Raw genomic sequence first — 113,989 nt, 5'->3', positions numbered from 1 at the left:
CTGGTCGGGCCATCTCGCCGGCACCATGACAACGCGGGAAATGCTCAAGGACTTCATGAGCCCGCCCTGGTTCCCCGTGCCGCTGGAGATTTGCTGCGCCAAGATCGCCACGCGGGACTTCATGCCCGGCGATACGCTTACCCCGCGTCCCGGCCTCTCAATCCGAACCGGAATGCTCAATCATCCCGGCAATGCCATCGGATACAGGCTGGACTGGGAAGGAAAGTCGCTCGCCATCATCACCGATACCGAACATGAACCGGGCAGCATTGACGAAACCGTGCTCGATCTCATCAAGGATGCCGATCTTTTCCTCTACGACGCCATGTTCACCGATGACGAAATGGGCCTTTATCGCGGTTACGGCCATTCGTCCTGGCAACAGGCCATCCGCCTGGCGAAACTGGCCGACGCCAAAAATGTCGGCTTCATCCACCATGCCCCAAGCCGCAGCGACGACGAACTGGACAGTATCGAGAAACAGGCGAAAGCCCTGTTCGACGGCGCCTTCGCGGCAATGGACGGCCAGGTCATTCAACTCTGATGGCGGGAATCTCCCCGGAATCCGTGACTGTTTGACGGTACTCGCTTTCCTCATCTGACAATTCCGTGCCGCGCAAGCGGCTGAACACGTATAATTGACCGTGGCGGATCGGTTGCTCCACGATGTTGCCATGAGATGCAAGGCACTAAGACATCACGCCAGATGATGATTCCGTACCAAATGACCAGATGATGGGATTTGCATGATCCGTTTCTTTTCGGAGACCAATGTCAGACGCACCCGGATTTTATCCGGCCTCATCATATTTGCTTTCGTATTTTCCCATCTCGTCAATCACTCGCTTGCGCTCATCTCCATCGACACCGCCGAACGGGCACGAAAATGGTTCAGCCTGATCTGGCTCAACCCCGCCAGCAGCCTGCTTTTTTATGGTTCGGTTCTGGTGCATGTCTGTCTTGTTCTGCGTTCGCTTTATCTGCGCAGAACGCTGCGCATGCCGTTGCGCGAGGCGCTTCAGGTCATCTTCGGCCTGTCCATCCCGTTTCTGATCATCGGCCACGCCGTCAATATCCGCGTGTCGCATATGCTTTACGGCATCGATGTCGGTTATTATTCGGTCATCCGCAGGCTGTGGATCAACAACCCGATACAGGGCGCATGGCAGAGCCTCGCCCTAATCGTGATCTGGGTCCACGGATGCATCGGCCTTTATTTCTGGCTGCGTTACCGGGAGTGGTATCCGCGAATTGCCGGACTGTTCATGACGGTCGCAGTGATGCTGCCGCTGCTGGCGCTGCTGGGCTTCAGCGATGCAGGCCGCTGGCTGGCGGAGATCGATGAAAAATATGCGCTTCCACCAGGACTTGTCGACAATACGATTCAAAAGGACGAATTGCCGCTGCAGCGGGAAATGGAGACGCAGATCCGGTTCATCACCGGCACGGCGGAGACATTGTTTGCCGGCGCGGTGATGCTGGTTTTCGTTCTGCGTGGCGTGCGCAGCTGGCGGCAACGCCTGACGGCAATCGAAATCCGCTACGAACATGGTGCGCAGGCCCGTGTCCCGGCCGGGCTCAGCATTCTGGAAGCCAGCCGGCTTGCGGGCATACCGCACTATTCCGTTTGCGGCGGCAAAGGACGCTGCTCAACCTGTCGGGTCAAGGTTCTGAACAGCAAAGGTCCGCTTCCGCCGCCCGGAGACAGCGAACAAACCACCTTGCGACGCATCCATGCCGATTCGGACGTCAGGCTCGGCTGCCAGTTGCGCCCCACGAGCGACCTCGGCATCGCGCTTCTCGTCTCGCCACCCCAGCAAAGCGACCTGCCGCCGGATGCGCAACCGGCCCGCCCTGGCCGGGAAGAGGAAATCGCCATCCTCTTCTGCGATCTGCGCAACTTCACCACGCTTTCCGAGGCGAAGCTGCCTTATGATGTCGTTTTCCTTCTGAACCGTTATTTCACCATTGTCGGCCAGGCCGTCGAACAGGCGGGAGGCCATCTCGACAAATTCATCGGCGATGGCGCCATGGCCCTTTTTGGGCTTGGCGAAGACACGGAACATGCCTGTCGCAACGCCATGAAGGCGGCCGCCGTCATCTTGCGCGATATCGCAATCCTGAACGAGGGGCTGGAAAAACAATTCGCCGTCCGTCTGGAGGTCGTCGTCGGAATTCATTCCGGCCCCAGCATCGTCGGCATAATGGGATATGGCGCTGCAAAAACCCTGACGGCAATCGGCGATACGGTGAACGTGGCAAGCAGGCTCGAATCCAAGGCCAAGGAGTTCGGCGCCGCCATCGTCGTTTCCGAACCGGCCCTTATTCAAGCCGGGCAGGATACCGCCGATCTGCGAAGCGAACAGATCGCCATTCGCGGACGGAACTCGCAGATGAAAGTCTTCCTGCTCTCCAGAAAGGAGAGTGAACGCTATCTGTAAGCCGGCATAACCACCTGGCAGCCGCGCCGTGGAGCGTCAAATCTTGCGATAGAGAAAATAACGGTCCGTCGGAACGGTTGCCGGCACCGGCAGCGGTTTCAGCATCGGATGGTCCAGAGGCAGGCCGCTGACCGCAATCCCGCCTTTCGCCAGCATGCCGGCGGCAAGATCGGGCAACCAGGTCAGTGTAACCGCATCCTTTTCCGGATAACCCGTGCCGATATCGGCATGCACCAGCGCCGCTTCCGCGCCAATGAAAGCCGGAGCTGTCTGCGAGATTTCGCCGATCACCAGATCCTCCTCCTGCGGAACGGAGGAGGCATGGGCACCCATGGCCCTGTCAAAGGCGATGATGCGACGCTCGGGAAACAGCTCCCGCAGATGATTGAAGGTTCGCCCGTTTCCGAGCCCGATTTCCATCAGCGCACCGTCATCCGGCAGATCGAGATCGGCCTCGACATGGTTGAGAATATCACGCTGCGCGCTCAGGCGGCGAATGAAACTGTCCAGTCTGCTCATGATCCGTCCGTATCAGGCCTTGATGATGTGTCTTGCGGCAATATCCCGCCGCGCAAAAACGTTTCGCGTGTCGATGATCAACGGCGCCCATTCGCTGAGAGCGGCATAATCGACATTGTCATGGTCGGTCGCCACGAGAACGGCGTCGAAGGCGCCCACCGTCTGCCTGTCCCATGGCACCGATTTCATGCCCATCAGGTGGCTATATTCACGGGTTCGCGGAATTTCCGCCACATGCGGATCATGATAGGCCGCTTCGCCGCCCCTCTCCTGGATAAGTTCGATGAGCTTCAGCGAGGGGCTTTCGCGAATGTCGGGCACGTTCTTCTTGTAGGCAAGGCCGACGACCAGCACCTTCGAACGGCTGAGCGCCTTGCCGGAATGGATATCGAGCGCTTCGGCAACCCGCCCGACGACATGGCGCGGCATGCCGGTGTTGATTTCACCGGCAAGTTCGATGAACCGCGTCGGCAATTCATATTCGCGCGATTTCCAGGTGAGGTAGAAAGGATCGATCGGTATGCAATGTCCACCGAGACCGGGGCCTGGATAAAACGGCATGAAACCGAACGGCTTGGTTTTCGCCGCATCGATGACTTCCCATATGTCGATGCCCATGGCCTCGTAAACGACCTTGAGTTCGTTGACGAGCGCGATATTGACGGCACGGAAGACGTTTTCGGTGATTTTCACCGCCTCGGCCGTGGCGTTTGTCGAAACGGGTACGATCTTCTTGACCACCGAACCGTAAAAGGCGGCCATCAGTTTTCCGGCTGCTTCGCCGTCGCCGGCAACGACCTTCGGAATGGTCGAGGTCTCGAAATCGCGATTGCCGGGATCTTCCCGCTCCGGCGAAAAGCCGATGAAGAAATCGGTGCCGGAGACCAGTCCGCTGCTTTCCAGAATGGTCTTCACCACCCCGTCGGTCGTGCCGGGATAGGTGGTCGATTCCAGCACCACGAGCTGCCCCTTTCGCAGATAAGCGGCAATCTCCCGGCAGGTCTTTTCGACATAGGACAGGTCCGGCTCGCGATATTTCGTCAGCGGCGTCGGCACGCAGATGGCGATCACGTCACATTCGGCCAGTCGGGCAAAATCGGAGGTGGCGACGAAACCGTCATCCTGCCTCACACTCGCCAGCACCTCGTCCGAAACCGCCTCGATATAGCTGCGGCCCGCCTCGATCGCAGTAATTTTACCGGGATCGATATCGAAACCGACGACCTTGAAACCGGCCTTCGCTACCGTCATGGCCAACGGCAGGCCGACATAACCGAGACCGATCACCCCCGCCCTGGCGCTTTTGTTTTCGATGCTGGAAAGCAGGTTCCGGAAGATATCTGGGGAAGTCAAAGCGTGTCACGCTCCGCGCATGTGCAAAAGATGCCTTTCAGTTGGGCAAGAATGGCCGGGCTGTCAAGGCTCGGCCCTTTCAAATTCCGGTTGACGCCGGCGCCGCGGCCAACGCACAACCATCAGCATGAAGATCGCCTTTTATGCGCCGCTCAAATCGCCCAACCACTCCGTTCCCTCCGGAGACCGGTTGATGGCCCGCCTGCTGATGCAGGCGATGGCAATGGGCGGCCATGAGGTCTCCATCGCCTCCGAACTGCGCAGCTTCTTGAAAGAGCCGGACGACCCGGCGCAGCTTTCGCTCGCGGATGCGGCCGAACGCGAAATCGAGACGATCACGCAACGCTGGCAACGGCAGGGCGTCCCCGAACTCTGGTTCTGTTATCATCCCTATTACAAGGCGCCGGATTTGCTCGGGCCGGCATTGAGCCGCCGTTTCGGCATCCCCTATGTGACCGCCGAGGCATCCTATTCGCCCAAGCGCGACAGGACGGGTTGGCAGGCCGTTCAGAACGGGCTGCTTACCGCATTAAACGCCGCAGCCGTCAATATCTGCTTCACCGCGCGGGATCGCGACGGCCTCGTGCGAGCCTCCCCGCACTTGCGCTGGGCGATGTTGCCGCCCTTTATCAACACCGAAACCTTTCTCAAGAACGTGCCACGGCCGGTGCCTGCAAAGCTCATTACCGTCGCCATGATGCGGGCGGGCGACAAGCTCGACAGCTATCGCAGTCTTTCCGAAGCGCTCGCTTTGTTGCCGCAGGATCTCGACTGGACGCTGGACATCATCGGGAACGGGCCGGAACGCGCGGCTGTGGAAGCCATGTTCAGCGCCTTTCCCCCTCACCGCCTTGTCTGGCACGGGGAAAAGACCGCAACAGAGATCGCCACGCTTCTGGCAGAAGCCTGCCTCTATGTCTGGCCCGGCCATGGCGAGGCCTATGGTCTGGCCTATCTCGAGGCGCAGGCCGCCGGCCTGCCGGTCGTCGCCGAAAAGGTGGCCGGCGTTCCCGAAGTGGTGAAATCCGGCATCACAGGATTACTGACACCGGACAATGATACAGCCGCCTATGCCGAGGCGATTCACACCCTGCTCGGCAACAACAGACAACGCGAAGAACTGGCGCGGGCGGCACGCGCGTTCGTCAAGAATGAACGATCTTTGGAAAACGCCGCAAAAGAGCTGAATCAAATCCTGTTGCAAGCAAAGGCGGGAAGATCATGAGTCTGGAAAAACTCGTTGCGGCACTCGATGAATGCGGCCGGCGCGGCATAAAGGCCGACCTCTGGCTCCGCGACGACGATGCCGTGGAACCGACACCCGCACTCGACAGGCTGCTTGACCTTTGCCGCGGCCTTTCCGTCCCGGTCACCCTCGCGGTCATTCCCGAAATGACCGGGAACAGGCTCGTCCAGCATCTGGATGCCTCGGATATCGCCCAGGTGGCCGTACATGGCTGGTCACACGCGAACTACGCCGGCAGCGGCGAGAAAAAACAGGAACTCGGCACCCATCGGGAGCTTTCGCTCGTTCTCGACGAGCTGCAATCCGGGCTGGAGAAACTGCACGACCTGCATGGCGCCCGTTTTGTGCCGATGCTGGTGCCGCCGTGGAACCGTATAGAGGCCGCTATCGTGAAGAAATTGGCGGACCTCGGATATCGCGCTTTGTCCGTGTTCGGCCCGGAAAAAGATACCACGCCACCCTGCCTGAACACCCATGTCGATGTGATAGACTGGCATGGCAGCCGCGGCGGCCGCGACGACGATATTCTTTTTGCAGAGACGGCCACCCGTATCATGCATACCGCCGAAGAGGGCGGCACGACCGGCATCCTCACCCATCATCTGGTGCATGACGACAATGTCTGGCGCTTTCTGCGGCGGCTTTTCGAGGTGACCGCCGAACATCCTGCAGCCCGCTGGCGTTCCTCGAAAGAGCTTGTCGACGAAATCTCACCATGATTTCCAGGCGATCAGCAAACCGTTCGCCTCGGTGGCGCATTCCCGTCGGATCGCTTCCACGTCCCCGAACGGCGCACGGTCGGCAAGCGACGCGGCAACAAATGCCGCCGGCGCGAGACTGATGCTTCCTGCCCGGGCGATGACGGTGAAGATCAGCGGCCCGGTGGACCACCAGGCCGGCGCGCGTGGCATCTCCTTGATTATAGCGGGAAATGCCTCCAGCATCCTGCGAAAGACCGGATGGCCGGCCGGGGAAGCAATGAAGGAGTTGGCGAGCAGCATGCTGCCCTGCCCCGTGTCCCGCGGCGTTTTTTCATCGAATGCCGTCAGCCCCATCAAAGGCAGGAATGCATCGAAGCTCATATCGTCGCGTGCCGGATACCAGTCGCAATCGAGATAGATGCCGCCATACCGCTCCAGCACGACATAACGGGCCACATCCACCGCGCCGGGATAATCGCCCTGGTCCAGCATGGTCCTGAAGACGGCGTTCGAAAACACGCCTTCGCGCTCGAGATCGGCCTCCCGCCAGAGGCGATACTGATATCCATGCCTTGCGGCATGACCAGCCCAGGCTTCGCCGGATACCGGTGGGACTTTTTCGCCGATCCATATCTGGTGAATGAACCTCGGCACATTCTCCCTGCCTTTAAGGCCGATCGTGCGGAGCTCCTCCGGGGAAAACCGTGCATATTTCGCCAGCAGCTGCGGCGGCGGCACCAGCGTATATTGATAACCGATTTTCGCCACCATATCGCCTTCCGCCTTGGCAAGACGCAGCCGCGCCGCATGCAGCCGGCGCGGCAAGCCAAGCACCGTCGGCTCACCCATCAGGTGTCCGTCCTTTTCTACAATCAAAGATTGTATAAGCGCATGCGCTTCTGCATATCGGCCGTCATTTTGCAACTGACGGGCTGCCTGCAGCTGGGCATCGTAATATTTCTTGTCGGACATGGATCCTCATTCAAAAGCACCCGTTAACATATCACGAAACAGGAGCTGTCGGGCAAGCCGCCGTATTTCGGAAGCCGGCTTTGAATTTGCTAAACAATTCGATGTTTCAGAAGCATAGACAGACAACAAACCCTGCGATAACGTGATTTTTAAGCCCTCCTGAGCAAATTGTCACAAGGCAACGATAAAGAGACGGCAAGGAACCCTTTGGCATGAGCGCAGGCGCAGATTTGCTCCGTATCGAAAACCTGCGGGTCTCGTTTTCTCTCATGGGTGGCACGATTGATGCCGTCAGGGGCGCCAGCCTCCGCATCCTCCCGGGAAAGGTAACCGCACTGGTCGGAGAGTCCGGTTCCGGAAAATCGGTCATCGGTCAGACGATCATGGGCATCCATCCCAAGACCGCACGCGTCAACGGCCGCGTGCTGTTCACCGATCCGGAAAATACCGCCGCCGGCCCGGTTGATCTGCTGCAACTGCCGAAGGACGGCCGCGAAATACGCTCGATACGCGGCAACCGTGTCGGCCTGATTTTTCAGGAGCCGATGACCTCCTTTTCGCCGCTGCACACCATCGGCAACCAGATCGATGAGGCGCTGCGTATCCACAGCATCCTGTCGCCGGCCGAACGCGCCGAAAAAATGTATGAAACGCTCGACCTCGTAGGTTTTTCCAAACCGAAGAAGGTCGTGAACATGTATCCCTTCGAATTGTCGGGCGGCATGCGCCAGCGCGCCATGATCGCCATGGCGCTGATCTGTCGGCCTGCCCTGTTGATCGCCGACGAGCCGACGACGGCGCTGGACGTGACGATCCAGGCGCAGATCCTCAAGCTGCTGCGCGATCTGCAAAGCCGGCTGAACATGAGCATGCTACTCATCACCCATGATCTCGGTGTCGTCGCGAACATCGCTGACGAGGTTGCCGTGATCTACCAGGGTGAGATCATGGAGGCCGGCACGGTCGATGACATATTCAAGGCGCCGAGCCATCCCTATCTCAAGGGCCTGATGGCCGCCGTGCCGCATTTTGACATGAAGCCCGGTGAGAGGCTGAAAGCGCTGCGTGAAATCAAGGTCGATCATGAAAGCCTTGTCGGCAAGAAAACCGCAGCGGTGAACAAGACGCCCGGCCCGCTTCTGACCGTCGACAATATCAGCAAGACCTTCACGACCCGCAAATCCAGCTGGTTCCGCAAAGGCGACGCCAGCGCCACCAAGGCGGTCAACAGCGTCAGTTTTGAAATCCGCCGGGGAGAATGCCTCGGACTGGTTGGCGAAAGCGGCAGCGGCAAGACCACCGTCAGCAAAATCCTCATGCGCGCCGTTCGCCCGGATGAAGGCGCCGTCACTTTCCACCGTCCGCAAGGCGATATCGACGTGCTTAATGCGAGGGACGGCGATCTCAAGGAACTGCGCTCGAAGATACAGATGGTTTTCCAGGACCCGATCTCCTCGCTGTCCCCGCGCATGACCGTCGGCAACATCCTGAGCGAACCGATGGAGATTCATGGGCGCGGCGATGCGAAATACCGGGCGGAGAAAGTGCGCAACCTCCTGAGAGCCATCGGTCTTGGCGAAAGCGCGCTGAACCGTTATCCGCACAGTTTCTCGGGCGGCCAGAGGCAACGTATCGGCATTGCAAGAGCGCTGGCGCTCGGTCCCGAGCTTCTCATTTGCGACGAGCCGGTTTCCGCTCTCGATGTCTCGGTACAGGCGCAGATCCTCAACCTGCTGAAGGACCTGCAGCAGGATCTCGGCCTCACCTATCTCTTCATCTCACATAATCTGGCCGTGGTGGATTATATGGCGGACCGCGTAGCCGTGATGTGCGAGGGCCGGATTGTCGAACTTGCGCCGCGGGAAATCCTGATGCGCTCCCCGGTTCATCCCTATACGAAATCCCTGCTGGCAGCCGTGCCTTTCCCCGATCTCGACCGTCCCCTTGATTTCCGCACCATCGGCAAGATCAGCGCCACCGGCAAGTTCGACTGGGGCAAGCAGTTCCGCGACGAAGGCGACGGGGAGATGATTTCCGCCGATCTCGGCGACGGCCATTTCGTCCTTGCCAACGGCAATGCCGACATCCGGGAGCTTCGCCCTTGATCACGCGCCGTACCACTCTTGCCCTGCTGGCCTCCGTCTTCCTGCCGGCCTATGCGCGGGCCGCCTATACAGATCCGGCCTATTTCAAGGAAAGGCGGGAAAAGGGCGAGTTGCCGGACGTTACAGAACGCCTGCCGAAAAATCCCCGCGTCATCGACATGAAATCGCTTGGCCGCGAGCCGGGGAAACACGGCGGCTCGGTGCGCATGTTGATCGGCGGTCAGCGCGACATCCGGCTCATGCCGATCAGCAACTATGCCCGCCTTGTTGGTTATGACGAGAAATTCGAGCTCCATCCGGACATTCTGGAAAGCTACGATATTCAGGAAGAGCGCATTTTCACCTTCAGGCTGCGCGAGGGCCACAAATGGTCCGACGGCAGCGATTTCACGTCGGAGGATTTCCGTTATTTCTGGGAAGATGTCGCTCTCAACCGGGAAATCCACAAGGGTGGTCCACCGATCGAACTGCTGGTCAACAACAAGCCGCCCCTGATCGAAGTCATCGACCGGCTGACCGTGCGTTATACCTGGGACGGTCCGAACCCGGATTTTCTGGCAAAGCTTGCAGCGGCGTCACCGGCCCGGCTGTTCCTGCCCGCCGCCTATATGAAACAGTTCCACGTCAAATATCAGACGCCGGAAAACCTCGCCAAGCTCATCAAGAAAAACAAGGCGGATGACTGGAGCGGCCTACATATCAAGATGTCGCGCCAGGTCCGCCCGGAAAACCCGGACCTGCCAACGCTCGATGCCTGGCGCAACACCACCGCGCCGCCGGCCGAACAGTTCGTGTTCGAGCGCAACCCCTATTATCACCGCGTCGACGAAAACGGCCTGCAGCTGCCCTATCTCGACCGCTTCCTGCTCAACGTCACCTCCTCCGATATCATTTCGGCCAAGACGGCATCCGGCGACAGCGACCTGCAATATTTCGGCCTCGATTTCGCCGATTACACCTTCCTGAAGGATGCCGAAAAGCGTTTCCCCCTGAAGGTCAATCTATACAAGCGCTCTCAAGGGTCGCGTATCGCGCTTCTGCCCAATCTCAATTGCGCCGATCCGGTATGGCGCAGCTCTTTCCAGGATGTGCGCGTGCGCCGCGCCCTGTCGCTGGCGATAAACCGGCATGAGATCAACATGGTCTGCTTTTACGGGCTGGCGAAGGAGAGCGCCGATACCGTTCTGCCGGAAAGCCCGCTTTACCGGCAGGAATTTGCCGATGCGTGGAGTGCCTTCGACCGGGCGACGGCCAACCGGCTGCTCGATGAGGCCGGCCTCGACAAGCGCGACAATGCCGGCATCCGGCTTCTGCCGGACGGACGGCCGGTCTATATCATCGTCGAGACGACCGGCGAAAGCACGCTCGAAACCGATGTGATGGAACTGGTGACGGATCATTGGCGGCATATCGGCGTGGCGGTTTCCGTGCGCCCCACCCAACGAGACGTCTTCCGCAAGCGCGCCATGGGCGGCGAAGTGCTGATGTCGGTATGGATGGGCATGGACAACGGCGTGCCGACAGCGGATATGCTGCCGTCGGGCCTTGCCCCCACCGGTGACGACCAGCTGCAATGGCCGGTCTGGGGCGTGCATTATCTTTCCGGCGGCCGCGAGGGCAAGGAGCCGGACCTTGCGGAAGCGGCACATCTGCTCGACCTCCTGAAAAAATGGCGCCGAAGCGTCACCGAGGAGGAGCGCGAGGCGATCTGGCTGGAAATGCTTGGGATTTATACGCAGCAGGTATTTTCCATCGGCATCGTCAACGGCGCGCTGCAACCCGTCGTCCATGTCAAACGCATGCGAAACGTGCCGGAAAAGGCGCTTTTCGGTTACGAACCCACATCCTATCTCGGCGTCTATATGCCGGATGCCTTCTGGTACGACGGAGACGCCTGATATGCTGCGGTATATTCTCAAGCGCATCCTTGTCATGATCCCCACGTTGATCCTGATCTCGATGCTGGTCTTCACCATCATCGAACTGCCGCCGGGCGATTATTTCGAAAGTTATGTCGCCGAACTGCGTGCCATGGGCGAAACGGCAAACCTTGCCGAAATCGAGGAGCTGCGCGTCCGCTACGGTTTCGACCAGCCGGCACCGATCCGCTATTTCCGCTGGGCCACCGGCATGCTGGTGGGTGACTTCGGTTATTCCTTCGAATATCAGCTGCCGGTCAGCGATGTGGTCGGAGATCGTCTCTGGCTGACGGTTCTCGTCTCCTTCGTCACCATCATCGTGACCTGGCTTATCGCCTTCCCCATCGGCATCTATTCCGCCACACATAAATACAGCTGGGGAGATTACGGGCTGACCTTCCTCGGCCTGCTCGGCATCGCCATTCCCAACTTCATGCTGGCGCTGATCCTGATGTATTTCGCCAATATCTGGTTCGGCATATCCATCGGCCATCTGATGGATCGGGAATATCTCAACCAGGCGATGAGCTGGGCGAAGTTCAAATCGATCCTCGAACATATCTGGATACCCGTCCTCATCATTGGAACGGCCGGCACCGCCGGCATGATCCGCCGCCTGCGCGCCAATCTGCTGGACGAATTGCAGAAACAATATGTGGTGACCGCCCGCGCCAAGGGGCTGCACCCCTTCAAGGTGCTGACCAAATATCCGCTGCGCATGGCGCTGAATTTCTTCATCTCGGATATCGGCTCGATCCTGCCGGCCATCATCTCCGGCGCGGAAATCACCGCGGTCGTCCTGTCGCTCGAGACCACCGGCCCCATGCTCATCCGGGCGCTGCAGAGCCAGGACATGTATCTGGCCGGTTCGTTCCTGATGTTCCTCGCTTTCCTGACGGTGATCGGCGTTCTGGTCTCGGATATCGCCCTTGCCATACTCGACCCGAGAATCCGCTTCGGAGGTGGTAACGTCAAATGACTTCATCCATCCCCAAACCGGGCGAAGCGCTGCCCCACTACGTCTCGACCGCGCCCTTCGATCCGTCCTTGATCGAGCCCAACACCTCCGGAATGGCAGCCTTCAGCAAGGCGTCGCAGCTGCGCCTCATGTGGTGGCAGTTTCGCCAGCATAAGATCGCTGTCTGGTCCGGCGCCTTTCTGCTGGTGCTTTATCTCTCGATCCTGATCTGCGAGTTTCTCGCGCCCTATAATCTCCACACCCGCAATATCGAACATATCTACGCCCCGCCCCAGGCCATTCATTTCTTCAACGACGGCCAATTTGTCGGCCCCTTCGTTTACGGCCGGGAAATGACGCTCGACATGGACAATCTGAGGCGCGTCTACCGGGATGTGCCGACGGATATCCAGCCGCTGCGTTTCTTCTGCAAGGGCGATACCTATCGTTTCTGGGGCATGGTCGAGGGCAGGACCCATCTCGTCTGCCCCGCAGAAGGCGGTGAAATGTTCCTGCTCGGCACCGACCGGCTGGGACGCGACGTGCTGTCCCGCATCATTTACGGCGCCCGCATTTCGTTGACCATCGGCCTGCTCGGCGTCGCCATGAGCTTTGTTCTCGGCATTGTGATCGGCGGTCTTGCCGGTTATCGCGGCGGCACCTTCGATCTGATTGTCCAGCGCATCATCGAGGTGCTGCAATCCATTCCAAGCATTCCGCTGTGGCTGGCGCTTGCGGCGATCATGCCCGTGACCTGGAGCCCGATCCTCGTCTATCTCGGCATCACCGTCATTCTCGGCATGCTGGACTGGACCGGGCTGGCGCGTGCGGTGCGCTCGAAACTCCTGGCGCTTCGCGAGGAAGACTATGTTTTGGCTGCACAATTGATGGGAGCGGGTACGTCACGCATCATCGGCAGACATCTTATCCCCGGTTTCATGTCGCATCTCATCGCCTCGGCCACCTTGACGATACCCGGCATGATTCTCGGCGAAACCGCCCTGAGCTTTCTTGGCCTCGGCCTGCGCCCGCCGATCACAAGTTGGGGAATTCTGCTCACGGAGGCGCGCAGCGTCAGCGTCATTGCGCTATATCCATGGCTTCTCATCCCGACGATCCCGGTCGTTCTCGTCATTCTGGCCTTTAATTTCTTCGGTGACGGACTACGTGATGCTGCGGACCCCTTCAGATAAAATGGAATACGCCTTGATACACTGCCCTTTCGACGCCGCCTTCATCGCGATAGGCAACAGGAGGTGTGGCCGATGAGCTCCCGTTTGAACGATGCGCGCATTCTCATGTACAGCCACGATTCCTTCGGCCTCGGCCATTTGCGGCGCTGTCGCACGATTGCGCATGCGCTGGTGGAGGATTACCGCGGCCTCAACGTCCTCATCATCTCCGGCGCCACCATTGCCGGCGCCTTCGATTATCGCGCTCGCGTCGATTTCGTGAAAATCCCGAGCGTCATCAAGCTGCGCAACGGCGAATATACCTCCATGGACAGGCATATCGATCTTCAGGAAACGCTGAAGATGCGCCGCTCCATCATCTATCATACCGCCGAAAGCTTTAAGCCGGATATCTTCATCGTCGACAAGGAGCCGATGGGCCTGCGCGGCGAGGTGGAGGAAACGCTTGCCTATCTCAAGGGACAGGGGACCAAGCTCGTCATCGGCCTGCGCGACGTCATGGATGCGCCGCAACTGCTCGAGGCGGAGTGGAAGCGCAATAATGTCATGACAAAGATCGGCCAGTTCTATGACCATGTCTGGGTCTATGGCCCGCCGGATTTCCACGACCCGCTGACCGGCCTCGATGTTCCCCAGACCGTGCGCGACAAGATGGATTTCGTCGGCTTCCTGCAGCGATCCAAAACACAGGCAGAAACCGTGTCGCACCGGCCGGAAGGCGACTATCTTCTCGTCACCACCGGCGGCGGCGGCGATGGCAGCGAATTGATCGACGACGTCATCAACGCCTACCGCCATGACAGGGAACTGACACACAAGGCGCTTGTGGTGCTCGGTCCCTATATGCCGGCCGATCAGCGCCAGCGCTTCATGAGCAGCGTCGCCGATATTCCGCATTTGGAGATCATCGAATTCGACAACCGCATGGAAGATCTCGTCGCCGGCGCGCAGGCCGTTGTCTCCATGGGCGGCTATAATACCGTCTGCGAAATCCTGTCCTTCGACAAGCCCGCCCTCGTCGTGCCGCGCACGGTGCCGCGGGAAGAACAGCTTATCCGGGCCAGCCGCGCATCGGAGCTTGGTCTTTTCGACATGCTTCTGCCAGAAGATGCCGAAAATCCCGCCAAGATGGCGGCGGCTCTGAAAGCACTGCCGAACCGCGCCCCGCCCTCCGTCAATTCCCGGGATCTGAAGCTCGACGGTCTGGAAAACATATCGCGGCGGATTGCCGAATGGCTGCCGCCCGAGGGCGAAAAGGCGCCGATCACGCTGACCGCGTGACCGGTTCCCCGACCAACACCGCTTCAAAAGAGACGCGCGCAACGTGACCGACACAAAAAAAATCGTGGTGCTCCTCAAGGGCTATCCGCGCCTGTCAGAGACTTTCATCGCCCAGGAATTACTGGGGCTTGAAAAGGCCGGGCTGAAACTCGAGCTCATGTCCATGCGTCGGCCGACGGATAAGAAGCGCCACCCCGTCCATGATGAAATCCGCGCGCCCGTCACATACCTGCCGGAATATCTGCACGAGGAACCCCTGCGCGTTCTGAAGGCGTTATGGGCCTGCCGTAAAAAACCGGGTTTCAACAGGGCGCTTCGTCAGTTTTTCAGCGACCTGCCGCATGATCTCAGCCGCAATCGCTTCCGCCGTTTCGGGCAGGCCGCCGTGCTGGCGCATGAATGGCCGGCGGACGCCGAATGGCTGCATGTCCATTTCATTCACACGCCGGCCTCGGTCGCCGCCTACACCCATCTCATCACCGGCACGCCCTGGACGATTTCCGCCCACGCCAAGGATATCTGGACCTCGAACGACCGCGACCTTGCCGCCAAGCTGCAAAGCGCCCGCTGGGCCGTGACCTGCACCGCCGGCGGATTTCAGCACCTGCAAACCCTGTCCGGGGAAAAGCGGAATGTGCATCTGAGCTATCATGGGCTCGATCTCACCCGTTTTCCACATTACGACGTGCCGCGTCCGGGGCGGGACGGATCGGACAAAGATGATCCCGTCCGGATTTTGAGCGTCGGCCGGGCGGTCAAAAAAAAGGGCATCGATATTCTGCTGCGGGCGCTTGTGTCTCTTCCGCAGCATATCCATTGGCGCTTCACCCATATCGGCGGCGGCGACGAACTGACCGCGCTGAAGAAACTTGCCGATGACCTTCACATCGCCGACCGGATCGTCTGGACCGGAGCCATGGACCAGAAGCAGGTTCTGGAGAATTACCGGGAGGCGGACCTTTTTGCGCTGGCCTGCCGCATCACCAGCGATGGCGACCGCGACGGCCTTCCCAATGTGCTGGTCGAAGCGGCCAGCCAGGCGCTGACCTGCATTTCCACCAATATTTCCGGCATTCCCGAGTTCTTTGTTTCGGGCGAAAACGGATTGCTGACGGAACCGGAAAATCCCGACGCCTTTGCGGAGGCGCTGCGCAGTGCCATCACCGATCCGCAATTGCGCCAGCGTCTCGGCGCCGCCGCCGAAAACCGTGTGCGAACGGCTTTCGACCATCGCACCAGCATCGCCGAGTTGAAGGCCCTGTTCGAGACCGAGTGGGAAAAGGCACCATGACCGAGATCGAAAAACGCCCCTGCGTCTTTTTTTATGTCCAGCATCTTCTCGGCATCGGCCACATCGCCCGCGCCAGCCGCATTGCCAATGCCCTGCAGGCGGATGGTTTCGATGTCGTTCTGGTCACGGGCGGCACCCCGGTTCCGGGCTTTCCGGGCGAGGGCATCCGCCATGTCGAATTGCCGCCGATCGCGGTCAGCGACGGCAGTTTTTCCGGCCTTGTGGACAGTGCCGGCAAGCCGGTGGACGACAGCTTCAGGAAGCTCAGGACCGATATGCTGATGGGCGCCTATCACGGTGCAAAACCCGATATCGTCATTATCGAGGCTTTCCCCTTCGGTCGCAGGCAGGTGCGTTTCGAATTGCTGCCGCTTCTAGACGAGATCGAGGAGAGCGAACCCCGCCCGCTGGTCATGACGTCGCTGCGCGACATCCTCCAGGAAAAAACCAAGCCGGGCCGCGACGAAGAAACCGTGGCGCTGGTCAAGAAACATTTCGATGCGGTGCTGGTGCATGGCGATCCGGCGTTTGCCCGGCTGGAAGAAACCTTCCCCCTTGCCGGAGAAATCAGCCAGCGCATTGTCTATACGGGCCTGGTCGCAGCGCCGCCCCCACCGGAGCCGGTGGAAAAATTCGATATCGTGGTTTCCGCAGGCGGCGGGGCCGTCGGGGCCGCGCTGATCCGGGCCGCGCTTGCGGCCGCACCGCTTCTGGCTGACATCCGGAACTGGTGCCTTGTCACCGGCCCCAACATGCCGCAGGCGGATTTCGATGCAATATCGGCGAAGGCGCCGGAAAATGTCTCCGTCTTCCGCTTCCGCAAGGACTTCGCGAGCCTGCTTGCCGGAGCGCGGCTATCGGTATCACAGGCCGGTTACAACACCGTCTGCGACATTCTTCAGGCGAAATGCCGCTCGCTGCTCATCCCTTTCGCGGCCGGTGGAGAAACGGAACAGAGCGCCCGTGCCGAACGGCTGGCGCGGCTGGGGCTGGCGCAGGTATTGGAGGAGAAAGATATCTCTGCCCAATCCATGGCCGAAGCCATCAAGGCAGCCTTGGCGTTACCGGGGCCGGACAAGATCCATCTCGATCTCGATGGCGCGGCAGGCACGGCTAGAGCGCTGCGCCGCCTTTATGATGAGCGGTAAGAATCGCCTTTAACGCGCGCACCGCCACCTCGTCCGTGGCCTTGCGCCCCGCGCCGGTGAAGCCGAGTTTTGCCACCCGGCTTCCCGGATCATAAAGCGGGACGGCGGAGCAGGACGCATGGATTTCCGTGAAGGCAAAACGGTCAAGCAATGTCTGAACGCTTTGCGGGCGGATGCCGGCGCCCGGCATGATGACGATCCGGCCAGCGGCAATCTCCGAGAGGCGGGCAAGCGTCTCGACGCCCTCAAGCGCGGAACGCGCGCCGCCAGAGGTCAGAATTCTTGGAAAACCGAGCGAAATGGCGGCCTCAAGCGCCTCCTCCATGTCCGGCACGACATCGAAAGCCCGGTGCAGTGTCACATCCAGCCCCTCTGCCTGACGTCGCAATTCTTCGAGCAGGAAAATATCGAGCGAGCCGTCGGCGCGTGATGCTCCGAGCACCACGCCGGAGAGGCCTGACATGCGTGCCGTGTCGATATCGCGTTTCATCACATCCGCCTCGTCGCGCGTGAATACGAAATCGCCGGCGCGCGGTCTGATCATCACGCTCACCGGCAATCCGCAGGACATAGCCCGTTGCATGAAACCCGCCGACGGCGTCACACCGCCGCCGGACAGCGCCGCGCAAAGCTCGATCCGATCGGCCCCGCCGCTGACCGCCGCTTCCAGACCGGCCACATCGTCCACGCAAATTTCGAGAATCATCCTAACCTCTTTCATTTGAACGTGCTGCGCTCACGCGCCGGCTTATCCGAAAACCATCTCGCACTTTTCGGCCGACGCTCTATCTGCGGCGGCCCGTCCCATCAAGGGCGTACAGCATGTAAACACCGCCAAGACCCACCGCCGCTCCCAATATGGACGTTCCCGAATAGTTGGAGACCAGCGTTCCGACGGCAAAAATCAACGCACCAAGACCGGCGCCGAGGAAGATATTGACGGCGATCAGCGAGCTTCCGAGCCCCGGCCGGTCTGCAATCAGTTCCTGCAGATAAGTGATGGGAATGCTGATGATGGCCGCCGCACCCAGCGCGCTGATGACCGTCTGCGCATAGATATGCCAGGGCGCCGTGGCAAGCCCCTGAAGAATGAGATAGATGGCATAAAGGACTGCCCCTGCCGCGAGCGTCAATGTCTGCGGCACCCTCTTTTCGATCCAGCCCCACAGAAGAATGAAGACGATTTCCAGCGCGGCAACGATACCCGCGACGATGCCGATATCCGCGACGGTGCCCTTTGCCTGCCCGGTAATGATAAGCGAACGGATGGAATCATTCAGATGCAGCATGGAGCAGATCAGGGCGATGGCAATGATCCGCAAAAGCACCCGTCGCGATCCGATTTCCGCAAGCGAAGCCAGCAGGCCGAAGCGCGCTTCGTTATTCACCGCCGCCGGCGTGGCCGCCCGCGGCAGGCAGAGGGCCACGAGCAGGAAACAGATGAGCGCACAGATACCCGAGAACAGAAACGCGATCAGCATATTGCCGGAATTCACGAGAAAAATACCGACAAGACCCGGCACCAGCACCCAGGACAGCGAGATGGTGGCGCGCATGATCGAATTCACGGCGATCATGTCGCCCGTCGAAAGATTGCGCGCATCGGCACGCACATGCGCGAAGATCAGCGAGTTCATCGCCCCGAAAATTGGCAGGAGAATGAGCTTGGCGCTGACGAAGGCGGTGGCGTTGCCGACCAGATAAACCAGCAGATAACCGCTGACGCCGAAGAGCGCGATGCACAGCATGGGCTTGCGATATTCGCCCAGCCTGTCGGCGACGATGCCCATCAGCACGCTGGCGCTGACATTGATGACGGCGGCAAACAGCATCAGCAGCGAATAGACGCTGTTGCTCAGCCCGATTTCGCGAATGCCGATGACCGCCTGATAGGGCGCAGTCGCCGCATTCGAAAACCCGAAAAACAGGATGGCGAGCGCCCCGATGCGGATCGACGGATTGTTGATGACGATGGAAAGAGCCGACGGCATGGGTATTCGCCTGAGATGATCCGGCAAGGCAGGATCGCTGGGTAAAGACTACCGGACCGCCGTCATTGCCAGCGGGCCGAAAGGATGGGTTTCGGGCTATAGTCGAAATGTGGCTTCCATGGGTAAAAATCGCCGTCCCGACGATAATTGGGAAGGTTTTCGATATCCTGATTGATAACACCTTCCGTCAGCGCCATCAGATTGGGGTTGGCGATCGGCGCAAGCTCCGGCGAAAGATAACCGGATTTGACGACCAGCAGCCTGACCTCCTTCGGATCGAAACCGAGGCGGGTGAAATCCGAAATCATGTGATAGGGCCTGCGCCGCGCCGCCAGAATGACGGTGATGCCATCAATGGCGATCACCGCCTGCCGCTGATCGGCAGCGCCGGGATCGTCCAATGTCAGGACCATGGCCTCGACGGTGACAGAGGGACTTTGCGGATCGAGACTGCCGCCAATCTTCAGGGAAAGACGCACACCTTCGCCCGCCGCGAAGCAGGTTTCGACTGCAGGCCTGTCGGTAATGCCGCCCAAGAGAGCGCCCTGCCAGTTGCGCGCAATCAGCGCGGCCAGAACATTGGCACGGTCTCCCACCCCGCCACCGGTCGGATTATCACCCGAGTCGGCGAGAATGATCGGTCGGGTGGCCGTCCTTTCGGCAATAGCCAGAATGGCCTCGAGCGGCTCGGTCACGGGACCGAAGCGAAAATCCCCCCGGGCATCCCAGTAGGATTGCGCGATTTCGGCCGCAGCCGCCTGTACGGCCTCTCGGTCCGATCCCGTCACCACCGCGCAGGCCGTCGCCCTTGGCTCGTCGGCCCAGACGTAACCGATCATGAAATTTGCATCCCATATGCCGGGGCGGACATCGTAATCCGGCAGAACGGCATAAAGGCTTTTGGCGGGCTCGTCTTCCGTGGATGTCTTTTCACCCGGCAGCAGAACGGGGATCTTCGCCCATGCCACGCCCGGCCGTTCTCCCGTCTTTAAAGCCCTCAGCAGCATCGTCCAAGCCCGCACCATCGTCTCGCGCACATCGATATGCGGCGCGGTTCGGTAGCCGGCAAATATGTCCAGCTGATCGATGATGGTCTGGCTGACATTGCCGTGCAGGTCGTAGCTCGCAGAAACCACGACATCCGGCCCGACCACGGCGCGGGCACTGGAAATCCAGTCGCCTTCCGCATCATCCATGCCTTCGACATTCATCGCACCATGCATGGCGAGATAAAGCCCATCCAGCGGCAACGAGGCCTTCAGGCGTTCGAGGAACTCGTACTTGAATGCGTCATAGGCCCCGCGTGACACCGGGCCGCCCGGCACGGCGCGGGCGTGCAGAAGCGGCAAGACCTCCGCTCCGCCTTCGCCAAGGAAACTGAAATATTCGGCCCCCAGAAGTTCCGCGCCACGAAAGACGCGAAAATCCTCCTGCCCCATCAATACCGGCGAATAGGTGCTGCATTCGGTATGGATTCCACCAACGGCAATACGCATCTCACCTTCCCCTCAATACACCGGGCTCAAGGGAACGATGGCGGAAAACCGCAGCCAGTCCTTCTGCGCCTTCGGTGTCCATGCCGCCTCGGCGATGGCTGGCAGCCTTGGGAAAACCAGATGGTTGAAATAAGCGCGGTTGAGGAAGTGTTCGGACCAGATGCAGGCCTGAACGCCCTTCATCCGCTCCTTCAATTCTTCGGGAAATTCACCGACGGCCTCATAAGCATAGGTATGCGAAGGCGGTACCGTGCCGGCCCAGCTTGCGCCGGGCTCCTGCCAGGCTTCGTCCTGCACCATGTCGAGATAATAGGCCTGCCCCGGCGTCATCACCACGTCATAACCCTGCTTTGCAAGCTCAAGCCCGACGTCCGGCTTCTGCCAGGCCATCAGCAATGTTCCCGCCGGATCGACGCCGCCGCCGTGTGAAACCTCGTCCCAGCCGGCAAGCTGGCGGCCGCGCTCGTGCAGCATGGCCTGAATGCGCTTCATGAAATAGGACTGGATGCCGAAGGTGCCATCCAGCCCCTCCTTTTCCATCAGCGCCTTGGCCAGCGGCGAGGCAAGCCAGGACCCATCCGCAACCTCGTCACCGCCGATATGGATCAGCCGCGACGGGAACAGCTCCACCATTTCGTCGAATATCTTGCCGAGGAACTCATAGGTCGGTTCTATGGCCGGATTGAGCGCATTGTTCGGATATCCCTGCACCGAACGATAGCTGTCCGGCGCTTCCTGTCCGTCCGTGAATTCCGGATAGGCGACGAGAGCCGCCGTGCTGTGGCCGGGAATATCGACCTCCGGCACGATTTCGACATTCAATGCCGCCGCATGCGCCACGACAAAGCGCACATCATCCTGCGTATAATAACCCGAAACCGGCTCCGCACCATTGCCGAGCTGCGGCAGGAGCGGTGCGTCCGGGCCACGTGTCGCGCCGACGGTGGTCAGCAGCGGATAGGCCTTGATTTCCAGACGCCACGCCTCGTCATCCGTCAGATGCCAATGGAACCGGTTCATGCGCAGCCAGGCGAGAATATCGATGAGCCGCAGCACGTCGCCGGTCGGATAGAATTGCCGCGAGACATCGAGATGGCAACCGCGCCAGCTGTAACGCGGCGCATCGCTGATGCTGCCGGACGCCGGGAAACGGAATTTGGGATCGATGCGCGCGCCATGCAGCAATTGCGCCAGAACCGTGAGGCCATATTGCAGACCGGCAGCGGCCGAATATTCCACGACGACCGCGTCCTGGGAAAAGACGAGGCGATAACCTTCCGCCTCCAGACCGCTATGCTGTTTGAAATGCAGCGGTTTTCCCTCGTGAACCGGCGCAAGGCTGAAAGGCACGTGACCGACGGCAAAAAGCCTGCGGAACAGCGAAAGCACGGTTTCAACCGCCAGAACTTCTTCCGTACTTGCGTCCTCCGTCGGGAAAAGCGCGACGGGAAAGCCCGAACCCGGTTCGGCATCGATTTCGGCAGGCCAGGGCTGGATCGCGAAAGGCAGGTCGAGCTTTCCTTCCGGAAGCAATACCGGCGCCGGTTCGCTGTGTCGCCCGTCCAGCATCAGATCGCCAACATCGACGGCGCGATGCGTGCCATCGGCAAGGCTGACATAGGCGGATTTTGCGCCGTCCGTGCGATGCCGCGCCGGCCGCAGCAGGCCGTCGACGGTGAAACGCCAGGATTTTCCCGGCTCGAGCACGAAACCGGGCGGTGGCGCAAATTCGTGGAAATTGGCATTGCGGCGGAGATAAACGGCATTGCCGCACACCGGCTTGTCCACCGTCCGCGTCAGCGACGTATAGACGATACGAAAATCCGCGAGCGGCGCGCTGGAAAGATTGACGAGGGTGAAGGTGAAGCCGCCGGATGCGGACTCGGCAAGCGGATGCCATGAATTTTCAAGACGATATTGTGCGAGCGCCATGATGCTCCCCTTTATTGCGCATTGAACCCGTGCAACGCTTTGATCAGTAATGTTCGGATTGCGAAAAAGTCCGGGCCAGCGGCGCCTGCCCCGCCGTCAGCCCGCAGTCGACCGGCAGGCACACACCGCTGATGGCCGCCGCCTGCGGCCCGGCCAGAAAGGCGACGGCGCTGGCCACATCCTCGGGCCGCACGATCCGCTGCAGCGGATACCAGTGCTTTGCCTCCTCAAAGACCTGAGGATTGGCGGCAGCCCGCGCCTCCCATGCCTGCGTGCGCACGGTGCCCGGCGCAACGGCGTTGGAACGGATGCCGTATTTGCCGTATTCGACGGCGATAAGCTTCGTCAGATGGATCAACCCGGCCTTCGCCGCGCTATAGGCCGGATGACCGAACACCGCCATGCCGTTGACGGAGGTGATATTGACCACCGACCCCTGTGTCCGCTTCAGCGCCTCCTCGAAAGCCTTGAAGCAGAGAAACGGCGCTTCCAGATTGAGGGCGTTGTCCCTGCGCCAGATCTCGGCGGTCGTGTCGTGCAGGCTGACGGCCCTTGCCGCGCCGGCATTATTGACAAGGGTGGCGACATCCCCCAGTTCGGCGACCTCGACGGCCAGCCGCGCAAGGTCCTGCGGATCGGTGACATCGCAGGTCTTCGCGACGAAGCCGGGACCGGAAAGCTGAGAAAGCGCATGGGACAGGGCGTCGGCATCGATATCGACCAACACCACCCTTGCGTGGCTTTCAGAGAGCGCCGCCGCAATCGCCCGGCCAATATCCCCTGCCGCCCCGGTAACGATGGCGAGCTGGTCTTTCCTGTCCTTCATCTCCTAAACTCCCTTGAAGCTCTCCGCCCGCCACAGGACGGGGTCTCAGGCAAAGCAGCCTGTGTTTGTCATCGTTCCGCCCTCAGTCGCCGAGCAATTGCTTGTCATCCGAATCGCGATGTTCCACGAGCTGCTGCTTGATGTGACGCAACGTCACCATCGATCTCTGCCGATGATGATAGGCAGCAAGCGTCGCCAGAATGTCCACCGCCGCCAGATAGGCGTAACGCGAAGAGGTCGGGCGGAAGATATTGTTTCCTTCGGGCACATTGACCGCCACCACCATATCGGCCGCCGCGGCAAGCGGCGTATCGCTCTGGGTGAGCGCGATGGTGGCGACGCCCATGTCCCTTGCCAGCCTGAAACACTTCACCAGCTCCATGTTACGGCCGGAAAAGGACGAGCCGATGATCACATCTTCCTTGCGGGCTGCGGCCGTCATCATCAGCTGCATGCTGTGATCGGCGCTAGCGGTGACACGCAGGCCCAGGCGAAACAACCGGTTCTGGATTTCCGAGGCGATCATCGAGGAATTGCCACCCGCGCCAAAGGCATAAATCATGCCGCCATTGGCGATCTTGACCGCCGCCTTTTCGGCAAGCGCGGGGTCAAGCGTCCTATGCAGCAGGAAAAGCGCTTCCTGAGCCTTGGCAAGCACCTCTTCTGCAACATCCGACGGGCCGGTGCTGGCGGGTTCCGAGGTGAGGTAACGAATGCCCACATAAGCGGTCTTGGCGAGGCTGACCTTGAAATCCGAGAAGCTCTGGCAACCGAGGCGGCGACAGAAGCGCGTGACCGTCGGCGGAGAAACCTCGGCGCGCGCCGCCAGCTCGATGATCGATGCGTTGACCGCAAATTCAAAGTCCGAAACCAGAATATCGGCGATCCGCCGCTCCGATTGCGAGAACTGCCCCCTGTCTTCCTGTATTCTTGCGAAAATATCCATGCTCACCGGTCTCCGTTCCGCCAAAACTTAAGGCTTGGCCCCGTTTCCGATGCACCCTAATCCGGGACGCCCGTCAACCACACATATCCAGGGTTCAGCCACATCCCTCTCTTTCGACGCAACAGGAGGCTTCATCGATATGAAAATAATTTTCTCTGTTGATTGGGAGATGAGCATATGCCAACAATATTTGCCAGATAAATTTCCAAATCCTGAAAATAATTTCAACATCGGACCCAGCTCATGCGCGATCCCTTCAAAAACCCCTTTCCCGAAACAGACATCGCCCGCCATTCCATCTGGGAGATGTTGGTGACACGGGACATCGATGCCTTCCTTGCCGCGGACTGGTCGAAGGTTGCGGGCGATTTCGTCGAGGACGGCTTTCTCGGCATCAACGCCAACCGGGACGCGAACCCGGACAATTGGCGCCTGTCTTTTCCCTCGCTCACTGCCTATCGCGACGAATGGCTGAAACAGGCGAAGGATTTTCAGACCCAGCAATTCGCCGAAGACCCGCGCAATGCGATCTTTACCACCACCACGCTGGAGGAGATCGAAGTGGAAGGCGAGACTGCGCTGGTGCGCAAGAAATTCGATGGCGGGCTTCGCAAGGCCGACGGCGGCTTCGACGTCATGAAATGGCAAACGCTCTATTATTGCCGGCTGCACCAGGGCCGCTGGAAGATCAGCGGTTTCACCGGCTATATGCCAAATCCCATGCCGTGACGGAAACGGCCGGTGCGACGCGGTTTTATGCCGCTCGCCAAGGCCGATGGAGAATGGTGACGAGCCGTTTCTCCTCCGCGGCGCCATCCTCGGGCGTGACCCGAGGCTCTGCCGGCGTTCCGTAAAATCATTCGGTTGCGGATGCTCGGGGCAGGCCCGAGCACGGCGGACGAAAGGTTTTCGGACTTTCGCGGCCGGGCATGGGAAAACGGATTTCATGGCCCGGTTCCTGCCTCTTATTGGATCAGCTTGAGGACCGAAAGGTCGACACGACGTTCCAACGCAATGCCGCTTTCGTCGAACAGGTGGCAGTCCGATGCCTTGATGCCGGTGACGATGGGTTCGTCCACGATGACGGGGGCCGAGCCGGAAAGCAGCGCGCAATAGTTTTCGCCCGTCGGGGCCACGCCATAGGCAATCGTGTTCACCCCGAGCCGCTCGATCACGCTGGGCGCGACCTTGACATTGAGGTCGGCCGTTTCGAGGCCGGTATGTTCCGGGCGAATGCCAAGCGTCAACTTGCTGCCCTCAAGACCGGCCCGTGGCTGCACCGGCACCGTTATCGTCTGACCCTCATACTCCACCGTCACACCTTCGGCGCCGACGGATTTGCAGGTGACCTTCAGGAAATTCATTTTCGGGTTGCCGATAAACCCGGCCACGAACAGGTTCTCCGGCTTGTGATAAAGCTCCAGCGGCGCGCCGACCTGGGCGATTTCGCCGGCATTCAGCACCACGATGCGGTCAGCCATGGTCATGGCCTCCACCTGATCGTGGGTGACATAGATCATGGTTGCCTTCAGCGTGCGATGAAGATTGGTGAGCTCGATGCGCATGTCGGCGCGAAGTGCGGCATCCAGATTGGAAAGCGGCTCGTCAAACAGGAATATTTTCGGTTCACGAACGATCGCGCGGCCGATAGCGACGCGCTGGCGCTGGCCGCCGGACAACATGCCGGGACGCTGCTGCAGGCGCTGGTCAAGCTGGAGAATCTTCGCGACACCCTCGACCTTCTGCTTGATCTTCTCCTCCTCCATCTTTTCGACCCGAAGCGGAAAAGCGATGTTTTCAAAAACCGTCATATGCGGATAAAGCGCATAGGACTGGAACACCATGGCGATGCCGCGTTTGACGGGCGGCAATTCGTTGACCTTCACGCCGTTGATCACGACGTCGCCGCCGGAAATCTCCTCAAGGCCGGCAATCATGCGCAGCAATGTGGATTTTCCGCATCCCGAGGGGCCGACAAAAACGACGAACTCGCCATCCCTGATGTCGAGCTGAACGCCCTTGATGACTTCGAAATGTCCATAGTTCTTGCGGACGTTATTGAGATAAAGCTGACCCAAAACTTGCCTCTCCCGTCACCAGCCGACATCAGGCTGCGTTCAGAGACGTTCCGAAACGCGAGGGGAAACCGCGCCGGATCGGAACCGTTGAAAAACACGAGAGGATACGCCGACAAAGGCGAAAATCATTCTCGCGGCGGAAACATGCCGGATGCGGGCGGCCTTGCGCCCGCATCCGGCTCACAAGGGATTATTTATACTGCTCGAGCGCGGCGGATGCCTTCTTTGCGGCATCTTCCGGTGTTGCCTTGCCGGTGACGACAGACTGCACCATCTCGATCATCGTGTCCTGGAAGCCCTTGTAGTCGGTGAAGAGCGGCTCGGGACCGCCATAGGCGATACCGTCGATCAGCGGCTTCCAGAAGGGGTCCTTGGCGACGAATTCATCAACCTTGGCCGACGGGCGCAGCGGGGTGAGGCCGGCGCCGCCCTGCAGCTCATATTCGCCCTGCGGACCGGGCGAAGTGATGAACTTGGCGAACTCGGTCGCCTTTTCTTCCACGCCGGTTCCCTTGAAGATCGCGAGGCTGTCGGTGATGAGCAGCGTACCGGGACCCTTGGCCTCCGGGCCGAGCGGCAGGGTGGCGATGCCCCAGTTGATCTTGGTATCCTTGAGGCGGGTGGCGGCACCCGAGCCGGCCTGGATCATACCCACCTTGCCATCAAGGAAAATGGCGCGGATTTCGTTCTGCTCATAGGCTGTAGGCCCTTCGACGGAATAGGGGGTGATGTCCTTGTAGGCCGTCAACGCTGCGACAACCTGCGGGCTGTCGACCGTGATCTTGTCGCCGTCGATCACCTTGCCATTATTGGTGTAAACCCAATGCATGAACTGGTGCATGGTATTGTCGAAGGTCTTGGCGGGCAGGCCGTAGCCGGCGATGCCGGTCTTTTCCTTGATCTGCTTGGCGAAAGCGATTTCTTCGGCCCAGGTCTTCGGCGGTGTTTCAGGGTCAAGACCTGCCTGCTTGAAGAGGTCCTTGTTCCAGTAGAGCGCCTTTGTCGAGAAGGCGACCGGCACGCCCCATTGCGTGTCCTCAAAGGTGACCGTGTCGACGATATTCGGATAATAGCTCTTTTTTTCGTCTTCGGTCATCGGCACCGGAACGATGAGATCGTTCTGCGCGAACTGCTTCAGCGTGCGCGAGCCGACATAGGCCATGGCGACCGGCGTTCCGGCGGCAGCAAGCGTGGTGGCCTTGTCCTGGCACTGTTCCCAGCCGACGACTTCAGGAACGACCTTCCATCCTTCGTTCTTGCCTTCCCATTCCTTGATGTATTTTTCATGGATGGGATCCATCTTGTCGCCGCAATAGATCCAGCTGATTTCCTTGTCGGCGGCATGCGCCGTTACCGTGCCAAGGGCAGTGGAACCGGCAAATGCGAAAGCGCAGAGCGCCAATCCGTAATGTTTCAGTGCCATAGTCAGTCTCCCGTTTAGATGGTCGTTCCGGTTATTGCTTATTTCACCGCGCCGGCGGTCAGACCGCCGACGAGATAGCGTTGCATCAGGAAGATCGCGATCATCGCCGGCGCGATGCCCACGAAGCTTGCGGCCATAAGTTCATTCCAGACGACTTCCTGCCGGCCGAAATAGGCGAACAGCCCGACCGGCAGCGGCATGTATTCCGTCTTGGAATTGAACGTCAGCGCATAGATGAATTGCTGCGCATAGGCCTCGATGAAGGAGGAGATCGCGACAACGGCGATACCCGGTGTTGCGATCGGCAGGACCACCCTGCGAAGCGTGTAGAGCCGGCTCGCCCCGTCCACGTAAGCCGCTTCCTCGAGCTCACGCGGTATACGGCGCATATAGGTCACGAGAAGCAGGATGCCGGTGGGGATGATGAATGCGACGCCGGGAATGATCATCGCAAGATAGCTGTTCAGCACGCCGATGGACCGCATCAGGCGAAACAGCGGTATCAGCAGCACCGCCCCGGAGAACATCTTCACCGCCAGGAATATTCCCAGCAACAAACCCGCTCCCTTGAAGTCGAACCGGGCAAAGGCGTAGGACGCCGGGATCACGAGCGCAAGCACGATGAGGGTGATGGAACCCGCAATGAAGAAGGAATTGAAGATATAAAGCGCAAACCCCGGGACGCTCACCCACATCGTCCGGTAGGCCTCGAAGGAACCATTTTCCGGCCAGAATTTGTAAGGCGAGGAAAACAGCAGACTAAGCGGTTTCAGCGAAACCAGAAATCCTTCCACGAAAGGCGCCAGTACAAAAGTCAGGAACAGGGCAACACCACAATAGATCCCGACAATTTCATACCACCTGTAACGGTTGATCATCGCATGTTTGTCGGTCATCGGCTGGCCTCCCGCGAGAAACGGCTGGTGATGCGGAAATAGAAGAAGGTGAAGATCGACAGGAAGATGCAGATCAGGACCGCGCGGGCGGCGCCTTCGCCATATTTATAAGCGCCGATCGCCGTCTTATATGTGTCAATGATCATCGTCGTCGTTTCGCCGTTTGGACCGCCGCGCGTGAGAATCCAGATGATGTCGAAGGAGTTGAACGTCGAAATCAGCGACAGAACCGACATGGTGATCATGGCCGGCAGCATCAGCGGCAACGTGATGCGGCGGAAGCGGTAGAAGCGGCTTGCGCCGTCCGTCCACGCCGCCTCATAAAGATCCTGCGGAATGGACTGGATGGCGGCGAGAAGGTACAGCGTCACCATCGGCACGCCGATCCAGACATCGGTAACGACAGTCGCCCAGAAGGCCGTGTTGCCATAGGCAAGGAACGCCACCGGACCGTTCACCAGCCCGAGATTTTGAAGCACGCCGGAAATCATGCCGAACTGGCCATTATACATCCATCCCCACATGAAGATGCCGATGGCCATCGGCACGATCCATGGCGGCATGGTCAGGATGCGAAACAGCGCCCGGCCAGGCACGGCCGAATTCAACAGGACGGCGCCAAATGTGCCGATGATCATCTTTATCGAGACGGAAAAGAACGTCCAGATAAAGGTCCGCGTGATGACCCCGGCAAAAGTCTCGTTGAAAATCTTCTCGTAATTGATGAAGCCGACCCAATTCGTCACTTTTTTGAGCGACGCGTCGGTGAACGACAGGATGAATGTATCCACGAGCGGATAGGCGACGATCAGCGTGATATATAAAAGCGCCGGCAGAAGAAGGAGCCAGGCAAAGACGACTGCGCTGCGTTTTGCATCCATCGCGCAGCCCTCCTCAAGCCGATTTCACGGCGGGGGATTTCGGCTCGCCGTGGAGCGCCAGGTCATAGTCTTCCCACACCGGTTTGAGATCGACCACCTTGCGACCATGGCGCGCTTCATCCATGGCAAACGCCAGAATGCCGGCCTCGATCGCATCGAGAGCGGAAACCGGCAGGGCTGCGCCCTTGACGACATGGGCGATCACGTCCTCGGCCATCTGCTCGTCGGCGCCATAGTGCTGCGAAAGGGCAGTGGCCGCCGAATAGGTCTTGGCCACGGTCTTTTCATTGGTGCGGGCATTGTGCACGTTCAAGAAGCCGCGCACGAAATCGCCCTCCGCCATACCCTTGGCACCGATCACGCAGAAACGGCGGAAATCGTCGGGAACGTTGAGATTGGTATGGAAGGCGAGCGACGCGCCGTTTTCATATTCGACGATCGCCGTCTGGTAATCGATGATGTCGCCGTCGCTGTCGAAGACCTTTTCAGCCCCCATCCAGCCGCTCGGCTTGCGATGGTAGACCTCCATGTCGTTGATGCCGTCATTCTGCGGGGCATTCGCCGGCGTGAAGCTCTTGCGCCCGCCGAAACTGGATACGAAACGCGGCCTTGCACCGACCACGCCATTGTAGAGATCGAGGTCGTGGCAGCATTTTTCCAGCATGAAGGAGCCGGAATAGTGCTCGTAACGCCGCCAGTCGCGCATGAAGAATGCGCCATGATAGGGCGGAATATGCTCGGACGCCTCGATGGAAACGACGTCGCCTAGCTTGCCTTCGGCCTGCGCGGTGCGCAGGTCGCGGTAAAGCGGCGAATAACGCAGCACCAGGCCGACCAGCAGCCGCTCATGGCCGTGCTTGTTTAGCAGCCGCGCGAGCTCCAGGCTTTCCTCTATGCTGACGACGATGGGTTTTTCGCTGAAGATGGTGCAGCCGGCCTCAAGCCCGATGCGGATATGTTCCAGATGCATGTGGTTTGGAGAACCGATCATCAGGAGATCGAAGGTCTCTGCGGCGATCAACGCCTCAGGCGTATCATAAGCCTTGCCGACCGAAATGCCCTTTTCCTGCAGTCCCGGCAGACCGGCCGGCGCGGGATCGACATAACCGACGATCTCGAAATCCCTGTCGATTTCATGAAAAACGTAGCCCAGATAACCAAGACGGAATCCGAGTCCGATAATTCCCACCTTCATGAACTTTGTTCCCTGTTCATTCGTAATTCATTTTCGCAGAAGCAACCATTTCTGTGCTGGCCGTTAAGTTATCTGCGATAATTTACCGTCACGATGAAATTAATTTTCACAACGGTCAAGTTAAATTCGATTTCCCACGCCAAGCCGCGGATAGGAAACCGATTTTTCCGTGGTAACGCGGATGCACGACAGCGCGCCGCCGATCACCGATACAAAAACAATACCAAAAAAATGCCAATCGTCTAGAGCAATAACCGCCGACGGAAATTTTTTTTGGTTAATGCGAAAATATCAAGCACATGGCCTTATTATTCGGCAAAATGTCGAATAAAACACCGATTAATCGTACAAATTCGTTAATGGTTCTATTTTGGTATTGCTGATTGCGGCCCTTATGGTATAGCCAGATTTGGCCACATCTATTGTGACAGAGGTAAGAATGAACGGCGCAGCGCTTAATCTGGATGACCTGCAATCGGGAGGTGGCGGCCCGCTTTACCTGAAATTGCGTCAGACGATTGAAGACGCCATCAATGGCGGCCGCCTGAAGCATGGCGACGCCCTGCCGCCCGAGCGCGACATTGCCGAAAGTGCCGGCGTCAGCCGGGTCACCGTGCGCAAGGCGGTGGATGACCTGGTCCGTGATGGTCTCCTGGTGCGCAGGCACGGTTCCGGCACCTTCGTCGTCAAGCCCATCACCCGTATGCAGCAGCCGCTGACCAAGCTTACCTCGTTTACGGAAGACATGCGCCGGCGCGGGATGACGGCAAGCACGCGCTGGCTGGACCGGGGATTGTTTTACCCGACCGGCGACGAGATGATGGCGCTCGGCCTTTCCCAATCCGCCATGGTGGCGCGGCTTACCCGTCTGCGCCTTGCCAACGAGCAGCCGATTGCACTCGAAGTGACGAGCCTGCCAGGTGATCTCCTGCCCGACCCGCATCTGGTCGAAAACTCGCTTTATCTCGAGCTTGCGAAAAACGGCATCCGCCCCGTCCGCGCCATTCAGCGCATCTCCGCCCGCAACCTGACGGATGAGGAAACGCTGCTGCTCGGTGTCCCGCCGGGGTCTGCGGCGCTGTCCGTCCAGCGCATGGCCTATCTGGAAAGCGGACGCCTGATGGAAATATCGCGCGCCCTTTACCGCAGCGACGCCTACGATCTCGTCGCCGAACTGACGATGACCTCCGAGTGAAACACACCGACCAAGGACATGAAACGATGACAACCCTGATGCGCCAGGAAATCAACGAGATTCCCGATGCCGTCGCCCGTCTGCTGGACAATGCGAAAAATGATTTTCGGGAGGCCGGCAGCCAGCTGAAGGCCCGCGATCCGGCCGTCATCGTCACCATCGCGCGCGGATCTTCAGATCACGCCGCGCATTTCCTGAAATATGCGATCGAATTGCAGACCGGGCTTCCGGTGGCCTCGCTCGGCCCCTCGCTCGCATCGATCTACCAGACCAGACTGCGGCTGGAACGGGCGGCAGCCATTGCCGTTTCCCAATCCGGCAAGAGCCCGGATATCGTCGCTTTGGCGCAAAGCGCCCGCAAGGGCGGCGCGCTCACCTTCTCTCTCGTCAACACTTTGCCCTCTCCGCTTGGCGATGCGGCCAATCAGGCCATCGATATTCAGGCCGGGCCGGAAAAGGCGGTTGCCGCCACCAAGTCCTTCGTCAATTCCATCGTCGCCGGCCTCGCGATCCTTGCCGAATGGACGGAAGACACGCTGCTCGCCAAGGCCGTCGGCGCCCTGCCGCAAAATTTCGCCAGAGCCATCGCGCTGGACTGGAGCCATATTAGCGAGGCCGTCAGAGGCGAAGAATCGCTGTACATGCTGGGCCGCGGCCCGGCCCTTGCCATTGCTGCGGAAGCCGCGCTGAAATGCAAGGAAACCTGTGAGCTACATGCCGAAGCCTATTCGTCGGCGGAAGTCATGCACGGCCCGGTCTCCCTCGTCGCACCCAGATTTCCGGTCATCGCCTTCGCCGCGCGCGACCGCGCCGAAACCTCAGTGACGGATATTGCCGCAGGTCTTGCCCATAAGGGTGCCAATGTTTTTGTCACATCCGCCAAAGGCAGTCCGGCCAAGCCTTTGCCCTTCGTGGAAACCAACCATCCTTTGACCGATGCCCTGTTGCTGATTGCACCGTTTTACGGCTTCATCGAGCAATTGTCGCGCGCAAGGGGCTTCAACCCGGATGCACCCGCAGCGCTGAAGAAGGTTACGGAAACCCAATGAGCGGCATCAAGGCATTTGTCGGCGCCCGCATTTTCGACGGCGCCCTCTGGCACGATGGCAAGGTGCTCGTAACCGGTGGTGGTCATGTTGACGGCATCACCGATCCCACATCCGTACCCGCCGAAGCCGAGATTATCGATACGAACGGATTGCTGATCGCGCCCGGCTTCATCGACCTTCAGGTCAATGGCGGCGGCGGGGTGATGTTCAACAACCAGCCGGATGTGCAAGGCATTCGCCGCATCTGTACCACCCATGCGCAATTCGGCACCACGGCGCTAATGGTCACGCTCATCACCGACCGGCCGGATGTCACCTCCAGAGCCGCCGAAGCCGGCATCGCCGCCGGCAAGGCGCGGGTGCCGGGTTTCCTCGGCCTGCATTTCGAGGGTCCGCATCTTTCCGTCACGCGCAAAGGCACCCACGATCCGGCGCTGATCCGGACGATGGAAACGACCGACCTCGAGGTCCTGACCGCCTGCAAGGCCGCACTTCCTTTCGTGTTGACGACCATCGCCCCGGAAAGCGTGACCGTGGAACAGGTCGCCGCGCTCCGGCAGGCCGGTATCGTCGTTAGCCTTGGCCATACCGACACGGGCTTCGATCTGGTGACAGCCTATGCCGGGGCCGGCGTCTCCATGGTGACACATCTCTTCAACGCCATGAGCCCGCTCGGCCACCGCGAGCCGGGGCTGGTCGGGGCGGCCCTGTCAAATGGCGAGTTCAATTGCGGGCTGATCGCCGACGGTTTCCATGTCGATCCGGCCGCGATCGGCATTGCCCTGCGCGCCAAGAACGGCCCCGGCCGCATCTTCCTCGTCACCGACGCCATGTCCACCATCGGCACGGAAGATGACGGTTTCGAGCTGAACGGCCGGCGCGTCTATCGCAATGGCGGCCGCCTGACGCTTGCCGACGGCACGCTGGCGGGAGCGGATATCGACATGCTCTCCTGCATTCGTTTCATGCATGAGAAGATGAGCGTGCCGCTGGAAGAGGCCCTGAAAATGGCATCCGCCTATCCCGCCGAAGCGATTGGCGCGACGGATAAGGGAAAACTGCTGCCCGGCGCCGATGCGGATTTCGTGCTGCTGACGGCAGGCCTTCAAATGCATTCGACATGGATCGGCGGAGAAAAAATCCACGATACCGCCCATTCCGGAGCCTGAATCATGATCGTTTGTTTCGATATCGGCGGAACGACCATCAAGGGCGCGATTGCCTACGCACCGGACGATATTCGCCCCGTGCCGCGCATACCCACGCCGCAAACCAGCTTCGAGGACTTTGCCGCCAGCCTGAAATCCGTCATTGACGAAAGCGGCGGCACACCGGGCTGCGTCTCGCTGTCCATTGCCGGCGTGATCGACCCCGACACCGGCAAGGCCACGGTCGCCAATATTCAGAGCATTCATGGCCGGATGTTGAAGGAAGAGCTGGAAAAAGCCCTCAACCTTCCCGTCATCGTCTCCAATGATGCGGATTGTTTCGTGATCGCCGAATCGGAAATCGGCTCGGGACAGGGTCATCGCGTGGTCTTCGGCGTCATTCTGGGAACAGGTGTCGGTGGCGGACTGGTGATCGACGGCAAGCTCATCAACAGCGATGGCGGTTTCGCCGGCGAATGGGGGCACGGGCCGGTGGCCGCGACATTGGCCGGCAACCCGCCGGTGGCGCTGCCGCGCTTCGAATGCGGTTGTGGTCTCACCGGTTGCGTGGATGCCATCGGCAGCGCCCGTGGCATGGAAAAGCTGCATCTGCATCTTCATCGGCAGGAGATGACGAGCGAGGACATCATCGCCGCCTGGCAGGCGGGCGATGGCCAGGCCGCGAGAACGATCGATATTCTTGTCGATATTCTCGCCTCTCCGCTGGCCATGGTGATCAATGTTACCGGCGCGACCATCGTTCCGGTCGGCGGCGGACTTTCAAATTCAAGGGAACTGCTCGCTGCTCTGGACGAGGCGATGCGGGCGCGCATTCTCCGACGCTTCACCCGACCGCTGGTCGTGCCGGCCATCTGCAGGATCGAGCCGGGGCTCATCGGCTCGGCGGTGCTCGGGCTGAAACATGCGCGTAAAATTGCGCTTGTTTCCTGACCGGCCTATGTCTCGATCTTTTCCCGCCTGAAGCCAAGTCCCACCACCCGGCCGGTCACATGCGCAAGCAATGGAAACCGCATAATCGCCCGCACGATGGCCGGCGGTCTTTTCGGCTTTTCAGAATCCGCAGGGACGTTTCTGCCGTCGTCCTTCTTCCTGCCGATACGCATCATCCGCTGCAGAAATTGCGTGGCCCTTGTCGGGAAGGAACGCCGCGTCTCGATTGCGGCAAGATCGTCATCGGCAATGGCCCGGCCGGACAGAAGCACCGGGATCAAGATATTAGCCGCCGCAACCGCGTCCTGAATGGCGAGATTGATGCCGACGCCGCCGACAGGCGACATGGCATGGGCCGCATCGCCGATGCAGATCAAACCGGGTTTCCACCAGCGCTTCAGCCGGTCGATCCGAACGGTCAGGAGATGCACATCGTCCCAGCTTGCGAGTTCGTCCAGCCTCCGGCGCGGGAAAGGGCAGATTTCCGCAACCCGGTCCCTGAAAGCCTCCAGCCCTTGACGTTTTATGTCCTCAAAAAAACCCTTGCGCACCACATAACCGCATTGCCAATAGTCGCCGCGGTTGATCATGACGAAGCCCTGCCGCGAGCCGGCATGTCCCATGGTTTCGGTCGAATCACCCGGCTGTTTCGAAAGGCGCATCCACAGCACCTCGGTCGGAACGCCGAAGCGCTGGACTTCGAGCCCCGCCGTCTCTCTGACGATGGAATTGCGCCCATCCGCGCCCACCACCAGATCGGCGGCGATCTCAATGGCGCCGCCGGGCGTTTCGACGATGAGCCCGCCAACGCGCCCGTCATGTTCGATGAGCCCGGTCACCGGCGCAGTCATCAGCAGCCGGAAATTCTCATATTGCCCTGCCTTGCCGACGATGAAATTGAGAAAATCCCATTGCGGCATGAAGGCGATGAAGCGGTGACGGACCGGCAGCCGGGAAAAATCCGCAATCGTAATCCGCTCGCCGCCGATAACCGCATTCAGCCGCGGCGCACGTGTATGCGGCAGGTTGAGGAATTCCTCGATGAAACCCAGCTGCTCCATCAGCTCGAGCGTCGAGGGATGGATGGTATCGCCGCGAAAATCGCGCAGGAAGTCCCCATGTTTCTCGACCACGATCACATCGATACCACTGCGGGCAAGCAGCAGGCCAAGCATGAGCCCCGCCGGCCCGCCACCGGCCACCGCGACGGACGTGCGGATATGCTGAACGGCCCTGCCGCTGCCTTCCGGCGCGATTGTCGCTTCTTCCATCACCCTCTCCCGTCTTCGTCCCGCTGAAGGCTGCTATTGCCGTCCTTCGACAGGGAGCTTTGCATTCTTCGGCTGCGGCCACCCCTGTGCATCAAACCGAAACAGCATTTCGGACCGGGCAAAGATAAAGGCGAAGGCCATGGCCGTCCACATGCCAAGTAGCAAACCGGCGGCCACATCGCTCGGATAATGCGCGCCGACGATCACGCGCGACACGCCGATGACGAGCGCAAGCAGAAGGAAGGCCCAACGAAAGCGCGGCATCAGCATGGCGAAAACACCGAAAAATGCGCCGGCGGCGGTCGAATGGCCGGAGGGAAAGCTTTCATAGAGATTGTCGCCGGTAAAGGGCGTGAGGCTATAGGCACCCATTTCCAGAAAAAGCTCCGGTCGCGCCCGACCGATCAGGAATTTGAGCGTATGGACGAGAATGCTCGCCGTTCCGATGGTCAGGAAGAAATAGGCGAAAAGCCGCCACGCCGTTCTCAGCCGGCCGGCATAGGTCTGTGCCTGCAGCACCCGCGCGGCGATGTAGACAAGAATGGCGAGAGCGCCGGTTGAATAAAGCATCCAGCTGAAGGTTCCGAAATCGGTGATGGCACGATTGAAGGAAACGACCCCGCCGGGCAGAGCCTGCGCGCTTTCGGAAAGACGCGGATCAAAAGGAATGAAGGCAAGGACCAGCACAAGGCTGGCCGCAAAAATCCACCCGCTGGAAACTAGAAATCGTCGCATCAAGGTCCTCTCATCGTTTTCTTGCATATGGCTTTGCCGTCCGCAAAAACAATAGCCCGGGGTTTGTCCTTGTTATGGCTGGTTTTCACGAGTAGAGGCTAATGCATGTCGCCCGAAAATGTGCTGCGGTTTCGAAAGAAACGCATGCCGCAATGGTGCGAAGCGCAACCGACCGACGGACTGAAAATGACGAATGCCAGTGAAATGCCGCGCAAGCTGACCATATTGGGTTCGACGGGGTCGATCGGCACCAATACGCTGGATGTCGTGCATCAGCTAGGCGGCCGCGGCGCATTCGAGATCGTGGCTTTGACCGGCGCGGGAAATATCGCGCTTCTGGCGCAACAGGCGCGTGAATTTGGCGCGCAGCTGGCAGTCACCGCCGACGATGACAAATATGAAGCGCTGAGATCCGCCCTTGCCGGCACCGGCATCACGGTTGCCGCCGGCAAATCCGGGCTCGAAGAGGCGGCTTCGATGGAGGCCGGCTGGGTGATGGCGGCGATTGCCGGAACGCCCGGCCTTGCCCCGACATTGACAGCCGCCAGGCGCGGGGCGGATATCGCCCTTGCCAACAAGGAGTGCCTGGTTTCGGCGGGCGATGTTTTTCTGCGCACGGTCAGACAGGGCGGCGGCAGGCTGATCCCGGTCGACAGCGAACACAGCGCCATATTCCAGTGCCTGACCGGCGATCACAGAAAGGCCGTGGAGCGCATCGTGCTGACGGCCTCCGGCGGGCCGTTCCGTACCTGGTCGCGGGACCAGATGGCCAATGTCACCGCGGAAGTCGCCCGTGCCCATCCCAACTGGTCGATGGGGCTGAAGGTCTCCATCGGCAGCGCTTCCATGTTCAACAAGGGGCTGGAAATGATCGAGGCGAAATATCTCTTCGATCTCCGGCCCGACCAGGTGGAAGTAATCGTCCACCCGCAATCGATCGTGCATTCGATGGTGGGTTACAGCGACGGCTCCTATATCGCCCAGCTCGGCTCGCCCGATATGCGCACCGCCATTTCCTATGCGCTCACCTATCCCCAACGCGGCAATCTGACCGTCGAGAGGCTGGATTTCGCGAAACTGGCACGGCTCGATTTCGAGGCACCGGACGAAGCCCGCTTCCCCGCGCTGCGGCTCGCCCGCAAGGCGCTAGAGCGTGGCGGTTTGCAGGGTGCAGCCCTGAACGCAGCCGAAGAAACCGCGTTTCACGCCTTCGTCGCGGGCAGCATCGGTTTCCTCGATATGGCCGAAATCGTCGAAACGGTGATGGACCGCATGCATGACGGCCGCTCTGCCGCCACGATTGACGATGTGTTTGCGGCGGATGAGGAAGCCCGCCGCCACGCCCGCGATATCATCGCCAGCAAAGAAAAGGCCGCGTAAACGCGGCCCCACTCTTCTTTTATCTGAATTGCAGCCTCACGCCACCGCGCGCGCCAGTGCGCAATGCGACCAGAGCTGATGCAGCGCGCCGACAAGATGCTCGATATCGGCATCGCTGTGCAGCGGCGTCGGCGTGATGCGCAGACGCTCGGTCTTGCGCGGCACGGTCGGATAATTGATCGGCTGCACATAGACGCCGTGACTGTCGAGCAGGATATCCGAAATCCACTTGCATTTGGCGGCATCGCCCACCATCACCGGCACGATGTGGCTCGGATTGTCCATATGCGGAATGCCGCGCGCATCGAGAAGCCCGCGCAGCTTGCGCACCCGATCCTGATGGCGGGCGCGCTCGAAGGGGCTTGCCTTCAGATGCTGGATCGAGGCGATGGCGCCGGCGGCAAGCGATGGCGGCAGGGCCGTCGTGAAGATGAAGCCGGATGCGAAAGAACGGATGAAGTCGCACACCGCAGTGGAACCGGTAATATAACCGCCCATCACACCGAAGGCCTTGCCGAGCGTGCCTTCGATGATCGTCAGGCGATCCATCAGGCCTTCGCGCTCGGCGATGCCGCCGCCGCGCGGACCGTACATGCCGACGGCGTGAACCTCGTCGAGGTAGGTCATGGCGCCATAACGATCCGCCAGATCGCAGATTTCCCTGATCGGCGCGATATCGCCATCCATCGAATAAACGGATTCGAAAGCGATCAGCTTCGGCGCGTCCGGGTCGGCAGCCTTGAGCTTCGCCTCGAGATCGTCAAGATCGTTGTGTTTCCAGATCACCCGCTCGCAACGGCCATAACGGATGCCCTCGATCATCGATGCGTGGTTGAGCGCATCCGAGAAAATGATCAGCCCTGGAATTTTCTGGCCGAGCGTACCAAGGGTTGCCCAGTTGGACACATAACCCGAGGTGAAGATCAGCGCCGATTCCTTGCCGTGCAGATCGGCAAGTTCGCGCTCAAGCAGGACGTGGTAATGGTTGGTGCCAGAAATATTCCGGGTGCCTCCCGCACCCGCGCCACAGTGGTCGATGGCGGCTTTCATGGCTTCGATGACTTTCGGATTCTGGCCCATGCCGAGATAATCATTGGAGCACCAGACCGTGACATCCTTGCGCTCGCCATTGGCGCCATACCGTGTCGCACGCGGAAAATTGCCCTGCTGGCGTTCGATATCCGCAAAAACGCGATAGCGTCCCTCAGAATGCAGGCTTTGCAGTTCCGCCGTGAAAAATGCCTCGAAGTCCATGCCATGCTCCAGAATTGACCAGATCGTTTTCTGCCCCGGCGCCGGGACCGTCAACCCTTGCGGGTCACTTTAACCGCGTCTGCGTCAATTCGCCGTTGTTTTGAACCATTCCAATAAACCGTTTATAGGAGCCGATTGAAAGTACAAAATTGATTCACATCAAAAAACCCGGATTTTTGGAACCTTTTTTACGCCGCGCCGTTGTTTGGGACGCAATCGATTTACGCTCGGAGGAATGCCTGAAACAGGAGGCTTCCCTAAACGACATCGAATTGTTAGTTATCTGTGGCGGTCGGAGGTAGCAGTCGCCGCAGATAAATATGGGACGCCTACCGAGCCGAAGAGCTCATTGTAACGTTGGAGAGAGTTTCATGAAAAAGGCAATCATATTTGCGCTGGTCGGCCTGTCGCTCGCAAGCTGCACGCAGACCGAAAAGGGAGCTTCGATCGGTGCCGTTTCCGGTGCGGTCCTCGGCGGCGCTATCACGGGCAACGTTCGTGGCGCAGCTGTTGGCGCGGCAATTGGCGGCGTCGGCGGCGCTCTGATCGGCAATGCTTCCGAGCCGGGCTATTGCTATTATCGCGACCAGTACGGTCAGCGTTACACGGCGCGTTGCCGTTAATCGCTTCGCGAAATACCGTTGCACAGAAGCCCCGGTCACCCGGGGCTTTTTGCGTTTAGGACGGCAAAACACCAGTCGAAGGGTCCTCAAAGCCGTTTATTTATGATTAAATTGCAATGTTAACGGACAGGAAACGGGTTAGAGCGACAATAAATGCTCAACCATAAAGCAGCTTATGCGAAGAACACGAACTAACCCGAAGACAGGTATTGCGTATCGGAAAGCTGGCACCGCGCTCGCGGTTGCTTTCACGTTCGCCCTGTATCCGGCGTTTACCCGTGATGCCTTTGCTTTCAAACTGTTCGGCGTGCGCCTCTGGGGTTCCGAAGAACCGGAGGTCGAGGTTATCAATCCGGTCAAATACGCCGTCACGCTCGATGCGGGCGAAGCAGACAAGGCGCTGAAGGGCAGCCTCGAAAACAGCTCACTGCTTCTGGCCGACAAGGACAAGCCTGCCTCCGGCGATCTCGGCCTTCTGATAAAGGCGAGAGATGACAGGGACAGGCTGATTGCGGCGCTTTATGAAAACGCCCGTTATGGCGGTATCGTCAAGGTCACCGTCGCCGGCAGGGATGTGGACGCTCTGCCGCCCAATCCGGTGTTCGATCACAGCAGCCCCGTACCGGTGGTCATCACGGTGACGCCAGGCCCGAAATTCACGCTCGGCAGCGTCCGCCTCGAAGGCGATGTGGCGGGCCGCAACCTTGAAGACTATGGCCTCACCACCGGCGGCGATGCCGGTTCTCTGGCGATCATCCGCGCCGGCAACAAGCTGATCGATGATCTGAAGGCCGAAGGCCGGCCGCTTGCCAAGCTGACGAAACGCGAGGCGGTCGCGAACCATGCGACAAACACCGTCGATATCACCATGGCCGCCGAAGGCGGACCCGTCGCCCCTCTCGGCACGGTCACCGTCACCGGCGAAAAAACCGTCGACGGCGACTTTATCCGCCGTTATTCCCGCCTGAATGGCGGCGAGCCCTATTCGCCGGAAAAACTGCGCAAGGCGGCGGACAGATTGCGCCAGCTGGGTGTCTTTTCCAGCCTGACGATCAAGGAAGCGGGAACGCTCGCCCGCGACGGCACGATTCCGCTGACCATCGAGGTATCCGAAGGCAAGCACCGCTATTTCGGCGTCGGCGCACAATATTCCACCACGGAAGGCATTGGCCTCCAGGGATATTGGGGCCACCGGAACCTGTTCGGACAGGCGGAATCCCTGCGTATCGAAGGCTCGGTGTCGCGCATCGCCGAAGCGTCGAGCGTGGAAGGCATGGATTATTCGGCCGGCATCACCTTTACCAAGCCTGGCATGTTCAATCCGCGCACCACATTCAAGACCAGCCTGATCGCCAAGACCGAGCATCCCGATACCTATGAAGCCAAAACGCTGACGGGAACCGCCGGTTTCAGCTACGAGCTGAACGATACCGACACGGCAGCGGCCGGTCTGGAAGTGCAATGGGCCGATACCGAGGATGCGTTCGGCAAGAACGAATATCTCACCACCTCGATCCCGCTGGAATTCGTTCGCGATACCCGCGATGACAAGCTCAATCCAACCGAAGGTTTTCGTGCCTCGGTGGCCGCCAAGCCCAGCTATGAAGCGCTGAACGGCACGATCTTTTCCTCTTTCGAGGGCTCCATTTCCGGTTACAAGGGGCTGGGCGCGGAAGACCGCCTGATCATGGCCGGGAAACTGTCGGGCGGTGTGCTCGTCGGCGGCAGCGACCTGCAGGACATCCCCACAACACGCCGCTTTTATGCCGGCGGCGGCGGATCCGTGCGCGGTTACAGCTATCAGGAAATATCGCCCTACAACGCAGCCGGCGACGCGACCGGTGGCCGTTCCTATGTGGTCGGCTCCATCGAAGCCCGCATCAAGGTCACCGATACGATCGGTATCGTGCCTTTCATCGATGCCGGCGTGGTTTCGGAGGATGTGGCGCCCGATTTTTCCGATATCCGGGCGGGTGCCGGTATCGGTCTGCGTTATGCAACGCCCTTCGGACCTTTGCGTCTCGATGTTGCCATGCCGCTTGAAAAATATGATGGCGGTAACAGTTTCGGCATTTATGCTGGTATCGGCCAGTCTTTTTAAACGCCGCCATCGAACACCCTTACAACAGAGTGTAGATTACCTTTGATGAAAACGTTGATTCGATTGCTGAAATGGCTGGGCTACGTCGCCTTGTGCGGCGTGGTGCTGGTGTTGCTTGCGGTTCTGTTCGTCGGTTTTACGCCGATGGGCGCCAGAATGGCCGCAAAGCAGATTTCATCGCTCGTATCAACGCCCGATCAGACGATCGAAATCTCGCCCCCCAGCGGTCTTTTGACCGGCCGCCTGCGGCTCGACAATGTCACGATTTCGGACCGGCAGGGACCCTATGCCCGCGTGAACCAGATCGCCGTCGACTGGTCGCCGCTCTCGCTTCTGGCCGGAACCTTTCACGCCGATCACGTGTCGGCCGGATCGATCGACGTCGAGCGCAAGCCGGTCGCCTCCGGGCAGGCGACCACCAAAAGTTCCGGCAGCACCTCGTTGCCGATCGAAATCGCAATCGACAATTTCAGCTTTCCCGATATCAGTCTCGGGCAATCGCTTCTCGGCAGCCCTTTCGAACTGACGGCCGAAGGCAATCTCAAGGCCGCACGGGACGATATCAGGCTGTCGCTCACGGCCCATCGGGTGAATGCGGCGGATGCCGCCGTCAACGCCGACATTGCCTTCCTGCCGAATGAAAACGTCCTGAAACTGAAAGCGGAGATGAAGGAGCCCGAAGGCGGTCTGCTTGCCACGCTGCTGTCGCTTCCCGGCACACCCGCCGTGGCGATCGACGTGAACGGCGAAGGGCCGCTTTCCAACTGGACCGGCACGCTGCGCGGCAACGTCGCTGGCAATCCGGTAATCAATCTCAGCGGTCGCCATATTCTGGGCGATGACGGCACGCGCCGTATCGAAGTCGCCGGCGGCGGCCAGCCTGACCTGCTTCTGCCACCCGCCTTCCGCCAGCTTTTTGCCGGCGAGACCAAGCTCGACGCCACTGCCACGCTGTCGCCGCAGGGCCGCATCGATATCGGCAGCAGCACGCTGGAAACCGGCACATTATTGCTGACCGCCTCCGGCACCGTCGATCCAAATGGCCAGAACGATCTTGCCGCCAATCTCATCGGCACCGCCGGCCCGGTGGATTTCCGCTGGCCGCTGGAGAGCGGTGAAGTCCAGGCCCTCATCAACGGTCTCGATCTTTCCCTGAAGGGTGGTGCGGACGCCGCACATCTCAAGACCACGGCATCATTGCGCAGCCTTGCCCTGCCGCAGGGCCGGCTTGACGATGTCAAGCTGACGGCCGAAAGCGCCGATCTCAACATCGCCAGCCGCAGCGGCACCATCGCCACCGTTCTCTCAGTCGCGCAATCGTCCTTCGTCAGCCCCGATATCGACCGGTTGGTGCGCGCTCCTCTCACCATCAAGGCGCCGCTCAGCCTCAGCGCATCCGCCATCGGTTTTGACGGCGCGACGCTGGAAAGCGCCAGTGTCGGCGGAACGCTGAACGGCAGTTTCAATCTGTCCGCCAATCGGCTGACATCCAGCCTGCAGCTCTTCGCGCTGCCGGCTACCCTGCCTCCGGCGCTTGCGGAAAAATTCGACACCACAATTGCGCTGCAGGGCGATATCGACCTGACCATCGGTGGGCGCATCGAAGTGCAGAACCTCACCGTCAAATCCGGGACGATAGAGGCGGCGGGCAATGTCAGTCTTGAAAACGATGCGCTGAACGCCAGCCTGACGGGCAAGTTTCCCGCTCTCGAAAAGCTGACACCGCAGGCAAAGGGCGTTGCCGATTTTGCGATTGACGCCAGCGGCGCGGTTTCGGCGCCGGATTTCAACGTCACCCTGAGCTCTGAAAGCGCGATACTTGCCGGCCGCACCCTCGAAGCGCTGAAAGTCAACGCCACCGGCAAAGCCGACCCGGCTGCACCGCAGGCAAAGCTCACCGCCAGCGGCAGCCTCGACCGGCAGAAGATCGACGCCAACGCCAATGTGGTGCAGACACAAAACGGAACGGCAATCCCCGAACTGCATGTGGCGGTGGGCCGCAACCTGCTGAACGGACAGCTGCAATTTTCGCAGCAATTCCTGCCGACAGGCAATCTCTCCTTCAATTTCCCCGATCTTGCGCTGCTGGCCGCACTGGCCGCGCAGCAGGCGGACGGGGATATTGCCGGCGATATCGCCTTGAGCAATGCCAACGGCCGGATCGCCGCGACGATAAAGGCGAACGGCGGCAGCATCCGCCAGGGAACCACGGTGATCTCGAAGCTGGCCGCGGATATTTCCATCGACGACCTGCAGGCGCTTGCCATCAACGGCAAGGTCAGTGCCGACAGCGTCAATGCCGGCGCGGCCTCGATTTCCGGTCTCAATGCCACTATCGGCCATTCCGGCACAACGACCGCATTCGACGTCAACGGCCGTTATGACAATGCGCCCTTGGTGGTGAAGGGCAGCGCCGATACCGGCGGATCACCGATGACGGTGAGGCTCGATACGTTTTCCGCCGCGCCGAAGGGCATTGCGGTGCGGCTTGAAAAACCAAGCACCATTGCCATCCAGAACGGCACGGCCCGCATCTCCGGCCTGACCATCATCACTGGCGACGGGCGCGTGGAGGTCAACGGCACCGCCGGATCGACACTCGACATCAATGCCGATATCCGGGCGCTCCCCGCCAATCTCGCAAACGCCTTCGCCGCCGGGCTGGACGCCGCAGGCAGCATATCCGGCACCGTCAGCGCCAAGGGGGCGGCATCCGATCCATCCGTCGATTATAATCTCACCTGGGCGAATGCGGAGGTCGCACAGACCCGCGCCGCGGGACTTGCCGCGCTGGGCATCAAGGCAAACGGCCGCTTTGCCGGCGGCACCCTGCAGATCGACACGAATGTGACCGGTCAGGGCGGCATGTCGCTTGCGGGCGGTGGTTCGCTTGGCATCGCCGGCAATCGCCCGCTCTCCCTGGCCTTTACCGGCCGGCTGCCCTTCTCCGCCGTCGCGGCGCAGACGGCCGCCCAGGGCCTCGATGTGGATGGCACCGCCGCCATCGACGTGAAAATTTCCGGCAGCGCCACAGCACCTGTCGTGACCGGCAGCATCACCACCGATGGCACGCGCCTGACCGACGTGCGCAGAAACCTGACCGTCAATGGACTGGGCGCCACCATCACCTTCGACCGCGATCGCGCCGTCATTTCCCGATTGACGGGCAAGCTGGCGGGCGGCGGCACGATTTCAGGAACCGGCAGCGTCGGCATAGCCGGCGGCTCGGGTTTCCCCGCCGATATTTCGATCACGCTGGATCGCGCCGGTTATAATGACGGAACGCTGGTGACGACAGTGGTAAGCGGCACGCTGACACTGAAAGGTCCGCTCTTGAGTTCGCCGGTGCTGGGCGGCAATCTGACGCTCGACAGAAGCGCCATAACCATTCCGGAGAAGCTCCCGGCGTCGTTGACGGAGATCGACGTCAAGCACAAGAACGCCCCGCCGAAGGTACGGGCGCAGGCCAAGGCGCTTGGCGCCGATCAGGGCGGCAGCGGCAGTTCCTCCACCATCAATCTCGATCTGCAGGTGAATGCACCGAGCGGCATCTTTGTGCGCGGGCGCGGCGTCGATGCCGAGCTGACCGGCAATCTGACGATCCGCGGCACCGCTGCCGTTCCCGTCATCTCCGGCGGCTTTGAAATGCGCCGCGGCAGGCTTGAAATCCTCACCCGCCGTCTTGATTTCACCACCGGTAATATCAGCTTCGGCGGCGGCCTCGTCCCGGTTCTGGATATGAAGGCAGACTCGACGGCCGGTTCAACCACGATCACGGTGTCGGTGTCGGGCAATGCCAACGACCCGACCTTTGCTTTCTCCTCGTCGCCGGCCCTGCCGCAGGATGAGGTGATGGCGCAGCTGATCTTCGGTCAGTCGATGTCGAAACTCTCCGCCCTGCAGATCGCAAGGCTGGCGGATGCCGCCGCCCAGCTGGCCGGGGGACGCTCGACCTCGCTGTTCGACAAGCTCAGAAGCAATCTCGGCGTCGACGATCTCGATATCTCGACGGATTCCGAAGGACAGGCCCGCGTTTCCGCCGGCAAATATCTCAACGAGAGAACCTATCTCGAGCTGCAGCAGAGCGGCGAATCCGGTGCGAAGGCGATCATCAACCTCGATGTCGGACGCGGCGTGAAACTGCGTGGCGAAGCGGGCGGCGATGGCGAAGGCGCAGCCGGGATATTTTACGAGAAGGAATATTGAGAGCGGACCGCATTTAGGTTTGCGAAACCATCTCGTGATACGACTCTTCCATTGAAGACGGAAATATTGTTTCCGGCTGTTCAGGCACCAGGCAGAACGCCAAACCCGCATATGCAAGTGTCGGTGCACTTGCGCCGGCCTCCACAGCGAGCATTGGGAAGAATTCTGATGGCAATGATAAACTCTACCAATTTTGGCGGTGAGACGCTCGAAATCATCGCATTCCGCCTGCATGATCAGGAATTTTGCGTCAAGACGACCACGATCCGCGAAATTCGCGGCTGGGCGCCTTCCACGCCCATTCCTCACGCGCCGAAAGACGTCATCGGTGTCATGAACCTGCGCGGCTCTGTCATTCCGATCATCGATCTGGCCCACAAGCTCGGCATGAAAAGCACCGTGGCCAACGAAAGAAGCGCCATCGTGGTGGCTGAGGTGCACAATATGGTCATCGGCATGCTGGTCGACCGTGTGTCCGATATCCTGACGATCCCGGCAAACCAGGTCCAGCCCGTTCCGGAGATCTCGGCCTCCTTCGACAAGTCCTATTCCGAAGGCATCATTGCCAACGAACACGGCATGATCTGCTTCCTGAACCTTGCAAAGATGTTCAAGGGAACCGAAGCCGAAGACCTCGCCGCCTGAGCGCACATAGCGGGCCACGAAAAACGCTCGCTGCGACTATCGACAATTGCACCAGACCGCCGGGGTACTTCCCCGGCGGTCTGGTTTTTGCTTTCTACACCCAATAAATAAGAACATTTTAATATTATGAATATCTAATATTAAAAACCAAGGTTCAGCGCCGTACCGGCACGCATCCTGCTGGTCCGAACCCTGACCTGGGCTGACAAAGGAGAAGTGCCTGCATCGCCGCCTTTGGTGGCAAAACCTGTTCGTTGTTCAACATGAGACGGCGCGGACCGCATCCTCTGTGCGGCCAGCCGCGCCGTGGGCCGATATTTCGGGGGACGTCCAATGCTGGGGTTAGGGAAGAGTGCAGATAACCGGAACATGCTCGACGCGATCTCCAGATCGCAGGCGGTCATAGAATTCGATCTCAAAGGAAACATACTCAACGCAAACAAAAATTTCTGCGCGGCACTGGGTTACGACCTCGCCGAAATCGTCGGCAGGCACCACCGCATCTTCTGCGACGGAGATTTTGCCGCCTCGCGCGCCTATCAGGACTTCTGGGAGTCTCTTGCCCGTGGTGAATTTCAGGCCAAGGAATATCGCCGCATCCGCAAGGACGGATCGGTCATCTGGATAGAGGCTTCCTACAATCCCGTTTTCCGCTCCGGTAAACCCTATAAGGTGGTCAAGATCGCGACCGATATAACTGCCAAGAAAATCAGGGCCGTGGAAGACGCCGGCAAGCTGGAGGCGCTTTCCCGCTCCCAGGCCACCATCGAATTTTTTCCCGATGGAACCATCATCACCGCAAATCCGAATTTCTGCGCCACGGTTGACTACGACCTCAAGGAAATCGAGGGCAGGCATCACCGCATGTTCTGTGATCCTGCCTATGCGGCATCGCCCGCCTACGGCAATTTCTGGCCGCGGCTGGCCGCGGGGGAATTCATATCCGACGAATTTGTCCGATACGGCAAGAACGGTAAGGAAATATGGATTCAGGCCGCCTATAATCCCGTGCTGGATGAAACAGGCAAGGTGGTGAAAGTGGTGAAATTCGCCACCGACGTCACCCCGCGCATGAGCGCCATTGGCGTTCTCGCCGATGCCCTGCAGTCGCTGGCCGAGGGCGATCTCGTCCAGCGTCTCGATAACAGCTTCGTGCCCAGCATGGAGAAACTGCGGCAGGACTTCAACGAAGTCGTCGGCAAACTTCAGGCCACCATGCAGACCATCGCCCATAATGCCTCCACCATCGCCTCCGGTTCGGGTGAAATCCGCATCGCCGCCGATCAGCTTTCACAACGCACCGAACAGCAGGCCGCCTCGCTGGAAGAGACGGCGGCGGCACTGGAGGAAATCACCACCACCGTTACCGACGCCAGCCAGCGCGCCGGCGAGGCCGGCAAGCTGGTGCTGCGCACCAAAGAACACGCCGAGCATTCCGGCGATATCGTCCAGCAGGCGATTTCCGCCATGGATGCAATTTCCCGCTCTTCCGGGGAGATCACCAACATCATCGGTGTTATCGACGACATCGCCTTCCAGACCAATCTCCTGGCGTTGAATGCGGGGGTCGAAGCCGCCCGCGCCGGTGAGGCGGGCAAAGGTTTTGCCGTCGTGGCCCAGGAGGTCAGGGAGCTGGCACAGCGTTCCGCCGTTGCGGCCAAGGAAATCAAATCCCTCATCAACACCTCTCGCGAACAGGTCGCCAATGGCGTCGACCTCGTTGGCAGAACGGGCGGTGCCCTTCGCGATATTCAGTCGCAGATGGGAGAGATCGATGCCAATGTCTCGGCCATTGTCGAAGCCTCACGCGAACAGGCGAATGGCCTGAGGGAAATCAATCAGGCCGTCAACGTCATGGACCAGGCGACCCAGAAAAACGCCGCCATGGTGGAGGAAACCACCGCCGCCAGCCATGGCCTCGCCAGTGAAGCGGAAAACCTGCACGAATTGCTGCGGCAGTTCAGAATATCGCGCGAAGCGGCCTTGTCACTCGCCCACCCGGCCGACAGAAAACCGGCCATCGTCACCAGATTGCCGGCGCCGCAGCCACGATATGCCGCATCACGGTCTCAGGTAAATGCAACAGCCGAATGGGCGGAGTTCTAGCCCTGACGAGACCCGAAGGCCGCCGAAAACGGCGGCCCAAACGCTACAGAACGATGCGGTCCTGACGGGTGAAGATTTCAAAATCTTCACCCCGCACCAGAGCGACGAGGGTGACACCCGCCCTTTCGGCCGTTTCGATGGCAAGCGCCGTCGGCGCCGAGATGGCCGCCAGAACCGGGCTGCCGAGAATCGCCGTCTTCTGAACCATCTCCACCGACAGGCGGCTGGTGACGGCCACAATGCCCGCAGGCGAAGAGATGTCCGCGTTGACAACCGCACCTGCCAACTTGTCGAGGGCATTGTGGCGGCCGACATCTTCACGCACGGCAAGTAACCCCTGCTGAGCGCTATAAAAACCTGCACCGTGAACAGCCCGCGTCTCACGATTGAGGCTCTGCGCCTCGCTTAATGCTTTTATTGCCGCGACGATGTCATGGCCTTTGATCGAAAGTTCGACACCGCTCAAATCGGGGACCGTGCGCACGGCCTGTTCGATGGATTCGATACCGCAGAGACCGCAACCGACCGGGCCAGCCATATGCCGCCGCCTTGCCCGCAGGGCATCGGCATTGGCATCCTGCAAATCCACCTGGACATCATAACCTTGCGCGGCTTCGACCACCTCGATGGAGCGGATTTCCGACCGCGCCGATATGATGCCTTCCGTCAGGCTGAAACCGACGGCAAAATCGCTGAGATCGGCCGGACTGGCCATCATCACGGCATGGGTGCTGCCGCCGTAAGAAAAGGCAACCGGCACTTCTTCGGGCACCGCCCGCTCACCCTTGCTCAAGACCCCTTCTCGCAGGGCGGTTCTCGTGATCCTTCGATAACTTGCCTCGGCAGACACCGCGATCCTCCCTGCACGAAAAAAGCCCCGTTGCGCTTGCAGCCAAAAGGGCAGAATTCCTTCCCACCACCACATCTAGCCTATCGTGACAAAAACAGGAATCGGTTTTCCAGCGGGGTCCGCCGAAATGGAATGCGGGATGCGCCGTCGTGCGCTCGGTCATTTTCCACACCTGACGCCAATGCTCGATATTGCGTGGCTGAATCTGAAACAGGGCGAGCCCAACCGGCAGCGTCGCAGCGCAAGCGGACCGGTTTCATCCACCGGACCACGCCCAAAACAAAAAAGCGACCGAAACGGCCGCTTTCTGGTTCGATCTTTTGTGGGCAGTCATTCTTTCGAACCCGCCCGGTTCTTTCAAGCGGCGACGAGAACCTCATGCAGGTTCGTCAGCTCGTAAAGATGCTTCTCGAGCTTGGTCAGATGCTCGTGGTGATGATTGCCCTCTTCGATTTCGGCCTTGGCCGCATCGATGCGCTTCTGCAGCGTATCGGGAGACATGTCATCGGCCGAAACCGCAGATTCGGCGAGAAGCGTGCAGCCGGTCGGCAGAATATCGGCAAAACCACCGAAAACGACATATTTATGGGTCTCGCCCGAGGCGAACTTCACCGTCACCAGACCCGGCTTGATCGTGGTCATCGTCGGCGCGTGATTAGCCAGAACGGTCATTTCACCCAGCGTAGCCGGGATGACGACTTCCGTAACCGTTTCGGAAACGAGCAGACGCTCCGGGGAAACGAGATCGAATTTGAAACTGTCAGCCATGGCAATTCACTTCTTTTCAATTACGCGGGCGTCACGGAGTTGTTGCTTATAATGCCGGCAAAGCCGTTCCGGTTTCGCCACCATCGTCGGCAAGGCGCGCAGCAAAAACCGCGCGCCCGCCAATTCATGATCAGGCAGCCTCGGCAGCCAGCTTCTTCGCCTTTTCGATGGCTTCTTCCATCGAACCGACCATGTAGAAGGCAGCTTCCGGCAGGTTGTCGTATTCGCCGTTGACCAGACCCTTGAAGCCCTTGATCGTGTCTTCGAGCGCAACGAGCTTGCCCGGCGAACCGGTGAAGACTTCGGCGACGAAGAACGGCTGCGACAGGAAACGCTCGATCTTGCGGGCGCGGGCAACCGTCAGCTTGTCTTCTTCCGACAGTTCGTCCATGCCGAGGATGGCGATGATGTCCTGAAGCGACTTGTAGCGCTGCAGGGTCGACTGCACCTTACGAGCCACTTCGTAATGCTCTTCGCCAACGATCATCGGGTCGAGCATGCGCGAGGTGGAGTCGAGCGGGTCAACAGCCGGGTAAATACCCTTTTCAGCGATCGAACGCGACAGAACCGTCGTTGCGTCAAGATGCGCAAACGAGGTGGCCGGCGCCGGGTCGGTCAAGTCGTCGGCGGGAACGTAAATCGCCTGAACCGAGGTGATAGAACCCTTGTTCGTGGTGGTGATGCGTTCCTGCATCTGGCCCATATCGGTTGCGAGCGTCGGCTGATAGCCCACGGCCGAAGGAATACGGCCGAGCAGAGCCGACACTTCCGAACCAGCCTGCGTGAAGCGGAAGATGTTGTCCACGAAGAACAGAACGTCCTGGCCTTCGTCACGGAAGTTTTCAGCGATCGTCAGACCGGTCAGAGCGACGCGGGCGCGGGCACCCGGCGGTTCGTTCATCTGGCCGTAAACCAGCGCGGCCTTGGAGCCTTCGCCGCCGCCGAGCTTGTTGACGTTCGACTCGATCATTTCGTGATAAAGGTCGTTGCCTTCGCGGGTACGTTCACCCACACCGGCGAATACCGAATAACCACCATGCGCCTTGGCGACGTTGTTGATCAGTTCCATGATGAGAACGGTCTTGCCAACGCCGGCGCCGCCGAACAGGCCGATCTTGCCGCCCTTGGCGTAAGGTGCGAGAAGGTCGACCACCTTGATGCCGGTGACGAGGATCTGTGCTTCGGTCGACTGTTCGACGTAAGCAGGTGCGTCCTGGTGGATGGCGCGCTTGGAAGCGGTGACGATCGGACCGGCTTCATCAACCGGTTCGCCGATGACGTTCATGATACGGCCGAGCGTTTCCGGCCCAACCGGAACGGAGATCGGAGCGCCGGTGTTCGAAACGCTCTGACCGCGAACCAGACCTTCGGTCGAGTCCATGGCAATGGTGCGAACGACGTTTTCACCGAGGTGCTGCGCGACTTCCAGAACCAGGCGATTGCCGTTGTTCTCGGTTTCGAGCGCGTTCAGGATCGGAGGCAGTTCGCCTTCGAACGCCACGTCGACAACAGCGCCGATAACCTGGGTAACCTTGCCCGCGCCGTTCACCGCTGCGGTTTTCTTGGGGGTAGCTGCCTTAGCCATTATCCTTACCCTCTTTCCTTACCTCAGAGCGCTTCCGCGCCCGAAATGATTTCAATGAGTTCCTTGGTGATCTGAGCCTGACGCTGACGGTTGTAGGACAAGGTCAGCTTGTTGATCATCTCACCGGCATTGCGCGTTGCATTGTCCATCGCGCTCATCTTGGCGCCCATTTCACCGGCAACGTTTTCGAGCAGAGCCCGGAAAACCTGAACCGAAATGTTGCGCGGAATAAGGTCTTCCAGAATAGAAGCCGCATCCGGCTCGTATTCGTAGACGGCGTTCTGCGTCGCCTCATCCTCTTCCACAACGGGCGTTGCGGCCGGAATGAGCTGCAGGCCGGTCGGGATCTGGCTGATGACGGACTTGAATTCCGAATAGATCAGCGTGCAGACATCGAACTCACCCGCGTTGAAGAGCGAGATCACCTTCTTGGCGATCTGGTCGGCATTTTCGAAACCGACCTTCTTCACGTCACGCAATTCGATGCGCTCGATGATATTGGCTGCAAACTCGCGGCGAAGGCTGTCGTAACCCTTCTTGCCGACCGTGATGATCTTGACCGTCTTGCCTTCCGAAATCAGCTTGCGGGCGTGATCGCGGGCAAAACGGGCGATTTGCGAGTTGAAACCGCCGCAAAGTCCACGTTCAGCCGTGCAGACGACGAGCAGGTGCACGTCGTCCTTGCCGGTGCCGGTCATCAGCGCCGGAGCGACGTCCGCCTCGACCGCCTTGGCGATATTGGCGAGAACGGCGCTCATGCGCTGAGAATAAGGCCGGGCGGCCTCCGCAGCTTCCTGGGCGCGCCGAAGCTTCGCCGCGGCGACCATTTTCATCGCCTTGGTAATCTTCTGCGTCGCCTTCACGGAGGCAATGCGGTTTTTCAGATCCTTTAGTGAAGGCATCCGTTATCCGTCCGAGTAAAAGAGCCCTGATTACGAGAAAGACTTGGCGAAGTTATCAAGAGCGCCCTTGAGCTTGCCCTTGGTATCGTCGCTGATAGACTTTTCCGTGCGGATGGTGTCGAGGATCGCCTTGCCTTCCGAGCGGAGGTAGGAGAGCAGACCCTGCTCGAACTTGCCGACCTGTGCGACCGGGATCTTGTCGAGATAGCCGTTGACACCGGCGAAGATCACCGCGACCTGTTCTTCCGTCTTGAGCGGAGAGAACTGCGGCTGCTTCAGAAGTTCGGTCAGACGGGCACCGCGGTTGAGCAAGCGCTGCGTGGAAGCGTCAAGGTCCGAGCCGAACTGGGCGAAGGCGGCCATTTCGCGATACTGGGCGAGTTCACCCTTGATCGAACCGGCAACCTGCTTCATCGCCTTGATCTGGGCGGCGGAGCCAACGCGCGAAACCGACAGACCGACGTTAACGGCCGGGCGGATACCCTGGTAGAACAGGTCGGTTTCCAGGAAGATCTGGCCGTCGGTGATCGAGATCACGTTGGTCGGAATGAAGGCCGAAACGTCGTTACCCTGGGTTTCGATGACCGGCAGAGCCGTCAGCGAACCAGCGCCCATTTCGTCGGAGAGCTTTGCAGCACGCTCGAGAAGACGGGAATGCAGGTAGAAAACGTCGCCCGGATAGGCTTCGCGGCCCGGCGGGCGGCGCAGCAGAAGCGACATCTGACGATAGGCAACGGCCTGCTTGGAAAGGTCGTCATAACCGATGAGAGCGTGCTTGCCGTTGTCACGGAAGTACTCGCCCATGGCGCAACCGGCAAACGGAGCGAGGTACTGCATCGGAGCCGGGTCGGAAGCGGTCGCAGCAACGATGATCGAGTACTGCAGCGCGCCGCGCTCTTCCAGAACCTTCACGAACTGGGCAACGGTCGAACGCTTCTGACCGATAGCGACGTAGACGCAATAAAGCTTGTCGCCGTCAGGACCATTGTCGTGAATGGCCTTCTGGTTCAGGATCGTGTCGAGAATGATCGCGGTCTTGCCGGTCTGGCGGTCGCCGATGACGAGCTCGCGCTGGCCGCGGCCAACCGGGATGAGGGCGTCGATAGCCTTGAGACCGGTCGACATCGGCTCATGAACCGACTTGCGCGGAATGATGCCGGGAGCCTTGACGTCAACGCGCGAACGCTTGGCGGCGTTGATCGGGCCTTTGCCGTCGATCGGGTTGCCGAGCGCATCAACGACGCGGCCGAGCAGTTCCGGACCAACGGGAACGTCAACGATAGCGCCAGTCCGCTTTACGGTGTCGCCTTCCTTAATGTCACGGTCCGAACCGAAGATAACCACACCGACATTGTCGGCTTCGAGGTTGAGCGCCATGCCGCGGATGCCGCCGGGAAACTCGACCATTTCGCCGGCCTGAACATTGTCGAGGCCATAAACGCGGGCGATACCGTCACCGACGGACAGCACCTGACCGACTTCGGAGACTTCCGCCTCGTTGCCGAAATTTTTGATTTGATCTTTCAGAATTGCGGAAATTTCCGCGGCGCGGATATCCATCAGCCAACCTCTTTCAGTGCAAGCTTAAGGGTGGAAAGTTTGGTGCGAAGAGACGTATCGATCTGGCGAGAGCCGACCTTGACGATCAGGCCGCCGAGGATCGACGGATCGACGGTAACGGAAATCGTCACATCCTTGCCGGTAACGCTCTTCAGCGCCGCTTTCAGTTCAGTTTCCTGCGCCTCGTCGAGCGCATGTGCCGAGGTGACCTCGGCGGTGATTTCGCCGCGGTGGGCAGCGGCAATGGCACGGTAGGCGCGGATCATGCCGGGAACGGCAAAGAGACGGCGGTTATTCGCGACGACCTTGAGGAAATTGACAGCAAGACCGGCAATGCCGGCTTTCTCGCAGATCGCGGTGATTGCCTTAAACTGATCCTCGGCGGAAAACACCGGGCTCGCAACCAGACGCTTCAAATCGTCGCTTTCGTCGAGAAGTGCACCGAACTTGTCCAGATCGGCTCCAACCGCTTCAACCGCACCCGCTTCCAAAGCAAGCTCGAAAAGCGACGACGCATACCTTTCCGCTACACCGGATGTTCCCTGGGAGGTATCTGCCACGGGCACTTTTTCCCTGCTAATCGTCCAAGACCATCAGCGATGGGGTTCCACCGCATCAAATTCTTGAAATCGTTTCAATTTCCCCGAAAAAGACCGGAATTCCCCCCTGCCTTTTCCCAATTTCGCGGTCCGTCTAGCATAGGACGCCGGGACTCGCAACACGCGTAATAGCGGAAAGCGCCGTTTGGGCAAGGGGGAATGCGTTTAAATTTTCCGATTTCGCTCGGGATGCGGCATCTGTGCGGCACAAAAGCCAAAAAGCCCGCTTCAGACCAGCCCGAAGACGTAGCTCAACGCGAGTGCGGACAGCAGAAAGTGCACAACCAGAAGTAAGAAATTCCGCATGGTTGCGCCACCATCCGACAATATGGAGAGAATGCCGCCGAACACGCTGAGGCCGAACGCCGCACCAAAGGCAAGATAGACCATCGGCTGCGCGAGAAGCAGGGCCGCCGCACCGAGACCGAGATAGAACCCGGCAAGCGAAGAGCGTACCAGCGCGTAACCATCCTTTCGCTCGCCGGCCGGCTGAAGTCCGAAGGCGCGGAGCGTCGCGCCCGGCGCGAACATGAAAAACAGGCCCATCACGGCCGATACCGCCGCCGCGCCAAAAGCCAGCTGCTCGCCGAACTCGGCAGGAAAATAAAACTCCATCGCCTTCCCCAAATCATTCTGTTGCCTGCAGGCGTTATGACACGCCCATGACGGCGGGAAAACGCCCATTGGCAAAGTCAAAGGAAACTTTGCGGATCGATGTCGAGTTGCACATGGACGCTACCCCGCTCCTTCGGCCCGTTGGCCAGCACCGTGCGCAGGAAAGACTGCATGTCGGAATTGCGCCGCCCGTGCACGAGCAGGCGAAAACGATGGCGGCCGCGGATCAGCGCCAGCGGCGCTTCCGCCGGGCCGAGCAGCATGATGCCGGTGACCTGCGGGGCAGCGGCCCGCAATCCGCGAGCATGGGTTTCGGCCTCTCCGCGCGTATCGGCGGAGACGATGATCGAGGCGAGCCGCCCGAAAGGCGGTAGAACGGCCTTTTCCCGCTCGACAATCTCCCTCTCGTAAAAGGCCGAAGCGTCACCGGAGACGATCGCCTGCATGACGGGATGCTGCGGCTGGTAGGTCTGCAGCAGGCCATGGCTCTTCAACCCCGTTCGCCCGGCACGCCCCGTCACCTGCGAAAGCAGCTGGAAGGTTCGCTCCGCCGCGCGCGGATCGCCATTGGCAAGGCCGAGATCGGCATCGACGATGCCGACAAGGGTCATCAGGGGGAAGTTATGCCCCTTGGCGACCAGCTGCGTGCCGATGACGATATCCGCCTCGCCCTTGACGATCGCCTCCAGCTCCAGCCGCAGCCGCTTGACGCCCATGAGATCGGAGGAAAGTACGATGGTGCGGGCCTCGGGGAAATGTTTCTCCACCTCCTCGGCAATGCGCTCCACACCCGGCCCGCAAGCGACCAGATGATCGAAGGTTCCGCACTCCGGGCAATGATCCGGCGTCGGCTCGTTGTGGCCGCATTGGTGGCACTGCAGTTGATTGCGGAAACGGTGCTCCACCAGCCAGCTGGAACATTGCGGGCACTGGAAGCGGTGGCCGCAAACCCGGCAGAGCGTCAGCGGCGCATAACCGCGGCGATTGAGGAAGAGCAGTGCTTGCTCGCCCTTTTCGATGGTCTTGCCGATGCCGCGCAGCAGGACGGGTGAAAGGAACCCTCCACGTTCCGGCGGATGGCGGCGCATGTCGACGAGATGCAGGTCGGGCATTGCCGCATCGCCGAAGCGCGTATGCAGGTGAATGGTGTTGTAACGCCCCGAACTGCCGTTGACCTGGCTTTCCACCGACGGCGTGGCCGAGACCAGCACGACAGGGAATTCCGCGATCCGGGCTCTCACCACCGCCATATCACGGGCATTATAATAGACGCGGTCCTCCTGTTTATAGGCCGGGTCATGCTCTTCGTCGACAATGATCAGACCGAGATTGTCGAAGGGCAGGAAAAGCGCCGAGCGGGCGCCGGCCACCACCTTCACCTCGCCCGTCACCGCCTGCCGCCAGACCTTTTCACGCATGCGCGGCGACAGATCCGAGTGCCATTCCGCCGGTTTCGCACCAAAACGGTCTTGAAAACGCTCCAGAAACGCCGCCGTCAGCGCGATTTCCGGCAGCAGGATAAGGACCTGCCTGCCCTGTCTCAGCGTTTCGGCCACCGCCTCGAAATAAACCTCTGTCTTGCCCGACCCCGTCACACCGTCGATCAGCGAAACCGAAAACCCGCCCTTGCGCACATCGTCGAGTATCTCCGAAGCGGCCTGTTTCTGAGGACCTTCCAGTCGCGGCTCCACATAGTCGGGATCGGGCTCGGCAACCACCGGCGGCGCCGGCAGGAAAACCGTCTCGAACACGCCCTGCTTGACGAGACCGTCGATGACGCTGGTCGAAACCCCGGCGGCATGGGCGAGCCCGCTTTTCGTCCAGCCGTGTCCTTCGGCCGCCAGCTCCATCACCCGCTCGCGGGCGGGGGTCAGGCGCTCGGGCCGACCTTCGGTCAGCCGCAGTCCCTCGATCATCGGCTCGGGATCGAAGGCGGCCGGCGCTCTGAGCGCCATGCGCGCCACCAGGCCGGGCGGAGACAGCGTATAGGCGGCGACCCAGTCGACGAAGCGGCGCATCTCCGCCTTCAGCGGCGGGCATTCGAAACTCTTGGTGATGGGCCGCAATTTCTTCGGATCGACGCCCTTCTCGGCGACATCGTCCCAAACCACGCCGAAGACCTGCCGGGGACCGAGCGGCACCTGCACGACGGAACCGGTCTCCACCACCATATCCTCGGGCACGGCGTAGCTGTAAGGTCCCGGCGCCGGCATTGGTACGAGAACGGGCACCGTGCGCGTGAGCGACGGCGGGTCGAACAGAGCCCCAAACAGATCGGACGAATCTTTTGCCATGATGTGGCGACCATGCCCCGGCGAGATGAAAAAGGGAACCGCCCGCATGTAGTGGGCGCATCTTGCAAAGTCCATCTCTTAACCAAATGCTGACCATAAGGGCATAGCTTTGGAGCATGGAATGGAGCACACCGTGACCGAAATCCTGACATTTGCTCAACCCGATCTTTTGAACGAACGCCAGTCCTGGCTCACCGCCCTTGCCGGAGAACGCCGGCTTTCGGACAACACCGTAGAGGCCTATGAACGCGACACACGCCAGTTCCTGACATTCCTCACCGGCTACGTCGGCAGGCCCGCAGCCATCGCGGACATAGCCGATCTGCGCCCGGTCGATCTTCGCGCCTTTCTGGCCCACAGACGCAAGGAAGGTGCCGGCGCGCGGTCGCTGGGCAGGCATCTGGCCGGCCTGCGTTCCCTGCTCCGCCATCTGCAGAAAAAGGGCCTCGTCAACGCGGCCGGCGCCACCGCCATGCGCGCGCCAAAACAGCCGAAATCCCTGCCGAAACCGCTGACCGACCGGCAGGCGCTGAAGATCACCACGGCCGAGGCCCAATTGAACGAAGAACCGTGGATCGCCGCGCGGAATGCGGCAGTTCTTTCCCTGCTTTATGGCTGCGGCCTTCGTATTTCCGAGGCGCTCGATCTTACACCGGCCGATTTTTCGCCCGGCGCCCGCAGCCTGCGCATCACCGGCAAGGGCAACAAGACGCGTATCGTGCCGCTGCTGGCGGTGGTCACGGAAGCCGTCGATACCTATAAGAGGCTATGCCCGTATGCTCTGGTTGCGGATGCGCCCCTCTTCCTTGGCGCACGCGGTGGCAAACTTCAACCCGCCATCATCCAGCGGGAAATGCAGAAGCTGCGTGGCGCTTTCGGGCTGCCGGAAAACGCCACGCCGCATGCGTTGCGCCATTCCTTCGCCACTCATCTTCTGGCCGGCGGCGGAGACCTGCGCACCATTCAGGAGCTGCTTGGCCATGCCAGCCTCTCCACCACCCAGATCTACACCGGCGTCGATACCGCGAGATTGCTGGAAATCTACGACAATGCCCATCCGCGCGCGTGAGGCAGGAAATGCTTAACCATAAACATTAACCAGACATCCAAGCCGCCGTTCTATAAGCGAAGCAGAACCGGATTGGACCGATGCACAGCCTGATAAAGCCACACAACCTCACCGCCACCCTGATGGGAAAGACCGGCGACGCCTTGCTCTGGCTGCTCGCGGCCCTGCATGTCACGGCCGTTGCCATCCTGCTCATGACTTTGCTGTCGCTCAGTGAAGCGGAAGCAGCAGAACAACAGATCACCTGCACGGGCAGCGACATTCTCGTGGACATGCGCAAGACCGATCCGCAGGCCTTTGCCAGGATCGAGCAGGAAGCCGCCGCGATCCCGAACGGCAAGGGCAACTTCTGGCGCATCGAAAAGGCCGGAACGGACCCGTCCTATCTTCTCGGCACCATGCATGTCACCGATCCGCGCGTGCTGGAAATGCCTGCCGCCGCTGGCCCCGCCTTTGAAAAAGCCGCAACGGTGATCGTGGAATCGGACGAAATCGTCGATGACAAGAAGGTTGCGGCATCGCTGCTGAGCAAACCGGAACTCACCATGTTTCTGGATGGCAGGTCGATCACCGACATTCTGTCGGCCGATAATGTCGCGCGACTGGAAAAGGGCCTCAAAGAGCGCGGCATTCCGCTGAATGCCGTCTCGCGCATGAAACCGTGGATGCTCTCGAGCTTCGTTGCCCTTCCCGCCTGCGAATTCGCCCGCAAGGCCACCGGCCTTTCCTTTCTCGACAAGAAGCTGGCCGAGGATGCGATTGCGGACGGAAAACGTCTCGTCGGGCTGGAAACCATGGTCGAGCAGCTGACGGCCATGTCCGAACTGCCGATGGAGTTCCATCTTCAGGCGCTGATCGAAACGCTGGAACTCGGCGACCGCATGGATGACGTGATGACGACCATGACCGATCTCTACGTCGCCGGCGATATCGGCATGACCATGCCCATGCTCAAAAGCCTGGACCCCGGGAAGGCAGCAACGGAAAGCGAACAGGGCTACGCCGCCTTCGAGCAACGCATCATCACCGACCGCAATCACGTCATGGCGGAACGGGCTACCCCCGAGCTTGCCAGGGGCAATGTCTTCATGGCCGTCGGCGCATTGCATCTGCCCGGTGAGGAGGGCCTGGTCGAACTGCTGCGCGCGGCAGACTTTACCGTCACGCGAGTCGACTGAGTCACTCTGTCCCGATACTCACAAGCCGGACATTGGCGCAGAACGGCCGCATCGTCGCCGGCACGATGCGGCGGTGAAACGGTCCGACGGCAAAAAGATACAGACGTCCGAACAAATTCCTGCGCCTGACGATGGTGGTGACACTCACCAGCTGGCGGCTGTCCTTGTCTTTAAGATCGACGACGATCCGGAAATCGAGATGGCGGTCATCGAAGCCGAGCACCGTCCGATCCGGCGTGGATGACAGAACAGGAAACCCGCCCGCCGCGGCACCCGCCGCCATTTCCACCGTTCTTAGACCAAAAACCGAGACGACACGGTTTCTAACCGCCATCAGGCGACTGATCCATGCCGGAGGATGATCGAAAAGAAGCCTGCTCACCTCAAGCGAGGACGATTCTCGCGTGATCATCTCTCCCTGAAAGCGATCCCGCCAGTCTGCGCCCGGTAATATGTCGTCGCCATCGCACATGCCTGAACCCCAGCCGCCCGATGCGGCAAGGCTCACCATCCTCTTTTCCCGATCGGCCGGAAACGCGACAAACCGCCGCTCCCCGCATGTCCCGCATAAGCGTGAAGCCATATACCGTCTGGCGAGGCCGCCCCTAGCCGTGTGTCATGCGCTTCAGGACATTGGTGCGCCAGTAGAACTGGTGAACCATAACGGCGGCGACATGGCCGACGATCAGCACCCACATCAGCGCCTTGAACGGGCCGGAATGCAGCTGCCCGGCAGCCTGGGCACCAAAATAATAGGCGGCGATACCGGACAGGGGCAGGACGAAAAACAGTGCATAGAAGGTGAAATGCGCCACCTTGGCCGCGATCTGGAACGGTCGCGGCTCTTCGGCGGGATGCGGCGGCACACCCTGGAAGAAGCGCAGACAGAGGCGCAGAACCGCCAGCAGCAGGATGGCAAAGCCGACATAGGCGTGAATATTGGCCGAGGAAATTTGATCCGGCGTCAATGTTTCACCCCGCCGCATCAGCCGGTAGGCATGGGCCATGGCATCGGGAAACAGCAGATTGAAAAAAATCAGAAGCGCCATCGCCCAGTGAATGACGCGCTGCGGAACCGAAAAGGAAACTTGAGTGGAAGACGCCATTTTATTGCCTTTTATCAAAAGGTTAGACAGGCCATGGCGTCAGTATGTTAAACCCCGGCCTGCATGGCAAGCCGGGGTTTGACAGATGGCTGAAATTTAATATTTGCACATCGGCTCCAAACCCCAAGGCGGTTTTCGGGAACCGGCACGCAAACGGCAGTCAGACCGGCAGAACGCTTTCGTTTTCGCTCCGCCGTCCAACCTCGATCACATGTGGATCGGCTTGAAGAATGTCGCCAGCGCCGCTTCCTTCACGGCTTCCGACATGGTGGGGTGTGCATGGCAGGTGCGGCCGAGATCTTCCGAAGAGCCGCCGAATTCCATCAGCACGGTGATCTCGTGGATCATTTCGCCGGCACCGAAGCCGACGATATGGCCGCCGAGAACCCGATCGGTTTCCTTGTCCGCCAGGATTTTCACGAAACCATCCGTTACCTGCATGGCACGCGCGCGGCCATTGGCGGTGAAGGGGAACTTGCCGACCTTGTAGGCGATGCCAGCGGCCTTCAGTTCCTCTTCGGTCTTGCCGACGGACGCCACTTCCGGCTGCGTATAAACAACCGCCGGAATGACGTCGTAATTCACATGGCCACGCTGGCCGGCGAGGATTTCCGCAAGCGCAACGCCCTCGTCTTCCGCCTTGTGCGCCAGCATCGGGCCTTTCACCACGTCGCCGATCGCATAGATGCCGTCGATATTGGTCTTGTAGTGGCCGTCAATCTCAACGCGGCCACGGCTGTCCAGCACGACGCCGGCTTCCGCAAGGCCGAGACCTTCGGTATAAGGCTTGCGGCCGGTGGAGATCAGCACGACGTTTGCTTCCAACGTTTCGGCAGCGCCGCCCTTGACCGGCTCGAACACCACCTTTGCGCCGGCAGCGGTCTTTTCAACAGCCGTCACCCTGGCGCCGAGTTTGAAATCGAGACCCTGCTTGGCGAGCAGACGCTGCGCCTGCTTGGAAACCTCACCGTCCATGCCGCCGAGAATGTTGTCGAGATATTCGACGACGGTGACCTTGGCGCCGAGGCGCGACCAGACCGAACCAAGTTCGAGGCCGATGACGCCGCCACCGACGACGATCAGCTTTTCCGGAACCTTGGAAAGGGCGATGGCACCGGTGGAAGACACGATGACGTTTTCATCGATATCGACCTGAACGCCCGGAATGCCGGCAACGTCGGAACCGGTGGCGATGACGATGTTCTTCGCTTCGATTTCTTGGCTCTCGCCCTTGTCGTTGGTGACGGAGACCTTGCCGGCGGAAACCACCTTGCCGGTGCCCTGGAAAGCATCGATCTTGTTCTTCTTGAACAGGAATGCCACGCCGTCGACATTGGCCTTCACCACGCCGTCCTTGTGGCCCATCATCTTTTCAAGGTTCAGCTTCGGCGCGGCGACTTCGATACCGAGCGAATCGACGCCATGGGCGACGTGGGCAAAGGTTTCGGACGCATGCAGCAGCGCCTTGGAGGGAATGCAGCCGACATTGAGGCAGGTGCCGCCATAGGTTGCGCGCTTTTCGATGACCGCGACCTTGAGGCCGAGCTGTGCCGCCTTGACCGCGCAAACATAACCGCCGGGACCGGTGCCGATTACAACTACATCATATGCCATGTTCTGGTTCCTGCTTTATAGGGGCAAGATATCGGATCATTGCCCAGCTTCCATTTGACCTGAAACTCAGGCCGCTTTTTCCGTTGCGAGTTTTATACCGAGCGCGATGAAGACCACGCCGCTGGTGCGGTCGATCCATTGGCTGGCGCGCTGAAACACAGCGCGCATGCGCGGCGTCGTCATGAACAGGCTAACGCCGACGAACCACAGGATAAGGCAGCTCGCCATGACGAGACCATATCCGAATTTGATACCCACCGGCGTATGCGCGTGAACCACCGTCGAGAAGATCGACAGGAAGAAAAATACCGGTTTGGGATTGAGCGCATTGGCGGCGAAGCCAAGGGTAAAGGCCTTGAGCGCCGTCTGGCCGCTTTTCGCCCGCGCGCCCGTGTCACCTTCCGCCACCGGCAATTCGGTCTTGCCGGCGCGCAGCGCCTTGATGCCGATATAGATCAGATAGGCGACGCCGAGCCATTTGACGATGTTGAAGAGATAGATCGACTGGGAAATGATGAGGCCAAGTCCGAGGATCGTATAGGTGACATGGAACATCAGCGACGTTCCCACGCCGAAGCTTGTGATGATGGCCTGCCTGCGCCCATGCACCATGGCCTGGCGCATGACCATCGCAAGATCGGCGCCGGGAGAGACGATCGCAAAGGCGAAGATCGCCATCAGGGATGCAAGTTCGATGAGATATTGATGCATCGCAAAGCAGCCTTCAGAACATCAGCACGACAAACATGAGCGCCAGCCCAAGCATGGACCCCAGCCACACGAAAGAACGGATGTAAGGGACGCCCACCAGATAAAGCGGAATATAGATCACCCGGCAGATCAGCCAGATCCAGGCGCCGGTGAGCGCCAGACCGGCAGGATCACCCGCCATGATGACACCGAAAGCGAGTGCCAGAAAAGCCGGATATGTTTCCCGGAAATTCGCCGACGCGCGGGAGGCGCGGCCGGAAAGCATGCCCTGCGGCTGCTGGCTGCCATCCCTTGGGCCGGCATTCCATTCCAGCCCGAATTCCCTGGTCGCCGTCATGCCCTGCAGCATGACGTGAAACACGAGCAGAAGAACGCTTAGACCGATGAGCGACAGAAAAGGGGACGCGGCAAGAAATGTCGGCTGCACATCTGCTCTCCAGGTGGTCTTTCAGCGGGGCTTCACTTGAAACCCCGCCGCAAGGAAAAGCAAGAGCGATTAGAGATCGAGAACCAGACGTTCGGGATCTTCGAGGCTCTCCTTGACGCGGACGAGGAAGGTCACGGCTTCCTTGCCGTCAACGATACGGTGATCGTAGGAGAGCGCAAGATACATCATCGGACGGATGACGACCTGACCGCCGATGGCGACCGGGCGCTCCTGGATCTTGTGCATGCCGAGAATGCCCGACTGCGGCGCATTGAGGATCGGCGAAGACATCAGCGAACCGTAGACACCGCCATTGGTGATGGTGAAGGTGCCGCCCTGCATGTCGGCCATGCCGAGCGAACCGTCACGCGCCGCCTTGGCGAGGCGGCCGAGTTCCTTTTCGACGCCGGCGATGGAGAGCTGGTCGGCATCGCGGATCACCGGAACGACGAGACCCTTGTCGGTGCCGACAGCCATGCCGACGTGACAATAGTTCTTGTAGATGATGTCCGTGCCGTCGATTTCAGCGTTGACGGCGGGCAGTTCCTTCAGCGCGTGGGTCACGGCCTTGGTGAAGAAGCCCATGAAGCCGAGCTTGACGCCGTGCTTCTTCTCGAACACGTCCTTGTAGCGGTTACGCAGGTCCATGACCGCGCTCATGTCCACCTCGTTATAGGTGGTGAGCATGGCGGCGGTGTTCTGCGCATCCTTCAGGCGACGGGCGATCGTCTGGCGCAGGCGGGTCATCTTCACGCGCTCTTCGCGAACCTGGTCCTGCTCGGCGGAAACCGGACGGGGTGCAGCGGCCGGAGCCGGAGCGGCGGCGGGAGCCGAAACGCCCTTGGCGACAGCAGCGAGAACATCGCCCTTCAGAACCTGGCCGCGCTTGCCCGAACCGTCGACCTGATCGGCAGACAGGTTGTTTTCAGCCAGCAGCTTGCCGGCGGCGGGTGCCGGCGGCATGGAGCCGGTTGCCGGTGCGGCAACGGCGGCAGGCGCCGATGCAGCCGCCGCAGCAGGCTTTGCCGACTCGGCAGCCGGAGCGGAGGTCGCAGCGCCGGCAGCACCTTCGGCGATCTGGCCGAGAAGCGCGTCGAGCCCGACGGTCTCGCCGTTCTGCGCCACGATTTCGGTGAGAACGCCGGACGCAGGCGCCGGGACTTCGACGGTAACCTTGTCGGTTTCCAGTTCAACGAGCGGTTCGTCGGCCTTGACGGTATCGCCGACCTTCTTGAACCAGGTTCCGACGGTCGCTTCGCTGACGGATTCGCCGAGGGTTGGTACGCGGATTTCAGTGGCCATGATCTAGTTCCGTTATTCAGGTGTCTTTTTTACAGGGGCGATGCGGGAGAGTTCTCACTCTCCCAGCGCGTCTTCCAGGAACGCAGCAAGCTGCGCCAGATGCTTGGACATCAGGCCGGTCGCCGGAGAGGCGGCAGCCGGACGGCCCGTATAACGGACCTTCTGGTACTTGGCGTCGATATGCGCCAGGACCCATTCAAGGTAAGGATCGATGAACGACCACGCACCCATGTTCTTCGGCTCTTCCTGGCACCAGACCATCTCCGCATTGCGGAAACGGGAAAGCTCGTTGATGAGCGCCTTGGCCGGGAACGGATAGAGCTGCTCGACACGCAGCAGGTAGATGTCGTCGATACCGCGCTTTTCGCGCTCCTCGAGAAGATCGTAATAGACCTTGCCCGTGCACATGACGACGCGGCGGATCTTCGAATCCTTCTGCAGCTTGATCGGACCGTCCTTGATGACCTCAGCATCGTCCCACAGGAGACGGTGGAAGGAGGACTCGCCTGCAAGCTCGGCCAGCGACGAGGTGGCGCGCTTGTGACGCAGCAGCGACTTCGGCGTCATCAGGATCAGCGGCTTGCGGAAGTCACGCTTCATCTGGCGGCGCAGGATGTGGAAGTAGTTGGCCGGCGTCGTGCAGTTAGCAACCTGCATGTTGTCTTCGGCGCACATCTGCAGCCAGCGCTCCAGACGGGCGGAAGAGTGTTCCGGACCCTGACCTTCATAACCGTGCGGCAGAAGGCAGACGAGGCCGGACATGCGCAGCCACTTGCGTTCACCGGACGAGATGAACTGGTCGAACACCACCTGCGCGCCGTTGGCGAAGTCGCCGAACTGGGCTTCCCAGAGGGTCAGCGCATTCGGGCGGGCCAGCGAATAGCCGTATTCGAAACCGAGAACGGCTTCTTCCGAAAGCATCGAGTTGATGACTTCGTAACGGGCCTGCGTCGGCGACAGGTTGGCCAGCGGAATATAACGCTCTTCGGTCTCCTGATCGTAGAGGACCGAATGACGCTGCGAGAAGGTGCCGCGTTCGCAATCCTGGCCAGACAGACGAATCTTGTGGCCGTCGGCAACGAGCGAACCGAAAGCCAGGGCTTCCGCCATCGCCCAGTCGATACCTTCACCCGTCTCGATCATCTGCGAGCGGTTCTCCATGAAACGCTGGATGGTGCGATGGGCGGTGAAGCCTTCCGGAATGGTCGACAGCTTCTTGCCGATTTCCTTCAGCTGCTTCATCGGCACGCCGGTCTTGCCGCGGCGCTGCTCGTCGGCATTGTCGGCGGCGCGCAGACCCGACCACTGACCATCCAGCCAGTCGGCCTTGTTCGGCTTGTAGGACTGGCCCGCTTCGAATTCCTGCTCCAGATGGGCGCGCCAGTCGGCCTTCATCTTCTCGAATTCGCCTTCGCTGATCAGGCCTTCGGCGATCAGACGATCGGCATAGATGCGCGCCACGGTCTTGTGGCCACGGATGACCTTGTACATCTTCGGCTGCGTGAACGCCGGCTCGTCGCCTTCGTTATGGCCAAAGCGGCGATAGCAGAACATGTCGACGACAACGGGCTTGTGGAACTTCATGCGGTATTCGGTCGCAACCTTCGCCGCATAGGTCACCGCTTCGGGATCGTCACCATTGACGTGGAAGATCGGCGCCTCGATCATCTTGGCGACGTCGGACGGATAAGGCGACGAGCGCGAGAAGGCCGGGTTCGTCGTGAAGCCGATCTGGTTGTTGATGATGAAGTGCATGGTGCCGGCAACGCGGTGACCGCGCAGGCCGGAAAGGCCGAGAATTTCGGCAACAACGCCCTGACCCGCAAAAGCGGCATCGCCGTGCAGCAAGAGCGGCAGCACCTTGGCGCGTTCGGACAGCGGAATGACGTCGCCGTCCCACGCCTTGGCAAGCTGGTCCTGCTTGGCGCGCGCCTTGCCCATGACGACCGGATTGACGATTTCAAGGTGCGACGGGTTGGCCGTCAGCGACAGGTGCACCTTGTTGCCGTCGAATTCGCGGTCGGAAGACGCACCGAGGTGGTACTTCACGTCACCCGAACCTTCGACGTCGTCCGGCTTGAACGAACCGCCCTTGAATTCGTGGAACACGGCGCGGTGCGGCTTGCCCATGACGTTGGTCAGAACGTTCAGGCGGCCGCGGTGAGCCATGCCGAGAACGACTTCTTCCAGGCCCTCCTGGCCGCCGCGCTTGATGATCTGCTCCAGCGCCGGGATCAGCGATTCACCGCCATCGAGGCCGAAACGCTTGGTGCCCTTGAAGCGCACGTCGAGGAACTGCTCGTAACCTTCGGCTTCGACCAGCTTCGACAGAATGGCCTTCTTGCCTTCCGCCGTGAAGGCGACGCCCTTGTCCGGACCTTCGATGCGCTCCTGGATCCAGCCTTTTTCTTCCGGGCTGGACATGTGCATGAATTCGACGCCGATGGTGGAGCAGTAGGTGCGCTCCAGAATATCGATCATCTCGCGCACGGTCGCATATTCGAGGCCGAGCACGTTATCGATGAAAATCTTGCGGTCGTAGTCGCTTTCCTCGAAGCCGTAGGACTTCGGCGACAGCTCGTTGTAATCCTCGACCGCAACCGCGATGCCGAGCGGATCGAGCTTGGCGTGCAGGTGGCCGCGCATACGGTAGGCGCGGATCATCATGATGGCGCGAACGCTGTCACGGGTCGCCTGCAGCACTTCCGCTTCGCTGACCGGCTTGCCCGTATCGGCGCTCTTGGCTTCGGCCTTCGCCTGAACCTTCTTCTCAATGGCCTTTTCGACCGTGGCCCAGTTTCCATCCAGCGCGGAAACCAGTTCGCCATTCGCCGGGATAGGCCAGTTGGCACGCTTCCAAGAGGCGCCCTTGGCCGCCTTCTTCACGTCTTCCGGATTATCGGACAACGCCTTGAAGAAGCTCTGCCACTCCGGCGACACGGAAGAGGGGTCCTCTTCGTACCGGGCATAGAGCTGCTCGATATAGGCTGCATTCGCGCCGTCCAGAAACGACGTGATCTGAAACTGCTCGTTCGCTTCTTGCCTTGCCATTGTGTTCTTGCGGACTTATCCGTCCGCCTCCTCGATGCCGTTAGGGCCGTTCGCCGGCCTGCCGCTTTGATTATTGCTGTCTGCCGCCGGGGCGGTATGCCGTCTGTCTGTCTTCTTGCGGCATCGGGCAGCGCGGCAATAAAGCCGCGCCGCCCGTTACCGGTGTCATGTGGTCTCAGCCCTTGAGGACTTCAACCAGCGTCTTGCCGAGGCGTGCCGGGGAAGGCGAAACCTTGATGCCGGCAGCTTCCATGGCTGCGATCTTGGATTCTGCGTCGCCCTTGCCGCCGGAAACGACGGCGCCGGCGTGACCCATGGTGCGGCCCTTCGGAGCCGTACGGCCCGCGATGAAACCGGCCATCGGCTTCTTGCGGCCCTTCTTGGCTTCGTCGATCAGGAACTGCGCCGCATCTTCTTCAGCCGAGCCGCCGATTTCGCCGATCATGATGATCGACTGCGTGGCGTCGTCGGCGAGGAACATTTCCAAGACGTCGATGAATTCGGTGCCCTTGACCGGGTCGCCGCCGATGCCGACAGCGGTCGTCTGGCCGAGGCCTTCGTTCGAGGTCTGGAACACAGCTTCATAGGTGAGCGTGCCGGAGCGCGAAACGATGCCGACCGAACCCTTGCGGAAGATGGAGCCCGGCATGATACCGATCTTGCATTCTTCCGGCGTCAGGATGCCCGGGCAGTTCGGGCCGAGCAGGCGCGACTTGGAACGGTCGAGGCGAGCCTTGACACGCACCATGTCCATGACCGGGATACCTTCGGTGATGCAGGTGATGAAGGGAATTTCCGCATCGATGGCTTCGATGATGGCATCGGCTGCACCTGCCGGCGGGACATAGATCACGGACGCATCGGCGCCGGTCTTTTCCTTGGCTTCGGCAACGCTTGCGAAGATCGGCAGGGTTTCGCCCTTGGAACCGGTCCAGGTTTCGCCGCCCTTCTTCGGGTGGATACCGCCCACCATCTGCGTGCCGTAATAGGCAAGCGCCTGTTCGGTGTGGAAGGTGCCGGTCTTGCCGGTCAGGCCCTGTACGAGGACCTTGGTGTCTTTATTGACGAGAATCGACATTATATCCGGTCCTTCAAATTAGCCGTTCACCGCTGCGACGATCTTCTTCGCCGCATCGTCGAGATCGTCAGCCGCGGTGATCGCAAGGCCGGACTCGTTGAGGATCTTCTTGCCAAGCTCGACATTCGTGCCTTCAAGGCGCACGACGAGCGGAACCTTCAGACCGACTTCCTTGACGGCTGCGATCACGCCTTCGGCGATGACGTCGCACTTCATGATGCCGCCGAAGATGTTGACGAGGATGCCCTCGACCTTCGGGTCAGCCGTGATGATCTTGAAGGCTGCCGCAACCTTCTCCTTGCCGGCGCCGCCGCCGACGTCGCAGAAGTTTGCCGGCTCCTTGCCGTACAGCTTGATGATGTCCATCGTCGCCATGGCCAGACCTGCACCGTTGACCATGCAGCCGATGTTGCCGTCGAGGGCGACGTAAGCGAGGTCCCACTTGGAGGCTTCGATTTCCTTGGCGTCTTCTTCGGTCTCGTCGCGCAGAGCCTTGACGTCGTCATGGCGGAACAGCGCATTGCCGTCGAAGGACATCTTGGCGTCGAGAACGCGCAGATGGCCATTTTCCATGACGATCAGCGGGTTGACTTCGAGGAGCGCCATGTCCTTCTCGTTGAAGGCCTTGTAGAGGATCGGGAACAGAGACTTGGCGTCTTCCGCTGCAACGCCGTCAAGCTCGAGAGCCTTGGAGATTGCGGCAACGTCGGCGTCGCTCACGCCCTTTTCCGGGTTGATGGCGATAGTGTGGATCTTTTCCGGCGTGTCGTGGGCGACCGCCTCGATGTCCATGCCGCCTTCGGTGGAAACCACGAATGCGACCTGGCCGACGGAGCGGTCAACCAGCAGCGAGCAATAGAGTTCGCGGGCAATGTCCGCGCCGTCTTCGATGTAGAGACGGTTGACCTGCTTGCCGGCGTCGCCCGTCTGTGCGGTGACCAGCGTGTTGCCGAGCATGTCCTTGGCATGGGAGACGACCTCGTCGATCGACTTCGCCAGACGAACGCCACCCTTGGCGTCCGGGCCGAGTTCCTTGAACTTGCCCTTGCCGCGGCCGCCAGCGTGGATCTGGCTCTTGACGACGTAGAGCGGGCCGGGAAGCTGCTTTGCGGCAGCTTCGGCTTCTTCGACCTTGAGAATGGCGACGCCTTCCGCAACCGGCGCGCCGTAGCCCTTCAGAAGAGCCTTGGCCTGATATTCGTGAATATTCATGGAATAATCCCTGTTTGGAGCCGCTTAGGCTATTATTTCAGCGACGGAGCGATGTTGACGCAGGCTTCGCAAAGACCAGCGACGGCGCCGACGGATTTCTGGAAGGCGGCTTCTTCTTCCTTGTTGAGCTCGATCTCGATGATGCGCTCGATACCGCCGGCACCGATGATGGTGGGCACGCCGACATACATATCGTCGACGCCATACTGACCCGAGAGGTGGGCAGCGGCCGGCAGAACGCGCTTCTTGTCCTTGAGGTAGGATTCAGCCATTTCGATTGCCGACGCGGCCGGCGCATAATAGGCCGAGCCGGTCTTGAGCAAGCCGACGATTTCCGCGCCGCCATCACGGGTGCGCTGGATGATCTGCTCAAGGCGCTCGGCGGTCAGCCAGCCCATCTTGACGAGGTCGGTCAGCGGAATGCCGCCAACGGTGGAATAACGTGCGAGCGGCACCATCGTATCGCCGTGACCGCCGAGAACGAAGGCAGTGACATCCTGAACCGAAACGTTGAATTCTTCAGCCAGGAACAGGCGGAAACGCGCGCTGTCGAGAACGCCGGCCATGCCGACGACCTTGTTCTTCGGCAGGCCGGAGAACTTCTGCAGCGCCCAGACCATGGCGTCGAGCGGGTTGGTGATGCAGATGACGAAAGCGTTCGGGGCATATTTCTTGATGCCGGCGCCGACCTGTTCCATGACCTTGAGGTTGATGCCGAGAAGATCGTCGCGGCTCATGCCCGGCTTGCGGGCAACACCGGCGGTGACGATGCAGACGTCGGCACCTTCGATGGCGGCGTAGTCGGAAGCGCCGGAGAGCTTGGCGTTGAAACCTTCAACCGGGCCGGACTGGGCAATATCCAGACCCTTGCCCTGCGGAATGCCGTCGGCAATATCGAAGAGGACGATATCGCCCAGTTCCTTCAGGCTGGCGAGATGCGCCAGCGTGCCGCCGATCATGCCAGAACCAATAAGTGCAATTTTTTTGCGAGCCATCGAATGCTTCCTCTCGAGCTTCAACTCAATTTCACCGCGCCAAACCGGCAGCCAAATTGTCGCACTCCGATTAGCCCCATTGGCCAAAATTGGCAACAGATTCTTTCGTAATGAATATTTTCAATCGTTTAGATCATTATTTTCTTACGTAAACGTAAGAAAATGCGTCACGAAAGTGTCAAACTTTCTGCCGTTTTTCGTGATGCAGCGCCAGATAATCCGCGCTGCGCATTTCGAACAGGCGCGAGGCCGTACGATCGAACTCGAAACCCTCCGTTCCCTTGCGTTTGCCGAGCAGGTCTTCCGGCATGGCGGCAGCGGAGGCAAAAAGCCGGACGCTGTGGTCGTAAAGGGCATCGATAAGGATGATGAAACGCTTGGTCTCGTTGCGCCTGTCCGCGTTCAAGAACGGGATATGGTCGATGAAGACCGTGTCGAAACGATTGGCGATGGCAAGGAAGTCGGAAGCCCCGAGCGGCTTTTCGCAAAGGTCGGAAAATGAGAAGCGCGCCACGCGGCCGCTGGCGCGCGGCACCAGGATGGAGCGACCCTTCATCGGGATTTCCGTCGGCGCAACGAGATGGCCGCCGGTCATGTGCCGAAAGGCCATGTCCATCGCCTGATCCGCCGCACCGTCCAGCGGCGTCACATAGACCGGCAGGCTCTCCAGCTTTTCCATCCGGTAATCGGTGGGGCTGTCCAGCGTCACCACCTCCACATACTTCTTGAGCAGATCGACGAAGGGCAGGAAGAGGCCGCGATTGAGCCCGTCCTTGTAGAGATTGTCCGGCACGACGTTGGAGGTCGTCACCAATGTGCAGCCATTGGCGAACAACTCGCTGAACAACCGGGCGAGGATCATCGCATCGGCAATATCCGTGACCGTGAATTCGTCGAAACATAAAAGTTCCGCTTCCGCCAGAAGCTCCGCCGCAACGGGCGGGATCGGATCGGCCTGTTTGGTCTCGCCGTTTTTCAGCTTCTGCCGATGCGCATGCACACGATTATGCACATCCGCCATGAATTCATGAAAATGGCAGCGCCGTTTCGACGCGACGGGCGCCATCTCGTAAAACATGTCCATCAGCATGGTCTTGCCGCGGCCGACACTGCCATAGACATACAAGCCTTTTACCGAGGTGGCCGGGCCGGACTTGCGCGCGAACATCCAGCCGAGCGCGCTCTTTTTCTTGGCGGGCTTGCGCGCCTTCAGATCGGCGAGGATACGATCGAGATGTGCCGCCACGCCCAGCTGGGCGGCATCGGCCTGCAAGGTACCCGCTGCCGTCAATGCGTTGAGCTGTTCAACGACACTATGATTGTAATCAGGCAACGGCTTCATCGAAAAACGCTCCGGTCGCGGACACCCGAAGGCCCCCGCGGCGAATGGAATGGCTCAGAACAGGGAACGCAATCCGGATGCACCGGAAAGCTCTATCGGCTGAGGCTGAGCGGCTGGCCGCTATTGGTCGTGCCGTCAAAGCGCGCATCGGCGCTCTTGTAGACGCGGCCGATCGTGTCACCCGAACGGTTCTTGAAGAGGACCATCTTGCCGGACACTTCCCACGAACCCATCGCCGTCAACTCGCCGGAGCAGCCACGTGTGCCGCCACGCGAACCGCTGCCGAGATTGGTAAGCGTCAGGAACATGTCGCAATTCGCGCCGCCATTGGAAACGCGCCAGTTACCGACCATGGATTCCTTGGTAACGTCGAGCGCGGTGGTGGGCGGAGCGGCGGAAGCAAGGTCGGTGCCACCGGGCGTTGCCGAGGCGGGCGCCGACGGGAACTGACCACCCGAAGCGCCACCCGGCGGCGGCAAGGCACCGGACTGCACGGAGGGAACGGGCTGCGCCTGCAAGGGCGGCGTATAACCGGGATTATTGCCGCTGTTGTTGTAATCATAGGAGGTACGTTGGCAACCGGCGAGACTCATCACAACCGCAAGGCCCGTCACCACATATCTGAATTGCATATCAAGCTCCCGATTCTCTCGCTTCCGGAAAGACCATGATCAAACAAGAAGGCTGAATTATTACCAAAGCCTTATCTTGCGCAAGCGATGGCCGGGATAATTACCATTTCGGTCGATTTTTACCGAATTTTCCCAGGCACGGTTGTAAAAAGAGCCGCGGCTGAGACCGCGGCCCGGATAAATTGCCGTTGCCAGCGAATCGTATTTAGACGCGGCGTTCCACCATCATCTTCTTGATTTCCGCGATCGCCTTGGCCGGGTTCAAGCCCTTCGGGCAGGCCTGCGCGCAGTTCATGATGGTGTGGCAACGATAAAGGCGGAACGGGTCCTCGAGATTATCGAGACGCTCACCGGTTGCCTCGTCGCGGCTGTCGATCAGCCAGCGATAGGCCTGCAGCAGAACGGCCGGACCAAGATAACGGTCGCCATTCCACCAGTAGCTGGGACAGGAGGTGGAGCAGCAGGCGCACAAAATGCACTCATAAAGACCGTCCAGCTTCAGGCGGTCCTCATGGCTCTGCTTCCATTCCTTGGCGGGTGTCGGCGAAACCGTCTTCAGCCAGGGTTCGATGGAGCGGTGTTGGGCGTAGAAGTTCGACAGGTCGGGAACAAGGTCCTTCACGACAGGCATGTGCGGAAGCGGATAAACCTTCACCGTGCCGTTGATCTCTTCCATGCCCTTGGTGCAGGCAAGCGTGTTGGTGCCGTCGATATTCATGGCGCAGGAACCGCAGATGCCTTCGCGGCAGGAGCGGCGCAGCGTCAGCGTCGGGTCGATATTGTTCTTGATGTAGAGAAGCGCATCGAGAACCATCGGCCCGCAATCGTCGACATCGATATAATAGGTATCGATGCGCGGGTTCTGACCGTCATCCGGGTTCCAGCGATAGATGCGGTATTCGCGCACATTCTTGGCGCCGTCCGGCTTCGGCCAGACCTTGCCTTCGCTGATCTGGGAATTCTTGGGGAGAGCGAGTTCAACCATATCCAGTTCCTCAAATCAGTAGACGCGCGCCTTCGGCTCGATCTTTTTCGGATCGATGCCGTCGGCGATGAGGTCGGTGTGAACCGGGCGGTAGTCGAGCTTGACGTCGCCTTCCGGGCTGACCCAGGCAAGCGTGTGCTTGCGCCAGTTCACGTCGTCGCGACCGGCGAACGGACCGTCGACGAAATCCTCGCGGGCGTGCGAACCGCGGCTTTCCTTGCGCGCTTCCGCGCCATAGACCGTGGTGATCGCATTGGCCATGAGGTTGTGCAGCTCGAGCGTCTCGACCAGATCGGAGTTCCAGACCATCGAGCGGTCGGTCACCTTGACGTCGGGCAGTTCCTTCCAGATGGCGGAAAGACGCTGGCAACCGCTTTCCAGCGATTCCTGGGTGCGGAACACGGCCGCATCGTCCTGCATGGCGCGCTGCATCTTGTCACGCAGCACCGCCGTCGGCGTCGAGCCATTGGCGTAACGCAGGCTGTCGAAGCGTTCCATGATCTTGTCGCAGGCCGCAATGTCGAGCGCGGGAACCGCCGCATCGCGGTCGATGACCTGGGCAGCGCGAATGGCGGCGGCACGGCCGAAGACCACAAGGTCGATCAGCGAGTTGGAACCAAGGCGGTTCGCACCGTGAACCGAGGCGCAACCGGCTTCGCCGACGGCCATCAGGCCGGGCGCGATGCGTTCCGGGTTGTTGGCATCGGCATTCAGCACTTCACCCCAATAATTGGTCGGAATACCGCCCATATTATAGTGAACCGTCGGCAGAACCGGGATAGGCTCGCGCGTCACATCGACGCCGGCGAAAATCTTGGCGCTTTCGGAAATGCCTGGAAGGCGCTCATGCAGGATTGCCGGATCGAGGTGATCGAGATGCAGGAAGATGTGGTCCTTGTTCTTGCCGACGCCGCGGCCTTCACGGATTTCCATCGTCATGCAGCGCGACACCACGTCACGCGAGGCAAGGTCTTTTGCCGAAGGCGCATAACGCTCCATGAAGCGCTCGCCTTCGGAGTTGACGAGATAACCGCCTTCGCCGCGCGCGCCTTCGGTGATCAGGCAGCCTGCGCCATAAATGCCGGTCGGGTGGAACTGCACGAATTCCATGTCCTGGAGCGGCAGACCGGCGCGGGCAATCATGCCGCCGCCATCGCCGGTGCAGGTATGGGCGGACGTCGCCGAGAAATAGGCGCGGCCGTAACCGCCGGTCGCCAGCACCACCATCTTGGCGGAGAAACGATGGATCGTGCCGTCATCGAGGTTCCAGGCAACGACGCCGGTGCAACGGCCGTCTGCCGACATGATGAGGTCGAGCGCGAAATATTCGATGAAGAATTCGGCATTGTTGCGCAGCGACTGGCCATAAAGCGTGTGCAGGATGGCGTGGCCGGTACGGTCGGCGGCGGCGCAGGTGCGCTGCACCGGCGGGCCTTCACCGTAGTTCTGCATGTGGCCGCCGAACGGGCGCTGGTAGATCTTGCCTTCTTCGTTGCGCGAGAACGGCACGCCGTAATGCTCCAGCTCATAGACCGCCTTCGGCGCTTCCATGGCGAGATATTGCATCGCGTCAACGTCACCCAGCCAGTCGGAACCCTTTACGGTGTCGTAAAGGTGCCACTGCCAACAGTCGGGCGTCATATTGGTGAGCGATGCGGCAATGCCGCCCTGCGCCGCGACCGTGTGGGAGCGTGTCGGGAAAACCTTGGTGATGCAGGCCGTGCGGAAACCCTGTTCCGCCATGCCGAGCGTTGCGCGCAGACCCGCGCCGCCAGCGCCCACCACGATCACGTCATAGGAGTGATCGACATAGGTATAGGCCTTGCCATTCTGGGAAGGTGAACTGATCGATGCCATGGCGGACTTATCCTGCGAATGCGATTTTCAGAATGGCGAAAATGGAAAGACCACCAATCAGAATCGCGAAAAACGTATTGAGCATCAGAAGAACGAGCTTCGAAACCTCGGCGTGAACGTAGTCTTCGATGATGACCTGCATGCCGAGCTTCATGTGAATGAGGCCGGAAACCAGCACCAGAGCCATGATGACCGCAACGAGCGGGTTCGACAGCGCGGCGACGACTTCCGGATAGGGCGCGCCGGCATATTTGATGAGAAAGACCACGAAGAAGATCAGCAGCGGAACGTTGGCGACCGCGGTGACGCGCTGGCGCAGGAAATGATTGGTGCCTTCCTTGGCGGAGCCGAGACCGCGAACCTTTCCGAGAGGTGTACGCATATCCATGAAAAATCTCCTCAGCGCACGATCAGGACAATGACCCAGATCAGCGCGGTCAGACAGATCGACGCGACCCACGAGGCCTTTGCCAGCTTGGTGGTAAAGTGCTTTTCGAAGCCATGCCCCAGATCCCACATGAAATGGCGAAGACCGCCCAGCAGGTGGTGGACCAGAGCCCAGGTGTATCCGATCAGGACAAGCTTACCGATGATCGTGCCCATCGCCCAGCTGACCCAATCGTAATAGGCCGGACCGGAAGCAAGCGCGATCAACCACCAGGCGACCAGAAGCGTTCCGAAATAAAGCGCGCCGCCCGTGATGCGGTGCACGATGGATGCGACCATCGTCGGGATAGGCTTGTAGATTTGAAGATGCGGCGACAGAGGCCGGTTATTTGTCACATTCGCCATCAGAACCTCGCGGCGTTTTCCCGTGCGCCCATCAAGACAGGGCGCCCCCAAGCAACAGCACATGACGAAAGAATGTGCATTGCACCAACCGCGACGTTTAATCACATGGGAGCATCACCACAAGCACATTTCACGACCGATTCCAATTTAATCGATTGGTTCACGAATTTTTTTTGGATTTTTTTTGCGTCAAAATAAAAAATCGAGCGTTTCCAAGATTTACGCCCTCAAAATATTTACCTTTACGTAAATCAGAAAAGGTGTAATTTACCATTGGTTAACCTCAAAAAACCGGAGCATGAGGCTCATGTTACAGCGCCGAATCGCCGTCCCGACCATGATGGTCGCAGGCGTCATTTTCACCTTCATGCCTCCGGCAGCGGCAGAGGATTTTCATAGTCGCCATGATAATCGGCACCGTCAATCGCAGGTAAGTTTCTCCACGGACGGGCTGCCGTCAACCCTTTCCGGCGGCACGTATGTGGGCGCGATATCGGCCTTGCGGGTCCGCGGCAACGGCAATTATTTCGCGATCGGCGGCGGGTTTGCGCGAAGAGGAGTATCGGATACGCCGGCCGCACAACTTGCGCCCAAGGCTAAAATCATCAACGTCCAGGCCGAAACCGCGGGCAATGCCTGCGCCTATGAACATGGCGTCTGCATTATCAGGCCCTGAGGCATTTCCAATAAAAATGCCAAACGCTCCGGTCAGATGAAACGCCACACCGTGGTCTTTTTCACTTCACTGTCTTCCAGCGCCCGTGTCACCGGCACCTGATAGGTCGCCTCGGCGCGAAGGCGGTCTTTCGGCAGATAGGCCCGCCCGGGATCGCCCACGAGCACGCTCACGCCTTTTTCCGTCAGCTCCAGAAACCACGGCACCAGAAGATCGGCAAAGGCGCGGTCATAAAACACGTCGCCCGCCAGCAGAACATCCGCCTCCACCGGCTTACCGACCAGATCCAGCCCCGTGAAACGAATATCCACGCCGTTAAGCGCCGCATTCAGCCGGATGGCCGTTTGCGTCCACGGATCGATATCGGCGGCCAGAACCGTGCCGGCACCGGCTTTTGCCGCAGCGATGGCGACCAGCCCGGAGCCGCTGGCGAAATCCAGTACGCGCCTGCCGCAAACGCTGTCAGGGTGATCGAGAACATAACGGGCAAGCCCCTGCCCGCCGGCCCAGGCAAAGGCCCAGAAGGGCGGCGGCAGGCCAATCTCTTCCAGCTCCTCCTCCGTCTTCAGCCACAGATCATGGGCTTCAGTGGCAAGATGAAGGCGCAATTCCGGCACATGCGGCGGATGCATGACGCCGGTATTGTCGAGAATGAAGCGTTCGGGATCGGTCCTCACCGAGGTATCAGTCCGGCGATTTCGGCGGATTGGCGAGGCCGCCCATACGGCAGACTTCGTAATATTCCTCTTCCGTTACCGGCTGCACGGAAAGCCGCATGGAGGTGACCAGGGACATCTTCGCCAGCTTGGGGTTGGCCTTCACATCCTTCAGCGAAACCGGCTGCGGCATGTCGCAGACAGCGCGGATATCCACGCAATCCCACTTCGGATCGCCTTCGGCGGTCGAGTCCGGATGCGACAATGCGCAGACTTCGACGATGCCGACGACATCCAGCCCTTCATTGGAGTGGTAGAAGAAACCCTTGTCGCCGATCTGCATGGCGCGCATGTTGTTGCGCGCCTGATAGTTGCGCACGCCGGTCCATTCTTCGCCCGCCTCGCCCTTGGCCTTCTGCATCTCCCAGGACCATTTGAACGGTTCGGACTTGTAAAGCCAGTAATTCGTCATGCCCGCTCACGCTCCCGGATTGTTGAAGACCCAATTATAGGGCTTCACGTCAACGCTTTCGAACAGGCCAGCCTTGGCATAGGGATCGGCATCGGCAAGCGCCTTCGCCGCATCGATATCAGCGGCTTCCACGATGACGAGGCTGCCATTCGGCTTGCCTTCGGCGTCCAGGAAAGGCCCGGCGATCTTCAGCGTGCCCTCGGCATTCAGCTTGTTCAAATGTTCCAGATGGGCCGGGCGCGTTTCCATGCGCACATTCAGATGGCCGGGCTTGTCCTTGCAGATAAACGCAAACAGCATTGTCGTCTCCTCGTTAAAACATGTCTTCCAAGAGCGTCAGCGGCTTGGAGAAAAGACCCGCCCTCATTCGGTGGTGATGGGCCGCGTCATCAATTGTTGCATGGCGCTCGCCACATCCAGATTGCCATCGATAATGGCGGCCACGGCTTCAGTAACCGGCATGTCGACGGCATGACTTTCTCCAAGCCGGGCGGCGACGGCAGCTGCGAAAGCGCCCTCCACCAGCCCGCCGAACATGTCCTTGCCCTCGCCCCGGCCAAGCGCGATGCCAAAACGCAGGTTTCGCGACTGGTGGCTGGTGGCGGTCAGCACCAGATCGCCGAGGCCTGAAAGGCCGCGCACCGTATCGGCCTTGCCGCCCATGGCAACGATGAGACGCGACATTTCCGCAAGGCCACGCGAAATCAGCGCCGCCCGGGCTGAATCGCCAAGACCCGCGCCTTCGACGATGCCGGCGGCAATGGCGAGCACATTCTTCAACGCCCCGCCAAGCTGCACGCCAATGCGGTCAGTGGAAGCATAAAGCCTGAAGGTCCTGCCGGAAATCGTGGTCGCCAGCCGTTCGGCAACCGCCGCGTCTTCCGCCGCGATCGCCATGGCGGTCGGCAGTCCGCGGGCGATATCGGCAGCGAAGCCCGGACCGGAAAGGACCGCGATCGGGTGATGCGGCAGTTCCGCCTCCAGAAGCTCCGTCAGCAGGCGGCCGGAGCTGCGGTCGATGCCCTTGGCGCAGGTGACGACGATGGAATCACTAGCCAGATAAGGACCATAATGGCGGGCCGCGTCGGCATGGGCCTGCGATGGCATGGCGAAGAGCACGATGCCGGCCCCGGCCAGCACATCCGCTTCTGCCGAGAATTCGAGCGCCTCCGGCAGGTCCACGCCCGGCAGGGCCGCCTCGTGCACACGGTCGCTCCTAAGATCGGCCATCAGCGAAGGATCGCGGCCGAGCAAAGTCACGTCATGCCGGTTTTCCAGCGCAATGACGACGGCAAGCGCGGTTCCGAAGGCGCCGGCACCGATGACGACGATTTTTTCCCGCTGCATCAGGCCTTGGCTCCCCTTTTACCGAAACCGATCAAAGTTTCCGCGCTGCCATCGAGCGGCCAGCGCGAGCGTGGCGGAATGTCCAGCGGATCGGCTTGCCTGCCATCGGCCATCCGCTCCAGCCCGGCCCAGGCGATCATCGCGGCATTGTCGGTGCAGAGCCGGTGCGGCGGCGCGATGAAGTGGAAACCGTGGCTATCGCAAAGCGCCTGTAGCGTGTGGCGGATTTCCTGATTGGCGGCCACGCCGCCAGCCACCACCAGCGCGGGTCTGGTTTCCAGATGCGGAAACTCCTGGCTGAAACGGGCAAGGCCGCGGCCGATGCGATCCTTGAGGGTGCGCGACACCGCCTTCTGGAAAGAGGCGCAGATATCGGCAATATCCTGCTCTGAAAGCGGTGCGATGGCGGTCGCCGCCTGCCGTACCGCCGTCTTCAGGCCGGAAAAGGAAAAGTCGAGCCGGGTCTCGCCGACCATCGGGCGCGGCAGCGGAAAACGGTTCGGATCACCCTTCGCCGCCGCCTTCTCGACCGCAGGTCCGCCGGGATAGGGCAGGCCCAGAAGTTTCGCGGTCTTGTCAAAGGCTTCTCCCAGCGCGTCATCGATGGTGGTGCCCCAGCGCTCATAGTCGCCGACACCGCGCACCAGCACCAGCTGGGTATGACCACCGGAAACCAGCAGCATCAGGTAGGGGAAAGACAGACCATCCGTCAGCCGCGCCGTCAGCGCGTGGCCTTCCAGATGATTGATGGCGTAAAGCGGCTTGCCGGCCGCCCTGGCGATCGCCTTGCCGGTCATCAAGCCTACCAGCAGGCCACCGATGAGGCCGGGACCGGATGTGGCGGCAATGGCGTCGACATCGGCAAGCGTCACACCCGCCTGTTCCAGCGCCTCTTCCACCAGCGTATCCAGCGCCTCGACATGGGCGCGCGCGGCAATTTCCGGCACCACGCCGCCATAGGCGCTGTGTTCCTCAAGCTGCGACAAAACGACGTCGGAGACGATCTCGCCGCGGCCGTCCGCGTGCCGAACCACAATGGATGCAGCGGTTTCGTCACAGCTGGTCTCTATGCCGAGGATACGAAGAAAGGGGGTCATCAAATCTGTTCGTTCATTGCGATCATGCGCGGAGTTGGTCTAAGACAACTCCGGTAACAATGGATAGACGCGGATGCAAACAAAACCTTTCCGAATCGGCACGCGCGGCAGCCCTCTGGCGCTTGCGCAGGCTTACGAGACCCGCAGCCGGCTGATGGCAGCGAATGGTCTGCCGGAAGAGATGTTCGAAATCGTCGTGCTGTCCACCAAGGGCGACCGGATCACCGACCGCGCTTTGTCGGAAATCGGCGGCAAGGGCCTGTTCACCGAGGAACTGGAAAACCAGCTTCTCTCCGGCGAACTCGATATTGCCGTGCACTCCTCCAAGGACATGCCGACCGTTTTGCCACAAGGCCTTCATCTCTCCGCCTTCCTGCCACGGGAAGACATGCGCGACGCCTTCATCGGCCGCACCGCACCGAAGCTTATGGAACTGCCACATGGCGCGGTTGTCGGCTCCGCCTCCCTGCGCCGCCAGGCGCTGATCCGCCGTCTGCGACCCGATCTCAGCGTCATCATTTTTCGCGGCCTGGTCGATACCCGCTTGCGCAAGCTGGAAGAAGGCCAGGCGGATGCAACGCTTCTTGCCTTTGCCGGCCTGAAAAGGCTCGGAAAAGACAATGTGCCGACGGAAATTCTCGATCCGAAAGAATTCCCCCCCGCTCCGGCGCAAGGCGCGATCTGTGTGGAAAGCCGTATCGGCGACACGCGCATGGATACGCTGCTTGCCCCCATAAACGACCGGCCGACTTTCGACGCCGTGACCTGTGAGCGCGCCTTTCTGGCCGCACTTGACGGCTCCTGCCGCACACCGATTGCCGGCTATGCCACCTGCGACGGTGTGGATCTGCATTTTTCCGGCCTCATCCTTACTCCCGACGGCCAGACGAGCCACGGGATCGAAGTCTCCGGCAACCGCCAGGATGCGGCGAAACTCGGCAGACAGGCCGGCGAAGACGTGCGCGCCAAGGCGGGCAGCACTTTCTTCGAAGGCTGGAGCTGAACCGATGCGGATCGTCGTCACCCGGCCGCAGCGTTCGGGCGAAAGGACGGCCGCAAAGCTTGCAGCACTCGGCCATGAGCCGGTGTCGCTTCCGCTGTTTCACCCCGTTCATCACGGTGAACGCGCCGTCTCGGCGCTCTCCGGCCCGTTGGCGGCCATTGCAGTGACCAGCGCGGAAGCCGTACGGGCGCTGGACCCATTCGGAGAGCGGCTGGCTCCGCATCTGTCGAAACCGCTTTTTGCCGTCGGCGGGGCAACGGCGCAGGCGGCGGAAAAAGCCGGCTTCGGACAGATATTAACCGCCTCCGGCGATGCCCTGGGTCTGACGGCGCTGGTAACGGAGCACCTCGCTCTTCTTTCCGAAGAACAACCCCTGCTTTATCTCGCCGGCAGGCCGCGCGGTTCGGTCTTCGAGGAAGGCCTTGCCGCTGCGGGCGTTCCCTTCAGAACGGTCGATTGCTACGAGATGCTGCCCTCGAACATCGCCGAAGAAATGCTCGATAAGGCCCTTCTCGACACCGCTGCCGATATCGTCCTGCTGTATTCATCGGAAGCGGCACGGGCCTTTTTCAGCCATGCATCGACGGAAAAATACAAGACAGCCCTGGCAGCGACAAAATTCATCTGCATCAGCCGCAATGTGCTTTCCCTTGTTCCGGAAATCTTTCGTGCCGAGGCCGCCGAAGAACCAAGCGAGGCCGCGATGTTTGAACTTCTGCGCCCCAACTCTGGAACCTAATTCGAGCTCGCCTCTTTCCTTTGCCGCCGTCACTGACTAGGTTTAGATTACTGCAGGCAGAAATGAGGTTGTCATGGTATCGGGAAAGCCGCCACGCCACTCCAAGTCCAAAGCCGAACCGGTCACGATCGACCTGGACGCGAAAGACGTGAAACCGATTTCCGCCGACGTGGACGCTGCCAAGACGGACGAAAAGCCCGGTGACAAAACGCCGGCGACGACGATGGAACCGGGCGTCTCGCAAAAGAAGCCTGAAGCGGCCGCAACGGGCAATACGGCCCCCATCTGGGACCAACCCAAGAAAACCCCTATCGAGCCAGAACCCAATGTCGGCAGAGTGGACCCCAAAGCCGCCGGGCCGACGGCTGAAAGCACGGGGGACAAGGGCAAGGAGCCCGCTTCGCCGGCTCCTGTTCCGCCCAAAGCCGATGCGAAACCGACGACAGCAGGTGCTGCCGGAACGGGTGCCGCTGCAAGCGCTGCTGCGGCTTCGAAACCTGCTTTCGGCTCCACGGCGTTTTCCACACCAGCCGGCAGCGCTTCCGCTGCGAAATCCTCGACCACGACCTCATCGCCGGGACCGGCCAACCCACAGCAGGCAGAGCGCAGACAGGCGGCAACCTCGGGCCTGATCGCGGCCGGGATCGTCGGCGGCCTTGTGGCGCTCGCCGCCGCCGGCAGCATGCAATATGCGGGCATCCTGCCGTCGTTTAATGCAGGCGGGGCGGGAGGCGACGAGATCGCCGCACTGAAAACCGATATCACCAACCTGCGGCAGCAACTCGCCACTGCGCCTGCAGCGGATACCTCGGCGCTGGAACAGCGCATTGCGACGCTCGAAAGCGCAAAGGGTGAGACCCCGCAGGTGGATGGGCTTTCGGAAAAAATCACGGCGCTGGAAGCCGCCCTTCAATCCGAGCGATCCGCGCAGTCCTCGGCGACGGCCGAACTGACGCGACGTCTTGCTGACGCGGAAGCCAAGATCAACGAACCGCGTGACGATATCGAAGTCGCCCGCGCCATTGCTTCTGCGGCGCTGAAGGCCGCGATCGATCGCGGCGGTCCGTTCCTCACGGAACTCGATACGCTCTCCAGGGTCACGCCCGATGATCCCGCCATCGCTTCGCTGCAATCCTTCGCCGCAATCGGCGTGCCGTCGCGTTCGGAGCTGATGCAGAAATTCCCCGATGCCGCCAATGCGATGTTGTCTGCCATCAACCAGCCCGACCCCAATCAGGGTATTATCGAGCGCCTGACGGAAAGCGCCTTTTCGCTGGTGAAGGTCCGCCCGGTCGGAAATATCGCGGGCGAGACACCTGACGCTATGATCGCACGCATGGAAAACAAGCTGCGCAACGGCGATCTGCAGGGCGCGGCACTTGAATGGAACGGGCTTCCCGAGGCGGCCAAAACAGCGTCCGCCGACTATAAGAAATCGCTGGATGCGCGCATCGAGGTCGAAAATCTGGTGGGCGACACATTGAACCGCGCCCTCACCAGCACCGGCAGGCAGGGGTAAGCGCATGACCAGAATTCTGACTTTCGCCCTTATCGTTCTGGCGCTCGGTTTCGGTTTCTCCTGGCTGGCTGACAGGCCGGGCATGCTCTCCATCGTCTGGCAGGGCCAGCTGATCGAAATGAGCCTGATGGTCGCCGCCTCCATCATCGCGGCGCTGGTTGCCGCGGTCATGCTTGTCTGGTGGATTGTCAACGCCATCTGGACCTCGCCCAATGCCGCCCGGCGTTATTTTCGTGCCCGCAAGCGCGACCGCGGTTATCAGGCGCTCTCCACCGGCCTCATTGCCGCCGGCGCCGGCAATGCCATTCTCGCCCGCAAGATGACCGCCCGCACGCAAGGTTTGCTCAGCGCCGATCAGGAACCACTGATCCACCTGCTCGATGCGCAGGCCGATCTCATCGAAGGCAAATATGACGAGGCGCGGCGCAAGTTCGAGGCGATGGCGCGAGATCCCGAAACCCGGGAGCTTGGCCTTCGCGGCCTTTATATCGAGGCGCGCCGTCAGGGCGCTTACGAAGCCGCCCAGCAATATGCCGAGGACGCAGCGGAAAAAGCCCCTTACCTGCCATGGGCAGCGCAGGCGACACTGGAAAACCGCTGCCGCAACGGGCAATGGGACGATGCCATCCGCCTGCTCGACCAGCAGAAGGCGGCCAGCGTCATCGAACGCGGTGAAGCAGAACGGCTGAAAGCCGTGCTTCTCACCGCAAAAGCCGGCGAAAAGCTGGAAAGCGATCCGGTCGGTGCACGCGAGGATGCCAAGCATGCTCTCAAGCTCGCCAAAGGCCTCGTTCCGGCGGCGCTGATCGCGGCCAAATCCTATTTGCGCGAAGACAATCTGCGCAAGGCCGCCACGGTCTTGGAACCCGTCTGGAAGAACGATCCGCACCCGCAGATCGCCGAACTTTATGTCCGTGCGCGCAGCGGCGATACCGCCATCGACCGGCTGAAGCGGGCGGAGCGACTCGAAAGCCTGAAACCCAACAATATCGAATCCCTGTTTGCCGTGGCACAGGCAGCGCTCGACGCCAAGGAATTCGCCAAGGCGCGGGCCAAGGCCGAAGCCGCCGCCCGTATCGAGCCGCGTGAAAGCGTCTTCCTGCTGATGGCCGATATCGAGGAGGCCGAAACCGGCGATCAGGGCCGGGTGCGCTACTGGATGGCGCAGGCGCTGCGCGCGCCGCGTGACCCGGCATGGGTGGCCGACGGCATTGTCTCCGAGAAATGGCTGCCGGTTTCGCCCGTCACCGGTCGTCTCGACGCCTTCGAATGGAAAGCACCCTTCGGCCAGCTCGAAGGTCCGGTCGAAGACCTGACAATCGAAAATGCGATTGCCGCGGCCCCCGCAAGAGCCGAACCGGCGGAGAAGACGATTATCGTTGAATCTGCCCCCGGGCCTCAGCCGGAGCCGAAACCTGCCGCGGCGGTGCCGATCGAGGTCAAGCCGGCCGTATCGGTCCCAAAGGAGAAAAAGCCCGTCACGATCGAAGCGCCGGCTGAAACCGAAGCCGCGGACGAGAAGGCGGAAGCCGTACCGTTTTTTGGCGGCGCGCCGGATGACCCCGGCGTCAAGAAATCCGGTGCGGACGCCGAACCCAAGACCCGGCTCAAACTCTTCTGACAAACAGGATAGCGATGTTCCATCAGATACAGTCGTTTATTCAGAACCTCGTCGGCCCGCATGCGGATGATTTCAGCCCGGACGATCTGAGGGTGGCGGTGGCCGCTCTCTGTTTTCAGGTGATGGAAGCGGATGGCACCGTCTTGAAAAGCGAGCGTGACCGCCTGCGTGAGATTCTGCACGACTATTACCATCTCGATGCCGGCAAGCTGGATGCGCTTCTTGCCGCCGGCCAGGAGGCGGGCAAGGAAGCCGTCGATTATTACCGCTTCACCGCCGATATCCGCCGCCATCTCGACGAAGCCCAACGGGTCGAGCTTATTGGCATATTATGGGATATTGTTTACGCTGACGGCGAACGAAGCGAAATGGAAGACCATGTGATCTGGCGAGTCGCCGATCTGCTCGGTGTTTCCGTGCGCGACAGGGTTCTGCAACGTCAGCAGGCCGCCACGAGGTCCGGGCCTGCTGAAGAAAGCGAAAACGAAGACGATGCTGTTTGACCCTTCCAGGCAACAGGGAAGACAACCCGCGCTGCTTATCGTCCTGCACCAGGAACGCTCCACGCCCGGCCGCGTTGGCCAGATTCTGGTGGAGAAGGGTTACCGTCTGGATATAAGACGCCCCGCACTTGGCGACGATCTGCCGCAAACATTGGAAAAACATGCTGGCGCCATCATTTTCGGCGGCCCGATGAGCGCGAACGATCCGCATGACTATGTCAAAGCCGAAATCGACTGGCTGAAGGTGCCGCTGAAGGAGAACAAGCCCTTTCTCGGTATCTGTCTCGGCGCGCAGATGCTGTCAAAACACCTGGGCGGCAAGGTGGAAGCCGACAGGGACGGCAAGGTGGAAATCGGCTGGTATCCGCTCCATCCCACCGAACATGGGCGGCTTCTAATGCCGCATTGGCCTAAAATGGTCTATCATTTCCACCGGGAAGGCTTCGATCTGCCGCGCGGGGCCGAGCTTCTGGCATCGGGTGAAACCTATCCCAATCAGGCCTATCGTTACGGGAAAAACGCCTGGGGCCTGCAGTTTCACGCCGAACTCACCCGCGCCATGATGCATAGCTGGGTGGTGCGCGGGGCGCAGCGTTTCGGCATGCCCAATGCGCAGGTCGGCAGCCAGCATCTGGAAGGCCGCATGCTGTTCGACACGCCGCTCAGGGCATGGCTCGGCAATTTCCTCGATCTGGTTTTCGAAGGCAAGGCGCAGCGCTGAGGCCCGTCAGCGCGGCGCATCCAGATTGTCGATCTTGCGCAGCTTCGAAAAACCGAGCGCCCAGATGACCGCCACCGCAAGCGTGCCCGCCCCGCCGATGACGACGGCCGGAACAGCGCCAACCAGATGCGCCATGGTGCCTGCACGGAATTCGCCCAGTTCGTTGGAGGCGCCAACGAACACCATGTTCACAGCATTGACACGCCCGCGCACCTCATCCGGCGTCCAGAGCGCAATCAGGGTTTCGCGCACATAGACAGACACCATGTCCGATGCGCCCATGACCACAAGCGCCGCGATGGACAGCCACGGCGTTTGCGAAAGGCCGAAAACCACGGTGGAAACGCCGAAGAGGCCGACGCCGACGAACATCAGCAGGCCCGCATGGTGGCGAATGGGTTTGAACGCCAGAATGACCGCGACCGTAATGGCCCCGATACCGGGTGCGGCGCGCAGAAGCCCCAGCCCCCATGGTCCAAGCGTCAACACCTCCTTGGCGAAAATCGGCATCAGCGCAACAGCACCGCCGAGCAGGACCGCGAAAAGATCGAGCGAGATCGCCCCGAGGACGATTTTTTCCTGCGAGATGAACTTGAACCCGGCGAGCATGGTTTCAAGGCTGATGGCTTTCGCCGGGCCGCGTTGTTCCGGCTTGCGGATCGTCACCGCCAGCATTGCCGACACGATGAAAAGCACGAGCGCCACACTATAGGCGACGGAAGCGCCGAGGCCATACAGCAGGCCGCCGGCCACCGGACCGAGGATGGAAGCCATCTGCCAGGAGGAAGAATTCCAGGCGATCGCATTCGGCAAATCCGCCACAGGCACGAGATTGGGCGCCAGCGACTGAACCGCCGGTCCCATGAACGCCCGTTCTATGCCGAAAACGACAAGAATGGCGAAGACCGGCCAGGGGGAAAAGCGGTGGGCCAGCGTGAGACCCAGAAGAGCCGCAGCACATAGCGCGGCGATCAAAAGGCATATGGCCATAATGCGCCGGCGATTGTGCCGGTCCGCAACCGTTCCGGTGACGAGGATCAGAAGCAGCGATGGCAGAAACTGGAAAAGACCGATCAGGCCGAGATAAAAAGCGTTGCCGGTCACCTCATACATCTGCCAGCCAACGGAGACGCTGACGATCTGGATGGCGAAGGCCGAGAAAAACCGGGCGCTGAAGAAACGGCGATAGGAACTATGCCGGAATGCACCGAAACGGTTTTCGGCAGAAGGCAGGGACATCGGCTGGGTGCTCGCGAGACAATAGGAGACGTTTGCAATAGAGCGATATGACAAGAATCGCCAGCCATATTGGCGGAACACTTGCCGGTTCACGAGTCAATGTCTAAATGTCTTGCAACCAAGATACGGAGATATTGATGCTTGCCCTGTTTCAGACCATCGATCTGGCCTTGAACCTCTACACCTGGGTGCTGATCGCCAGCGCCATTTTTTCCTGGCTTTACGCCTTCAACGTCATCAATTCCCGCAACCAGTTCGTGAACGCCATCGGCAGCTTTCTGTTCAACGTCACGGAACCGGTTCTGCGCCCCATCCGCCGCATTCTGCCCAATCTCGGCGGCATCGATATTTCGCCGATCATCGTGCTCCTGATCATCTTCTTCATCCGCTCCTTCATGTGGAACACGCTTTACCCGATGGTCGCTTGAGCGGCTGCTGGCAAAGACATGACGATCATATCCGCCTGTCCGTTCGCCTCACCCCGAATGGCGGGCGGGACGCCATTGACGGCCTGGAACAGGATGCGGACGGAAATAGCCACCTGAAAGCCCGCGTCAGCGCCGTACCGGAAGGCGGCAAGGCGAACAGGGCGCTGATTGTTCTGTTGGCGAAAAAACTTGGGCTGCCCAAATCTTCCATCACCGTCTTTTCAGGCGAAACAGCGCGTAAAAAAATCCTCCGGATCGATACCGAGCCGGAGGATTTCGAAGAGCGTTTCAAGAGGCTTTAGCCCGGATCAACCCTGCGTCTTGTAGCGCTCGATGGCTTCGACGATCAGCTTCTTGGCGACGTCGACATCCTGCCAGCCGCCCATCTTCACCCATTTGCCGGGCTCAAGATCCTTGTAGTGCTCGAAGAAATGCTCGATCTGCTTCAGGGTGATTTCCGGCAGATCGGTGTAGTTGTGAACTTTGTCATAACGGCGCGTCAGCTTCGGAACCGGCACGGCGAGGATTTTTTCGTCCTTGCCGCCGTCATCCTCCATGATCATCACGCCGATGGGGCGAACATTGATCACACAGCCAGGAACCAGCGGGCGGGTATTGCAGATGAGAACATCGATCGGATCACCATCGTCCGACAGGGTGTGCGGCACGAAACCATAGTTACCCGGATAGGTCATCGGCGTGTAGAGGAAGCGATCGACGATCAGCGCACCGGCATCCTTGTCCATTTCGTACTTGATCGGCTGGCCGCCAACCGGCACTTCAACGATAACATTCACGTCTTCCGGCGGATTCTTGCCTACGGAAATTGCATCGATACGCATTCGCTTCCCTCATTCGACGGGTTGGATTTGGTTTTCGATACTGGGAAAGTCGCCGCATTGCAACATGGCTTTGGGCGGATAAGGCAGAATGCGGAATTTGAGGCTATCGCGATTACACATGATGGACCGCGAAATGAAACCGGCGTCAAATCCGCCTCAGGGTCGGCGTCAATTCCAGACGAAACCGACCTTGCGCAGCGAGGTGCCGTCGAAATCTTCCATGCCTTCGGCAATATCCCGACCGCCATGCGAGCGGAAAAACCGGTTGGCCACATCGCTGTCCTCGAGGCACCAGACAACGATGCCATTGCAACCGAGCGAGGTCAGCAATCTGCGCGCTTCCGTAAACAGCAGCGAACCGAGGCCGATACCCTGATATTCCGGGCGGAGATAAAGTTCGTAAATCTCACCGTCCTGCGGCAGCCCGCGCGCCCGGCTGAGACCGAGCGTCGCATATCCGGCAACCACACCGGCAACCTCCACCACCAGCATGGTTGCGGAACCCTTGGTCGCCTTCCTCCACCAGCCCTCGCCACGACGCTCCAGCATCTGCGTCAACGGCCGGTGCGGGATAAGCCCCGCATAGGCCTGTTGCCACGACAGGCGGTGCGCCTCGGAGATGGCGCGCGCATCATGCGGCTCGGCACGGCGAACATCGATGGATAACGTTTTCATAACGCGATTCTGGCCCCGGCCACGGGAACTTGCCAGTCATAAAGGTTAACGCCGGCAGGCTTACCCACAGCCTATTCATGTGGACGACCAGGAAAAATTAACGCATCCTTAACCTTTGACACAAGCGCCTTTCGACTCATGCACACATAAAAACGAATGCATAAAAAAACCCGGCGCAGGGCCGGGTTTTTCGAAGACATCAGATCGAAGCGATCAGCTGGCGGCGAGCTTTGCCTTTTCGAAGCGCTTGCGGTCGTTCGGGTCGAGATAAAGCTTGCGAAGACGGATCGACTTCGGCGTCACTTCCACCAGCTCGTCATCCTGGATCCAAGACAGCGCGCGCTCCAGCGTGAACTTGATCGGCGGTGTGAGCTTCACGGCCTCGTCCTTGCCGGCGGCGCGGATGTTGGTCAGCTTCTTGCCTTTCAGCACGTTCACGTCGAGGTCGTTGTCACGGCTGTGAATGCCGATGATCATGCCTCCATAGACCTTTTCGCCGGCATCGATAATCATCGGGCCGCGATCTTCGAGGTTGAACAGGGCATAGGCAACGGCTTCGCCGGATTCGTTCGACAGCAGAACGCCGTTGACGCGGCCGCCGATCTCGCCCTTGTAAGGCTGGTAATCATGGAACAGGCGGTTCATCACGGCCGTGCCGCGCGTGTCGGTCAAAAGTTCCGACTGGTAACCGATCAGGCCGCGGGTCGGTGCAAAGAAGACCAGACGCACGCGGTTGCCGCCCGACGGACGAAGCTCGACCATTTCGGCCTTGCGCTCCGACATCTTCTGCACGACGACGCCGGAATGTTCCTCATCCACGTCAATCACGACTTCTTCGACCGGCTCCATCAGCTGGCCGTTTTCATCCTTGTGCATGACGACGCGCGGACGCGACACGGCCAGTTCGAAACCTTCGCGGCGCATGTTTTCAATCAGAACCGCCAGCTGCAATTCGCCACGGCCGGACACGAAGAACGAATCCTTGTCGGCGGATTCTTCGATCTTCAGCGCGACGTTGCCTTCGGCTTCCTTGAACAGGCGGTCGCGAATGACGCGGCTCGTGACCTTGTCGCCTTCGGTGCCGGCGAGCGGCGAATCGTTGACGATGAAGGACATGGTGACCGTCGGCGGATCGATCGGCTGCGCCTGCATGGGTTCCATAACGGCCGGATCACAGAAGGTATCGGCGACGGTGCCCTTGGAAAGGCCGGCAATGGCGACGATGTCGCCCGCATGGGCTTCCTCGATGGCGGTGCGCTCGATACCGCGGAAAGCGAGGATTTTCGAAATGCGACCGTTTTCGATGAGCTTGCCATCCTGACCGAGAACCTTGACGGCCTGGTTCGGCTTGATCGAACCGGAAGCGATACGGCCGGTGATGATGCGGCCGAGGAAGTTGTTGGCTTCGAGGATCGTGCCGATCATGCGGAACGGACCTTCCTCGACCTTGGGCTCGGGAACGTGCTTGACGACGAGGTCGAGCAGCGGCGCAAGACCTTCATCGGTCGGGCCTTCAGGGTTGACGTTCATCCAGCCCGAACGGCCGGAACCGTAAAGGATCGGGAAATCGAGCTGCTCGTCGGTGGCATCGAGGGCCGCGAAGAGGTCGAACACCTCGTTGACGACTTCTTCGTGGCGGGCATCCGGACGGTCGATCTTGTTGATGGCGACGATCGGGCGAAGACCGACCTTCAGCGCCTTGCCGACCACGAACTTGGTCTGCGGCATCGGGCCTTCGGCAGCGTCGACCAGAACGATGGCGCCATCCACCATCGACAGGATGCGCTCGACTTCACCGCCGAAATCGGCGTGGCCGGGGGTGTCGACGATGTTGATGCGGGTATCTTTCCACTCGATCGAGGTCGCCTTGGCCAGAATGGTGATGCCACGCTCTTTTTCGATATCGTTGGAATCCATCACGCGTTCCATCACGCGCTGGTTTTCACGGAACGAACCGGATTGCTTCAGAAGCTCGTCAACAAGCGTCGTTTTTCCATGGTCAACGTGCGCGATGATCGCGATGTTGCGAAGTGCCATTGTTCAAAATCTCTGAGGTTGGGCGCTATTTTCGGGAGATGCGCCAATTTAGTTTGGCGCGCTCATAACCTTTTTTTTGCAAATGCGAAAGGGGGGCCTGTGTCATAAGCCCCCTGCGCTCAGGTTCTAGCTCACAATTATGACAGTCTCTTATAGGAGACCGCGCTTCGAAAGCATCGCGTCCGGGCTCGGCATCTTGCCGCGGAAGGCAAGATAGGCCTCTTCAGGATCCACGGAACCGCCGACGGAATAGATATTGTCCTTCAGCCGGCGCGCCATCTCGCCGTCAAAGGCATTGCCGGTTTCCTCGAAAGCCGAAAAGGCGTCCGCATCCAGCACTTCCGACCACATGTAGGAATAATAGCCGGCGGAATAACCGTCGCCCGAAAAGACATGCTGGAAATGTGGTGTCGCGTGCCGCATGACGATGGACTTCGGCATATGGAGCGCAGACAGCACCTCACCCTGCACGGCCATCGGATCACCGACACTGTCGCGCGTATGAAACGCCATGTCGACAATCGCCGACGAGGTAAATTCCACCGTGCTGAAACCGGCATTGAAGGTCTGCGCGGCAAGGACCTTGTCCAGCAACGCCTTCGGCATCGGCGCACCGGTTTCGTAATGCAGGGCGTATGTTTCCAGAATTTCCGGCACCGTCAGCCAATGCTCGTAAAGCTGCGACGGCAATTCGACGAAATCGCGCGAGACGCCCGTTCCCGAAACGGAAGGATAGGTCACATTCGACAACATGCCGTGCAGCGCGTGACCGAATTCGTGAAACAGCGTGCGCGCATCGTCCAGCGAAAGCAGCGCCGGTTTTCCCTCCGCCGGCTTGGCGAAATTGCAGACATTGTAGATGATCGGAATTTCACCGACAGTACCGTTTTTCAAGGGCAGCTTGTGTTGCGACTGGAACGAACTCATCCACGCGCCGGAACGCTTGGAAGGGCGGGCGAAATAATCACCGAGGAACATGGCCTTCAGATCGCCCTTGTCATCGCGGATTTCGAAAGTCCGCACGTCCGGATGATAGGCGGCAATACCCTTCACTTCAACTGCGCGAATGCCAAACAGCCGCCCGGCCACATCGAAACAGGCTTCGATGATCTTTTCCAGCTGCAGATAGGGCTTTAATTCCGCTTCGGAGAAATTGAATTTCCGGGCGCGGAGCTTTTCGGCATAATGTCGCCAGTCCCACGGCAGCACGTCGTAGTTCTTGCCCTCCGCGGCGATGATGGCGGCAAGCTCGGTCTCTTCTTCGCCGGCGCGGCGGACAGCCTTTTCCCAGACCTGACCGAGAAGGCCATTCACGGCATCGGACGTCTTCGCCATCGTGTCATCGAGCTTGTAGGCGGCGAAATTCGCGTAACCGAGAAGCTTCGCCTTCTCCTCGCGCAGTTCCAGCGTGCGGTGAACGATCGCGCGATTGTCGGTTTCACCGCCATTCTCGCCGCGCGCCACCCACGCCTTGAATGCCTGTTCACGCAGATCGCGACGCTCGGAGAAAGTCAGGAATGGTTCGATGATGGAACGGGACAGGGTGACGGCAAATTTGCCGTCCTCGCCATGCTCGCGGGCCGCACCCGCCATCGCATCGCGCAGAAAACCGGGAATGCCGGCCAGTTCCTCTTCAGTGGCAAGCAGAAGCTTCCAGTTCTTTTCATCCGCCAGCACATTCTGCCCGAATGTCGCGCCGAGACCGGCAAGCTCCTCATTGATTGCCGCCAGCCGTTCCTGCCGGTCTTTCGGCAATTTTGCACCGGACCGCACGAAACCCTTCCAGTGTCTTTCGAGAACGCGCTTTTCCTCGCCCGTCAGGCCGAGTGTCCCGCGCTTTTCCCACAATGTATCGATGCGCCTGAAAAGAGCTTCGTTCATGCCGATCTTCGAATAGTGCCGCGACAGTTTTGGCGCGATTTCCCGCTCCAGTGTCTGGATCACAGCATTGGTATTGGCCCCTGCCCTGTTCCAGAACAGCGCCGAAATGCGCGAAAGATCGTCGCCTGCGATTTCGAGTGCGGTCACCGTATTGTCGAAGCCTGGGGCCTGCGTATTGCCGGCAATTGCATCGATTTCCTGTTCGTGGGCCAGAAGGGCGGCATCGAAGGCCGGCGCAAAATCCTCATCCCTGACCGCATCGAATTTCGGCAGACCATTATGGCCGTTCCAGTCAACGAGTGCGGGATAAAGCGCGGTCTTGGGCGGCATTTCATCTTCCTTGTGCAATTCCGGTTCAAACCCATATGGGCATGCCTCGACCACCAATTCAATATGCCGGAATTTGATGTGGAATATGCCGGCGCCGGCGCCGCCAAATATTGACCGGCACGCCAATGGCATGTTCTGGTGTCTCGCAATAATATCCCATGATGGAGATATGTATTATGGAGATTTATTCTTTAAGGACTTCTAATAATTTCCTTTTCAGAGACAATCCCAGGAACGCCAGATCCCTTGAAAGCTCCGATTTCAGCAGGACGGCCAAACCCGATGCGGCAGCCGGATTTGAAGAATCGGTAAAGCGTATCGACTTCAGCCGTATCAGTCCCCGCGAATTGCGGGAAATCGCGCAGGAATATTATGATGCGGGGAAAATCAGCCAGGACATCTGGTTTGAACTTTCATCCGAGTTGCCCGCACAGACGTTAAACGCCAATGGCGAGATTATAGACATAGCGGACGTCACAGACGATACGGATTTCGACTTCCTGGCCTATTTTTCCGACCGGGCAGAAATTGCCCGTTCCATCGGCACGGCAGACGAAGCGGAAAAAATGCAGGACGTCCTGTCCTTTTTTGCTTTAGTGTAACGATCATTGACTATGTTGCCGGGCATCCAGCAATCGAACTGACACATACTTTACTCGATTTGCGACAATATGATTTGTGCACCATTGATTATCGCCCGGAATTTAGTAAGGCTGACTTACGAAAAGGCGTAGCATGGGCACGAAGCGGGAAAAAGATTCACTGGCATTTTTGCTGAACAGCGGCGCACGCCTGCTGAACAGTGCTTTTGAGCGGCGAATTTCCGAGGCCGGGCTGGGCCTGACCCCAGGTGAGGCACGCGCCCTGCTAACGGTTGCAGTCGTCGATGGCAGCAAGCAATCGGATATTGCCGCCCGTCTCGGCATCGAGCCCATGACGATCTGCGCCTATCTCGACAAGCTGCAATCCCTCGATCTCATTGAGCGGCAGCAGGACCCGCAGGACAGGCGTTCCAAACGCATCGTACTGACAAAAAACGCCTCCGAGATGCTGGAAGCCGTGCGACAGGAGATCGATGAACTCGTCCGTCACGCCACACAGGGGCTGAACGAGGAAGAAGTGGCGCTGTTCCGCGACTTCCTGCAGACGCTTCGCAACAATTTGCAGCCGGAACAACCGGGCCAGAACGGCTGATCGCAATGTCGCCAGAACCGATCATGTCGAGAAAACGCACGGCCATGCTCGGTGCGTTGCTGACGGCGCTGGCGCCAATTTCCATGGCGATCTACACACCCGCCATGCCGGAATTGACGCGGGTTTTCGCCACAACCGAAGCCGCCGTCAAACTCAGCCTGTCACTGTATTTTGCCGGCTTCGCCATCGCGCAGCTGCTCGCCGGGCCGGCATCCGACGCCTTCGGACGGCGCAGGGCAAGCCTTGTTTTTCTCTCCATTTTCCTTGGTGGCGGGCTGCTGGCGATTTTCGCGCCGACAATCGAAGTCCTGCTCTTCGCCCGGCTGGTGCAGGGCATCGGCGCCTCGGTCGGCATGACGGTCGCACGCGCCGTGGTGCGCGACCAGTTCACCGGCGCCGATGCCTCCAGCATCATGAACCTGATCGGCATCATGCTCGCCGTCGGCCCGGCCCTGGGACCGACGATCGGCGGGCTTTCGCTGGCAGCTTTCGGCTGGAAATCGGTGTTCTTCCTCATGGCGGGCCTTGGAGCCATCGCCATTTTTTCCGTGGTGGTTTTCCTGCGCGAAACGACGGTTCCGGACAAAAGCCTGATCCGCCCCCGCCGGCTCCTCTCGGCCTATGGTGCCTTGCTGACCGAACCGCGTTTTCTTCTCGCCGCACTGGTACTCGGCGGCTCCATCGGCGCGCTTTATGCACAGGCCACCATGCTGACCTTCATTCTCATCGGTGAAGTTGGCATGACCCCCACCGCCTTCGGCATCGGCATGCTGATGCAGACCGGCGCTTATTTCTTCGGCTCCATTGCCCTGCGTTATATCGCACCGCGACTGGGCGATCGCCGTGCGGTCATGCTCGGCCTTTGTTTTTCGGGAACAGGCGGTCTTCTCATCCTGCTGTCGGTATTCCTGATACCGCCGTCCTTTTTCTCAATCATGGGACCCGTGGCGGTTGCGACAATCGGCATCGCCTTGCTGACACCCTCAATGGTGACGGCCGCCCTTGCCCCCTTCCCGCATATTGCCGGTTCCGCATCGGCGATGATGGGCTTCATCCAGATGGGATCGGGCTTTGCAGGCGGTGCTGCGGCTTCGCTCATCGGCTCACCCCTGACCGGCTTCGGCATCATCATCCCGGTGATGGAATTCACGGCAGTCGCCAGCTATGTCGGCTTCCGCATCGTCTCCAGAAAAGACGCATAAAAAACCCGCCGGCGTCACCGCCCGCGGGTTGCTGTTTTGATGGAAGCTGAATTATTTGCTGAGATTGCGCTTGGCCAGCGTGCGCAGGCGCAACGCATTGAGCTTGATGAAGCCCGCTGCATCCTTCTGGTCGTAGGCACCGTGGTCGTCCTCGAAGGTCACCAGCGCATCGGAATAAAGCGACTTGGCGCTCTCGCGGCCGGTCACCATGACGTTGCCCTTGTAGAGCTTCAGCGTCACTTCGCCTTCCACATGTTCCTGGCTCTTGTCGATCAGGGCCTGCAGCATCTCGCGCTCGGGCGAGAACCAGAAGCCGTAATAGATCAGCTCGGCGTAACGCGGCATCAGCTCGTCTTTCAGATGCGCGGCACCCCGGTCGAGCGTAATGGATTCGATGGCGCGATGCGCGGCAAGCAGGATGGTGCCGCCAGGCGTCTCGTAAACGCCGCGCGACTTCATGCCGACGAAACGGTTCTCGACCAGATCGAGACGACCGATACCGTTTTCGCGGCCGTAATTGTTGAGCGTCGCCAGAAGCGTGGCGGGCGACATTTCGACGCCATTGATGGAGCAGGCATCGCCCTTGCGGAAACCGACCTTGATGACAGTTGCCTTGTCCGGTGCGGCTTCCGGGGAAATGGTGCGCATATGCACATATTCCGGTGCTTCCAGTGCCGGGTCTTCCAGAACCTTGCCCTCGGAAGAGGAGTGCAGCAGGTTGGCGTCGACGGAGAAAGGCGCCTCGCCCTTCTTGTCCTTGGCGACCGGGATCTGGTGCTGTTCGGCGAAGTTCAGGAGGTCGGTACGGCTCTTGAACGTCCAGTCGCGCCAGGGAGCGATGATCTTGATGTCGGGGTTCAGCGCATAGGCCGAAAGCTCGAAACGAACCTGGTCGTTGCCCTTGCCGGTGGCGCCATGGGCAATGGCGTCGGCACCGGTTTTCTTGGCGATTTCGATCAGGTGCTTGGAAATCAGCGGACGGGCAATCGACGTGCCGAGCAGATAGACGCCTTCATAAACAGCGTTGGCGCGGAACATCGGGAACACGAAATCACGCACGAACTCTTCGCGGACGTCCTCGATGAAGATTTCCTTGATGCCCAGCATCTCGGCCTTCTTGCGTGCCGGCTCAAGCTCTTCGCCCTGGCCGAGATCGGCGGTGAAGGTCACGACCTCCGCGCCGAGTTCCGTCTGAAGCCACTTCAGGATGATCGAGGTGTCGAGGCCGCCGGAATAGGCGAGAACGACTTTCTTAACGTCTTTCGGGAGTGCCATAGTGATGTCCATCTGCATGATGACGGCATCTGGGCACCGCCATTTCCTTGGGATTTCGGCACTTTTACAGTGCAACCCGAAATGTGTGAAGCGCTTTTCCGTGAGATAAGCGACAAAACAATTGATGGGCGCCTGTGACCTGGCGTGATGACCGGCCGCGCGATGGGAACGAAGCGATTGTCACATGCATTTAGAAAATTCGCGCTTTATCATGAAGCGGCGCGATCGACTTGAAGACCGTGAATGAAGCCAATCAGGGTTCAGGCAACGTTGCAAACCGCTGGAAACAGCAGAAACGACGCGAAGGAGAAACCTATGACGACCATCCACCCCGCATTCAAGGAAGATAATGTCGCCGTCATCACCGGTGCGGCGTCCGGCATCGGACTTGCCGCCGCCCGCAAATTCGCCGGTTTCGGCATGAGCGTCGTGCTTGTCGATCTCGATGGCGAAAAACTCGCCGCAGCCCATGCGGATATTCTGGCCGTCGCCAGGGACGGTGAAGCGCAGATCGTCGCCATCCCGACCGACGTATCGAAACTCGATGAGCTGGAGGCGCTGGAACGCGCCGTAATCCAGCGTTTCGGGCGTGTTCACGTGCTGATGAACAATGCCGGCATCCAGCCGGGCAGCGCCATCTTCGGGCCGCAGGCCAATTGGGAAAAAGTCATCGGCGTCAACCTGATGGGCGTCGTGAACGGCAGCCGCGTCTTCGGCCAGGGCATGATCGCCCATGGCGAACCGTCGCTCATCATCAATACCGGTTCGAAACAGGGCATCACCACGCCACCCGGTGATCCGGCCTATAATGTCTCGAAGGCCGGTGTGAAAACCTTCACGGAAGCGCTTCAGCACGAGTTGCGCAACAGCCCGACCGGCGCGGTTTCCGCCCACCTTCTGATCCCCGGTTTCGTCTTCACGGGTTTGACCGCCCATGGCAGGACGGAAAAACCGGAGGGCGCATGGACCGGTGAACAGACCGTCGACTTCATGATCGAAAGCATCGGCCGGGGCGATTTTTATATTCTCTGCCCGGATGGCGAGGTGGACCGCCCGACCGATGAGAAGCGCATTCTCTGGGCGGCCCAGGACATCGTCCAGAACCGCCCGCCGCTGTCGCGCTGGCATGCGGAATATTCCGCGGCCTTCACCAGCTTCTTGAAGAGCTGAAGTCCCGGCCGCCGCGCTCTGACGGGTACGGCGGCTGACACCGTCAAAACCATTGGCAGAAACACGAAATCGCGTTAAGCAACGGCAATCTTGAGCTTTCATGGGTGCCGCGATGGATTTCGTTCCAAGCCTGCCAACACTTATCGCCTTCACCATTGCCATTCTGCTTCTGGCAGTGACGCCGGGACCCGACATGACGCTGTGGATCAGCCGTTCGTTGCGCGAAGGCCGTGCAGCGGGTTTCATGACCTTGGTCGGAACCAATATCGGCATCACCGTGCATACGATGCTGGTCGCCTTCGGCGTCGCCGCCCTCATCGTCGCTTCGCCGACGGCCTTCATGATCCTGAAAACCGGCGGTGCCGCCTATCTGGTCTGGCTCGCCATTCAGGCCCTGCGCAAGGGTTCGGATTTCGTGATGGTGAAGACCACCGGCGAAAAACCGCAATCCTCGCTCAAATCAGCGCTGCTGAACGGTATCTGGGTCAATCTGCTGAACCCCAAGGTCATCATCTTTTTCATGACCTTCCTGCCGCAATTCGTCAGCGCTTCCGATCCGCATGTGACCGGCAAGCTGATCTTCCTCGGCATCTGGTCCATCATCGTGGCGCTGCCGATCGGCATCGGCATCGTGATTGCCGCCGATGTCCTCTCCGCATGGCTGCAGCGCAACCGCAAGGTTCTGCGCGGGCTGGATTATACGATCGCCGGCGTCTTCTCGATTTTCGCGGTCAAGATTTTCTTCACGCAAACGCGCTGAGGGCAAATAAAAAGGCGCCGGAAGGCGCCTTTTCTCTAATCAACCGATCAGCAGCTCGTCATCATCCAGCGTCTGGCCGCGTATCTTGCGGAACATGTCGATCAGGTCTTCGACCTCGAGATCCTTGCGGCTGTCGCCGGACACGTCGAGTACGATTTCACCGGCATGCAACATGATCGTGCGGGTGCCGTAATCCAGCGCCTGACGCATGGAATGGGTGACCATCAGCGTCGTCAGCTTGCGCTCCGACACCACCTTACGGGTCAACTCCATCACGAATTCCGCCATGCCGGGATCAAGTGCGGCCGTATGTTCGTCCAGCAGCAGCACATCCGAACCCGACAGCGTCGCCATGACCAGCGAAACCGCCTGCCTTTGACCGCCGGACAGAAGGTCCATCCGGTCCTTCAGACGATTTTCGAGACCAAGATTAAGCGAGGCTATCCGCTCCTTGAAGAAATCGCGGCGACCACGGCCAAGCGCCGGCAGAAGGCCGCGACGCTGGCCGCGCGATGCCGCAAGCGCCAGGTTCTCCTCGATGGTGAGCGCGCCGCAGCTGCCAGCCAGCGGGTCCTGAAACACCCGCGCCACCCGTCCCGCCCGGCTGGCAGTCGGCTTGCGGGTAACATCGGCGCCGCCGATCATCACCTTGCCCGCCGTCGGCAGGACATCGCCGGCCAGAACACCGAGAAGCGTGGATTTGCCGGCGCCATTCGAACCGATGACGGTGACGAAGGAACCATCCTCGATGGTGAGATAGATCTTGGCCAGCGCCTGTTTTTGCAGCGGCGTGCCACGTCCGAAGACGACCTGGATATCGGAAAGCGAAATCACGATGTTGCTCCCCCACGGCGCAGACGCGGCAGGATCAATGCGATGGCCACCAATACCGCCGTTACGAAATTGAGATCCGACGCCTTGAGACCCAGCACATCGCTCGACAGAGCCAGCTGGATGGCGAGACGATAGGCGATGGAACCGAAGACACAGCCGATCAGCGCGATCAGGATGCCGCGCGCACCAAACAACGTCTCACCGATGATGACGGCGGCAAGCCCGACGACGATGGTGCCGACACCGGAAGTCACATCGGCAAAACCATTGGTCTGCGCAAACAGCGCGCCGCCAAGGGCCACCAGCGCATTCGAAAGCGCCATGCCGAGATAGATCTGATTGCCGGTCTTCACACCCTGCGCCCGCGCCATCCGCGCATTGGCGCCGGTCGCCCGCATGGCAAGGCCGGCATCGCTTTCAAGAAAACGCCAGACCAGAATGACCGCGACCAGCACCAGCGCGCCGACAAACAGCGGCCGCACCAGATATTCGGACAGGCCGAGGCCATAAAACGGCGATACCATCGTATCCTGATTGAGCAGCGCCACATTCGGCTTTCCCATCACCCTGAGATTGACGGAAAACAGCGCGATCATCGTCAGGATCGAGGCAAGCAGGTTGAGGATTTTAAAACGCACATTGAGCGTCGCGGTCACGATGCCCGCGGCGGCACCGGCAACCATGGCAACCGCCGTCGCGACCCAAGCGTTCAGACCGGCGATGATCAGCACCGCAGCAACGGCGGCGCCAAGCGGAAACGAACCGTCCACGGTCAGGTCAGGAAAATCAAGCACGCGGAAAGCGAGATAGACGCCGATCGCCACGAAAGCGAAGACCAGTCCCAGCTCCACGGCACCCCAGAAGGCGATTTGGCTCACGGTAATGTCCTTGTTATTGCCGCCATCAGGCGGAGACGGGCACCATATCGCGCCACGTAAAACGGGCGGCGAAATGCCGCCGCCCGCAATTCAGTCGGGTTTCAGTTCAGTCGATGACCTTGGTGGCGCGCTTCGTCACGCTTTCAGGGAAGGTGACGCCAACTTTTTCCGCAACCTTCTTGTTGATCACGAGATCGGTGCCCACAGCCACGGTAGCCGGAATGTCGCCCGGCTTTTCACCCTTGAGGACACGGACAACGACGGCGCCGGTCTGCTTGCCAACGTCGAAATAGTTGAAGCCGAGGGCTGCAACCGCGCCACGCGCGACGGAATCCGTGTCAGCGGCGTAAAGCGGGATCTTGGCCTCGGAGGCAACGCCGGCTGCCGCCTCGAAAGCGGAAACGATGGTGTTGTCGGTCGGAACGTAGATCACGTCGGCCTTGCCGACCAGAGCGCGCGTTGCGCCCTGAACTTCAGCGGACTTGGTGGCGACGGATTCGACGACCTTGAGACCCGCCTTGTCGGCTTCGGCCTTCAGCAGGGCCAGCGTGGAGGCGGAATTGGCTTCAGCGGAGTTGTAGATGAAGCCGATGGACTTGGCGTTCGGCGTAATTTCCTTGATCAGCGCCAGATGTTCGCCAACCGGCAGCATGTCGGAAAGACCGGTCACGTTGCCGCCGGGCTTTTCCATGCTCTTGACCAGCTGCGCGCCGACCGGATCGGATACGGCCGTGAAGACGACCGGAATATCGCGCGTGGCCGCAACCACGGCCTGCGCCGACGGTGTGGAGATCGGTACGATGACGTTGGGCGCATCACCCACGAACTGACGTGCGATCTGCGCTGCGGTGCCGGGATTGCCCTGTGCGGACTCGTAAAGGAACTTGAGGTTCTCGCCTTCCTTGTAACCGGCTTCGGCAAGGGCGGCCTTGACGCCGTCGCGGGCGGCGTCAAGCGCCGGATGTTCGACGATGGCGGTGACGGCAACGGTGACGTTTTCAGCCTTGGCCGGCAGAACGAGAGCGCTCGCGGCAGCGAGAGCCATAATGAATGCGCGCATGGATATCCTCCTGTTGGTTCCCTGTTTTCGTCTTTCTAGGAACAAGACAGACCGAAATCAATCGGAGAACCGCCGCAAATCCAGCTTTATGGCGCAAATGCGGCTGATTCAGTCGTCCGCGCCGTGGTTGGCGATCATCATCGCCTCGAAAGCCAGCCTTTCGGTCTTGCGCATGCGCTCGGATTCCGACTTCAACTGGCCGCAGGCGGCGAGAATGTCGCGGCCGCGCGGGGTGCGGATCGGCGAGGCATAACCCGCCTGATTGATGAAATCGGCGAACTTCTCGATCTGTGCCCAATCGGAACACTGGTAATTCGTGCCCGGCCAGGGATTGAACGGGATGAGGTTGATCTTGGCCGGAACGCCCTTCAGCAGCTGCACCAGCATCTTGGCGTCTTCCAGGCTGTCATTGACATCCTTCAGCATCACATATTCGAAGGTGATGCGACGAGCGTTGGAAAGACCCGGATATTTGCGGCATGCCTCGATCAGCTCTTTCAGCGGATATTTCTTGTTGATCGGCACCAGCATGTCGCGCAGCTCATCACGCACCGCATGCAGCGAAATCGCCAGCATCACGCCAATCTCATCGCCGGTGCGGAAGATTTCCGGCACCACGCCCGACGTGGAGAGCGTGACGCGACGCTTGGAGAGCGACAGGCCATCACCATCCGTGGCGATCAACAATGCGGTCTTCACATGCTCGAAATTATAAAGTGGCTCACCCATGCCCATCATGACGATGTTGGAAACCTTGCGGCCTTCGCTCGGCACATAGGCGCCAACCGGCGTCGAACCATCGGGAAAATCACCGAGCCGGTCACGGGCGAGCAGAAGCTGCGAAAGGATTTCCTCGGCCGTCAGGTTGCGCACCAGGCGTTGCGTGCCGGTGTGACAGAAAGAGCAGGTCAGCGAACAGCCCACCTGGCTCGATATGCACAGCGTGCCGCGGCCTTCTTCGGGAATATAGACCGTCTCGATCTCGACGGGGCGGCCGGCGCCACGCGGCGGAAAACGCATCAGCCATTTGCGGGTGCCGTCATTGGAGATCTGCTCCTCGACGATTTCCGGCCGGGCAATGGTAAAGGCCGCCTTCAGCTTCTCGCGAAGCTCCTTGGCGACATTGGTCATATTGTCGAAATCGGAGACGCCGCGCACGTAAAGCCAGTTCCACAACTGGCTGACGCGCATCTTCACCTGCTTCTGCGGCACGCCGACGTCCGCAAGCGCCTCACCCATTTCCTCACGGGTCATGCCGATCAACGACGGTTTGCCGGACATCAGATCGCTATTGGCGATCAGCGGGGTTTTGACTGCCAGGCCGGCAGGAGCTTGCATTACGGACATCACGCTATCCCATCATCCAATGCAGCGCGCGACCGGCCTGTCGGAAAGGCGGAAAATCGTCTGCATGTCGAGAAAATCAAAGGCGGAGCACTTTTCGCGCATCCGCCTGTCAATGTTGCCGCGCCTTTAGCATCAAACCGGCAAAAACGCAAATGGCCGGTCAAGGACCGGCCACTCGTAAACGCGGTGAGGCGTCGGGATTATTTGCAGCTCTCGATCTGCTTGAGAGCGGCCGAAATACCCGAGAGCGAATAGGAATAGGATGTCGCGGTGCCGCGGCCGGAGGTAGCCTTCACGGTCATCGACTTGCCACCCTTCATGGCGGCAACGAGAGCCGGCTCTTCGGCGGCGTTTTCCACCCAGGCGGCCTTGTCCTTGGTGAACATGACGAAGTTCTTGTTGTCGATCGTCACATTGACCTTGGAACCCTGCTTCAGCGGATAACCCACCATGGCCTGCGGCTCATAGGAGATGTTCTGGCCCGGACGCTGCGAGACGATGAAGAAGATATCGCCGTGATCAACACTCGCCGGTTCCTTGGCGGTGGGGATGGAAAGAACGTAGCAGACGGTGCTGTTGCCCGATTTGTACGAATAGGCACCCCAGGCATTGAACTGCTGGATGCGCGTGGGCGACTGTGCAGATGCTACGCCGACGCTGGTCAGCAAAATGGCCGCTGCGGTTGCTACACTTCTTACAAACATAGAATTTCCTGCCGGGTTATTGTCTTCCATTGGCCCGAAGCAGCGGCGGGCTCCATTTTATGGATCGGCCACGTTCAGGTGCGGATCGTCTTTTCTCATTGTGGTCGGAAAGCGGTTACCAAACCGTCAACAACACGCATAAAATGCCGGAAACGTCTTGCGGTGTTACAGATTGGCGACTCCCGACGCCCTGAGGAGAAGGACGTGGCACGCCCTTCCCTTGTGTGTAAGACACATAAATTCAGGCAAGAATTTGTCACTCGTCGGGCTCTTCCCGACACGCACATCACAGAGGCGTTACCCGGCCTCCTGCTGCCTTTTCAGCATGGCGTCCGCGGCATCGTAATGTTCCATCTTGATATGCGCGCGGATCATGGCGAGTGCGGCGGTGATGACGGCGATGTCATCGGTAAATCCGATGACGGCCAGCACATCCGGCACGACATCCATCGGCATGATGAAATAGGCAAGCGCCGCAAAGATGATGCCCTTGGCGCGCAGCGGGGTGTCGCGGTCGATCGCGCAATAATAGGCAGCCGCCGCATCGCGCGCGAAGGGAACTTTTGACATGACGCGCTTCAGCTTGGGCCAGAATTTCGCCCGCACCACATCTTCGCGCTCCTGCTGCCTGTCGGTTTCGCCCGGCAGAAGAATTTCACCGATTTTCACATCATCCATGATCGACGGTCCTCCGGTCATGGCTATTATATGGGACGGAACGCTCCCGGTTCAATTCCCCCGGCCTGCCGCCGCCTTCTGCATGGCTTCGGCCAGAAGAAAATCACGCTCCGTCACACCCTGTGAATCATGGGTGGTAAGGCAGACCTTGACCCGCGAATAGACGTTGGACCATTCGGGATGGTGATTGAGCTTCTCCGCCGCCAGCGCCGATTCGGCCATGAACCCGAAGGCTTCGGCAAAACTCGAGAACTTGAAGGATCTGACGATCGCCGCCCCGTCCTCGCGCAGGGACCAGCCATCGAGCCTGACGAGCGCCTGCCGGATGGCTTCCGGTTCGAGTCTGGGATATTTCATGAATATTGCCTCCGCTTGATAACCATTAACGCCCCAACGACCGGATCGACGCATCCTCCATGAAACATATCGCCGTTCTTTTTGTCTGCATGGGTAACATCTGCCGCTCGCCGCTTGCCGAAGGTGTTCTCACTCATCTTGCCCATGATGAGGGCATGTCCCGCCAAATCACCGTCGATTCCGCCGGCACCGGCAGTTGGCATGCGGGCGACGCACCCGACCCGCGATCCATAGACGTGGCGCGACAGCATGGCATCGATATTTCCCGGCAAAGGGCGCGGCAGGTCAAGCCAGCGGATTTCGAGACCTTCGACCTCATCCTCGCCATGGACGAAGACAATCTGGCGAGGCTGCTGCAATCGAGCCCGGAAAGGCACCGGCACAAAATCCATCTCTTCATGGCATATGCCGCCGGCCGCCGCGACAACGTCCCCGATCCCTATTACGGAGCCGAGGACGGGTTCCTTGGCGTCTACAACATGCTCTTGGCCGGATGCAGATCGTTGCTGGAAAAGATCGAACTGGACCGCGCCTCGTGAAGCGGAAACGCCTCCTCGACGATATAAGGCCCGCCGCCCACCGATTCCTTGGACGACATCAGCACGAAGCGACCGACCGTGAAGGGCGACGTGCGGAAGTTGCCGCGGCCGGACAGATATTGCACCACGTCGTCCAGACGGGAGGAGCGCAGCCGCGCCAGCGTGACATGCGGCATGAACTTGCGCGGATCGGGCGGGAGACCGATCCTCTGGCAGATCCTTTCGATTTCCGCCTGGAGAGCATGCATTTCCGGCGAGGGAGAAACCCCGGCCCAGATGGAATGCGGTTTCTTGGAACCGAAGGAACCCATGCCGGTGAGGTTGAGCTGGAACTCCGGCCTTTCGATCCGATCCAGCCTGTCCACGACCTCATCGGCGGTCCGCCCGTCGATGTCACCGATAAAACGCAGGGTTATGTGATAATTCTCCACATCGATCCACCGGGCTCCCGGCAGACCACCGCGCAACAATGAGAGGCTCATAGCCGCATTGCGCGGAATTTCGAGGGCGGTAAACAGTCTCGGCATGGCGAGCTCCCCGAATCTCTTGGCAGAACAAGCATAGCGAATCATGCAATGCAGACGGGCGCAAGTGCTTATTTTTTTTGCGCACCGATTGTCTTGATGAAGGTTTCAACAGCCGGCAAAGATTTCTCCACCATCATTGCCACGCCCTTCGTATTGGGGTGCATCTTGTCGTCCAGCTTCAGCGCATCATCCGTCACCACACCATCCAGAAAGAAGGGATAAAGCGGCAGGTTGTATTTTTCCGCAAGCTTTGGAAAGATCGGATTGAAGCGCCTGGCATAGTCGTCGCCCATATTCGGCGGCGCCATAATGCCGACCAGCAGCACCGCTATATTGCGTTTCTGAAAACCGGAAATGATGGCGTCAAGGTTCTTCTCCGTCTGTTCCGGTGCAATACCACGCAAGGCATCATTGGCACCGAGCTCCAGAATGACCCCGTCCGTGCCATCGGGCACGGACCATTCCGCCCTTGCCAGACCGCCGGAGGACGTATCGCCGGACACGCCGGCATTGGCGATGGCGACAGAAACGCCCTTTGCCTTTAATGCAGCTTCAAGCTGTGCCGTATAGCTGTCGGTGGGCGGCAGCTGATACCCGGCCATGAGACTGTCACCAAGGCCGACCAGTTGCAATGTCCGCTCCTCAGCCGTCGCCAGCGAGGCGGAAAAGGCAGCGGCGAAAATGACGATGAAGTGAAACAGGGCAGCTTTAAATCTCATCACGGCTTTCCTAACTTGGTTCCCATTGTCTGAAATACCGACCGCATCGACACCGCCAGACCGTTTTCATCACCCTATATAGGAACGAGAATTGTGACGAAAAGCATCATAGAGCTGAAGAAGGCCGACCTCACCCTCGGCAACGCCGCCGCCTCCGTCCACGTTCTCAAGTCCATCGATCTGTCCATCGGTGAAGGCGAAGCGGTCGGCATCGTCGGCCCTTCCGGCTCGGGAAAATCGACGCTGCTGATGGTGCTTGCCGGTCTCGAGCGGCTCGACAGCGGCGAGATCGTTATCGCGGATACCGAACTTCACAGGCTTGGCGAAGATGCACTGGCGGATTTCCGCGGCAAGAATATCGGCATCGTTTTCCAGTCCTTCCACCTGATCGCCAATATGACGGCGCTGGAAAACGTGGCCGTTCCGCTGGAACTGGCCAACGTCGCGAACCCCTTTGAGATCGCCAAACGCGAACTCGTCGCCGTCGGCCTCGGCGAACGCCTCAACCACTATCCCGGCCAGCTTTCCGGCGGCGAGCAGCAGCGCGTCGCCATTGCCCGCGCACTTGCCCCTTCGCCGGCCGTGCTGATCGCCGATGAACCCACGGGCAATCTCGACACCGATACCGGCAGGCAGATCGCCGACCTTCTATTTGCCAAGCAGGCCGAACGCGGCATGACCATGGTGCTCGTTACCCATGATCCGTCGCTTGCCGCCCGGTGTTCACGGCAGATCAAGGTGCGATCCGGCGAGATCGAGGGCGACAGCGCCCGCCCACAGGTGGCGCGGGCGGTATCGGCATGATCGGCGCCCTTTTCCCGTCATTTGCCAATATCAGAAACGCTGCCAGGCTCGCACGGCGCGAAATTCGCGGTGGCCTGCGCGGCTTTTACATTTTCCTTGCCTGCATCGCACTCGGAACCGGCGCCATAGCCGCCGTCAATTCCGTGTCGCGTGCGGTCACGAGCGCCATAGCCACCGAAGGCCAGTCGATCCTCGCCGGGGACGTGCGTTTCGAACTGCGCAACCGCGAGGCGACGCAGGAGGAGCGGACCTATCTCGACGGCCTCGGCACCGTCGCAGTCTCCACCGGGCTGCGTTCCATGGCGCGTTTAGCCGATGGGTCCGAACAGACCCTGACGGAAGTGAAGGCCATCGACGGCGCCTACCCGCTCTATGGCACCTTCGTGGCTGATCCGAACCGGCCGCTGAATGAGCTTCTGGCCGGAAACGGCGACACCTATGGCGCCATTGCCGCACCGCTTTTGCTGGAACGGCTCGGAATAAAGGTCGGCGATGAAATCCTGCTCGGCAATGTGAAGCTGAAACTGACCGGCACCGTTGTCGACGAGCCGGATGCGCTGTCCGATGGCTTCGGTTTCGCTCCAAGGCTGATGGTCAGCCGCGACGCCCTCTTCGCCTCCGGCCTCATTCAGACCGGAAGTCTCGTCGAACACGCCTACAAGATCAGGCTGAATGACCCTTCGGCCCGCTCAACGATGACCGATGCGGCCAACAGGGCCTTTCCCGATGCCGGCTGGTCCATTCGTACCAGCGACCGCGCAGCACCGTCGCTCACCGAAAACGTCAACCGCTTCTCGCAATTTCTGACACTGGTGGGGCTTACCGCCCTGATCGTCGGCGGGGTCGGTGTCGCCAATGCCGTTCGTGCCTTTCTGGATTCCAAGCGCACCACGATCGCCTCGCTGAAATGCCTCGGCGCGCCGGCCTCCGTGGTCACCATGACCTATCTCTTCCAGATCGCCTTCATTGCCGCCGTCGGCATCGTCATCGGCCTCGTTGTCGGCGCGGTCGCGCCGCTTGTCGCCATGCGGTTTCTGGAGGGCGTGCTGCCGGTGCCGGAGGAACTCGCCTTTTATCCCGGCGCGCTCGGTCTTGCCGCCCTGTTCGGTCTCCTGACGACACTGGCCTTCGCCATCGTGCCGCTCGGCCAGGCGCGCGAGGTGCCGGCAACGGCGCTTTTCCGCGAGCAGGGTTTCGAGGAAGGCAGCTGGCCGTCCTGGCCTTATCTGGCTGCAACCGGCCTGCTGCTGGCAGGACTTGCCGCTCTTGCCGTCCTTTCGGCGGAAGATCGTTTCATCGCCTCCGTGTTCCTCACGGCCATCGCCTTTGCCTTCGTGGTGCTGCGGCTGGTGGCTTCCGGCGTCAAGGCCATCGCCAAACGCAGCCCGCGCGTTCATTCCGCCGCCCTTCGTCTGGCAATCGGCAACATCCATCGCCCCGGCGCGCTCACTCCCTCGGTCGTTCTCTCCCTCGGCCTCGGCCTGACCCTGCTCGTGACGCTGACACTCATCGACGGCAACCTGCGCCGCGAATTGACGGACAGCCTGCCAGAAAAGGCGCCGAATTTCTTCTTCGTCGACATTCAGGGCAGCGAAGTCCAGGGTTTCCGCGATCTTCTGAAGCGGGAAGCTCCGGAAGGAACCCTGACCGAAGTGCCGATGCTGCGCGGCCGGATCCTGGCGCTCAACGGCGAGGACGTGACGAAGATGGAGGTGCCGGCGGCGGGCCGCTGGGTATTACGCGGCGACCGGGGCATCACCTATTCCCAGGATATTCCCGAAAACGCGACGCTGACTGAAGGAACATGGTGGGGGCCGGACTATAGCGGTGAGCCGCTTGTCTCCTTCGCGGCCGAAGAGGCCGGGGAACTGGGCCTCAAGATCGGTGACACGGTGACCGTCAACGTCCTCGGCCGCAGCATCACGGCGAAGATCGCCAATTTGCGCAATGTCGAGTGGGAGTCCCTCTCGATCAACTTCGTCATGGTGTTTTCGCCCAACACCTTCCGCGGCGCACCCCATGCCTGGCTCGCAACACTTGCCGACCCTTCCGCTTCCGCAAGCGATGAAGGCAGGATATTGCGCGCCGTCACCAACAGCTATCCGACGATTACCAGCGTGCGCGTGAAGGATGCGCTCGATGTCGTCAACCGGCTGGTCGGCCAGCTCGCCACCGCCATTCGCGCCGCTGCGGCCGTGGCGCTCATCGCATCCATCCTCGTTCTCGCCGGTGCGCTTGCCGCCGGAAATCGCGCCCGCACCCATGACGCGGTCATCCTGAAGACGCTCGGCGGCACACGAAATCTGCTCATCCGCGCCTTCTCTTACGAATATATGATGCTCGGTCTCGCCACCGCCGTCTTCGCGCTGTTCGCCGGCGGCGTCTCCGCATGGTTCGTGATTGCCCGCATCATGAAGCTGCCGTCCAGCTTCCTGCCCGATGTCGCGATCGGCACGCTCGTCATCGCCCTCGTCATGACGGTCGGCATCGGCCTCATCGGCACCTGGCGGATTCTCGGGCAGAAGGCGGCGCCGGTCCTCAGGCAGGCGGGGGAATGATCATCGGTTGTGCGCCGCTTAACTTTAGCGTTTAATTCGTTGTAATGATCGCCAAAACGTGAGCGCTTTTCGCGCATATGGTGTCTTTTCGGCGGGAAAAGGCCTTGTATCGGACACGTTCTGCCATCATATTCCTGACTAGGCTTGCTGAAGCTCCGCAGCGGCGCCCGGGAGGTATCCCGACACCGTAGCAATTACGGAGCTCAAAAGAGGAAACAATGGCTGACTTCAATAACTACCAGAACCGCATGGCGCAGAACCGTGCACAGACTGGTGCGATGATCGATGAGGGTCTTCGCTCCTACATGCTCAAGGTTTACAACCTTATGGCGCTGGCTCTGGTCATCACCGGCGTTGCAGCGTTCGGCTTTGCAATGCTTGCCACGACGAGCGATCCCGCAGCGGCGGTTGCAACGCTGCCGAATGGCAAGATGCTGACGTCCTTGGGCACCCTCGTTTATGCGTCGCCGCTGCGCTGGGTCGTCATGCTGGCACCGCTTGCACTGGTTTTCTTCCTTAGCTTCCGCATCCAGAACATGAGCGTTTCCGCCGCGCAGACGACGTTCTGGGTCTATGCTGCTCTTATGGGCGTATCGCTGTCCTCGATCTTCCTGAGATATACCGAAGGAAGCATCGTGCAGACGTTCTTCGTGACCGCCGCTTCGTTCGGCGCGCTGTCGCTTTACGGTTATACGACGAAGAAGGACCTTTCCGGTTTCGGTTCGTTCCTGATCATGGGCCTGTTCGGCATCATCATCGCCTCCATCGTCAACATCTTCCTTGCTTCCGGCGCCCTGCAGTTCGCGATTTCGGCGATCGGTGTGCTGATCTTCGCAGGCCTGACCGCCTACGATACCCAGAAGATCAAGGAAATGTATTTTGATGGTGACGATGTCGCCGTGGCTGGTCGCAAGGCCATCATGGGCGCGTTGACCCTCTATCTCGATTTCATCAACCTCTTCACCTTCCTTCTGCAGTTCCTCGGAAACCGCGACGACTAAGGCTGAGAGGCTTAAGACAGACATGCAAAAGGCGGCCCTTTGGCCGCCTTTTTATATGCGGATAATCTGAGGTCATATGGGCCTGCCCGGGCGGCAGACAAGCCGGTGAAGGCTCACTCGATAAGTTTCAGAACCTTGTCGAAGACCTTGAGAACCTGCGGCAGCTCATGGCCACGCTTCAGAATGCGGCCATCCGTGTTGACCACGCAATAGGCGCCCTGCTTCGCCGCCAGCTTGGGGTTTTTCTCGATCCTGAAAAGCGGCATTTCACCTGAACGCTTGAAGACGGAAAACACCGCCTTTTCCTTCAGATGGTCAATGGCGTAGTCGCGCCATTCCCCCTCTCCCACCATTCGCCCGTAAATGCGCAGGATCGCATCCAGCTCGCGGCGGTGAAAGGTGACCGGCAAAGGGTCCTTGTTCTTCTTGTATTCGCGGAGATCGATAACGGTGGAACTGTCGCGTGAAGCGGTCTGCACCTGCTGCACATCCGGTTGATCGGTCATCCAATACCTCCGATTCCACCCAAATCATCTCATCAATGTGAGCCTGAGAAGGCGAAATTGCAAGCCTTGAACCAATGGCCGGAACTGGCTCGCATGTCCCATGGAGCTTGT

At 60.1% G+C, this 113,989-nt stretch carries 104 protein-coding genes (1 of these 104 running past the window's edge); 42 read left to right on the top strand and 62 right to left on the bottom strand.

All coding sequences use genetic code 11. From position 1 onward, the window contains the following. Window positions 1-544, top strand: the 3' portion of a protein-coding gene (locus ACI2KA_RS12490) for an MBL fold metallo-hydrolase (RefSeq protein ID WP_404502413.1). The gene continues 317 nt to the left of window position 1, outside the view; only the last 544 of its 861 coding nucleotides appear in the window; its start codon lies off the left edge, out of view; the stop codon is at window positions 542-544. A 202-nt stretch (window positions 545-746) separates the two neighbouring features. After that, on the top strand, window positions 747-2,441 hold the full coding sequence (locus ACI2KA_RS12485) for an adenylate/guanylate cyclase domain-containing protein (RefSeq protein ID WP_404502411.1): 1,695 nt from the start codon (window positions 747-749) through the stop codon (window positions 2,439-2,441). A gap of 36 nt (window positions 2,442-2,477) precedes the next feature. Here ACI2KA_RS12485 and ACI2KA_RS12480 read toward each other — a convergent pair whose 3' ends face one another. Beyond that, window positions 2,478-2,960, bottom strand: a complete 483-nt coding sequence (locus ACI2KA_RS12480) for a class I SAM-dependent methyltransferase (protein WP_404502409.1) — start codon at window positions 2,958-2,960, stop codon at window positions 2,478-2,480. A gap of 12 nt (window positions 2,961-2,972) precedes the next feature. Then, window positions 2,973-4,313, bottom strand: coding sequence for a nucleotide sugar dehydrogenase (locus ACI2KA_RS12475; protein WP_404502407.1), 1,341 nt, complete (start codon window positions 4,311-4,313; stop codon window positions 2,973-2,975). Window positions 4,314-4,440: 127 nt separating this feature from the next. On the opposite strand from ACI2KA_RS12475, the gene ACI2KA_RS12470 reads away from it, so the two are divergent. Continuing rightward, complete coding sequence (locus tag ACI2KA_RS12470; protein ID WP_404502405.1) at window positions 4,441-5,538, top strand: glycosyltransferase family 4 protein; 1,098 nt, start codon at window positions 4,441-4,443, stop codon at window positions 5,536-5,538. After that, complete coding sequence (locus ACI2KA_RS12465; RefSeq protein WP_404502403.1) at window positions 5,535-6,278, top strand: polysaccharide deacetylase family protein; 744 nt, start codon at window positions 5,535-5,537, stop codon at window positions 6,276-6,278. Before ACI2KA_RS12470 ends, ACI2KA_RS12465 begins: the two co-directional genes overlap by 4 nt. On the opposite strand, the gene ACI2KA_RS12460 is transcribed toward ACI2KA_RS12465, so the two are convergent. Continuing rightward, entirely contained in the window at window positions 6,270-7,232 is a 963-nt protein-coding gene (locus ACI2KA_RS12460) for a glycosyltransferase family 32 protein (RefSeq protein ID WP_404502401.1), read from the bottom strand. The genes ACI2KA_RS12465 and ACI2KA_RS12460 overlap by 9 nt on opposite strands. A 212-nt stretch (window positions 7,233-7,444) precedes the next feature. Between ACI2KA_RS12460 and ACI2KA_RS12455 the strand changes: the two genes are divergently transcribed. The 7 genes from ACI2KA_RS12455 to ACI2KA_RS12425 all read left to right on the top strand — a co-directional run bounded on the left by ACI2KA_RS12455 (window position 7,445) and on the right by ACI2KA_RS12425 (window position 17,127). Beyond that, window positions 7,445-9,337 carry an ABC transporter ATP-binding protein gene (locus ACI2KA_RS12455; protein WP_404502399.1) on the top strand — a complete coding sequence of 631 codons (1,893 nt, stop codon included), beginning with the start codon at window positions 7,445-7,447 and terminating at the stop codon, window positions 9,335-9,337. Continuing rightward, window positions 9,334-11,235, top strand: a complete 1,902-nt coding sequence (locus ACI2KA_RS12450) for an ABC transporter substrate-binding protein (RefSeq protein WP_404502397.1) — start codon at window positions 9,334-9,336, stop codon at window positions 11,233-11,235. The genes ACI2KA_RS12455 and ACI2KA_RS12450 overlap by 4 nt, the downstream gene beginning before the upstream one ends. Before the next feature lies 1 nt (window position 11,236). Beyond that, entirely contained in the window at window positions 11,237-12,235 is a 999-nt protein-coding gene (locus ACI2KA_RS12445; protein ID WP_003521288.1) for an ABC transporter permease, read from the top strand. Further along, window positions 12,232-13,407, top strand: a complete 1,176-nt coding sequence (locus tag ACI2KA_RS12440) for an ABC transporter permease (RefSeq protein WP_404502395.1) — start codon at window positions 12,232-12,234, stop codon at window positions 13,405-13,407. Before ACI2KA_RS12445 ends, ACI2KA_RS12440 begins: the two co-directional genes overlap by 4 nt. 72 nt (window positions 13,408-13,479) lie before the next feature. Further along, on the top strand, window positions 13,480-14,688 hold the full coding sequence (locus ACI2KA_RS12435; RefSeq protein ID WP_404502393.1) for a glycosyltransferase family protein: 1,209 nt from the start codon (window positions 13,480-13,482) through the stop codon (window positions 14,686-14,688). Window positions 14,689-14,731: 43 nt separating this feature from the next. Continuing rightward, window positions 14,732-15,979: a glycosyltransferase gene (locus ACI2KA_RS12430; RefSeq protein WP_404502391.1), complete on the top strand. Its 1,248-nt coding sequence runs from the start codon at window positions 14,732-14,734 to the stop codon at window positions 15,977-15,979. After that, window positions 15,976-17,127 carry a glycosyltransferase family protein gene (locus ACI2KA_RS12425; protein ID WP_404502389.1) on the top strand — a complete coding sequence of 384 codons (1,152 nt, stop codon included), beginning with the start codon at window positions 15,976-15,978 and terminating at the stop codon, window positions 17,125-17,127. Before ACI2KA_RS12430 ends, ACI2KA_RS12425 begins: the two co-directional genes overlap by 4 nt. Here the strand turns inward: ACI2KA_RS12425 and ACI2KA_RS12420 are convergent. The 6 genes from ACI2KA_RS12420 to ACI2KA_RS12395 all read right to left on the bottom strand — a co-directional run bounded on the left by ACI2KA_RS12420 (window position 17,093) and on the right by ACI2KA_RS12395 (window position 24,318). Beyond that, window positions 17,093-17,833 (bottom strand): copper homeostasis protein CutC, encoded by a 741-nt coding sequence (locus ACI2KA_RS12420; RefSeq protein WP_404502387.1) that lies wholly within the window; start codon window positions 17,831-17,833, stop codon window positions 17,093-17,095. The genes ACI2KA_RS12425 and ACI2KA_RS12420 overlap by 35 nt on opposite strands. A gap of 79 nt (window positions 17,834-17,912) precedes the next feature. Further along, a complete protein-coding gene (locus ACI2KA_RS12415; RefSeq protein ID WP_404502385.1) occupies window positions 17,913-19,118 on the bottom strand; it encodes an MFS transporter in 1,206 nt (401 codons plus the stop codon). Window positions 19,119-19,180: 62 nt separating this feature from the next. Further along, window positions 19,181-20,614 carry a M81 family metallopeptidase gene (locus tag ACI2KA_RS12410; protein WP_404502383.1) on the bottom strand — a complete coding sequence of 478 codons (1,434 nt, stop codon included), beginning with the start codon at window positions 20,612-20,614 and terminating at the stop codon, window positions 19,181-19,183. 12 nt (window positions 20,615-20,626) lie between these two features. Continuing rightward, window positions 20,627-22,546: a beta-N-acetylhexosaminidase gene (locus ACI2KA_RS12405; RefSeq protein ID WP_404502381.1), complete on the bottom strand. Its 1,920-nt coding sequence runs from the start codon at window positions 22,544-22,546 to the stop codon at window positions 20,627-20,629. Between the two features lie 43 nt (window positions 22,547-22,589). Next, a complete protein-coding gene (locus ACI2KA_RS12400; protein WP_404502379.1) occupies window positions 22,590-23,372 on the bottom strand; it encodes an SDR family oxidoreductase in 783 nt (260 codons plus the stop codon). Window positions 23,373-23,454: 82 nt separating this feature from the next. Then, the gene (locus ACI2KA_RS12395) at window positions 23,455-24,318 is read right to left on the bottom strand and encodes a MurR/RpiR family transcriptional regulator (protein ID WP_404502377.1); all 864 of its coding nucleotides are present in this window, start codon (window positions 24,316-24,318) and stop codon (window positions 23,455-23,457) included. A 243-nt stretch (window positions 24,319-24,561) separates the two neighbouring features. On the opposite strand from ACI2KA_RS12395, the gene ACI2KA_RS12390 reads away from it, so the two are divergent. Further along, window positions 24,562-25,047, top strand: coding sequence for a hypothetical protein (locus tag ACI2KA_RS12390; protein WP_404502375.1), 486 nt, complete (start codon window positions 24,562-24,564; stop codon window positions 25,045-25,047). A gap of 236 nt (window positions 25,048-25,283) precedes the next feature. Here ACI2KA_RS12390 and ACI2KA_RS12385 read toward each other — a convergent pair whose 3' ends face one another. The 5 genes from ACI2KA_RS12385 to ACI2KA_RS12365 form a co-directional block, all read right to left on the bottom strand. After that, window positions 25,284-26,396: an ABC transporter ATP-binding protein gene (locus ACI2KA_RS12385; protein ID WP_404502373.1), complete on the bottom strand. Its 1,113-nt coding sequence runs from the start codon at window positions 26,394-26,396 to the stop codon at window positions 25,284-25,286. Window positions 26,397-26,586: 190 nt separating this feature from the next. Beyond that, a complete protein-coding gene (locus tag ACI2KA_RS12380) occupies window positions 26,587-27,819 on the bottom strand; it encodes an ABC transporter substrate-binding protein (protein ID WP_404502371.1) in 1,233 nt (410 codons plus the stop codon). Window positions 27,820-27,857: 38 nt separating this feature from the next. Further along, the gene (locus ACI2KA_RS12375) at window positions 27,858-28,715 is read right to left on the bottom strand and encodes a carbohydrate ABC transporter permease (protein ID WP_404502369.1); all 858 of its coding nucleotides are present in this window, start codon (window positions 28,713-28,715) and stop codon (window positions 27,858-27,860) included. After that, complete coding sequence (locus tag ACI2KA_RS12370) at window positions 28,712-29,596, bottom strand: carbohydrate ABC transporter permease (protein WP_404502367.1); 885 nt, start codon at window positions 29,594-29,596, stop codon at window positions 28,712-28,714. Before ACI2KA_RS12370 ends, ACI2KA_RS12375 begins: the two co-directional genes overlap by 4 nt. 13 nt (window positions 29,597-29,609) lie before the next feature. Beyond that, window positions 29,610-30,791 carry a Gfo/Idh/MocA family protein gene (locus tag ACI2KA_RS12365; protein WP_404502365.1) on the bottom strand — a complete coding sequence of 394 codons (1,182 nt, stop codon included), beginning with the start codon at window positions 30,789-30,791 and terminating at the stop codon, window positions 29,610-29,612. 439 nt (window positions 30,792-31,230) lie between these two features. On the opposite strand from ACI2KA_RS12365, the gene ACI2KA_RS12360 reads away from it, so the two are divergent. Genes ACI2KA_RS12360 through ACI2KA_RS12345 form a run of 4 tightly spaced genes read left to right on the top strand, consistent with a single transcriptional unit; the run spans window position 31,231 to window position 35,134 of the window. Beyond that, window positions 31,231-31,986, top strand: coding sequence for a GntR family transcriptional regulator (locus ACI2KA_RS12360; RefSeq protein ID WP_404502363.1), 756 nt, complete (start codon window positions 31,231-31,233; stop codon window positions 31,984-31,986). Between the two features lie 26 nt (window positions 31,987-32,012). Next, window positions 32,013-33,035 (top strand): SIS domain-containing protein, encoded by a 1,023-nt coding sequence (locus ACI2KA_RS12355; protein WP_404502361.1) that lies wholly within the window; start codon window positions 32,013-32,015, stop codon window positions 33,033-33,035. Further along, window positions 33,032-34,204 carry an N-acetylglucosamine-6-phosphate deacetylase gene (gene nagA, locus ACI2KA_RS12350; RefSeq protein ID WP_404502359.1) on the top strand — a complete coding sequence of 391 codons (1,173 nt, stop codon included), beginning with the start codon at window positions 33,032-33,034 and terminating at the stop codon, window positions 34,202-34,204. Before ACI2KA_RS12355 ends, nagA begins: the two co-directional genes overlap by 4 nt. A 3-nt stretch (window positions 34,205-34,207) precedes the next feature. Further along, window positions 34,208-35,134 carry an ROK family protein gene (locus ACI2KA_RS12345; RefSeq protein WP_404502357.1) on the top strand — a complete coding sequence of 309 codons (927 nt, stop codon included), beginning with the start codon at window positions 34,208-34,210 and terminating at the stop codon, window positions 35,132-35,134. Window positions 35,135-35,139: 5 nt separating this feature from the next. Here ACI2KA_RS12345 and ACI2KA_RS12340 read toward each other — a convergent pair whose 3' ends face one another. Continuing rightward, window positions 35,140-36,405 carry an FAD-dependent oxidoreductase gene (locus ACI2KA_RS12340; protein WP_404502355.1) on the bottom strand — a complete coding sequence of 422 codons (1,266 nt, stop codon included), beginning with the start codon at window positions 36,403-36,405 and terminating at the stop codon, window positions 35,140-35,142. 33 nt (window positions 36,406-36,438) lie between these two features. Beyond that, window positions 36,439-37,140 (bottom strand): phosphatase PAP2 family protein, encoded by a 702-nt coding sequence (locus tag ACI2KA_RS12335; protein WP_404502353.1) that lies wholly within the window; start codon window positions 37,138-37,140, stop codon window positions 36,439-36,441. 186 nt (window positions 37,141-37,326) lie between these two features. Here ACI2KA_RS12335 and dxr point away from each other — a divergent pair, with 186 nt between their 5' ends. Continuing rightward, window positions 37,327-38,520, top strand: coding sequence for a 1-deoxy-D-xylulose-5-phosphate reductoisomerase (gene dxr / locus ACI2KA_RS12330; protein WP_404502501.1), 1,194 nt, complete (start codon window positions 37,327-37,329; stop codon window positions 38,518-38,520). Window positions 38,521-38,556: 36 nt separating this feature from the next. On the opposite strand, the gene hemA is transcribed toward dxr, so the two are convergent. Next, complete coding sequence (gene hemA / locus ACI2KA_RS12325) at window positions 38,557-39,774, bottom strand: 5-aminolevulinate synthase (RefSeq protein ID WP_404502351.1); 1,218 nt, start codon at window positions 39,772-39,774, stop codon at window positions 38,557-38,559. A gap of 371 nt (window positions 39,775-40,145) precedes the next feature. Between hemA and ACI2KA_RS12320 the strand changes: the two genes are divergently transcribed. From ACI2KA_RS12320 to ACI2KA_RS12300, 5 genes are all read left to right on the top strand, one after another. Then, window positions 40,146-40,397: a YMGG-like glycine zipper-containing protein gene (locus ACI2KA_RS12320; protein WP_003492347.1), complete on the top strand. Its 252-nt coding sequence runs from the start codon at window positions 40,146-40,148 to the stop codon at window positions 40,395-40,397. 175 nt (window positions 40,398-40,572) lie between these two features. Continuing rightward, window positions 40,573-42,498 (top strand): autotransporter assembly complex family protein, encoded by a 1,926-nt coding sequence (locus tag ACI2KA_RS12315; RefSeq protein ID WP_404502348.1) that lies wholly within the window; start codon window positions 40,573-40,575, stop codon window positions 42,496-42,498. 45 nt (window positions 42,499-42,543) lie between these two features. After that, window positions 42,544-46,704 (top strand): translocation/assembly module TamB domain-containing protein, encoded by a 4,161-nt coding sequence (locus ACI2KA_RS12310; RefSeq protein WP_404502346.1) that lies wholly within the window; start codon window positions 42,544-42,546, stop codon window positions 46,702-46,704. A 168-nt stretch (window positions 46,705-46,872) separates the two neighbouring features. Beyond that, on the top strand, window positions 46,873-47,349 hold the full coding sequence (locus ACI2KA_RS12305; RefSeq protein ID WP_003504949.1) for a chemotaxis protein CheW: 477 nt from the start codon (window positions 46,873-46,875) through the stop codon (window positions 47,347-47,349). Between the two features lie 369 nt (window positions 47,350-47,718). Continuing rightward, window positions 47,719-49,455: a methyl-accepting chemotaxis protein gene (locus tag ACI2KA_RS12300; protein WP_404502344.1), complete on the top strand. Its 1,737-nt coding sequence runs from the start codon at window positions 47,719-47,721 to the stop codon at window positions 49,453-49,455. A 43-nt stretch (window positions 49,456-49,498) separates the two neighbouring features. Here the strand turns inward: ACI2KA_RS12300 and fdhD are convergent, their stop codons facing one another. The 8 genes from fdhD to ACI2KA_RS12260 form a co-directional block, all read right to left on the bottom strand. Beyond that, window positions 49,499-50,263, bottom strand: coding sequence for a formate dehydrogenase accessory sulfurtransferase FdhD (fdhD, locus tag ACI2KA_RS12295; RefSeq protein ID WP_404502499.1), 765 nt, complete (start codon window positions 50,261-50,263; stop codon window positions 49,499-49,501). A 399-nt stretch (window positions 50,264-50,662) separates the two neighbouring features. Next, a complete protein-coding gene (locus ACI2KA_RS12290) occupies window positions 50,663-51,073 on the bottom strand; it encodes a F0F1 ATP synthase subunit epsilon (protein WP_003492358.1) in 411 nt (136 codons plus the stop codon). A gap of 130 nt (window positions 51,074-51,203) precedes the next feature. Next, window positions 51,204-52,658: a F0F1 ATP synthase subunit beta gene (gene atpD, locus ACI2KA_RS12285; RefSeq protein WP_404502342.1), complete on the bottom strand. Its 1,455-nt coding sequence runs from the start codon at window positions 52,656-52,658 to the stop codon at window positions 51,204-51,206. Between the two features lie 23 nt (window positions 52,659-52,681). Then, window positions 52,682-53,560 (bottom strand): F0F1 ATP synthase subunit gamma, encoded by an 879-nt coding sequence (locus ACI2KA_RS12280; protein WP_404502340.1) that lies wholly within the window; start codon window positions 53,558-53,560, stop codon window positions 52,682-52,684. Between the two features lie 30 nt (window positions 53,561-53,590). Next, window positions 53,591-55,120 (bottom strand): F0F1 ATP synthase subunit alpha, encoded by a 1,530-nt coding sequence (gene atpA / locus ACI2KA_RS12275; RefSeq protein ID WP_080836091.1) that lies wholly within the window; start codon window positions 55,118-55,120, stop codon window positions 53,591-53,593. Beyond that, window positions 55,120-55,686 (bottom strand): F0F1 ATP synthase subunit delta, encoded by a 567-nt coding sequence (locus tag ACI2KA_RS12270; RefSeq protein ID WP_404502337.1) that lies wholly within the window; start codon window positions 55,684-55,686, stop codon window positions 55,120-55,122. The genes atpA and ACI2KA_RS12270 overlap by 1 nt, the downstream gene beginning before the upstream one ends. Before the next feature lie 261 nt (window positions 55,687-55,947). Further along, a complete protein-coding gene (locus ACI2KA_RS12265) occupies window positions 55,948-56,334 on the bottom strand; it encodes a phage infection protein (RefSeq protein WP_404502335.1) in 387 nt (128 codons plus the stop codon). A 77-nt stretch (window positions 56,335-56,411) separates the two neighbouring features. Then, on the bottom strand, window positions 56,412-58,628 hold the full coding sequence (locus tag ACI2KA_RS12260; protein ID WP_404502333.1) for a primosomal protein N': 2,217 nt from the start codon (window positions 58,626-58,628) through the stop codon (window positions 56,412-56,414). A gap of 121 nt (window positions 58,629-58,749) precedes the next feature. Between ACI2KA_RS12260 and ACI2KA_RS12255 the strand changes: the two genes are divergently transcribed. After that, window positions 58,750-59,697, top strand: coding sequence for a tyrosine recombinase XerC (locus ACI2KA_RS12255; RefSeq protein WP_404502331.1), 948 nt, complete (start codon window positions 58,750-58,752; stop codon window positions 59,695-59,697). 80 nt (window positions 59,698-59,777) lie between these two features. Next, window positions 59,778-60,875 carry a TraB/GumN family protein gene (locus ACI2KA_RS12250; RefSeq protein WP_404502329.1) on the top strand — a complete coding sequence of 366 codons (1,098 nt, stop codon included), beginning with the start codon at window positions 59,778-59,780 and terminating at the stop codon, window positions 60,873-60,875. A gap of 1 nt (window position 60,876) precedes the next feature. On the opposite strand, the gene ACI2KA_RS12245 is transcribed toward ACI2KA_RS12250, so the two are convergent. From ACI2KA_RS12245 to sdhC, 16 genes are all read right to left on the bottom strand, one after another. Beyond that, window positions 60,877-61,347, bottom strand: a complete 471-nt coding sequence (locus tag ACI2KA_RS12245) for a DUF2867 domain-containing protein (protein WP_404502497.1) — start codon at window positions 61,345-61,347, stop codon at window positions 60,877-60,879. Window positions 61,348-61,480: 133 nt separating this feature from the next. Then, entirely contained in the window at window positions 61,481-61,981 is a 501-nt protein-coding gene (locus tag ACI2KA_RS12240) for a cytochrome b (protein WP_404502327.1), read from the bottom strand. A 207-nt stretch (window positions 61,982-62,188) separates the two neighbouring features. Next, window positions 62,189-63,595, bottom strand: a complete 1,407-nt coding sequence (gene lpdA, locus ACI2KA_RS12235) for a dihydrolipoyl dehydrogenase (RefSeq protein WP_404502325.1) — start codon at window positions 63,593-63,595, stop codon at window positions 62,189-62,191. 66 nt (window positions 63,596-63,661) lie between these two features. Continuing rightward, window positions 63,662-64,306 (bottom strand): LysE family translocator, encoded by a 645-nt coding sequence (locus ACI2KA_RS12230; protein WP_404502323.1) that lies wholly within the window; start codon window positions 64,304-64,306, stop codon window positions 63,662-63,664. A 13-nt stretch (window positions 64,307-64,319) separates the two neighbouring features. Next, window positions 64,320-64,733, bottom strand: coding sequence for an MAPEG family protein (locus ACI2KA_RS12225; protein ID WP_404502321.1), 414 nt, complete (start codon window positions 64,731-64,733; stop codon window positions 64,320-64,322). A 69-nt stretch (window positions 64,734-64,802) separates the two neighbouring features. Continuing rightward, complete coding sequence (gene odhB / locus ACI2KA_RS12220; RefSeq protein ID WP_404502319.1) at window positions 64,803-66,035, bottom strand: 2-oxoglutarate dehydrogenase complex dihydrolipoyllysine-residue succinyltransferase; 1,233 nt, start codon at window positions 66,033-66,035, stop codon at window positions 64,803-64,805. A 54-nt stretch (window positions 66,036-66,089) separates the two neighbouring features. Further along, window positions 66,090-69,086: a 2-oxoglutarate dehydrogenase E1 component gene (locus ACI2KA_RS12215; protein WP_404502317.1), complete on the bottom strand. Its 2,997-nt coding sequence runs from the start codon at window positions 69,084-69,086 to the stop codon at window positions 66,090-66,092. Window positions 69,087-69,261: 175 nt separating this feature from the next. Next, window positions 69,262-70,164 (bottom strand): succinate--CoA ligase subunit alpha, encoded by a 903-nt coding sequence (gene sucD, locus ACI2KA_RS12210; protein WP_295978402.1) that lies wholly within the window; start codon window positions 70,162-70,164, stop codon window positions 69,262-69,264. 18 nt (window positions 70,165-70,182) lie between these two features. Next, entirely contained in the window at window positions 70,183-71,376 is a 1,194-nt protein-coding gene (sucC, locus tag ACI2KA_RS12205) for an ADP-forming succinate--CoA ligase subunit beta (protein ID WP_404502314.1), read from the bottom strand. Window positions 71,377-71,408: 32 nt separating this feature from the next. Further along, on the bottom strand, window positions 71,409-72,371 hold the full coding sequence (gene mdh, locus ACI2KA_RS12200; protein WP_065114269.1) for a malate dehydrogenase: 963 nt from the start codon (window positions 72,369-72,371) through the stop codon (window positions 71,409-71,411). Window positions 72,372-72,549: 178 nt separating this feature from the next. After that, entirely contained in the window at window positions 72,550-73,713 is a 1,164-nt protein-coding gene (gene zapE, locus ACI2KA_RS12195) for a cell division protein ZapE (RefSeq protein ID WP_404502312.1), read from the bottom strand. A gap of 92 nt (window positions 73,714-73,805) precedes the next feature. After that, window positions 73,806-74,345 carry a protease inhibitor Inh/omp19 family protein gene (locus ACI2KA_RS12190; RefSeq protein ID WP_404502310.1) on the bottom strand — a complete coding sequence of 180 codons (540 nt, stop codon included), beginning with the start codon at window positions 74,343-74,345 and terminating at the stop codon, window positions 73,806-73,808. A gap of 205 nt (window positions 74,346-74,550) precedes the next feature. Beyond that, window positions 74,551-75,330: a succinate dehydrogenase iron-sulfur subunit gene (locus ACI2KA_RS12185; RefSeq protein WP_003523509.1), complete on the bottom strand. Its 780-nt coding sequence runs from the start codon at window positions 75,328-75,330 to the stop codon at window positions 74,551-74,553. Window positions 75,331-75,345: 15 nt separating this feature from the next. Further along, on the bottom strand, window positions 75,346-77,187 hold the full coding sequence (gene sdhA / locus ACI2KA_RS12180) for a succinate dehydrogenase flavoprotein subunit (protein WP_404502308.1): 1,842 nt from the start codon (window positions 77,185-77,187) through the stop codon (window positions 75,346-75,348). A 7-nt stretch (window positions 77,188-77,194) separates the two neighbouring features. Further along, window positions 77,195-77,575 (bottom strand): succinate dehydrogenase, hydrophobic membrane anchor protein, encoded by a 381-nt coding sequence (sdhD, locus tag ACI2KA_RS12175; protein WP_404502306.1) that lies wholly within the window; start codon window positions 77,573-77,575, stop codon window positions 77,195-77,197. Window positions 77,576-77,586: 11 nt separating this feature from the next. After that, window positions 77,587-77,979 carry a succinate dehydrogenase, cytochrome b556 subunit gene (gene sdhC, locus ACI2KA_RS12170; RefSeq protein WP_404502304.1) on the bottom strand — a complete coding sequence of 131 codons (393 nt, stop codon included), beginning with the start codon at window positions 77,977-77,979 and terminating at the stop codon, window positions 77,587-77,589. Window positions 77,980-78,286: 307 nt separating this feature from the next. Here sdhC and ACI2KA_RS12165 point away from each other — a divergent pair, with 307 nt between their 5' ends. After that, window positions 78,287-78,655 carry a hypothetical protein gene (locus ACI2KA_RS12165; protein WP_404502302.1) on the top strand — a complete coding sequence of 123 codons (369 nt, stop codon included), beginning with the start codon at window positions 78,287-78,289 and terminating at the stop codon, window positions 78,653-78,655. Window positions 78,656-78,687: 32 nt separating this feature from the next. Here ACI2KA_RS12165 and ACI2KA_RS12160 read toward each other — a convergent pair whose 3' ends face one another. From ACI2KA_RS12160 to tsaD, 5 genes are all read right to left on the bottom strand, one after another. Further along, the gene (locus tag ACI2KA_RS12160) at window positions 78,688-79,332 is read right to left on the bottom strand and encodes a class I SAM-dependent methyltransferase (RefSeq protein WP_404502300.1); all 645 of its coding nucleotides are present in this window, start codon (window positions 79,330-79,332) and stop codon (window positions 78,688-78,690) included. A 7-nt stretch (window positions 79,333-79,339) separates the two neighbouring features. Next, window positions 79,340-79,783 carry an EVE domain-containing protein gene (locus ACI2KA_RS12155; RefSeq protein WP_404502298.1) on the bottom strand — a complete coding sequence of 148 codons (444 nt, stop codon included), beginning with the start codon at window positions 79,781-79,783 and terminating at the stop codon, window positions 79,340-79,342. A 6-nt stretch (window positions 79,784-79,789) separates the two neighbouring features. Further along, window positions 79,790-80,083, bottom strand: coding sequence for a YciI-like protein (locus ACI2KA_RS12150; RefSeq protein ID WP_052818748.1), 294 nt, complete (start codon window positions 80,081-80,083; stop codon window positions 79,790-79,792). Between the two features lie 63 nt (window positions 80,084-80,146). Further along, a complete protein-coding gene (locus ACI2KA_RS12145; RefSeq protein ID WP_404502296.1) occupies window positions 80,147-81,130 on the bottom strand; it encodes an NAD(P)H-dependent glycerol-3-phosphate dehydrogenase in 984 nt (327 codons plus the stop codon). Beyond that, window positions 81,130-82,227 carry a tRNA (adenosine(37)-N6)-threonylcarbamoyltransferase complex transferase subunit TsaD gene (gene tsaD, locus ACI2KA_RS12140; RefSeq protein ID WP_404502294.1) on the bottom strand — a complete coding sequence of 366 codons (1,098 nt, stop codon included), beginning with the start codon at window positions 82,225-82,227 and terminating at the stop codon, window positions 81,130-81,132. The genes ACI2KA_RS12145 and tsaD overlap by 1 nt, the downstream gene beginning before the upstream one ends. Before the next feature lie 73 nt (window positions 82,228-82,300). On the opposite strand from tsaD, the gene hemC reads away from it, so the two are divergent. The 6 genes from hemC to ACI2KA_RS12110 all read left to right on the top strand — a co-directional run bounded on the left by hemC (window position 82,301) and on the right by ACI2KA_RS12110 (window position 88,333). Beyond that, complete coding sequence (gene hemC, locus ACI2KA_RS12135; RefSeq protein ID WP_404502292.1) at window positions 82,301-83,230, top strand: hydroxymethylbilane synthase; 930 nt, start codon at window positions 82,301-82,303, stop codon at window positions 83,228-83,230. A 4-nt stretch (window positions 83,231-83,234) separates the two neighbouring features. Further along, on the top strand, window positions 83,235-83,969 hold the full coding sequence (locus ACI2KA_RS12130; RefSeq protein ID WP_404502290.1) for a uroporphyrinogen-III synthase: 735 nt from the start codon (window positions 83,235-83,237) through the stop codon (window positions 83,967-83,969). Between the two features lie 73 nt (window positions 83,970-84,042). After that, window positions 84,043-85,488: a COG4223 family protein gene (locus tag ACI2KA_RS12125; protein WP_404502288.1), complete on the top strand. Its 1,446-nt coding sequence runs from the start codon at window positions 84,043-84,045 to the stop codon at window positions 85,486-85,488. A 4-nt stretch (window positions 85,489-85,492) separates the two neighbouring features. Then, window positions 85,493-87,109 (top strand): heme biosynthesis protein HemY, encoded by a 1,617-nt coding sequence (locus ACI2KA_RS12120; protein ID WP_404502286.1) that lies wholly within the window; start codon window positions 85,493-85,495, stop codon window positions 87,107-87,109. A gap of 14 nt (window positions 87,110-87,123) precedes the next feature. Next, entirely contained in the window at window positions 87,124-87,612 is a 489-nt protein-coding gene (locus ACI2KA_RS12115; RefSeq protein WP_404502284.1) for a TerB family tellurite resistance protein, read from the top strand. After that, the gene (locus tag ACI2KA_RS12110; RefSeq protein ID WP_404502282.1) at window positions 87,602-88,333 is read left to right on the top strand and encodes a glutamine amidotransferase; all 732 of its coding nucleotides are present in this window, start codon (window positions 87,602-87,604) and stop codon (window positions 88,331-88,333) included. The genes ACI2KA_RS12115 and ACI2KA_RS12110 overlap by 11 nt, the downstream gene beginning before the upstream one ends. Before the next feature lie 6 nt (window positions 88,334-88,339). Here ACI2KA_RS12110 and ACI2KA_RS12105 read toward each other — a convergent pair whose 3' ends face one another. After that, window positions 88,340-89,572 (bottom strand): MFS transporter, encoded by a 1,233-nt coding sequence (locus tag ACI2KA_RS12105; RefSeq protein WP_404502280.1) that lies wholly within the window; start codon window positions 89,570-89,572, stop codon window positions 88,340-88,342. 137 nt (window positions 89,573-89,709) lie between these two features. Between ACI2KA_RS12105 and ACI2KA_RS12100 the strand changes: the two genes are divergently transcribed. After that, a complete protein-coding gene (locus ACI2KA_RS12100; protein ID WP_003523487.1) occupies window positions 89,710-90,000 on the top strand; it encodes a YggT family protein in 291 nt (96 codons plus the stop codon). Further along, window positions 89,997-90,302, top strand: a complete 306-nt coding sequence (locus ACI2KA_RS12095) for a DUF167 domain-containing protein (RefSeq protein ID WP_404502278.1) — start codon at window positions 89,997-89,999, stop codon at window positions 90,300-90,302. The genes ACI2KA_RS12100 and ACI2KA_RS12095 overlap by 4 nt, the downstream gene beginning before the upstream one ends. A 6-nt stretch (window positions 90,303-90,308) precedes the next feature. Here ACI2KA_RS12095 and ppa read toward each other — a convergent pair whose 3' ends face one another. The 4 genes from ppa to ACI2KA_RS12075 all read right to left on the bottom strand — a co-directional run bounded on the left by ppa (window position 90,309) and on the right by ACI2KA_RS12075 (window position 95,765). Then, window positions 90,309-90,842: an inorganic diphosphatase gene (gene ppa, locus ACI2KA_RS12090; RefSeq protein ID WP_404502276.1), complete on the bottom strand. Its 534-nt coding sequence runs from the start codon at window positions 90,840-90,842 to the stop codon at window positions 90,309-90,311. 168 nt (window positions 90,843-91,010) lie between these two features. Continuing rightward, window positions 91,011-91,517 carry a GNAT family N-acetyltransferase gene (locus tag ACI2KA_RS12085; RefSeq protein WP_404502274.1) on the bottom strand — a complete coding sequence of 169 codons (507 nt, stop codon included), beginning with the start codon at window positions 91,515-91,517 and terminating at the stop codon, window positions 91,011-91,013. 213 nt (window positions 91,518-91,730) lie between these two features. Next, on the bottom strand, window positions 91,731-93,554 hold the full coding sequence (gene typA / locus ACI2KA_RS12080) for a translational GTPase TypA (RefSeq protein WP_404502272.1): 1,824 nt from the start codon (window positions 93,552-93,554) through the stop codon (window positions 91,731-91,733). A 150-nt stretch (window positions 93,555-93,704) separates the two neighbouring features. Continuing rightward, entirely contained in the window at window positions 93,705-95,765 is a 2,061-nt protein-coding gene (locus ACI2KA_RS12075; RefSeq protein WP_404502270.1) for a M3 family metallopeptidase, read from the bottom strand. Window positions 95,766-95,941: 176 nt separating this feature from the next. Between ACI2KA_RS12075 and ACI2KA_RS12070 the strand changes: the two genes are divergently transcribed. From ACI2KA_RS12070 to ACI2KA_RS12060, 3 genes are all read left to right on the top strand, one after another. Next, window positions 95,942-96,367, top strand: coding sequence for a hypothetical protein (locus ACI2KA_RS12070; protein ID WP_404502268.1), 426 nt, complete (start codon window positions 95,942-95,944; stop codon window positions 96,365-96,367). A 133-nt stretch (window positions 96,368-96,500) separates the two neighbouring features. Continuing rightward, on the top strand, window positions 96,501-96,959 hold the full coding sequence (locus ACI2KA_RS12065; protein ID WP_404502266.1) for a MarR family winged helix-turn-helix transcriptional regulator: 459 nt from the start codon (window positions 96,501-96,503) through the stop codon (window positions 96,957-96,959). A 5-nt stretch (window positions 96,960-96,964) separates the two neighbouring features. After that, window positions 96,965-98,161 (top strand): multidrug effflux MFS transporter, encoded by a 1,197-nt coding sequence (locus ACI2KA_RS12060; RefSeq protein WP_404502264.1) that lies wholly within the window; start codon window positions 96,965-96,967, stop codon window positions 98,159-98,161. A 51-nt stretch (window positions 98,162-98,212) separates the two neighbouring features. On the opposite strand, the gene ACI2KA_RS12055 is transcribed toward ACI2KA_RS12060, so the two are convergent. Beyond that, window positions 98,213-99,436, bottom strand: a complete 1,224-nt coding sequence (locus ACI2KA_RS12055; RefSeq protein ID WP_035222091.1) for an argininosuccinate synthase — start codon at window positions 99,434-99,436, stop codon at window positions 98,213-98,215. Between the two features lie 315 nt (window positions 99,437-99,751). Between ACI2KA_RS12055 and ACI2KA_RS12050 the strand changes: the two genes are divergently transcribed. Both ACI2KA_RS12050 and ACI2KA_RS12045 read left to right on the top strand, forming a co-directional pair. Continuing rightward, the gene (locus ACI2KA_RS12050) at window positions 99,752-100,606 is read left to right on the top strand and encodes an SDR family NAD(P)-dependent oxidoreductase (RefSeq protein ID WP_404502262.1); all 855 of its coding nucleotides are present in this window, start codon (window positions 99,752-99,754) and stop codon (window positions 100,604-100,606) included. A gap of 112 nt (window positions 100,607-100,718) precedes the next feature. Further along, window positions 100,719-101,366, top strand: coding sequence for a LysE family translocator (locus tag ACI2KA_RS12045; RefSeq protein ID WP_404502260.1), 648 nt, complete (start codon window positions 100,719-100,721; stop codon window positions 101,364-101,366). A 39-nt stretch (window positions 101,367-101,405) separates the two neighbouring features. Here the strand turns inward: ACI2KA_RS12045 and ACI2KA_RS12040 are convergent, their stop codons facing one another. The 7 genes from ACI2KA_RS12040 to ACI2KA_RS12010 form a co-directional block, all read right to left on the bottom strand. Then, a complete protein-coding gene (locus tag ACI2KA_RS12040) occupies window positions 101,406-102,200 on the bottom strand; it encodes an ABC transporter ATP-binding protein (protein ID WP_404502258.1) in 795 nt (264 codons plus the stop codon). Next, window positions 102,197-103,078 carry an ABC transporter permease gene (locus tag ACI2KA_RS12035; RefSeq protein WP_404502256.1) on the bottom strand — a complete coding sequence of 294 codons (882 nt, stop codon included), beginning with the start codon at window positions 103,076-103,078 and terminating at the stop codon, window positions 102,197-102,199. Before ACI2KA_RS12035 ends, ACI2KA_RS12040 begins: the two co-directional genes overlap by 4 nt. Before the next feature lie 106 nt (window positions 103,079-103,184). Beyond that, entirely contained in the window at window positions 103,185-104,138 is a 954-nt protein-coding gene (locus ACI2KA_RS12030; RefSeq protein WP_404502254.1) for an ABC transporter substrate-binding protein, read from the bottom strand. Between the two features lie 108 nt (window positions 104,139-104,246). Next, the gene (gene rlmN, locus ACI2KA_RS12025; RefSeq protein WP_404502495.1) at window positions 104,247-105,419 is read right to left on the bottom strand and encodes a 23S rRNA (adenine(2503)-C(2))-methyltransferase RlmN; all 1,173 of its coding nucleotides are present in this window, start codon (window positions 105,417-105,419) and stop codon (window positions 104,247-104,249) included. 266 nt (window positions 105,420-105,685) lie between these two features. Next, entirely contained in the window at window positions 105,686-106,189 is a 504-nt protein-coding gene (locus ACI2KA_RS12020) for an invasion associated locus B family protein (protein WP_065114296.1), read from the bottom strand. A 297-nt stretch (window positions 106,190-106,486) separates the two neighbouring features. After that, on the bottom strand, window positions 106,487-106,867 hold the full coding sequence (locus tag ACI2KA_RS12015) for a YkvA family protein (protein WP_404502251.1): 381 nt from the start codon (window positions 106,865-106,867) through the stop codon (window positions 106,487-106,489). A gap of 51 nt (window positions 106,868-106,918) precedes the next feature. Beyond that, a complete protein-coding gene (locus tag ACI2KA_RS12010; RefSeq protein ID WP_404502249.1) occupies window positions 106,919-107,224 on the bottom strand; it encodes a 4a-hydroxytetrahydrobiopterin dehydratase in 306 nt (101 codons plus the stop codon). A gap of 59 nt (window positions 107,225-107,283) precedes the next feature. Between ACI2KA_RS12010 and ACI2KA_RS12005 the strand changes: the two genes are divergently transcribed. Further along, a complete protein-coding gene (locus tag ACI2KA_RS12005; RefSeq protein ID WP_404502247.1) occupies window positions 107,284-107,763 on the top strand; it encodes a low molecular weight protein-tyrosine-phosphatase in 480 nt (159 codons plus the stop codon). Here ACI2KA_RS12005 and thpR read toward each other — a convergent pair. Together thpR and ACI2KA_RS11995 are read right to left on the bottom strand one after the other, a co-directional pair. Continuing rightward, on the bottom strand, window positions 107,697-108,290 hold the full coding sequence (gene thpR / locus ACI2KA_RS12000; RefSeq protein ID WP_404502245.1) for an RNA 2',3'-cyclic phosphodiesterase: 594 nt from the start codon (window positions 108,288-108,290) through the stop codon (window positions 107,697-107,699). The genes ACI2KA_RS12005 and thpR overlap by 67 nt on opposite strands. A gap of 68 nt (window positions 108,291-108,358) precedes the next feature. Beyond that, window positions 108,359-109,009 (bottom strand): arylesterase, encoded by a 651-nt coding sequence (locus tag ACI2KA_RS11995; protein ID WP_404502243.1) that lies wholly within the window; start codon window positions 109,007-109,009, stop codon window positions 108,359-108,361. 93 nt (window positions 109,010-109,102) lie between these two features. On the opposite strand from ACI2KA_RS11995, the gene ACI2KA_RS11990 reads away from it, so the two are divergent. The 3 genes from ACI2KA_RS11990 (at window position 109,103) to ACI2KA_RS11980 (ending at window position 113,372) form a co-directional block, all read left to right on the top strand. Then, window positions 109,103-109,813, top strand: a complete 711-nt coding sequence (locus ACI2KA_RS11990) for an ABC transporter ATP-binding protein (RefSeq protein ID WP_404502241.1) — start codon at window positions 109,103-109,105, stop codon at window positions 109,811-109,813. Beyond that, entirely contained in the window at window positions 109,810-112,371 is a 2,562-nt protein-coding gene (locus ACI2KA_RS11985; protein WP_404502239.1) for an ABC transporter permease, read from the top strand. Before ACI2KA_RS11990 ends, ACI2KA_RS11985 begins: the two co-directional genes overlap by 4 nt. 218 nt (window positions 112,372-112,589) lie before the next feature. Next, entirely contained in the window at window positions 112,590-113,372 is a 783-nt protein-coding gene (locus ACI2KA_RS11980) for a Bax inhibitor-1/YccA family protein (protein ID WP_404502237.1), read from the top strand. A gap of 113 nt (window positions 113,373-113,485) precedes the next feature. On the opposite strand, the gene ACI2KA_RS11975 is transcribed toward ACI2KA_RS11980, so the two are convergent. Then, window positions 113,486-113,878, bottom strand: coding sequence for a DUF2794 domain-containing protein (locus ACI2KA_RS11975; RefSeq protein ID WP_404502235.1), 393 nt, complete (start codon window positions 113,876-113,878; stop codon window positions 113,486-113,488). Window positions 113,879-113,989 lie beyond the last annotated feature (111 nt).

The sequence above is a fragment of the Agrobacterium sp. NPDC089420 genome (genome assembly GCF_044900305.1).
In the GTDB taxonomy this organism is placed as follows: Bacteria; Pseudomonadota; Alphaproteobacteria; order Rhizobiales; family Rhizobiaceae; genus Agrobacterium.
This window is presented reverse-complemented; position numbering and strand designations above follow the sequence as displayed.

What these genes read in the sequence shown, in the direction of transcription:
- ACI2KA_RS12485 (WP_404502411.1), top strand. Translation starts at nt 747, where the DNA reads ATGATCCGTTTCTTTTCGGAGACCAATGTCAGACGCACCCGGATTTTA.
- ACI2KA_RS12480 (WP_404502409.1), bottom strand. Translation starts at nt 2,960, where the DNA reads ATGAGCAGACTGGACAGTTTCATTCGCCGCCTGAGCGCGCAGCGTGAT.
- ACI2KA_RS12470 (WP_404502405.1), top strand. Translation starts at nt 4,441, where the DNA reads ATGAAGATCGCCTTTTATGCGCCGCTCAAATCGCCCAACCACTCCGTT.
- ACI2KA_RS12465 (WP_404502403.1), top strand. Translation starts at nt 5,535, where the DNA reads ATGAGTCTGGAAAAACTCGTTGCGGCACTCGATGAATGCGGCCGGCGC.
- ACI2KA_RS12460 (WP_404502401.1), bottom strand. Translation starts at nt 7,232, where the DNA reads ATGTCCGACAAGAAATATTACGATGCCCAGCTGCAGGCAGCCCGTCAG.
- ACI2KA_RS12455 (WP_404502399.1), top strand. Translation starts at nt 7,445, where the DNA reads ATGAGCGCAGGCGCAGATTTGCTCCGTATCGAAAACCTGCGGGTCTCG.
- ACI2KA_RS12445 (WP_003521288.1), top strand. Translation starts at nt 11,237, where the DNA reads ATGCTGCGGTATATTCTCAAGCGCATCCTTGTCATGATCCCCACGTTG.
- ACI2KA_RS12440 (WP_404502395.1), top strand. Translation starts at nt 12,232, where the DNA reads ATGACTTCATCCATCCCCAAACCGGGCGAAGCGCTGCCCCACTACGTC.
- ACI2KA_RS12435 (WP_404502393.1), top strand. Translation starts at nt 13,480, where the DNA reads ATGAGCTCCCGTTTGAACGATGCGCGCATTCTCATGTACAGCCACGAT.
- ACI2KA_RS12425 (WP_404502389.1), top strand. Translation starts at nt 15,976, where the DNA reads ATGACCGAGATCGAAAAACGCCCCTGCGTCTTTTTTTATGTCCAGCAT.
- ACI2KA_RS12420 (WP_404502387.1), bottom strand. Translation starts at nt 17,833, where the DNA reads ATGATTCTCGAAATTTGCGTGGACGATGTGGCCGGTCTGGAAGCGGCG.
- ACI2KA_RS12415 (WP_404502385.1), bottom strand. Translation starts at nt 19,118, where the DNA reads ATGCCGTCGGCTCTTTCCATCGTCATCAACAATCCGTCGATCCGCATC.
- ACI2KA_RS12410 (WP_404502383.1), bottom strand. Translation starts at nt 20,614, where the DNA reads ATGCGTATTGCCGTTGGTGGAATCCATACCGAATGCAGCACCTATTCG.
- ACI2KA_RS12405 (WP_404502381.1), bottom strand. Translation starts at nt 22,546, where the DNA reads ATGGCGCTCGCACAATATCGTCTTGAAAATTCATGGCATCCGCTTGCC.
- ACI2KA_RS12400 (WP_404502379.1), bottom strand. Translation starts at nt 23,372, where the DNA reads ATGAAGGACAGGAAAGACCAGCTCGCCATCGTTACCGGGGCGGCAGGG.
- ACI2KA_RS12395 (WP_404502377.1), bottom strand. Translation starts at nt 24,318, where the DNA reads ATGGATATTTTCGCAAGAATACAGGAAGACAGGGGGCAGTTCTCGCAA.
- ACI2KA_RS12390 (WP_404502375.1), top strand. Translation starts at nt 24,562, where the DNA reads ATGCGCGATCCCTTCAAAAACCCCTTTCCCGAAACAGACATCGCCCGC.
- ACI2KA_RS12380 (WP_404502371.1), bottom strand. Translation starts at nt 27,819, where the DNA reads ATGGCACTGAAACATTACGGATTGGCGCTCTGCGCTTTCGCATTTGCC.
- ACI2KA_RS12375 (WP_404502369.1), bottom strand. Translation starts at nt 28,715, where the DNA reads ATGACCGACAAACATGCGATGATCAACCGTTACAGGTGGTATGAAATT.
- ACI2KA_RS12370 (WP_404502367.1), bottom strand. Translation starts at nt 29,596, where the DNA reads ATGGATGCAAAACGCAGCGCAGTCGTCTTTGCCTGGCTCCTTCTTCTG.
- ACI2KA_RS12365 (WP_404502365.1), bottom strand. Translation starts at nt 30,791, where the DNA reads ATGAAGGTGGGAATTATCGGACTCGGATTCCGTCTTGGTTATCTGGGC.
- ACI2KA_RS12360 (WP_404502363.1), top strand. Translation starts at nt 31,231, where the DNA reads ATGAACGGCGCAGCGCTTAATCTGGATGACCTGCAATCGGGAGGTGGC.
- ACI2KA_RS12355 (WP_404502361.1), top strand. Translation starts at nt 32,013, where the DNA reads ATGACAACCCTGATGCGCCAGGAAATCAACGAGATTCCCGATGCCGTC.
- nagA (WP_404502359.1), top strand. Translation starts at nt 33,032, where the DNA reads ATGAGCGGCATCAAGGCATTTGTCGGCGCCCGCATTTTCGACGGCGCC.
- ACI2KA_RS12345 (WP_404502357.1), top strand. Translation starts at nt 34,208, where the DNA reads ATGATCGTTTGTTTCGATATCGGCGGAACGACCATCAAGGGCGCGATT.
- ACI2KA_RS12340 (WP_404502355.1), bottom strand. Translation starts at nt 36,405, where the DNA reads ATGGAAGAAGCGACAATCGCGCCGGAAGGCAGCGGCAGGGCCGTTCAG.
- ACI2KA_RS12335 (WP_404502353.1), bottom strand. Translation starts at nt 37,140, where the DNA reads ATGCGACGATTTCTAGTTTCCAGCGGGTGGATTTTTGCGGCCAGCCTT.
- dxr (WP_404502501.1), top strand. Translation starts at nt 37,327, where the DNA reads ATGACGAATGCCAGTGAAATGCCGCGCAAGCTGACCATATTGGGTTCG.
- hemA (WP_404502351.1), bottom strand. Translation starts at nt 39,774, where the DNA reads ATGGACTTCGAGGCATTTTTCACGGCGGAACTGCAAAGCCTGCATTCT.
- ACI2KA_RS12320 (WP_003492347.1), top strand. Translation starts at nt 40,146, where the DNA reads ATGAAAAAGGCAATCATATTTGCGCTGGTCGGCCTGTCGCTCGCAAGC.
- ACI2KA_RS12315 (WP_404502348.1), top strand. Translation starts at nt 40,573, where the DNA reads ATGCGAAGAACACGAACTAACCCGAAGACAGGTATTGCGTATCGGAAA.
- ACI2KA_RS12310 (WP_404502346.1), top strand. Translation starts at nt 42,544, where the DNA reads ATGAAAACGTTGATTCGATTGCTGAAATGGCTGGGCTACGTCGCCTTG.
- ACI2KA_RS12305 (WP_003504949.1), top strand. Translation starts at nt 46,873, where the DNA reads ATGGCAATGATAAACTCTACCAATTTTGGCGGTGAGACGCTCGAAATC.
- ACI2KA_RS12300 (WP_404502344.1), top strand. Translation starts at nt 47,719, where the DNA reads ATGCTCGACGCGATCTCCAGATCGCAGGCGGTCATAGAATTCGATCTC.
- ACI2KA_RS12290 (WP_003492358.1), bottom strand. Translation starts at nt 51,073, where the DNA reads ATGGCTGACAGTTTCAAATTCGATCTCGTTTCCCCGGAGCGTCTGCTC.
- atpD (WP_404502342.1), bottom strand. Translation starts at nt 52,658, where the DNA reads ATGGCTAAGGCAGCTACCCCCAAGAAAACCGCAGCGGTGAACGGCGCG.
- ACI2KA_RS12280 (WP_404502340.1), bottom strand. Translation starts at nt 53,560, where the DNA reads ATGCCTTCACTAAAGGATCTGAAAAACCGCATTGCCTCCGTGAAGGCG.
- atpA (WP_080836091.1), bottom strand. Translation starts at nt 55,120, where the DNA reads ATGGATATCCGCGCCGCGGAAATTTCCGCAATTCTGAAAGATCAAATC.
- ACI2KA_RS12265 (WP_404502335.1), bottom strand. Translation starts at nt 56,334, where the DNA reads ATGGAGTTTTATTTTCCTGCCGAGTTCGGCGAGCAGCTGGCTTTTGGC.
- ACI2KA_RS12260 (WP_404502333.1), bottom strand. Translation starts at nt 58,628, where the DNA reads ATGGCAAAAGATTCGTCCGATCTGTTTGGGGCTCTGTTCGACCCGCCG.
- ACI2KA_RS12255 (WP_404502331.1), top strand. Translation starts at nt 58,750, where the DNA reads ATGGAGCACACCGTGACCGAAATCCTGACATTTGCTCAACCCGATCTT.
- ACI2KA_RS12250 (WP_404502329.1), top strand. Translation starts at nt 59,778, where the DNA reads ATGCACAGCCTGATAAAGCCACACAACCTCACCGCCACCCTGATGGGA.
- ACI2KA_RS12245 (WP_404502497.1), bottom strand. Translation starts at nt 61,347, where the DNA reads ATGTGCGATGGCGACGACATATTACCGGGCGCAGACTGGCGGGATCGC.
- ACI2KA_RS12240 (WP_404502327.1), bottom strand. Translation starts at nt 61,981, where the DNA reads ATGGCGTCTTCCACTCAAGTTTCCTTTTCGGTTCCGCAGCGCGTCATT.
- lpdA (WP_404502325.1), bottom strand. Translation starts at nt 63,595, where the DNA reads ATGGCATATGATGTAGTTGTAATCGGCACCGGTCCCGGCGGTTATGTT.
- ACI2KA_RS12230 (WP_404502323.1), bottom strand. Translation starts at nt 64,306, where the DNA reads ATGCATCAATATCTCATCGAACTTGCATCCCTGATGGCGATCTTCGCC.
- odhB (WP_404502319.1), bottom strand. Translation starts at nt 66,035, where the DNA reads ATGGCCACTGAAATCCGCGTACCAACCCTCGGCGAATCCGTCAGCGAA.
- ACI2KA_RS12215 (WP_404502317.1), bottom strand. Translation starts at nt 69,086, where the DNA reads ATGGCAAGGCAAGAAGCGAACGAGCAGTTTCAGATCACGTCGTTTCTG.
- sucD (WP_295978402.1), bottom strand. Translation starts at nt 70,164, where the DNA reads ATGTCGATTCTCGTCAATAAAGACACCAAGGTCCTCGTACAGGGCCTG.
- sucC (WP_404502314.1), bottom strand. Translation starts at nt 71,376, where the DNA reads ATGAATATTCACGAATATCAGGCCAAGGCTCTTCTGAAGGGCTACGGC.
- mdh (WP_065114269.1), bottom strand. Translation starts at nt 72,371, where the DNA reads ATGGCTCGCAAAAAAATTGCACTTATTGGTTCTGGCATGATCGGCGGC.
- zapE (WP_404502312.1), bottom strand. Translation starts at nt 73,713, where the DNA reads ATGAAGCCGTTGCCTGATTACAATCATAGTGTCGTTGAACAGCTCAAC.
- ACI2KA_RS12190 (WP_404502310.1), bottom strand. Translation starts at nt 74,345, where the DNA reads ATGCAATTCAGATATGTGGTGACGGGCCTTGCGGTTGTGATGAGTCTC.
- ACI2KA_RS12185 (WP_003523509.1), bottom strand. Translation starts at nt 75,330, where the DNA reads ATGGTTGAACTCGCTCTCCCCAAGAATTCCCAGATCAGCGAAGGCAAG.
- sdhA (WP_404502308.1), bottom strand. Translation starts at nt 77,187, where the DNA reads ATGGCATCGATCAGTTCACCTTCCCAGAATGGCAAGGCCTATACCTAT.
- sdhD (WP_404502306.1), bottom strand. Translation starts at nt 77,575, where the DNA reads ATGGATATGCGTACACCTCTCGGAAAGGTTCGCGGTCTCGGCTCCGCC.
- sdhC (WP_404502304.1), bottom strand. Translation starts at nt 77,979, where the DNA reads ATGGCGAATGTGACAAATAACCGGCCTCTGTCGCCGCATCTTCAAATC.
- ACI2KA_RS12165 (WP_404502302.1), top strand. Translation starts at nt 78,287, where the DNA reads ATGTTACAGCGCCGAATCGCCGTCCCGACCATGATGGTCGCAGGCGTC.
- ACI2KA_RS12155 (WP_404502298.1), bottom strand. Translation starts at nt 79,783, where the DNA reads ATGACGAATTACTGGCTTTACAAGTCCGAACCGTTCAAATGGTCCTGG.
- ACI2KA_RS12150 (WP_052818748.1), bottom strand. Translation starts at nt 80,083, where the DNA reads ATGCTGTTTGCGTTTATCTGCAAGGACAAGCCCGGCCATCTGAATGTG.
- ACI2KA_RS12145 (WP_404502296.1), bottom strand. Translation starts at nt 81,130, where the DNA reads ATGCAGCGGGAAAAAATCGTCGTCATCGGTGCCGGCGCCTTCGGAACC.
- tsaD (WP_404502294.1), bottom strand. Translation starts at nt 82,227, where the DNA reads ATGACCCCCTTTCTTCGTATCCTCGGCATAGAGACCAGCTGTGACGAA.
- hemC (WP_404502292.1), top strand. Translation starts at nt 82,301, where the DNA reads ATGCAAACAAAACCTTTCCGAATCGGCACGCGCGGCAGCCCTCTGGCG.
- ACI2KA_RS12130 (WP_404502290.1), top strand. Translation starts at nt 83,235, where the DNA reads ATGCGGATCGTCGTCACCCGGCCGCAGCGTTCGGGCGAAAGGACGGCC.
- ACI2KA_RS12125 (WP_404502288.1), top strand. Translation starts at nt 84,043, where the DNA reads ATGGTATCGGGAAAGCCGCCACGCCACTCCAAGTCCAAAGCCGAACCG.
- ACI2KA_RS12120 (WP_404502286.1), top strand. Translation starts at nt 85,493, where the DNA reads ATGACCAGAATTCTGACTTTCGCCCTTATCGTTCTGGCGCTCGGTTTC.
- ACI2KA_RS12115 (WP_404502284.1), top strand. Translation starts at nt 87,124, where the DNA reads ATGTTCCATCAGATACAGTCGTTTATTCAGAACCTCGTCGGCCCGCAT.
- ACI2KA_RS12110 (WP_404502282.1), top strand. Translation starts at nt 87,602, where the DNA reads ATGCTGTTTGACCCTTCCAGGCAACAGGGAAGACAACCCGCGCTGCTT.
- ACI2KA_RS12105 (WP_404502280.1), bottom strand. Translation starts at nt 89,572, where the DNA reads ATGTCCCTGCCTTCTGCCGAAAACCGTTTCGGTGCATTCCGGCATAGT.
- ACI2KA_RS12100 (WP_003523487.1), top strand. Translation starts at nt 89,710, where the DNA reads ATGCTTGCCCTGTTTCAGACCATCGATCTGGCCTTGAACCTCTACACC.
- ppa (WP_404502276.1), bottom strand. Translation starts at nt 90,842, where the DNA reads ATGCGTATCGATGCAATTTCCGTAGGCAAGAATCCGCCGGAAGACGTG.
- ACI2KA_RS12085 (WP_404502274.1), bottom strand. Translation starts at nt 91,517, where the DNA reads ATGAAAACGTTATCCATCGATGTTCGCCGTGCCGAGCCGCATGATGCG.
- typA (WP_404502272.1), bottom strand. Translation starts at nt 93,554, where the DNA reads ATGGCACTTCGCAACATCGCGATCATCGCGCACGTTGACCATGGAAAA.
- ACI2KA_RS12075 (WP_404502270.1), bottom strand. Translation starts at nt 95,765, where the DNA reads ATGCCGCCCAAGACCGCGCTTTATCCCGCACTCGTTGACTGGAACGGC.
- ACI2KA_RS12070 (WP_404502268.1), top strand. Translation starts at nt 95,942, where the DNA reads ATGGAGATTTATTCTTTAAGGACTTCTAATAATTTCCTTTTCAGAGAC.
- ACI2KA_RS12065 (WP_404502266.1), top strand. Translation starts at nt 96,501, where the DNA reads ATGGGCACGAAGCGGGAAAAAGATTCACTGGCATTTTTGCTGAACAGC.
- ACI2KA_RS12060 (WP_404502264.1), top strand. Translation starts at nt 96,965, where the DNA reads ATGTCGCCAGAACCGATCATGTCGAGAAAACGCACGGCCATGCTCGGT.
- ACI2KA_RS12055 (WP_035222091.1), bottom strand. Translation starts at nt 99,436, where the DNA reads ATGGCACTCCCGAAAGACGTTAAGAAAGTCGTTCTCGCCTATTCCGGC.
- ACI2KA_RS12050 (WP_404502262.1), top strand. Translation starts at nt 99,752, where the DNA reads ATGACGACCATCCACCCCGCATTCAAGGAAGATAATGTCGCCGTCATC.
- ACI2KA_RS12045 (WP_404502260.1), top strand. Translation starts at nt 100,719, where the DNA reads ATGGATTTCGTTCCAAGCCTGCCAACACTTATCGCCTTCACCATTGCC.
- ACI2KA_RS12030 (WP_404502254.1), bottom strand. Translation starts at nt 104,138, where the DNA reads ATGCGCGCATTCATTATGGCTCTCGCTGCCGCGAGCGCTCTCGTTCTG.
- rlmN (WP_404502495.1), bottom strand. Translation starts at nt 105,419, where the DNA reads ATGTCCGGCAAACCGTCGTTGATCGGCATGACCCGTGAGGAAATGGGT.
- ACI2KA_RS12020 (WP_065114296.1), bottom strand. Translation starts at nt 106,189, where the DNA reads ATGTTTGTAAGAAGTGTAGCAACCGCAGCGGCCATTTTGCTGACCAGC.
- ACI2KA_RS12015 (WP_404502251.1), bottom strand. Translation starts at nt 106,867, where the DNA reads ATGGATGATGTGAAAATCGGTGAAATTCTTCTGCCGGGCGAAACCGAC.
- ACI2KA_RS12010 (WP_404502249.1), bottom strand. Translation starts at nt 107,224, where the DNA reads ATGAAATATCCCAGACTCGAACCGGAAGCCATCCGGCAGGCGCTCGTC.
- ACI2KA_RS12005 (WP_404502247.1), top strand. Translation starts at nt 107,284, where the DNA reads ATGAAACATATCGCCGTTCTTTTTGTCTGCATGGGTAACATCTGCCGC.
- thpR (WP_404502245.1), bottom strand. Translation starts at nt 108,290, where the DNA reads ATGCCGAGACTGTTTACCGCCCTCGAAATTCCGCGCAATGCGGCTATG.
- ACI2KA_RS11995 (WP_404502243.1), bottom strand. Translation starts at nt 109,009, where the DNA reads ATGAGATTTAAAGCTGCCCTGTTTCACTTCATCGTCATTTTCGCCGCT.
- ACI2KA_RS11985 (WP_404502239.1), top strand. Translation starts at nt 109,810, where the DNA reads ATGATCGGCGCCCTTTTCCCGTCATTTGCCAATATCAGAAACGCTGCC.
- ACI2KA_RS11980 (WP_404502237.1), top strand. Translation starts at nt 112,590, where the DNA reads ATGGCTGACTTCAATAACTACCAGAACCGCATGGCGCAGAACCGTGCA.
- ACI2KA_RS11975 (WP_404502235.1), bottom strand. Translation starts at nt 113,878, where the DNA reads ATGACCGATCAACCGGATGTGCAGCAGGTGCAGACCGCTTCACGCGAC.